Annotated in this window: 104 protein-coding genes (1 of these 104 cut by a window edge); 58 read left to right on the top strand and 46 right to left on the bottom strand. The window is 68.8% G+C overall.

All coding sequences use genetic code 11. From position 1 onward, the window contains the following. The 5 genes in view from ctaD to IBL26_RS06305 are tightly spaced (each overlapping or abutting the next) and all read left to right on the top strand, a layout consistent with a single transcriptional unit that may run on beyond the window. Positions 1-1205, top strand: the 3' portion of a protein-coding gene (ctaD, locus tag IBL26_RS06325; protein ID WP_187783623.1) for a cytochrome c oxidase subunit I. Its footprint begins 706 nt before the window's first position; 1205 of the gene's 1911 nt are visible here — the last part of the coding sequence; its start codon lies beyond the left edge, outside the window; its stop codon occupies positions 1203-1205. Then, a complete protein-coding gene (locus IBL26_RS06320; RefSeq protein ID WP_187783622.1) occupies positions 1202-1804 on the top strand; it encodes a cytochrome c oxidase subunit 3 in 603 nt (200 codons plus the stop codon). The genes ctaD and IBL26_RS06320 overlap by 4 nt, the downstream gene beginning before the upstream one ends. Further along, positions 1801-2115: a hypothetical protein gene (locus IBL26_RS06315; RefSeq protein WP_187783621.1), complete on the top strand. Its 315-nt coding sequence runs from the start codon at positions 1801-1803 to the stop codon at positions 2113-2115. The genes IBL26_RS06320 and IBL26_RS06315 overlap by 4 nt, the downstream gene beginning before the upstream one ends. Further along, positions 2103-2999, top strand: coding sequence for a cytochrome c oxidase assembly protein (locus IBL26_RS06310; protein WP_187783620.1), 897 nt, complete (start codon positions 2103-2105; stop codon positions 2997-2999). The genes IBL26_RS06315 and IBL26_RS06310 overlap by 13 nt, the downstream gene beginning before the upstream one ends. Further along, positions 2980-3492, top strand: a complete 513-nt coding sequence (locus tag IBL26_RS06305) for a c-type cytochrome (protein WP_187783619.1) — start codon at positions 2980-2982, stop codon at positions 3490-3492. The genes IBL26_RS06310 and IBL26_RS06305 overlap by 20 nt, the downstream gene beginning before the upstream one ends. A gap of 259 nt (positions 3493-3751) precedes the next feature. On the opposite strand, the gene IBL26_RS06300 is transcribed toward IBL26_RS06305, so the two are convergent. Then, positions 3752-4630, bottom strand: a complete 879-nt coding sequence (locus IBL26_RS06300; RefSeq protein ID WP_187783618.1) for a c-type cytochrome — start codon at positions 4628-4630, stop codon at positions 3752-3754. Between the two features lie 457 nt (positions 4631-5087). Here IBL26_RS06300 and IBL26_RS06295 point away from each other — a divergent pair, with 457 nt between their 5' ends. Beyond that, on the top strand, positions 5088-5876 hold the full coding sequence (locus IBL26_RS06295; protein WP_241749077.1) for an OBAP family protein: 789 nt from the start codon (positions 5088-5090) through the stop codon (positions 5874-5876). A gap of 60 nt (positions 5877-5936) precedes the next feature. Here the strand turns inward: IBL26_RS06295 and IBL26_RS06290 are convergent, their stop codons facing one another. Both IBL26_RS06290 and IBL26_RS06285 read right to left on the bottom strand, forming a co-directional pair. Further along, positions 5937-6809 carry a manganese catalase family protein gene (locus IBL26_RS06290; protein ID WP_187783616.1) on the bottom strand — a complete coding sequence of 291 codons (873 nt, stop codon included), beginning with the start codon at positions 6807-6809 and terminating at the stop codon, positions 5937-5939. Between the two features lie 195 nt (positions 6810-7004). Continuing rightward, positions 7005-7355: a con-10 family general stress protein gene (locus IBL26_RS06285; RefSeq protein ID WP_187783615.1), complete on the bottom strand. Its 351-nt coding sequence runs from the start codon at positions 7353-7355 to the stop codon at positions 7005-7007. A gap of 367 nt (positions 7356-7722) precedes the next feature. Between IBL26_RS06285 and IBL26_RS06280 the strand changes: the two genes are divergently transcribed. After that, positions 7723-9957 (top strand): CheR family methyltransferase, encoded by a 2235-nt coding sequence (locus IBL26_RS06280; protein WP_187783614.1) that lies wholly within the window; start codon positions 7723-7725, stop codon positions 9955-9957. A 9-nt stretch (positions 9958-9966) separates the two neighbouring features. Here the strand turns inward: IBL26_RS06280 and IBL26_RS06275 are convergent, their stop codons facing one another. After that, positions 9967-10956 (bottom strand): chemotaxis protein CheB, encoded by a 990-nt coding sequence (locus IBL26_RS06275; RefSeq protein ID WP_367615384.1) that lies wholly within the window; start codon positions 10954-10956, stop codon positions 9967-9969. A gap of 264 nt (positions 10957-11220) precedes the next feature. On the opposite strand from IBL26_RS06275, the gene IBL26_RS06270 reads away from it, so the two are divergent. Further along, a complete protein-coding gene (locus IBL26_RS06270; RefSeq protein WP_187783612.1) occupies positions 11221-13155 on the top strand; it encodes a PAS domain-containing hybrid sensor histidine kinase/response regulator in 1935 nt (644 codons plus the stop codon). A 17-nt stretch (positions 13156-13172) separates the two neighbouring features. Here the strand turns inward: IBL26_RS06270 and glpK are convergent, their stop codons facing one another. Then, positions 13173-14642, bottom strand: a complete 1470-nt coding sequence (glpK, locus tag IBL26_RS06265; RefSeq protein ID WP_194443522.1) for a glycerol kinase GlpK — start codon at positions 14640-14642, stop codon at positions 13173-13175. A gap of 199 nt (positions 14643-14841) precedes the next feature. Between glpK and IBL26_RS06260 the strand changes: the two genes are divergently transcribed. From IBL26_RS06260 to IBL26_RS06250, 3 genes are all read left to right on the top strand, one after another. Beyond that, complete coding sequence (locus IBL26_RS06260; protein WP_187783610.1) at positions 14842-15765, top strand: allantoinase PuuE; 924 nt, start codon at positions 14842-14844, stop codon at positions 15763-15765. A gap of 72 nt (positions 15766-15837) precedes the next feature. Beyond that, positions 15838-18165: an Orn/Lys/Arg family decarboxylase gene (locus tag IBL26_RS06255; RefSeq protein ID WP_187783609.1), complete on the top strand. Its 2328-nt coding sequence runs from the start codon at positions 15838-15840 to the stop codon at positions 18163-18165. A gap of 107 nt (positions 18166-18272) precedes the next feature. Then, positions 18273-18797, top strand: a complete 525-nt coding sequence (locus IBL26_RS06250) for a Dps family protein (protein ID WP_206684153.1) — start codon at positions 18273-18275, stop codon at positions 18795-18797. 93 nt (positions 18798-18890) lie between these two features. Here the strand turns inward: IBL26_RS06250 and IBL26_RS06245 are convergent, their stop codons facing one another. The 3 genes from IBL26_RS06245 to IBL26_RS06235 all read right to left on the bottom strand — a co-directional run bounded on the left by IBL26_RS06245 (position 18891) and on the right by IBL26_RS06235 (position 21503). Further along, positions 18891-19256 (bottom strand): response regulator transcription factor, encoded by a 366-nt coding sequence (locus IBL26_RS06245; RefSeq protein WP_187783608.1) that lies wholly within the window; start codon positions 19254-19256, stop codon positions 18891-18893. 82 nt (positions 19257-19338) lie between these two features. Further along, on the bottom strand, positions 19339-19986 hold the full coding sequence (locus IBL26_RS06240) for a response regulator transcription factor (RefSeq protein ID WP_367615382.1): 648 nt from the start codon (positions 19984-19986) through the stop codon (positions 19339-19341). Next, entirely contained in the window at positions 19983-21503 is a 1521-nt protein-coding gene (locus tag IBL26_RS06235; protein WP_187783606.1) for a sensor histidine kinase, read from the bottom strand. Before IBL26_RS06235 ends, IBL26_RS06240 begins: the two co-directional genes overlap by 4 nt. Before the next feature lie 302 nt (positions 21504-21805). Between IBL26_RS06235 and IBL26_RS06230 the strand changes: the two genes are divergently transcribed. The 5 genes from IBL26_RS06230 to IBL26_RS06210 all read left to right on the top strand — a co-directional run bounded on the left by IBL26_RS06230 (position 21806) and on the right by IBL26_RS06210 (position 27484). Then, positions 21806-22627 (top strand): alpha/beta fold hydrolase, encoded by an 822-nt coding sequence (locus IBL26_RS06230; protein WP_187783605.1) that lies wholly within the window; start codon positions 21806-21808, stop codon positions 22625-22627. A gap of 109 nt (positions 22628-22736) precedes the next feature. Next, positions 22737-24380: an FAD-dependent oxidoreductase gene (locus IBL26_RS25875; RefSeq protein WP_187783604.1), complete on the top strand. Its 1644-nt coding sequence runs from the start codon at positions 22737-22739 to the stop codon at positions 24378-24380. After that, on the top strand, positions 24377-24679 hold the full coding sequence (locus IBL26_RS06220; protein ID WP_187783603.1) for a UBP-type zinc finger domain-containing protein: 303 nt from the start codon (positions 24377-24379) through the stop codon (positions 24677-24679). The genes IBL26_RS25875 and IBL26_RS06220 overlap by 4 nt, the downstream gene beginning before the upstream one ends. 151 nt (positions 24680-24830) lie before the next feature. Further along, positions 24831-26294: an L-lactate permease gene (locus tag IBL26_RS06215; protein WP_187783602.1), complete on the top strand. Its 1464-nt coding sequence runs from the start codon at positions 24831-24833 to the stop codon at positions 26292-26294. Between the two features lie 140 nt (positions 26295-26434). Next, the gene (locus tag IBL26_RS06210) at positions 26435-27484 is read left to right on the top strand and encodes a lipoyl protein ligase domain-containing protein (protein WP_187783601.1); all 1050 of its coding nucleotides are present in this window, start codon (positions 26435-26437) and stop codon (positions 27482-27484) included. 51 nt (positions 27485-27535) lie between these two features. On the opposite strand, the gene IBL26_RS06205 is transcribed toward IBL26_RS06210, so the two are convergent. Beyond that, a complete protein-coding gene (locus tag IBL26_RS06205; RefSeq protein WP_187783600.1) occupies positions 27536-28795 on the bottom strand; it encodes an MFS transporter in 1260 nt (419 codons plus the stop codon). Positions 28796-28974: 179 nt separating this feature from the next. Here IBL26_RS06205 and IBL26_RS06200 point away from each other — a divergent pair, with 179 nt between their 5' ends. Then, positions 28975-30012, top strand: coding sequence for an L-idonate 5-dehydrogenase (locus IBL26_RS06200; protein ID WP_187783599.1), 1038 nt, complete (start codon positions 28975-28977; stop codon positions 30010-30012). 22 nt (positions 30013-30034) lie between these two features. On the opposite strand, the gene IBL26_RS06195 is transcribed toward IBL26_RS06200, so the two are convergent. From IBL26_RS06195 to IBL26_RS06170, 6 genes are all read right to left on the bottom strand, one after another. Beyond that, positions 30035-30754: a DUF72 domain-containing protein gene (locus IBL26_RS06195; RefSeq protein WP_187783598.1), complete on the bottom strand. Its 720-nt coding sequence runs from the start codon at positions 30752-30754 to the stop codon at positions 30035-30037. A gap of 133 nt (positions 30755-30887) precedes the next feature. After that, complete coding sequence (gene uxuA, locus IBL26_RS06190) at positions 30888-32096, bottom strand: mannonate dehydratase (RefSeq protein ID WP_187783597.1); 1209 nt, start codon at positions 32094-32096, stop codon at positions 30888-30890. 30 nt (positions 32097-32126) lie between these two features. After that, positions 32127-33602, bottom strand: coding sequence for a mannitol dehydrogenase family protein (locus tag IBL26_RS06185; RefSeq protein WP_187783596.1), 1476 nt, complete (start codon positions 33600-33602; stop codon positions 32127-32129). Continuing rightward, positions 33599-34315, bottom strand: coding sequence for a GntR family transcriptional regulator (locus tag IBL26_RS06180; protein WP_187783595.1), 717 nt, complete (start codon positions 34313-34315; stop codon positions 33599-33601). The genes IBL26_RS06185 and IBL26_RS06180 overlap by 4 nt, the downstream gene beginning before the upstream one ends. Positions 34316-34439: 124 nt before the next feature. Next, complete coding sequence (locus IBL26_RS06175; protein WP_187783594.1) at positions 34440-35495, bottom strand: PDDEXK nuclease domain-containing protein; 1056 nt, start codon at positions 35493-35495, stop codon at positions 34440-34442. 233 nt (positions 35496-35728) lie between these two features. Then, positions 35729-36739 carry an alpha/beta fold hydrolase gene (locus IBL26_RS06170; protein WP_187783593.1) on the bottom strand — a complete coding sequence of 337 codons (1011 nt, stop codon included), beginning with the start codon at positions 36737-36739 and terminating at the stop codon, positions 35729-35731. 194 nt (positions 36740-36933) lie between these two features. Here IBL26_RS06170 and IBL26_RS06165 point away from each other — a divergent pair, with 194 nt between their 5' ends. Beyond that, a complete protein-coding gene (locus IBL26_RS06165) occupies positions 36934-38016 on the top strand; it encodes an alpha/beta hydrolase (protein ID WP_187783592.1) in 1083 nt (360 codons plus the stop codon). Positions 38017-38043: 27 nt separating this feature from the next. Here IBL26_RS06165 and IBL26_RS06160 read toward each other — a convergent pair whose 3' ends face one another. Further along, positions 38044-38298 (bottom strand): hypothetical protein, encoded by a 255-nt coding sequence (locus tag IBL26_RS06160; RefSeq protein ID WP_187783591.1) that lies wholly within the window; start codon positions 38296-38298, stop codon positions 38044-38046. Between the two features lie 87 nt (positions 38299-38385). On the opposite strand from IBL26_RS06160, the gene hflX reads away from it, so the two are divergent. Further along, complete coding sequence (gene hflX / locus IBL26_RS06155) at positions 38386-39744, top strand: GTPase HflX (protein ID WP_187783590.1); 1359 nt, start codon at positions 38386-38388, stop codon at positions 39742-39744. A gap of 59 nt (positions 39745-39803) precedes the next feature. On the opposite strand, the gene IBL26_RS06150 is transcribed toward hflX, so the two are convergent. Genes IBL26_RS06150 through IBL26_RS06140 form a run of 3 tightly spaced genes read right to left on the bottom strand, consistent with a single transcriptional unit; the run spans position 39804 to position 42228 of the window. Continuing rightward, positions 39804-40931, bottom strand: a complete 1128-nt coding sequence (locus tag IBL26_RS06150) for a DUF3618 domain-containing protein (protein ID WP_187783589.1) — start codon at positions 40929-40931, stop codon at positions 39804-39806. Further along, positions 40928-41320 carry a phage holin family protein gene (locus IBL26_RS06145; protein ID WP_187783588.1) on the bottom strand — a complete coding sequence of 131 codons (393 nt, stop codon included), beginning with the start codon at positions 41318-41320 and terminating at the stop codon, positions 40928-40930. Before IBL26_RS06145 ends, IBL26_RS06150 begins: the two co-directional genes overlap by 4 nt. After that, positions 41320-42228, bottom strand: coding sequence for a hypothetical protein (locus IBL26_RS06140; protein ID WP_187783587.1), 909 nt, complete (start codon positions 42226-42228; stop codon positions 41320-41322). The genes IBL26_RS06145 and IBL26_RS06140 overlap by 1 nt, the downstream gene beginning before the upstream one ends. Positions 42229-42278: 50 nt before the next feature. On the opposite strand from IBL26_RS06140, the gene IBL26_RS06135 reads away from it, so the two are divergent. From IBL26_RS06135 to IBL26_RS06125, 3 genes are all read left to right on the top strand, one after another. Beyond that, on the top strand, positions 42279-42677 hold the full coding sequence (locus IBL26_RS06135) for a hypothetical protein (protein ID WP_187783586.1): 399 nt from the start codon (positions 42279-42281) through the stop codon (positions 42675-42677). A gap of 276 nt (positions 42678-42953) precedes the next feature. After that, a complete protein-coding gene (locus IBL26_RS06130) occupies positions 42954-43175 on the top strand; it encodes a hypothetical protein (RefSeq protein WP_187783585.1) in 222 nt (73 codons plus the stop codon). A gap of 226 nt (positions 43176-43401) precedes the next feature. After that, on the top strand, positions 43402-44994 hold the full coding sequence (locus IBL26_RS06125) for an ABC transporter substrate-binding protein (RefSeq protein ID WP_367615381.1): 1593 nt from the start codon (positions 43402-43404) through the stop codon (positions 44992-44994). A 75-nt stretch (positions 44995-45069) separates the two neighbouring features. On the opposite strand, the gene arfA is transcribed toward IBL26_RS06125, so the two are convergent. From arfA to IBL26_RS06070, 11 genes are all read right to left on the bottom strand, one after another. Further along, the gene (arfA, locus tag IBL26_RS06120) at positions 45070-46614 is read right to left on the bottom strand and encodes an arabinosylfuranosidase ArfA (RefSeq protein ID WP_187783583.1); all 1545 of its coding nucleotides are present in this window, start codon (positions 46612-46614) and stop codon (positions 45070-45072) included. Next, positions 46611-47471 carry an ABC transporter ATP-binding protein gene (locus tag IBL26_RS06115; protein WP_367615380.1) on the bottom strand — a complete coding sequence of 287 codons (861 nt, stop codon included), beginning with the start codon at positions 47469-47471 and terminating at the stop codon, positions 46611-46613. The genes arfA and IBL26_RS06115 overlap by 4 nt, the downstream gene beginning before the upstream one ends. A gap of 2 nt (positions 47472-47473) precedes the next feature. Then, the gene (locus IBL26_RS06110) at positions 47474-48469 is read right to left on the bottom strand and encodes an ABC transporter ATP-binding protein (RefSeq protein WP_187783581.1); all 996 of its coding nucleotides are present in this window, start codon (positions 48467-48469) and stop codon (positions 47474-47476) included. Further along, positions 48469-49329 carry an ABC transporter permease gene (locus tag IBL26_RS06105; RefSeq protein WP_187783580.1) on the bottom strand — a complete coding sequence of 287 codons (861 nt, stop codon included), beginning with the start codon at positions 49327-49329 and terminating at the stop codon, positions 48469-48471. The genes IBL26_RS06110 and IBL26_RS06105 overlap by 1 nt, the downstream gene beginning before the upstream one ends. A 2-nt stretch (positions 49330-49331) precedes the next feature. After that, positions 49332-50336 (bottom strand): ABC transporter permease, encoded by a 1005-nt coding sequence (locus tag IBL26_RS06100; RefSeq protein WP_187783579.1) that lies wholly within the window; start codon positions 50334-50336, stop codon positions 49332-49334. A 70-nt stretch (positions 50337-50406) separates the two neighbouring features. Beyond that, the gene (locus IBL26_RS06095) at positions 50407-52314 is read right to left on the bottom strand and encodes an ABC transporter substrate-binding protein (protein ID WP_187783578.1); all 1908 of its coding nucleotides are present in this window, start codon (positions 52312-52314) and stop codon (positions 50407-50409) included. Between the two features lie 112 nt (positions 52315-52426). Further along, on the bottom strand, positions 52427-53365 hold the full coding sequence (locus IBL26_RS06090) for an ArsR/SmtB family transcription factor (RefSeq protein ID WP_187783577.1): 939 nt from the start codon (positions 53363-53365) through the stop codon (positions 52427-52429). A 27-nt stretch (positions 53366-53392) separates the two neighbouring features. Further along, entirely contained in the window at positions 53393-54829 is a 1437-nt protein-coding gene (locus tag IBL26_RS06085) for an ABC transporter ATP-binding protein (RefSeq protein WP_187783576.1), read from the bottom strand. After that, positions 54826-55602 carry an ABC transporter permease gene (locus IBL26_RS06080; protein WP_187783575.1) on the bottom strand — a complete coding sequence of 259 codons (777 nt, stop codon included), beginning with the start codon at positions 55600-55602 and terminating at the stop codon, positions 54826-54828. The genes IBL26_RS06085 and IBL26_RS06080 overlap by 4 nt, the downstream gene beginning before the upstream one ends. Next, entirely contained in the window at positions 55599-56549 is a 951-nt protein-coding gene (locus IBL26_RS06075) for an ABC transporter permease (RefSeq protein ID WP_187783574.1), read from the bottom strand. The genes IBL26_RS06080 and IBL26_RS06075 overlap by 4 nt, the downstream gene beginning before the upstream one ends. Further along, positions 56537-58075: an ABC transporter substrate-binding protein gene (locus tag IBL26_RS06070; protein WP_187783573.1), complete on the bottom strand. Its 1539-nt coding sequence runs from the start codon at positions 58073-58075 to the stop codon at positions 56537-56539. The genes IBL26_RS06075 and IBL26_RS06070 overlap by 13 nt, the downstream gene beginning before the upstream one ends. Positions 58076-58312: 237 nt before the next feature. Between IBL26_RS06070 and IBL26_RS06065 the strand changes: the two genes are divergently transcribed. The 13 genes from IBL26_RS06065 to IBL26_RS06005 all read left to right on the top strand — a co-directional run bounded on the left by IBL26_RS06065 (position 58313) and on the right by IBL26_RS06005 (position 72047). Further along, entirely contained in the window at positions 58313-59068 is a 756-nt protein-coding gene (locus tag IBL26_RS06065) for a GGDEF domain-containing protein (RefSeq protein WP_187783572.1), read from the top strand. Between the two features lie 402 nt (positions 59069-59470). Beyond that, positions 59471-60646: a zinc-dependent alcohol dehydrogenase gene (locus tag IBL26_RS06060; RefSeq protein WP_187783571.1), complete on the top strand. Its 1176-nt coding sequence runs from the start codon at positions 59471-59473 to the stop codon at positions 60644-60646. 20 nt (positions 60647-60666) lie between these two features. Beyond that, positions 60667-61164: a hypothetical protein gene (locus IBL26_RS06055; protein WP_206684152.1), complete on the top strand. Its 498-nt coding sequence runs from the start codon at positions 60667-60669 to the stop codon at positions 61162-61164. A 20-nt stretch (positions 61165-61184) separates the two neighbouring features. Next, the gene (locus IBL26_RS06050) at positions 61185-62114 is read left to right on the top strand and encodes an AraC family transcriptional regulator (protein WP_367615379.1); all 930 of its coding nucleotides are present in this window, start codon (positions 61185-61187) and stop codon (positions 62112-62114) included. A 36-nt stretch (positions 62115-62150) separates the two neighbouring features. Next, entirely contained in the window at positions 62151-62561 is a 411-nt protein-coding gene (locus IBL26_RS06045; protein WP_187783569.1) for a DUF2000 family protein, read from the top strand. A gap of 153 nt (positions 62562-62714) precedes the next feature. After that, positions 62715-63557: an IclR family transcriptional regulator gene (locus IBL26_RS06040; RefSeq protein WP_187783568.1), complete on the top strand. Its 843-nt coding sequence runs from the start codon at positions 62715-62717 to the stop codon at positions 63555-63557. A gap of 141 nt (positions 63558-63698) precedes the next feature. Further along, on the top strand, positions 63699-64892 hold the full coding sequence (locus IBL26_RS06035; protein ID WP_187783567.1) for a CaiB/BaiF CoA transferase family protein: 1194 nt from the start codon (positions 63699-63701) through the stop codon (positions 64890-64892). A gap of 10 nt (positions 64893-64902) precedes the next feature. Next, on the top strand, positions 64903-65706 hold the full coding sequence (locus tag IBL26_RS06030; RefSeq protein ID WP_187783566.1) for an enoyl-CoA hydratase: 804 nt from the start codon (positions 64903-64905) through the stop codon (positions 65704-65706). Between the two features lie 4 nt (positions 65707-65710). Next, the gene (locus IBL26_RS06025) at positions 65711-66625 is read left to right on the top strand and encodes an alpha/beta fold hydrolase (RefSeq protein ID WP_187783565.1); all 915 of its coding nucleotides are present in this window, start codon (positions 65711-65713) and stop codon (positions 66623-66625) included. A gap of 38 nt (positions 66626-66663) precedes the next feature. Continuing rightward, positions 66664-68235 carry an ABC transporter substrate-binding protein gene (locus IBL26_RS06020; protein WP_187783564.1) on the top strand — a complete coding sequence of 524 codons (1572 nt, stop codon included), beginning with the start codon at positions 66664-66666 and terminating at the stop codon, positions 68233-68235. Between the two features lie 65 nt (positions 68236-68300). Next, the gene (locus IBL26_RS06015) at positions 68301-69794 is read left to right on the top strand and encodes an amidase (RefSeq protein WP_187783563.1); all 1494 of its coding nucleotides are present in this window, start codon (positions 68301-68303) and stop codon (positions 69792-69794) included. A gap of 25 nt (positions 69795-69819) precedes the next feature. Beyond that, positions 69820-71238 (top strand): amidase, encoded by a 1419-nt coding sequence (locus IBL26_RS06010; protein ID WP_187783562.1) that lies wholly within the window; start codon positions 69820-69822, stop codon positions 71236-71238. A 56-nt stretch (positions 71239-71294) separates the two neighbouring features. Next, positions 71295-72047 (top strand): SDR family NAD(P)-dependent oxidoreductase, encoded by a 753-nt coding sequence (locus IBL26_RS06005; RefSeq protein ID WP_187783561.1) that lies wholly within the window; start codon positions 71295-71297, stop codon positions 72045-72047. 138 nt (positions 72048-72185) lie between these two features. Here the strand turns inward: IBL26_RS06005 and IBL26_RS06000 are convergent, their stop codons facing one another. Continuing rightward, positions 72186-72407, bottom strand: coding sequence for a hypothetical protein (locus IBL26_RS06000; RefSeq protein WP_187783560.1), 222 nt, complete (start codon positions 72405-72407; stop codon positions 72186-72188). 325 nt (positions 72408-72732) lie between these two features. Between IBL26_RS06000 and IBL26_RS05995 the strand changes: the two genes are divergently transcribed. The 3 genes from IBL26_RS05995 to IBL26_RS05985 are packed head-to-tail and all read left to right on the top strand — an operon-like array spanning position 72733 to position 75898. Further along, positions 72733-73047 (top strand): NIPSNAP family protein, encoded by a 315-nt coding sequence (locus IBL26_RS05995; protein WP_187783559.1) that lies wholly within the window; start codon positions 72733-72735, stop codon positions 73045-73047. A 17-nt stretch (positions 73048-73064) separates the two neighbouring features. After that, the gene (locus IBL26_RS05990; RefSeq protein ID WP_206684151.1) at positions 73065-74873 is read left to right on the top strand and encodes a TRAP transporter large permease; all 1809 of its coding nucleotides are present in this window, start codon (positions 73065-73067) and stop codon (positions 74871-74873) included. A gap of 35 nt (positions 74874-74908) precedes the next feature. Then, positions 74909-75898, top strand: coding sequence for a TRAP transporter substrate-binding protein (locus IBL26_RS05985; protein WP_187783557.1), 990 nt, complete (start codon positions 74909-74911; stop codon positions 75896-75898). 50 nt (positions 75899-75948) lie between these two features. On the opposite strand, the gene IBL26_RS05980 is transcribed toward IBL26_RS05985, so the two are convergent. The 4 genes from IBL26_RS05980 to IBL26_RS05965 are packed head-to-tail and all read right to left on the bottom strand — an operon-like array spanning position 75949 to position 80656. Beyond that, a complete protein-coding gene (locus IBL26_RS05980; RefSeq protein ID WP_187783556.1) occupies positions 75949-77469 on the bottom strand; it encodes a tripartite tricarboxylate transporter permease in 1521 nt (506 codons plus the stop codon). Continuing rightward, the gene (locus tag IBL26_RS05975) at positions 77469-77900 is read right to left on the bottom strand and encodes a tripartite tricarboxylate transporter TctB family protein (RefSeq protein WP_241749074.1); all 432 of its coding nucleotides are present in this window, start codon (positions 77898-77900) and stop codon (positions 77469-77471) included. Before IBL26_RS05975 ends, IBL26_RS05980 begins: the two co-directional genes overlap by 1 nt. 48 nt (positions 77901-77948) lie before the next feature. Then, positions 77949-79262: a sigma-54-dependent transcriptional regulator gene (locus IBL26_RS05970; RefSeq protein WP_187783554.1), complete on the bottom strand. Its 1314-nt coding sequence runs from the start codon at positions 79260-79262 to the stop codon at positions 77949-77951. Continuing rightward, positions 79259-80656: an ATP-binding protein gene (locus IBL26_RS05965; protein WP_187783553.1), complete on the bottom strand. Its 1398-nt coding sequence runs from the start codon at positions 80654-80656 to the stop codon at positions 79259-79261. Before IBL26_RS05965 ends, IBL26_RS05970 begins: the two co-directional genes overlap by 4 nt. Before the next feature lie 458 nt (positions 80657-81114). On the opposite strand from IBL26_RS05965, the gene IBL26_RS05960 reads away from it, so the two are divergent. Continuing rightward, positions 81115-81768, top strand: a complete 654-nt coding sequence (locus IBL26_RS05960; RefSeq protein ID WP_241749072.1) for a DUF1349 domain-containing protein — start codon at positions 81115-81117, stop codon at positions 81766-81768. Positions 81769-81942: 174 nt separating this feature from the next. Beyond that, positions 81943-82770: an SIR2 family NAD-dependent protein deacylase gene (locus IBL26_RS05955; protein ID WP_187783551.1), complete on the top strand. Its 828-nt coding sequence runs from the start codon at positions 81943-81945 to the stop codon at positions 82768-82770. Positions 82771-82780: 10 nt separating this feature from the next. Here IBL26_RS05955 and IBL26_RS05950 read toward each other — a convergent pair whose 3' ends face one another. Next, positions 82781-83707, bottom strand: coding sequence for a GntR family transcriptional regulator (locus IBL26_RS05950; protein WP_187783550.1), 927 nt, complete (start codon positions 83705-83707; stop codon positions 82781-82783). A gap of 167 nt (positions 83708-83874) precedes the next feature. Between IBL26_RS05950 and IBL26_RS05945 the strand changes: the two genes are divergently transcribed. The 4 genes from IBL26_RS05945 to acnA are packed head-to-tail and all read left to right on the top strand — an operon-like array spanning position 83875 to position 89336. Beyond that, complete coding sequence (locus tag IBL26_RS05945) at positions 83875-84855, top strand: Bug family tripartite tricarboxylate transporter substrate binding protein (RefSeq protein WP_241749070.1); 981 nt, start codon at positions 83875-83877, stop codon at positions 84853-84855. A 5-nt stretch (positions 84856-84860) separates the two neighbouring features. Beyond that, on the top strand, positions 84861-85925 hold the full coding sequence (locus IBL26_RS05940) for an Ldh family oxidoreductase (RefSeq protein ID WP_241749068.1): 1065 nt from the start codon (positions 84861-84863) through the stop codon (positions 85923-85925). A 14-nt stretch (positions 85926-85939) separates the two neighbouring features. Further along, on the top strand, positions 85940-86707 hold the full coding sequence (locus IBL26_RS05935; protein ID WP_187783548.1) for an MBL fold metallo-hydrolase: 768 nt from the start codon (positions 85940-85942) through the stop codon (positions 86705-86707). Beyond that, a complete protein-coding gene (gene acnA, locus IBL26_RS05930) occupies positions 86700-89336 on the top strand; it encodes an aconitate hydratase AcnA (protein ID WP_241749066.1) in 2637 nt (878 codons plus the stop codon). The genes IBL26_RS05935 and acnA overlap by 8 nt, the downstream gene beginning before the upstream one ends. Before the next feature lie 44 nt (positions 89337-89380). Here the strand turns inward: acnA and IBL26_RS05925 are convergent, their stop codons facing one another. The 8 genes from IBL26_RS05925 to IBL26_RS05890 are packed head-to-tail and all read right to left on the bottom strand — an operon-like array spanning position 89381 to position 97395. Then, entirely contained in the window at positions 89381-91000 is a 1620-nt protein-coding gene (locus IBL26_RS05925) for an AMP-binding protein (RefSeq protein WP_187783547.1), read from the bottom strand. Further along, positions 90997-91746: an enoyl-CoA hydratase/isomerase family protein gene (locus IBL26_RS05920; RefSeq protein WP_187783546.1), complete on the bottom strand. Its 750-nt coding sequence runs from the start codon at positions 91744-91746 to the stop codon at positions 90997-90999. The genes IBL26_RS05925 and IBL26_RS05920 overlap by 4 nt, the downstream gene beginning before the upstream one ends. Beyond that, the gene (locus IBL26_RS05915; RefSeq protein ID WP_187783545.1) at positions 91743-92939 is read right to left on the bottom strand and encodes a CaiB/BaiF CoA transferase family protein; all 1197 of its coding nucleotides are present in this window, start codon (positions 92937-92939) and stop codon (positions 91743-91745) included. The genes IBL26_RS05920 and IBL26_RS05915 overlap by 4 nt, the downstream gene beginning before the upstream one ends. Continuing rightward, entirely contained in the window at positions 92936-93634 is a 699-nt protein-coding gene (locus IBL26_RS05910; protein WP_187783544.1) for an enoyl-CoA hydratase/isomerase family protein, read from the bottom strand. The genes IBL26_RS05915 and IBL26_RS05910 overlap by 4 nt, the downstream gene beginning before the upstream one ends. Then, a complete protein-coding gene (locus tag IBL26_RS05905; protein WP_187783543.1) occupies positions 93631-94614 on the bottom strand; it encodes an NAD(P)H-dependent flavin oxidoreductase in 984 nt (327 codons plus the stop codon). The genes IBL26_RS05910 and IBL26_RS05905 overlap by 4 nt, the downstream gene beginning before the upstream one ends. Next, the gene (locus IBL26_RS05900) at positions 94614-95588 is read right to left on the bottom strand and encodes a tripartite tricarboxylate transporter substrate-binding protein (protein ID WP_187783542.1); all 975 of its coding nucleotides are present in this window, start codon (positions 95586-95588) and stop codon (positions 94614-94616) included. The genes IBL26_RS05905 and IBL26_RS05900 overlap by 1 nt, the downstream gene beginning before the upstream one ends. A gap of 59 nt (positions 95589-95647) precedes the next feature. Continuing rightward, positions 95648-96472: an enoyl-CoA hydratase/isomerase family protein gene (locus IBL26_RS05895; protein WP_187783541.1), complete on the bottom strand. Its 825-nt coding sequence runs from the start codon at positions 96470-96472 to the stop codon at positions 95648-95650. Beyond that, positions 96469-97395: a hydroxymethylglutaryl-CoA lyase gene (locus IBL26_RS05890; protein ID WP_187783540.1), complete on the bottom strand. Its 927-nt coding sequence runs from the start codon at positions 97393-97395 to the stop codon at positions 96469-96471. The genes IBL26_RS05895 and IBL26_RS05890 overlap by 4 nt, the downstream gene beginning before the upstream one ends. 169 nt (positions 97396-97564) lie before the next feature. Here IBL26_RS05890 and IBL26_RS05885 point away from each other — a divergent pair, with 169 nt between their 5' ends. Next, the gene (locus IBL26_RS05885; protein ID WP_187783539.1) at positions 97565-98050 is read left to right on the top strand and encodes a MarR family winged helix-turn-helix transcriptional regulator; all 486 of its coding nucleotides are present in this window, start codon (positions 97565-97567) and stop codon (positions 98048-98050) included. Positions 98051-98146: 96 nt separating this feature from the next. Here IBL26_RS05885 and IBL26_RS05880 read toward each other — a convergent pair whose 3' ends face one another. Together IBL26_RS05880 and IBL26_RS05875 are read right to left on the bottom strand one after the other, a co-directional pair. Next, positions 98147-98980 carry a sugar phosphate isomerase/epimerase family protein gene (locus IBL26_RS05880; RefSeq protein WP_187783538.1) on the bottom strand — a complete coding sequence of 278 codons (834 nt, stop codon included), beginning with the start codon at positions 98978-98980 and terminating at the stop codon, positions 98147-98149. 14 nt (positions 98981-98994) lie between these two features. Next, positions 98995-99714, bottom strand: a complete 720-nt coding sequence (locus IBL26_RS05875) for a GntR family transcriptional regulator (RefSeq protein ID WP_187783537.1) — start codon at positions 99712-99714, stop codon at positions 98995-98997. 111 nt (positions 99715-99825) lie between these two features. Here IBL26_RS05875 and IBL26_RS05870 point away from each other — a divergent pair, with 111 nt between their 5' ends. The 13 genes from IBL26_RS05870 to IBL26_RS05810 all read left to right on the top strand — a co-directional run. Then, positions 99826-100677 (top strand): enoyl-CoA hydratase, encoded by an 852-nt coding sequence (locus tag IBL26_RS05870; RefSeq protein ID WP_241749064.1) that lies wholly within the window; start codon positions 99826-99828, stop codon positions 100675-100677. 45 nt (positions 100678-100722) lie between these two features. After that, a complete protein-coding gene (locus tag IBL26_RS05865) occupies positions 100723-101778 on the top strand; it encodes an ABC transporter substrate-binding protein (protein ID WP_187783536.1) in 1056 nt (351 codons plus the stop codon). A gap of 24 nt (positions 101779-101802) precedes the next feature. Further along, the gene (locus tag IBL26_RS05860; RefSeq protein ID WP_187783535.1) at positions 101803-102852 is read left to right on the top strand and encodes an ABC transporter substrate-binding protein; all 1050 of its coding nucleotides are present in this window, start codon (positions 101803-101805) and stop codon (positions 102850-102852) included. A 7-nt stretch (positions 102853-102859) separates the two neighbouring features. Beyond that, positions 102860-104602 carry an ABC transporter permease gene (locus IBL26_RS05855; RefSeq protein ID WP_187783534.1) on the top strand — a complete coding sequence of 581 codons (1743 nt, stop codon included), beginning with the start codon at positions 102860-102862 and terminating at the stop codon, positions 104600-104602. A 3-nt stretch (positions 104603-104605) separates the two neighbouring features. After that, complete coding sequence (locus tag IBL26_RS05850; protein ID WP_187783533.1) at positions 104606-105679, top strand: ABC transporter ATP-binding protein; 1074 nt, start codon at positions 104606-104608, stop codon at positions 105677-105679. A gap of 14 nt (positions 105680-105693) precedes the next feature. Further along, the gene (locus IBL26_RS05845; protein ID WP_187783532.1) at positions 105694-106866 is read left to right on the top strand and encodes a CaiB/BaiF CoA transferase family protein; all 1173 of its coding nucleotides are present in this window, start codon (positions 105694-105696) and stop codon (positions 106864-106866) included. Between the two features lie 509 nt (positions 106867-107375). Beyond that, complete coding sequence (locus IBL26_RS05840; protein ID WP_187783531.1) at positions 107376-108077, top strand: GntR family transcriptional regulator; 702 nt, start codon at positions 107376-107378, stop codon at positions 108075-108077. 53 nt (positions 108078-108130) lie between these two features. Further along, positions 108131-108808, top strand: a complete 678-nt coding sequence (locus tag IBL26_RS05835) for an RraA family protein (protein WP_187783530.1) — start codon at positions 108131-108133, stop codon at positions 108806-108808. Continuing rightward, a complete protein-coding gene (locus IBL26_RS05830; protein WP_187783529.1) occupies positions 108809-109927 on the top strand; it encodes an Ldh family oxidoreductase in 1119 nt (372 codons plus the stop codon). Positions 109928-109961: 34 nt separating this feature from the next. Further along, the gene (locus IBL26_RS05825; protein ID WP_187783528.1) at positions 109962-110930 is read left to right on the top strand and encodes a Bug family tripartite tricarboxylate transporter substrate binding protein; all 969 of its coding nucleotides are present in this window, start codon (positions 109962-109964) and stop codon (positions 110928-110930) included. A gap of 5 nt (positions 110931-110935) precedes the next feature. Next, the gene (locus tag IBL26_RS05820; protein ID WP_187783527.1) at positions 110936-111859 is read left to right on the top strand and encodes an NAD(P)-dependent oxidoreductase; all 924 of its coding nucleotides are present in this window, start codon (positions 110936-110938) and stop codon (positions 111857-111859) included. 109 nt (positions 111860-111968) lie between these two features. Further along, positions 111969-112493 carry an RNA polymerase sigma factor gene (locus IBL26_RS05815; RefSeq protein WP_187783526.1) on the top strand — a complete coding sequence of 175 codons (525 nt, stop codon included), beginning with the start codon at positions 111969-111971 and terminating at the stop codon, positions 112491-112493. Between the two features lie 28 nt (positions 112494-112521). Further along, the coding region (locus tag IBL26_RS05810) for a FecR/PupR family sigma factor regulator (protein ID WP_187783525.1) at positions 112522-112810 on the top strand (289 nt) is incomplete at its 3' end.

The following is a 112810-nucleotide window of genomic DNA, read 5'->3' as shown; positions in this document are numbered from 1 at the left end:
CGGCGCTGATCCTGGACCGGCTGGTGGGCACGCATTTCTTCAACCCGGCGGAGGGCGGGGACGTGCTGTTGTGGCAGCACCTGTTCTGGTTCTTCGGCCACCCCGAGGTCTACATCATCTTCCTGCCCGCGGTGGGCATGATCTCCTCCATCCTGCCCACCTTCGTCCGCCGGCCGATCTTTGGCTATCTGCCGCTGGTGCTGGCGATGGTCAGTGTCGGTATCCTCTCCTTCGGCCTGTGGGTGCACCACATGTTCACCACCGGGCTGCCGCGCCTGGGGGAAAGCTTCTTCACCGCGTCCAGCATGGCGATCGCGCTGCCCAGCGGCATCCAGATCTTCTGCTGGCTGGCGACCATCTGGTACGGCCGCCCGGTCTACCGCACGCCGTTCCTGTTCATCCTGGCCTTCTTCTTCACCTTCATCATGGGCGGCATGACGGGAGTGATGGTCGCCTCCGTACCGCTGGATACGCAGCTGCACGACAGCTACTTCGTCGTCGCGCATTTCCACTACGTGCTGGTCGGCGGCGCGGTGTTTCCGCTGCTGGGCGGCGTGTACTACTGGTTCCCGAAGTTCACCGGGCGGATGATGAGCGAGCGGGTCGGCAAGTGGGTGGCCGGGCTGCTGTTCGCGGCCTTCAACTTCACCTTCTTCCCCATGCATGTGCTGGGGCTGCTCGGCATGCCGCGCCGCGTCTATACCTACCAGCTGGACATGGGCTGGGGCGGGCTGAACCTGTTCGTCAGCCTGAGCGCCGTGGTGCTGGCGGCCGGGTTCCTGCTGTTCTTCTACGACGCCGTCCGCTCCGCCCGCCATGGCGAGCCCGCCGGCGACAACCCCTGGGGCGCGGCGACGCTGGAATGGGCCACCGCATCCCCGCCCCCCAGCTACAATTTCGCCCGCCTGCCGGTGGTGCGGAGCGCGAACCCGCTGTGGGAGGATGACGGCGTGCTGCCGGTGGCCGGCGGCCTGCGCGTGGACCGGCGGGAATTGCTGGTGACGACGGTGGGCGGTGCGTTGCCGGAAGCCCGCGAATCCTCGCCCCGCCCGACCATCTGGCCGCTGTGGTCCGCGCTTGCCACCACGGCGCTGCTGCTGGGTTCCATCCTGACGCCTTGGGCTGTGGTGTGGGGCGCGGTGCCGGTGACCATCGCGCTGATCGGCTGGTTCTGGCCGGGCGGCAGGAAGGAGGAGGAATCGTGAAGCAGGACGTCGTCGTCGATCTCTCCGACCTGCCGATGAACGGCAGCGGCACCGCCAGCCTGACCTGGTGGGGCACCGTGGCCTTCATGCTGATCGAGGGCACGGGCTTCGCGCTGATGATCAGCGTCTATCTCTATCTCGGCAGCCTGGCGCCGGCCTGGCCGATCGAGGCACCGCCGCCGGAATGGGGCCCCGGCACGGGCGTGACGCTGTTGCTGCTGGCCAGCCTGGTGCCCAATGTCCTGCTCTCCCGCTGGGCGGCGGCGCGGGACCTGCGCAAGGTGCGGGCGGGGCTGCTGATCATGGCGGTGTTTGGCACCGCGCCGCTGGTGCTGCGGGTGTGGGAGTTCATGGCGCTGGATGTGTCGTGGGACAGCAACGCCTATGGCTCCGCCGTATGGATGCTGCTGGGGCTGCACACCACCCATATCCTGACCGACCTGCTGGAAACCTATGTGCTGGCGGCGCTGATGTTCACGCGCCACGCCGACAACCCGCGCCGCTTCGGCGACGTGCAGGATGGCGCGATGTACTGGAATTTCGTCGTGCTGACCTGGCTGCCGATCTACGCCTGCCTGTACGGGATTCCCCGGCTGTGACCGCGCCGCGACTGTGGATGGGCGTCTGTGGCCTGCTGGCGGCGCCGGTGCTGTGGATAGCATCCGTGCAACTGGGGCAGGTGCTGCCTTACGCCGATTGCGGCCACGCCTGGCGCGGCAGCTTCTGGCTGCCGTGCCTGGCAGCCATCCTGGCCGTGGCGGGGGGCTGGCTGGCCTGGCGCAGCGCCGCGGGCCGGCGGGGGGCCGCCGGCTTTGTGCTGCGCGTGGGGGCCGGGCTGGCCGTGGTGTTCACCCTCGCCTTGCTGTTGCAGGGTCTGGCCGGCTGGATGCTGACCGGATGCGAACGCTAGGCCCCGCTCTCCTCTCGCTCTGCCTGGCGCTGCTCGCGCCCGCCAGTGTCTGGGCGCATGGCGCGGACCCGCATGGCGATGCGCCTGCCTGGAGCTTCGACCCCTGGATCATGCTGCCGCTGATGCTGGCGGCGGCGCTATATCTGTGCGGCACCGCGCGGCTATGGCGCCGGGCCGGGATGGGGCGCGGCGTGCGCTACTGGCAGTTGGCGCTATACGTGGCCGGCTGGCTGGCACTGGCCGGTGCACTGGTCTCCCCACTGCACTGGTGGGGTGAGCACCTGTTCACCGCGCATATGATCGAACATGAAATCGTCATGGTGGTGGCGGCACCGCTGCTGGTGGCCGGGCGGCCGCTGGGCGCGGCGCTGTGGGCCTTCCCCGACCGCCTGCGCCGCCGGCTGGCCGGTGCGGCACGGGGCGGCCTGTGGCGTTGGCTGAGCCTGCCGGCTACGGCGACGATCCTGCATGGGCTGGCCATCTGGGTCTGGCACATGCCGCCGTTGTTCGACGCCACGGTGACGCATGTGGGGCTGCACCGCGCGCAGCATCTCAGCTTCCTGCTCAGCGGGCTGTTGTTCTGGTGGGCGCTGCTGCGCCGGGCGCACCCGGCCGCCGCCGCCGGCCACCTGTTCATCACCATGGTGCATACCGGCGTGCTGGGCGCGCTGCTCACCTTCTCACCCCGCGTGCTCTATACGCAGCAGACCGCGCATGCCGCCCTGTGGGGACTGACGGCGCTGGAGGACCAGCAGATTGCAGGTCTGGTCATGTGGGTGCCGGGCGGCACCGTCTATGCCGCCGTGATGCTGACGATGGTGTCACGCTGGGTCCGCCGATCCAGCCGTGGATGGAGGCCGGGCGATGCCCTCCGCGCGCGTTAGGCTGCTGCGCCTGGCCGCGGCCGTGCTGCCGGTGCTGGCCGTGGGCTGGTGGCGCGGCCGCCAGGCGCAGTCGCCGCCCCTCGGACCTGCCCGGCTGCCCTTGCTGCCGCTGGTGCTGGGCCTGGGCGTTTCCGCCCTGCTGGTGGGCGGCGCCGTCTTCTGGCGGCAGTATCAGCTCTCCACCCAGGCCGAGGCCGTCGCCCGTGCCCTGACCTCCGGCGAACCGCGCCGGGCGCCGGAGCTGCTGATCCGCTACGGCTGCAGCGGCTGCCACACCGTGCCGGGCGTACCGGGCGCCGATGGCCGCGTGGCCCCGCCTTTGGCCGGCTTGCGGCAACGCGTCTATGTGGGCGGCGTGCTCCCGAACACGGCTGAGAACCTGGTGGCCTGGATTGTCGACCCACGCCGCTATTCTCCGGGCACCGCCATGCCGGCCAGCGGCATCGGCGAAGCCGAGGCGCGGGATGTCGCGGCGTATCTGTACGCCCACTGAGAGGCCGCTTCCTGAGCTTGAGGCTGCAAGGATGGGGAAGGAATTCCCCAGGCCCCTTCTTTTCTTTTTTCGAGTTTTTGCGCGTGGGTGGGGCGGGGTCGGCTGATCTGAAATCGCGGTACCGGACACGCTGGACCGACGGTTCGCCCGCAGGCCGATAGTCACAAAAACGGCCCGTCCTTATTCAAAGCGCACCGCCAACACGCAGAGAAAAGATGGGGTCTGGGGAATTCCTTCCCCGGCCTCCCCCCCCCCCAGTTCAGGGATGCGGCGTTGGCCGGGCTGGAAGAGAGAGCACGTAGTCAGCGATGGCCTGGCGGTCGGAGAGCGGCAGCGAGGCGGTGTTGATGACGACGTCGGCCATGGAGGACGCGACGCGCCGGCCATCGGGGGTGCGGCCGCTGGTCAGCAATTCGACGAGGTCATCACGGGACCAATGGCCGATGCCGGTGGGGGTGATATTGGGGATGAAGCCGGTGCCTTCCTGGTCCGGCCCACCGGCGTAGCGGGTGGAGGATTTCACCGAGCCCGCCAGGTTGCGGGTGCCGTGGCATTCGACGCAGTGGCCCAGGGCCTCGACCAGGTAGCGCCCGCGATTCCAACTGGCGTCCCGGCTGCTATCGGCCTCAATGGGCGTGCGGTCGAGGAACAGCAGTTTCCAGAAGCCGATGGCGCGCCGGATGGTGAAGGGGAACGGCACGTCGTGATCCGGCGGGCGGCCGGAGACGGGTGGCAGGGTGCGGAGATAGGCCATGAGATCTGCAACGTCGCCCGGCTGCATTCGGGCGTATGCGACATACGGCAGCGCCGGGTAGTAGTGCCGGCCGTCGGGCGAGACGCCGGACATCAGGGCATTGGCCAGATCGACACCCTGCCAGCGCCCGATGCCATCCACCGGATGGGGCGAGATGTTGGGCGGGCGGAAGAAGCCGACGGGCCCGGCAAGTGTCATGCCACCGCCCAGGCGAAGCCGGTCCGGCTGCCCGGGGCTGGCGTGGCAGGACGCGCAATCCCCCATGGCGAAGACGATGCGCCCCCGCGCGGCATCGCCCCCTTCGAAAAGACCAGCCTGATCCTGAGAGAATGCCGGCCGTGGCGCGGAGAGGAACCAGGCGCCCAGGCCGGCCAGTACGACCATGCAAGCGGCGGCAGGCCACAGCCACCGGCGGCGCCCGCGATGCCTCAGCACGCTGCGTGCCCTTCCCGCCCGGCGCAGACGGTGAATGGGAACGGCCGTCCGACCAGGGGGCCGATCACCGGCGCCGTGGTGAGCGGAATGCGCATTCGCCTGTGGTGTGTCGGTCATGGTCGCGCGGCCCTTGCGTGGGTGCTGCCTGCAGGCACGAACCCTTTGGCAGCGGCCCAGGTTGCGCAAGGCTGGTCAGGCAGGCCGTTGAGCGCTTGGCGGAGGACGACGAGGCAAACGGTGCGTCAGGGTGGATTGCACCGAGCTGGTAGACGCTGCCATGGCTGTTCTTGATGACGTTCTTCCGCGCCGGGAAAAAAGTGGCCGAACCTGCCGCCGATGATGCTGTTCGACATAAGGGGATGGCAGGCAGAGGCGCCATCTCCACGACAGCATGATGAGGATGGCGATGAACCGACTGAAGAATGCGGGCCGGCGGCGGCTCAATACCAGCCTGCTGGCCGGCGCGGCATCCGCGGCTGTCGCGTGCCTCTGCGGCAGGGCCCACGCGCAGGGCCATGGCCCATCGCCGCAGGTGGCGGGAGAACGGCCCTCGCACCGCAGCCAGTTGCTCAGCGAAGGCGCCGCGGTGCTGCAGACCAAGGCACCGCTGAATGCCATGAACCTCTACCTGAACGGCTTCCACTTCTATGCGGACGACATGGGCCGGCCGGTCGAGGCGTATCATTTCTGCACGCATCTGACCGAGGACATGCACCAGTGCACGATCTTCGATTCCAACGAGCCTGACGCCAGGCTGATCGGCGTGGAGTACATCATCTCCGAACGGCTGTTCAACGGCTTGCCGGATGATGAGAAGAAGCTGTGGCACAGCCATCACTACGAGACGACCTCCGGCCTTCTCGTCATGCCCGGCATTCCCGACAAGATCGAGACCACCGCCATGCAGATGCTGGCGACGACCTACGGCAAGACCTGGCATATGTGGCAGGTCGACCGTGGCGATACGCTGCCGCTGGGTATTCCGCAATTGATGATGGGCTTTACCCGGGATGGCCAGCTGGACCCGAACGCTATCGCCGCGCGGGACAAGAAGCTGGGCGTGTCCATGCAGGAGAAACGTCAGGCGCGCGCCGAAATTCCGGTGCCGCAACCTGCCGCCGGCGCCAATACCTGGGAGAGTGGGCAGACGCCGCAAATGACGTTGCATACGGTGCCGGTGAAGAACCGGACATAGGAAGGGCCGCGCCCGCTGCATCCGCCCGCCGGGCGGAATGCAGCGGAGAGCGGGGTGTGCTCAGGGCGCGGACGGATCGTCCATTTGCTTGCGCTGCGCGCCCGAACCATCGCGCGCCGGACCGAGCATCGGCTCCGCGCCCATCGGGATGGACTGCATGGTGGAGAAGGTGCCCTTGCCGTCGATGGAGGGACCGGTGTTGAAGCGCCCTTCGGGCGGCGACATGCCGCTGGCCTCGGTGCCCATGTAGACATAGCTGAATTCCTGCTTCTCCAGCGACTGGTCGAAGCTATCCGGAATCGGCAGCACGGCGGGGCCGCCCATTTCCTCGATCGCGGCCAGCCATTGCTGCTGGTGCATGGTATCGCGCGCGATCAGGAAGCTCAGCATGTCCTTCATGCCCGGGTCGTGCGCCGCGTTGTACAGCCGCACGGCCAGGGTGCGGCCCGTCGCCTCCGCCGTGACGTTCGCATACATGTCAGCCGCCAGGTTGCCGCTGGCATAGATGTGCGAACAGTCGAAGGGAATGCCGTCGGAGTTCACCGGCATCGCCGCGAGGCCGGAGGACAGCAGATGCTGGTGCAGCATGCCTTCCACCATGTGGCGCGGCCGCTCCCCGCCCATTACCGCATTCACCACCGGGTTGGCCTGGGCCGCGGTTTCCTGCAGCGTCAGCGGGGCGTTCTGCAGGTTGAGCGCGACCGCGGTGGCCAGCATCTCGATATGGCCGATTTCCTCCGTGGCCGTGTGCAGCAGCATGTCACGGAACTTATGGTCCTTCGCCCGGGCGCCCCAGGCCTGGAAGAAATACTGAAGGCAGACGCGGATCTCGCCCTCGATCCCGCCGATCGCCTGCTGCAATTGCCGCGCGAACAGGGGGTCCGGCGTTGTCACCTGGACCGGGTACTGAAGCCGCTTGTCGTGAAAATACATGGTGTCTCCCTCAGTGAAGGTGGGGCGGTGGAGGTGGGGACTGCCGGCGCGGCCGTGCTCCGGGCCAGGGAACTGGACCGGGGGCCGTGACCTGCAATGGAAAAGTTACGCTGCCCGCCAGCGCTGCATGCCGGCGGGCCGGCATGTCAGGCTGACGAGCCCGTGGGGGCGAGTATGCCCCCCCAGGGGCCGCCTCTAGCTGCGGCCGCCGTGGCTGTTCTCGCCACCCTTGCGGCCGGCTTCGCTGGCCTTCTCGCGGTCCTGGGCGAAGTTGCCGCCGGACTGGCTGCCCTGCGATCCACCGCCGCCGCCGTGGCTGGCCTCGCCACCTTTACGACCGGCCTCGGCCGCCAGTTCCGGGTCCTGGGAGAAGCTGCGCTTCTCGGCCGGCACGCTTTCCCCGCCCTTACGGCCGGCCTCTGCGGCAAGCTGCGGGTCCTGGGAGAAGCTGCGCTTCTCAGCCGGCACGCTCTGGCCGCCCTGGGATGCGATCTCGCGCTGCTTCTTCTCGTCCATGCCGGCGAAGCCACGATTGTCCTGCGTCATATCGATCTCCTGTTGAAGGGCCGCGATCCTCTGCCGCGACTTCGGTGTAACTGACGCGGACGCATCTGGTTTAAGCGGAAAATGAAAGTATCGAGTCCAGTACGGCGAAGTAGAAGCTATGATTCGCTTGAACGCAGCCATTTTTGCGAAGACAAAATGTGCCTGGTGGCACGCTTGGTGGCCGATTCGTGGCCGCGGGATCGGCTTCGCCTTCGCTTGGCCTGCGCCAAGGCAACTGAGTACTTCAGCTTCAGCCGCGCTGGCCATGTCCGTGCCTGGATGGGCTGTCCCGGAAACCGTGGCCTTCCGGCTATCCGATACCGCCGTGAATGCGCTAGGAGCATAAGGCGCGGGTACGGAGGGCAAGGTGAGCTCCAGCAACGACATCGTCGAACCAGATTTCGCCAATCTGATTCGCTATATCCAGGAGAGCCGGGGGGTCGACTTCCGCGGCTACAAGAAAAGCAGCCTGCGCCGCCGCGTCACGCGCCGGATGGAGGAAGTCGGTAGCGACAGCTTCGCCACCTATCATGGCCTGCTGGAAGCCGACCCGCGCGAGTTCAACGAACTGCTCAACACCGTCCTGATCAACGTGACCTCGTTCTTCCGGGACGAGGAGGCCTGGACGGCGCTGCGGAACGAGGTCGTGCCCGCGATCGTGGAGCGCAGCCGGCAGAACAACCAGCCCATCCGCATCTGGAGCATCGGCTGCGCCAGCGGCGAGGAACCGTTCAGCGTCGCCATGGCCTTCGCCGAGGTGCTGGGCGTCGAGGCGTTCTGCGACACGGTGAAGGTCTATGCGACCGACCTGGATGAGGAAGCGCTACGCGCCGCGCGCCACGCCACCTACACCCCGCGCGATGTCGAGAACCTGCCGCCGGAGATGCTGGAGCGGTATTTCGAGCGGTCCGGCAACCACTTCGTCTTCCAGCGCGAGCTGCGGAAATGCGTCATCTTCGGCCGCCACAACGTGGTGCATGACGCGCCGATCTCCCGCATCGACCTGCTGGTCTGCCGCAATCTGCTCATCTACCTGGAGGCGGAGACGCAGGACAGCGTGCTGCCGCGCCTGCATTACGCGCTGGTCGATGGCGGCTACATGTTCCTTGGCAAGGCCGAGACGCAGCTGGCCCGTTCCCGCCTGTTCGAGCCGGTGGACCTGAAGCACCGGCTGTTCCGCAAGCTGCCGCAGGAATGGCGCCGCAGCAGCGGCGGCAGCCTTTCCCTGGCCGATAGCCGCCAGCCCCGCCAGCCGCAGCAGGTGAAGCTGGTGGAAGCCATTACCGACACGGCACAGATCGCCTACCTGGCCGTTGGCATGGATGGCCGCTTGATCTACGCCAACGTGGCCGCGCGGCGGATGCTGGACGTGGTGGAAGCCGATATCGGCCGGGTCTTCCAGGACCTCTCCGTCTCCTACCGCCCGGCCGAGTTGCGCAGCCGGATCGATGAGGCGCAGCGCCTCAGCCGCAGCCTGCGCATCGAGCACCAGGAATACCACCGCCCGCCCGCCGACCCGATCCGCGTGACCATCGAGGTGACGCCGCTGTTCCACCAGGACAAGGAACAGTTCGCGACCCTGATCGCCTTCTCCGACACCACCAAGACGTATCAGCTGCAGCAGGAGCTGGAAGCGGCGCAGGAGAGCCTTGAGACCACCATCGAGGAACTGCAATCGGCCAACGAGGAGTTGGAGACCACCAACGAGGAGCTGCAGTCGACGAACGAGGAACTGGAGACCACCAACGAGGAACTCCAATCCACGAACGAAGAACTGGAGACGATGAACGAGGAACTCCGCTCCGCCAATGAGGAGATGGAGGGCGCGAACGAGGAACTGCGCCGCCATTCCATCGAATCCTCCGAGTACCGCCGCTATGCGGAATCCATCCTGCGCAGCATGGATGTCGGCATCATGGTGGTGGGTCAGTCCATGCTGCTGCGCTCCTGGAACCGCTGGAACGAGAATGCCTGGGGCCTGCGCAGCGAGGAGGTGGTCGGCGAGAACCTGCTGTCGCTGGATATCGGCCTGCCGATGTTACCCCTGCGCAGCCGCATCCAGGCCGTGATCGGCGGGGAGGAAGCGCAGGCTGAACTGCGTATCGATGGGCTGGACCGCCGTGGCCGCGCCATCTGCTGCAACGCCCGTATCTTTCCGCTGCTGTACGAGGACCGCCAGCCCCAGGGCGCCGTGGTGATCCTGGAAGACGTGACCGAGGCCGTGCGGAACGAGGAATTCGCGCAGCGCCTGGGCCGCATCATGGGTGAATCCCTCAACGAGGTGTATTTCCTGGACCCCGAGACCCTGCGCTTCACCCTCGTGAACAAGGGCGCCGAGTACAAGCTGGGCTACGCCACGCACCAGTTGCTGCAGATGAGCCTGCCGCATCTGATGCCCAGCGTGCCGTCCGAAGCGCTGCGCGCGCTGGTGCGACCCTTGCTGGATGGCGCGCGGTCCGAAGTGGTGTTCGAGACGAAGCTGCAGGGCCGGGATCGTGCCTATCCAGCTGAGATCTGCCTGCAATATTTCGGCGAGGAGACGCCGCCGATGCTACTCGCCATCGTGCATGACACGACGGAGCGGGAGCAGGTCGGCGCCTGAGCGCGCCGCCTAGTCCTTCACTTCCTCCGGTGCCAGCCGCAGGCTGTTGAGCGCGGCGTTCAGCACATCGCTGGAGCGCTCCGCCTCGCCGGCGGCTTTCTCCCACCGCGTCGCGGCGTGGGCGTAGCCGCGGGCCTGGGCGCTTTCCTGCATGCGGCGGAACAGCACCACACGCTCCCGGTGCGTGCGCAGCGCGGTCGCCATCGCTTCCTCCAGCAAGTCCACCTGCGCGGCGGCGAGTGTTTCCCCACCATAGGCGTGGCCGATCTGGCAGCGAAACCGTGGCAGCTTGTCGCTGTGCAGCTCGTTGAGGACGCCGCCGCATTGCGGGCAGCTGAACGGGCTGGGCGAGCCCAGGATCGTCGCCTTCTCGCTCATCGGTGGGACCTCCTGCTGTGAAATGCGGTACTCCGCCACCAGGTCCGGCGGCGGCGGCACGTTGGTGGCGCTGGGTTCCCGCACCAGGCGGGGCAGCAATTCGGCCATGTCGGCGATGGTGACGCAGTGGTCGATGCTATCGCCGATCAGCGCGTTGCGCGGCATGTCGGGCCAGCTGGCTTCCTCAGGGTCCTGCACGATGCTGGTGCCGCCGCAGCGCTTGATGGCGACCAGCCCGGCCGTGCCGTCATCCAACAGGCCCGACAGCACGGCGCCGTAGCAGCGTGAGCCGTAATAAACGGCGCCCGAGCGGAACAGCGCATCGATGGCCGGCCGGGTGCGGTTCTCGACAGGACCACGGCGCAGCATGATCCGCCCGCCATCATCCAGCATCATGTGGCGGTCCGGCGGCGCGACATAGATGCGCCCGGCTTCGATTCGCTCGCCATCCACGCCATGTGCGGCCGGTAAAGGCCCAGCTCGCGTCAGCAATTCCGGCAACACGCTGCGTGCCGTGGCGACGATGTGCTGGACGATCAGCACGGCGGCCGGCAGATCGGCTGGAAGCCCGGCGCATAAGGCTTTCAAGGCGGTCAAACCGCCAGCCGAGGCGCCTACCACGATGATGCGATCAACCAAACCTACCCCCCCCCCTCATCACGGAGATGTGAAACTTGACAAATAGCGTATCTTCCCATCGCCATTGTTACATGGATGACACTGGGGAACACCAGGGCCCATTCCCCCTCCTTCTCCTCACGGTGTCACGCGTTGGTCGGAGCAGGACATTTGTCATCCAGAAGGTCACCAGAGGCCGAAGCGTTGCGGCGGCTCGAAGACGAGAACGAACAACTTCGGGTTGCTCTTGAAGAACAGCATAGCCAGGTGGACCTGCTATCGCTGGAGCGGCAGGAGCTGGTGCAGCAACTTGCGGCTTCCCAACAGGAACAAGCGCGGCTGCGGAGCCAGTTGCAGCGAGAGAACCGGGAGGCCATCGAGGCGCTGCGTGGACGGCTCAGCCCGACAAGTTCCAGGTTGCTGCAGGAAACGACCCGGCTGACCGAGCTTGAGGCGAATGAGGAAGAACTTCGCGTCGCGCTTGAAGAGATGCAAGTGCTGGCGGAGGAGCTGGAGGACACCAACAGTGCCCTGACCCTGGCGAACCAGGAGCTCGATGCCCGCGTCGCCGAACGGACCGCCGAGTTGCAATGCGCGAACGAGGCCCTGCGGCTGAGCGAGCAGCGGTTGCGGCTGGCGCAGAGCGTGGCCTCGGCCGTCGCGTGGGATTGGGATGGACGGCGCGATTCCTTCGCATGGTCGGAGGACTTCGCAGGCATGCACGGCATCTCCGGCGACAGGGGCAAGGCGTCCGGCCAGGCGTGGCTGGACAGTATTTACCCGGATGACCGCGTGGCGGTCGAGCGTGCCTTGCTGGATTGCCTGGAGCACGACGTGCCCGACTTCGCCGCCGAGTACCGCGTACAGCGCGCGGGTGGGCAGGAACGCTGGCTGGCCGCCCGAGGCAGGCTGCTGCTGAACGAGCAAGGCCAGCCGCACCAGCTTGTCGGCCTGACGCTGGATGTGACCGAGCGAAAATTGGCGGAGCTGACGCTTGCCGGGCATAACGAGACCCTGCGCGAGCAGATCCGCACCGCGATGGCAGAACGCGAAGCCGCGCAGGTGCGGATGTTCCAGGCGATGAAGCTGGAGGCGCTGGGCCAGCTGACCGGCGGCGTCGCGCATGACTTCAACAACCTGCTGGCCATCATTATCAGCGGCCTCTCCGTCATCTCCCGCAGCCAGTCGGAGGAAGAGCGCGCCAGCCTGACCGCCAGCATCGAGCAGGCGGCGCGGCGTGGCGCCAAGCTGATCCGCCGCCTGCTCAGCTTCGCCCGGCGGCAGACCCTGAAGCCGGAAGCGCTGGACATGGAGAGCTGGCTGACCGAGATGGCGGCGTTGCTGAAGCCCTCCCTGCGCCCGGATATCGACGTGGTGGCGCAGGCCACCCCCGGCACCGCCGCGATGGTGGACCGGGGGGAACTGGAGCTGGCGTTGCTGAACCTGTGCCTGAACGCGCGCGATGCCATGCCGGAGGCCGGTACGCTGACCGTCGCCGCCCGGCATGTGCATCTGGCGCCGGGGCAGGATGCGGATGGGCTGACCGGTCCCTTCGTGGAGATCAGCGTCACCGATACCGGCGAAGGGATGTCCGAGCAGACGCAGGGCCGTATCTTCGAGCCGTTCTTCACCACAAAGCCGGCCGGGCAAGGCACCGGGCTCGGCCTGCCGCAGGTCTATGGTTTCGCCAAGCAATCGGGTGGCGCCGCGCGGGTGGAAAGCACGCTCGGCCGGGGGACCACCATCCGGCTGCTACTGCCCGCCGCGGGCTCCGCCAGCAGCGGCACCTCGCGCCCCCGGACCGGCGCCTTCCCCGGTGCCGAACGCTCGCTGCGCGGGCTGGTGGTGGAGGATGACCCGGAGGTCTGCGACATGGCGGTGCAGGTGCTGCGCAAGCTGGGCCATCAGGTGGAGCAGGCGCGCAATACCGGCGAGGCGATGGAGACGCTGCACCGTGGCAAGATCGACCTGATGTTCACCGACATCATGCTGGCCGATGGCGGCGACGGGCTGAGCCTGGCGCTGACCGCCAAGCGGCAATGGCCGCAGCTGCCGGTGCTGCTGACCAGCGGCTACGAGGCCTCGCCCGAGCGCATGGCGATGGCGAAGCTGCCGCTGCTGCGCAAGCCCTACGACGCCGAGGAGCTGGACGAGGCCATCAACGGCACCGTCGCCGGCGCCCAGCCGATGATGCAGGGCTGAAAGGACGCGCCCCCGCCTCAGGCTTTCGTCAGCGTCCGCCGCAGCGCATCCCGCCAGCCCTCCAGCAGGCGGCGGCGGCGTGCATCATCCGTTCGCGGCGTGAAGCGCCGCAGGTCGTCGCCGGCTTTCGCCGCCTCGGCGTCCCGGTACAGGCCGCTGCCCAGCCCGGCCAGCACCGCCGCGCCCAGCGCCGTCGTCTCCAGGAAGGCGGGGCGCTCCACCACCGTCTCCAGCATGTCAGCCAGGAACTGGCAGAACCAGTCATTCGCCGCCATGCCGCCATCGACGCGGATGGCCAGCGGCGCGCCGCCGCCATCGGCGGCCATCGCCTGCACCAGGTCGTGCGTCTGGTAGGCAACGGATTCCAACGCGGCGCGGGCGATATGCGCCGCCGTCGCGTCCAGCGTCAGGCCGCAGATCAGGCCGCGTGCCTCCGGGTCCCAATGCGGCGCGCCGAGGCCGACGAAGCCGGGCACCATGTAGACGCCGTGGTGGTCCGGCACCCGCGTCGCCATGTCGTCGGTCTGGGATGCGTGGGTGATCAGGCCCAGCCCGTCCCGCAGCCACTTGATGGCGGCACCGGCGGTGAAGATGGCGCCTTCCAGCGCATAGGCCGTACGCCCTTCGAGCCGGTACGCGATGGTCGTCAGCAGGCGGTGCTGCGATGGCAATGCCTGCGTGCCGGTATTCATCAGTGCGAAGCAGCCGGTGCCGTAGGTGGATTTCACCATGCCGGGGCGGAAGCACCCCTGCCCCACCAGCGCTGCCTGCTGGTCCCCCGCCATGCCGGTGATCGGCAGCGCCGTCCCGAACAATCCGGGCGCGGTTTCGCCGAAGCTTCCGGCATTGTCCCGCACCTCCGGCAGCATGGCGGCGGGAATGCGAAATAGCCGCAGCAGATCCTCGTCCCAGCAGCCGCGGTGGATGTCGAACAACAGCGTGCGGGCGGCGTTGGTGGCGTCCGTGGCGTGCACCCGCCCGCCGGTCAGGCGCCAGAGCAGGAAGCAGTCGATGGTGCCGAACAGGATCTCGCCGCGCTCGGCGCGTCGCCGGGCGCCAGCTACGTTGTCCAGAATCCAGGCCAGCTTGGTCGCGGAGAAATACGGGTCCAGCAACAGGCCGGTGCGGGCGCGCACCAGTTCTTCCGCGCCATCCGTACGGAATGTCGCGCAGGCATCGGCGGTGCGGCGATCCTGCCAGACGATGGCGCGGTGGACCGGCGCGCCGGTCGCCTTGTCCCACACCACCACGGTTTCGCGCTGGTTGGCGATGCCGATGCCGCGCACCGGCACGGCCGCCTGCGCCAGGGCGTCGCGCGCGGTGGAGAGGACGTCGCGCCAGATATCCTCCGCATCGTGTTCCACCCACCCATGCGCGGGGTAGTGCTGTGCGAATTCTCGGCGCGACGTGGCCACCGGCCGGCGGCTGGCATCGAAGACGATGGCGCGGGTGGAGGTGGTGCCCTGATCGATTGCCAGGACATGCATGGCCTCAGCCACGCTGCGATATCTCGCCCGCGCGGTTTCGTCCCTGGCCTGGCAGGTGCATCGGACCTTCCTCCCACTACTGCCCGGTAGAGTGCCGGCGGCGGCGCGGGCGGTAAAGCCGGCGGCTCGCTTTGACCCCGGCGGCTGCGCGTGCATGATCGGCCGAAGAATGCGCCCACCCCCAGCGGAGACGTGCTGCATGACCTACGAGGTGAAGCGGGACTTCATCGGCTACGGCGCCAACCCACCCGATCCGCGCTGGCCCGGCGGCGCCCGCCTCGCGGTGAATTTCGTCATGAACTACGAGGAGGGTTCCGAGCCCTCCGTGCAGGATGGCGAGGGCTATTCCGAATCGGGACTGACCGAGGGCCACCCGATGAGCCAGATCGGCAAGGGGCGCGACCTGGCGGCGGAGGGCATGTTCGAATATGGCAGCCGCGTCGGCTTCTGGCGGCTGCTGCGCATGTTCCAGGAACGCGGCCTGCCATTGACCATCTTCGGCTGCGCCCTGGCACTGGAGCGGAACCCCGAGGCCGCCGCCGCCATCCGGCAGAGCGGCTTCGACGTGTGTTGCCATGGCTGGCGCTGGATCAAGCATTTCGAGCTGTCGGAGGCGGAGGAGCGCGAGCATATCCGCCGGGCGGTGGAATCGCTCCAGCGCACCATCGGCAGCCGGCCGTTGGGTTGGTACTGCCGCTATGGGCCCAGCGTGAACACCCGCCGCCTCGTGGCCGAGGAAGGCGGCTTCCTGTACGACAGCGATTCCTATGCCGACGAACTGCCCTGGTGGCTGACGGTGCAGGACAAGCCGCATCTCGTCATCCCCTACAGCCTGACCAACAACGACGGGAAGTATAACGGCGCGGTCGGGACCTCCGACCAGTGGTTCTCCTTCATCCGCGATGCGTTCGATACGCTGTATGCGGAGGGCGCGCGCACGCCGAAGATGATGTCGGTCGGCCTGCATATGCGGCTGATCGGCCACCCCGCCCGCGCCGCCGGTCTGGCAAGGCTGCTGGACCATATCCAGAAGCACGCGGATGTGTGGGTGACGCGCCGCATCGACATCGCCCAGCACTGGATGCGGGAGCACCCGTACCCGGGCAAGGGACTGAACGAGTAGCGGCGCCGCCGGCGACATCTTGTCATTTTAAGGCGCTAGACGCAGGCACGCGGATGGCGCAGGACGCGCGACATGGAATACGGCCGCCGCTTCAAGTTCCTCATCTGCGCCCCCGGCTTCGACGAAGCCGATCTGGAAGGTGCCCGTCTCAGCCAGATCCTCGCCGAGATCGAGGGCATGGGCTACGCCGTCACCCGCGCCCGGCGGGATGACGATGCGGAGCTGGTGGTGCGGACGGATGCCGCCATCGGCTGCATCGTCGTCGACTGGGGCAAGAAGGGGCTGCAAGGCCGTGCCGCCGCGCTGATCGCCCTGGTGCGCAAGCGTGGGCTGGACGTTCCGGTCATCCTGCTGGTGCGCCGCCAGCGCCTGGAGGACATCCCCGTCGAGGTGCTGGACGACGTGGACGGCTTCGTCTTCCTGGCGGAGGAGACGCCGGACTTCATCGCCCGCAACCTCGTCTCCAAACTGCGGCAATATGCCGAGACGCTGAAGACCCCCTTCTTCGGCGCCCTGGTGGACTATGCCGAGCAGGGCAACCAGCTCTGGACCTGTCCTGGGCACAACGGCGGCATGTTCTACAGCCGCAGCCCGGTGGGGCGCATCTTCGTCGAGCATCTGGGCCAGGCGGTGTTCCGCGACGACCTGGACAACTCGGTGCTGGAGATGGGGGACCTGCTGACGCATGAAGGCCCCGCGCTGCGTGCGCAGCAGGAAGCCGCCGAGATCTTCGGCGCAGAGCGCACCTATTTCGTCCTCAACGGCACCTCCACCTCCAACAAGATCGCGTTGCAGGCTCTGCTGGCCGAAGGCGATCTGGTGCTGTTCGACCGCAACAACCACAAGGCCGCGCATCACGGCGCGCTGTTCCTGGGCGAGGCCATCCCGGTCTTCATCGAGACGGCGCGCAACCCGCATGGTCTGATCGGCCCTATGCAGGCCGGTGCGCTGGACGAGGCGCGGCTGCGCGCCGCCATCCGCGACAACCCGCTGGTGAAGGACAAGGAGGCCTGGCAGCGCCCCCGCCCCTTCCGCGCCGCGGTGGTCGAGCAATGCACCTATGACGGCACCATCCACTCGGCGGAGCAGATCATCGCCCGCATCGGCCATCTCTGCGACTACATCCTGTTCGACGAGGCCTGGGCCGGCTTCATGAAGTTCCATCCGCTGTTCCGCGGCCGCTTCGGCATGGGGCTGGAGCAGCTGGGGCCGGACAGCCCCGGCATCATCGTCACGCAGAGCACGCACAAGCAGCTCGCCAGCTTCTCCCAGGCCTCGCAAATCCATGTGAAGGACAGCCACCTGGGCGAGCAGGAGCGGCGCGTCGGCCACCGCCGCTTCAACGAGATGTTCCTGCTGCACGCCTCGACCAGCCCGTTCTATCCGCTGTTCGCCTCGCTCGATGTCGGCGCGCAGATGATGAAGGGCCGCTCGGGCGAGGTGCTGTGGGACGACACCGTCCGCCTCGGCATCGAGCTGCGCAAGAAGCTGCGGCTGACGCAGCGCGAATTCGCCAACGACCCCGACCCGGCGAAGCGCTGGTTCTTCGAACCTTTCGTGCCGAAGACCGTGCAGCTCGGCGGCGTCGAGATGGCGTGGGAGGACGCGCAGACCGATGCACTGGCAAGCGACCCGGCGCATTGGGCACTGACGCCGGATGCCGAGTGGCACGGCTTCGGCACCAATCCAGCGGACTGGGCCATCACCGACCCGAACAAGCTGACGCTGCTGACCCCGGGCTTCGCCGATGGCGACTACGCCGCGCATGGCGTGCCGGCCCCGGTGGTCGCCGCCTATCTGCGGCAGAACCGCATCGTGCCGGAGAAGAATGACCTCAACAGCCTGCTGTTCCTGCTGACGCCGGGCGTGGAGAGCAGCAAGGCGGGAACGCTGCTGGCGCACCTGATCACCTTCAAGAAACTGCACGACAATAACGCGCCACTGGACGAGGTGCTGCCCAGCTTCGTCGCCCGCCAGCCCGAGCGCTATGGCCGCGCCCGGCTGCGCGACCTGTGTGCCGAGATGCATTCTTTCTACCGCGAGGCCGGCATCAGCCGCCTGCAATCCGCCCAGTTCCAGCAGGCGCATTTCCCCGAAATGGCGATGCCGCCGAACGAGGCGGTGCGCGCCCTGGTCCGCAACAAGGTGGACTACGTGCCGCTGGAGGAAACGGCTGGGCGCATCGCCGCCACGCTGTGGCTGGTCTATCCGCCCGGCATCGCCACCGTCATCCCCGGCGAGCGGCTGGGTGAGCGGGCGCGGCCGATGGTGGACTACCTGAAGGCCTTCGAGGCCGCCTGCAACCGCTTCCCTGGCTTCGAGAGCGAGGTGCAGGGCCTGTACCGCGAGACCGGGAAGGACGGCCGTATCCGCTTCCACACCTACGTCGTCCGTGAGTAACCCGCGCCGGGCCTAAACCTTGGTGTGGGTTGGAGCCGCCGCTGCCAGGCGTATACCGGTTGGCAGCGGACGGCACCCTGGCCGCCCGGACATCAAGGAGATGGAAGATGGCGGACCAGAACATGAAGCGGGTGGCGGACCGTTACCTGGCCACCCCGACCGACCTCGGCGCCGACGCGACGCGCGACATCGCCGCGGGGCTGAGCGCGCTGCTGGCGGATGTCTTCGCGCTGTACCTGAAGACCAAGAACTTCCACTGGCACATGAGCGGGCCGCATTTCCGCGACTACCACCTGATGCTGGACGAGCAGTCCGACCAGATCTTCGCCATGACGGACGCGATCGCGGAGCGGGCCCGCAAGATCGGCGGCAGCACCATCCGCTCCATCTCCCACATCGCCGGGCAGCAGCGCATCCTCGACAACAATGCCGAGTATGTCGAGCCGCAGGACATGCTGGCCGAGCTGCAGGGCGACAACAAGCAATTGGTGGCCGAGCTGCGCCGCGTGCATGAGCTGTGCGACGAGTACAAGGACGTCGCGACGGCCAGCCTGATCGAGGTCTGGATCGACGAGGGCGAGCGCCGTAGCTGGTTCCTCTACGAGACCGGCCGCTCCAGCCAGCAGCGCTGACAGCAACGGCGGCGGCGCCAAGGCGCCGCCGCCGTGATACTTGGATACGGAAGGGGGGAGGCTCGCCGTCAGCGAGCCTCCCCCCTTCCGTATTCAGGCCACAGCGCGTTCGATGGCTTCGAGGAAGCTCTCGGGGTCGATCGGCTTGATCAGGAAGGCCGCCGCGCCGTAGTGCAGCGCCAGGCGCCGTGCCTCGTCGGTCGGGTAGGCGGTCATGACGATGACCGGGTGCTTCCACCCGCGCCGCGCCATTTCCTGCTGCAGTTCCAGCCCGGTCATGCCAGGCATGTGCATGTCGGTGACGATGCAGGCCAGCCTGGCCTGCTGCCCGGACAGCAGCAATTCCCGCGCGCCGCTGAACCCCATGCTGGTCATGCCGGCCGAGCGCAGGAAGCTGTCCACGCTCCCCCGGACGCCGGGATCGTCATCGACAATCGCAATGATGGGTACAGGGCTCAACCGCTCGCTCCAGCTTCTGCCACGGCGCAACGCCGCGACGAAGCGCAGAGATGCACCCTGGCGGCCGCCAGGGCTATCATACTCAGATGTTAAAGCGGTGGATGCTGTCGTCGCGGATGCCCAGGAATTCCGCCATCCTGACCAGGTCGGCCAGGGACTGCGCCTCCATCTTGCGCATCATATTACCCCGGTGAATCTTCACCGTGATCTCGGACAGCGTCATCCGCGCTGCGATCTGCTTGTTCATCAGCCCGGCGACGACCAGGCCCATCACCTCCCGCTCCCGCGGCGTCAGCGCCTCGTAGCACTGGCGCAGATGGGCGTGCCCGGCCGCCTCGCCACGCCGTTGGCGGTCCACCCCGATGGCGGTGGCCACGGCGGCCAGCATCTGTTCCTCGGTGAAGGGCTTGGGCAGGAAATCCAGCGCGCCGGCCCGCATGGCGCGCACCGTCATCGGGATATCGCCATGCCCGGTGATCAGGATGACCGGGATGGCGATGCCCCGCGCGGCCAGCCGCTCCTGGAAATCGAGCCCATTTTCCCCGCGCAGCCGGACATCGAGCAGCAGGCAGGACGCGGTCTGCGGTACGCCGGCCAGCAGGAAGGCCTCCGGCGTGTCGTACAGCGCGGCCTGGAAGCCGTTGGAGCGTAGCAGGCTGCCGATGGAGCCGAGGACTTCCGCGTCGTCGTCGATGACGCAGACGCAGCCGGGCGGCGTCTCCCCGCTCACGCCGCCACCTCCGCCGCCGCAGCGGCGGGCAGGCGGAACAGGAAATTGGCGCCGCCATCCTCGTTGCCGCATGCCGTCAGCGTGCCGCCATGCTGCTCGACGATGGAGCGGCAGATGGAGAGGCCCATGCCCATCCCTTCCGCCTTGGTGGTGAAGAAGGGGCTGAACAGCTGCTCCGGGTCGATGCCGGCGAAGCCGCTGCCGCAATCCCGCACCAGCACCGATACGGCCTGCCCGTCCCGCTCCGCCTCCACGCAGAGTTTGCGCTGGTCTGGTGATGTCTCCGCCATGGCCTGCTCCGCATTCATCAGCAAGTTCATCAGCACCTGTTGCAGCTGCACCCGGTCGCCCTCCACATCCGGCAGGTCGGCCGGGGCGGAGACTTGGATGGCAATGTCGTTCGCCGTCAGGTCACGCCGCAGCAACGCGATCGTCTCCTCGATCAGCTCGGGTAGCCGGATCGGGCCGCGCTTCGGCCCTGCCTTGCGCGCCAGGTCGCGGATGCGGGCGATGATGTCGGCGGCGCGCCTGCCGTTGCTGCCGATATGGTCGAGGCAGTCGGAGACCTCGGCCGCGTCCGGCGCCTCGCGCGCCAGCCAGCGCTTGCCGGACCGCGCGTAGGTAATGATGGCGGAGAGCGGCTGGTTCACTTCATGCGCGATGGAGGCCGCCAGCTGGCCCAGCGTCGTGACGCGCGAGACGTGGGTCAGTTCGGATTGCGACTGCGCCAGCCGGGCCTGCGTGCGGTTCCGTTCCGTCACGTCCAGCGCCATGATCAGCACGCGCTGCCAGCCGCCATGGCCGGGCGGCAGGGTGACGCGTAGCACGACGTCGATCAGCTCGCCCGACACGGTCTGGAACTGCACTTCCTCCTCCACTGCGCGGTCTTCCCGCAGCAGCGTGGCGAAGATGCCGGCCAGGATGGCCTCGCCGCCCGGCGTGTGGTGGCGCAGGATGGAACTGCCCACCAGCTCCTCCCGGCTGCGGAAGCCCAGCAGGCGTGCCGCCGCGTGGTTGGCATCGCGGACATAGGAGAGCAGCGAGGCACGCCGCACCAGATCGAGGTCCGGCTTCTCGCCAGCTTGCAGCATCGCATAGGCGGCGGACCAGTCCGATTCCCAGATGGGGAAGCCGGCGGCGTGGAAGATGGTGCGGTAGCGCTCGTCCGACCGGCGCCGCTCCTCCGCCGCCGCGTGGTGGCGGACGGACAGGATCGTGGTGATGCCGATGGCGACCAGGCTGACGGCCAACCGCATGGCGGGGGAGCCGAGCGGTTCCTCCGCATGGATCAGCCCGTAGCCCAGTATGGCAAGAAAAGCCGAGAACCCGCCTGCCGCGATGATGAGGCGGTGCCGCAGGCCGCGCGCGGCGACGAGGATGACGCCGGTATACAGTACCGCGACGGCGCCTTGCAGCGGGCTGAGCACATCCAGCGAGAACACGCATAAGGCCAGCGCCAGTGCCGCCGCGGCGTAGAGGCGGGCCGCCAGTCGCTTCGCCTCGAACCCTGCCTGCAACCATGCCTCCCGCTTTGCCGGATCGCGACGACAAGGCCGGGCGAGAGCGGTGCAAGCGCGACGGCCGGGCGGGCCGCGCCACCGGTCTGGTAACGATAGCCATCTTCCTGCGTAGGGCGCAAGAAGCCGCGAAGCGGTGGATGGGCCGCTTGGTGAAACGCCGCCCAGCCGCACTGTTATACGAAAGTATAGTCGTGGCGGCGCCAGACCGAAACCTGCGTATGATATCGCGACGCTCTCGCAGCGCCGATAGTCCGGGTGTCGGACGGCCTTGTCATCGTCCGCCAGCAACGGAGGACATCATGCCCTACTTCATGACCAAGGACCGGACCAACCTGTTCTACAAGGATTGGGGCCATGGCCAGCCCGTCGTGTTCAGCCATGGCTGGCCGCTGAGCAGCGATGCGTGGGACCCGCAGATGCAGTTCCTGGGCAGCCAGGGCTTCCGCGTCATCGCGCATGACCGCCGCAGCCACGGCCGCTCCGACCAGACGTGGGACGGCAACAACATGGACCAGTATGCCGCCGACCTCGCCGGGCTGATGGACCATCTCGACCTGAAGGACGCGGTAATGGTCGGCCACTCCACCGGCGGCGGGGAGATCGCGCATTACGTCGGTACCTACGGTTCCGCCCGTGTCGCCAAGATGGTTCTGGTCAGCGCCGTGCCGCCGCTGATGGTCAAGACCGACGCCAACCCCAACGGCACGCCGCTGGCGGTGTTCGACGGCATCCGCCAGTCGACGCTCGAGGACCGCTCGCAGTTCTTCATCGACCTCAGCGCGCCCTTCTTCGGCTTCAACCGCCCGGGCGCCAAGGAATCCGAAGGCGCGCGGCGCGAGTTCTGGCGCGAGGGCATGCAGGGCGGCATCAAGGGCCAGTATGACTGCATCCACGAGTTCTCCGAGGTCGACTACACCGAGGACCTGAAGAAGATCGACGTACCGACCCTGGTGGTGCATGGCGATGACGACCAGATCGTGCCGATCGATGCCGCCGGCCGCCGCTCGGCCGAGATCGTCCGCAACGCCACCCTGAAGGTCTATCCGGGAGCGCCGCACGGGCTGCCGGTGACGCATCACGCGCAGCTCAACCAGGACCTCCTCGCCTTCATCCGTTCCTGACGCTTGCGGCCATGGCGGGGCCGCGCCCTATGATGGCGCGTCCCTTCCATGCCGCAGGGTTCTGGACGAATCGGTTGCCTCCCCGCCTCGCAGCAGATCGGATCTCAGCATGAGCACCCTGGACCTTCGCAAGTACCAGATGTTCCCCGTTCTGGAGGCGGGACAGATCGGCATCGCACGGCGTTTTGCCAGCGGGGCGGAGCGGCACTTCGCCGCCGGGGAAGTCGTCTACGACATCGGTGAGCGGGATGCGCCGTCGTGGCTGGTCCTGGAGGGCAGCATCGATGTCTTCCGGCGGGACGGGCTGAGCCAGCGGGCGCTGATCACCACCCACGGCGCCGGCCAGTTCACGGGCGAGGTCAACCAGCTCGCCGGCCGCCCCTCCATCGCCGCCGGGCATGCGGGGCCGGATGGCTGCACCGCCCTGCCCTTCGACCCGCCGCATCTGCGCGCGCTGATGGTCGGTTCCGCCGATGTGGGCGAGGTGGTGATGCGCGCATTGATCCTGCGCCGCGTCAGCCTGATCGAGCAAGGCGGCGCCGGCACCATCCTGATCGGTGTGCCCGGCAGCCGGGATGTGCTGCGGCTGCAGGGCTTCCTCACCCGCAGCGGTTCCCCCAACCTGGTGCTGGACGCCTCCTCGGACGCCGAGGGCAAGGCGCTGGTCGAGCGAACCGGGCTGTTGCCGGATGAGTTGCCGTTGGTGGTCTGCCCCAACGGCAACCTGCTGCGGAAGCCGAGCGAGGTGGAGCTGGCGGCCTGCCTGGGCCTGACGCCGGTGCTGGAGCCGGACGCGCTCTATGACGTCGCCGTAGTCGGCGCCGGTCCCGCCGGCCTCGCCACGGCGGTGTATGCGGCGTCCGAGGGCCTCTCGGTCATCGTGCTGGATGAGCGGGCGACGGGTGGGCAGGCCGGCGCCTCCGCACGTATCGAGAATTATCTCGGCTTCCCCACCGGGATTTCCGGGCAGGCCCTGGCGGGGCGCGCCTTCAACCAGGCGCTGAAATTCGGCGCCAACATCGCCGTGCCCGTGAAGGTCGAGCGGCTGGACTGCAGCGGGCCGTTGCCGGCCCTGGAATTGTCGGAAGGCCGGCGACTGCGGGCGCGGGCCGTCGTCGTCGCCTCCGGCGCGCGCTACCACCGACCGGCTATCGACGGGCTGGCGGAGTTCGAGGGCGCCGGCATTTCCTACTGGGCCTCCCCCATCGAGGCCCGGCTCTGCGCGGGCGCGGAGGTGGCGCTGGTCGGCGGTGGCAATTCCGCCGGGCAGGCCATCGTGTTCCTGGCGCCGCAGGTGAAGCGCCTGCACCTGTTCGTGCGGCGCGACCTGTCGCAGACCATGTCGCGCTACCTGATCGACCGCATCGCGGCGCTGCCGAATGTCGAGATCCATGTCGGCTACGAGATCGCCGGGCTGGAGGGTGACAAGGTGACCGGCCTGACGGCGGCTTCGTTCAGCAGCCGCGCGGATGGCTCGGTGCTCCGGCTGGCGCTGCGGCACTTGTTCCTGTTCATCGGCGCCGATCCCAACACCACCTGGTTGCGCGATTGCGCGGAGACGGATGCGAAGGGCTTCCTCGTCACCGGCCAAGGGGCGTTGCCGCTGGAGACGAACGTGCCGGGGGTGTTCGCCATCGGCGATGTCCGCGCCGGCTCGACCAAGCGTGTCGCCGCCGCAGTCGGCGAGGGCTCGGCGGTGGTGGCGCAGATCCACAGCATGATCGCCGCCCAGGCGGCCAGGGAGATCGCATGACAGAATGCCACCACACGGCCACCATCCGGACGGTCAAGCCCAGCGCGCGCGGGTGCGAGGAATGCCTGAAGATCGGCAGCCCCTGGGTGCATCTTCGCATCTGCCGCAGCTGCGGGCATGTCGGCTGCTGCGATGATTCGCCGCACCGCCACGCCAGGGCGCATTTCCATGCCACCGCCCACCCGATCATCGAGGGTTATGACCCGCCGGAAGGCTGGGGCTGGTGCTATGTGGATGACGTCGAGGTCGAGCTGCCGGACCAGACGCCGCAATGGGGCCCCATTCCGCGCTACGTCTGACCACCGCGCGCCGCCGCCGGTTGCCCAACCTGGCCCGTGCGCTGATAAGACAGCGCGGGCCAGGCGCCTGCGGGCAGCGTGACGCCCGCCGGCGGCCGGGTCCTGCCGACCGAACCCCCGCCCGGGGCGCGGCTTGGGGGAGCATGCGGGATTGATCCATCTGGTCTGGACTTTGCCGGCCCTGGTCGTCATCGGCGTCATCGCCAGCGGCCGTGCCGGCACCCTGGGCGCCTCGCTGCTCGGCCTGCTCACCGCCCTGGTGGTCGCCTTCGCCACGGCGCCGCGGCACTTCGCACTGGCGGAGGCCGCCGTGTCGCTGGCACGCGGGGCGTGGATCGGCTGGATCGTCGTGCCCTACATCCTCGGCGGCCTGCTGTTCTGGCAGATGGCGATCCGCACCGGGGATGCCGTGCCGCCCGCCGCCGATCATCCAGCGGATGCGCGGGCGCGGCGGCGGCTGCTCTTCGCCGCGTGCTTCCTGATCGGCCCCTTCGCCGAATCCGCGACCGGCTTCGGCGTCGGCATCATCGGCACCATGGCGCTGGTGCGGAAGCTGGAGGTGAAGCCGATCTACCTGATCGTCTTCTCCCTGCTCAGCCAGACGATGATCCTGTGGGGCGGCATGGGCAGCGGCGCCATCATCGCCGCCGCCTTCGCCGGGACGGACCCGACCACCCTCACCCTGCATAGCAGCGTGTTCTTCGTCGCCTTCAACCTGGTCTGGTTGCCGCTGTACTGGCGCTTCGCCGAACGTGCCGGCATCGGTGCTTCCTGGTGGGACCGGATTGGGGAAGCAATGTGGCTCGGCGCCAGCCTCGCCGCCGTCGTCGCGGCCACCGCCGCGCTGGGGCCGGAGACGGCGATGCTGGCGGCCTACGGGCCAATGATCGTGCTGCGCTTCCTGGTGGACCAGCGGCCGGACCGGCGGCAGGTGGCGCGGGCGGCGCGGAAGATGCTGCCCTTCGTCGCGCTGATCGGCTGGCTGGTGCTGACCCGGCTGGTGCCGCCGCTGCACCAGTTGCTGGAGCATTCCAGCCGCATCCAGCCCTTCCCTGGCACGCCGGTCTGGTCACCCTTCTTCCACGCCGGCACCTGGCTCGTCCTCGCCGCCGTGCTGACCGCCCTGTGGCGGGGCCATGCGGCGTCCCTCCCCGCCGAGATGCGCGGGGCTTGGAAGACGGGGCGCCTCGCCGTGCTCACCATCGTCACCTTCTCGATGATGGCGGAGGTGCTGTCCCGCTCCGGCATCGCCGGCAGTCTGGCGCAGGGGCTGTTCCACTCGCTGGGCCTGTGGGCCATCGTGCTGACGCCCGCCATCTCGGCCGTCTTCGGGGCGCTGGCCAATAGCGGCAACGCGGCCAACGGGCTGTTCATGGCATCCCAGGTCAGCCTGGCGGCGGAGGCGGGGCTGAGCCTTACCGCCGTCGTGGCGTTGCAGCACGCGGCGGCGCTGTCGCTGAACATCGTCTCGCCCGTCCGCATGTCCATCGTCTGCAGCCTGTCCGGCACGCCGGGGCAAGAGCGCGCGGCGTATCGCGCCATGCTGCCCTTCGCCGCCGCCGCGGCCGGGGTGCTGCTGCTGGCCGCCGCCGCGGTCGCGCTGCACCGCCCGTAGCGGCCCGCTCGCCAGAAGGCGCCGGCGCACGCTATGCTGCGCGGGACACCGAACCGCTTCGGCAGGCCATGGCGGGCCCGGAGACGCGATGCCGTGATGGCGGCGCCCGGGCCGCCGCAGATCATCGGGTACCCAGCGACATGCATGGCGAATACAAGGTTCAGAATGGCAAGCTCGTCGTCGTGGACCTGGAGGTCCGGGATGGCCGCATCGCCGAGGTGCAGGTCACCGGCGATTTCTTCCTGGAGCCCGCTGAGGCGCTGGACGACATCCGTGCCGCCGTGCAGGGCCTGCCCGATACCGCCAGCTATGACGACATCGCGGCGGCGATCCGCACCGGGTTGCGGCCCGATGCCGCGCTGATCGGCTTCAATGCGGAGGCGGTGGCCGTGGCGGTGCGCCGCGCGCTCGGCACCCAGGGCAGCTGGCGCGACTATGACTGGCAAATCATCGAGGCGCCGCCCGTCTCGCCCGCCATGCACCTGGCGCTGGACGAGGTGCTGGTGCGGGAGGTCGCCGCCGGAAGGCGCGGACCTACGCTGCGGTTCTGGGAGTGGGAGCGGCCCGCCATCATCATCGGTGCCTTCCAGTCCCTGCGGAACGAGGTGGACCTGGAGGCGGCGTCGGCACAGGGGGTGCAGATCGTGCGCCGCGTCACCGGTGGCGGTGCCATGTTCGTCGAGCCAGGCAGCACCGTGACCTACTCGCTCTATGCCCCGGGCGAGCTGGTGCGCGACATGACCTTCGCCGATTCCTACGCCTTCCTGGATGCGTGGGTGCTACAGGCGCTGATCTCGCTGGGGATCGACGCCGTCTACAAGCCGCTGAACGACATCTCCAGCTCCAAGGGCAAGATCGGCGGCGCGGCGCAGAAGCGCTTCGCCGGCGGCGCGGTGCTGCACCACGTCACCATGGCCTACGACATGGATGCGGAGAAGATGGTGACGATGCTGCGCATCGGCCGGGAGAAGCTGAGCGACAAGGGAACCACCAGCGCGGTGAAGCGCGTCGACCCCCTGCGCAGCCAGACCGGCCTGCCGCGGGAGGAGGTGATCCGGCGGATGCGGGAGACCTTCGTCTCCCTGCACGGCGGCACCGCCGGCACCATCACCGCCGAGGAATACGCGGCGGCGGAACAGATTGCCGAGGAGAAATTCGCCTCGGAAGCGTGGCTGCGCCACGTGCCCTGAAGTGTGGCCGCCGCCGGGTTGGCCCGGCGGCGGCCGGCGACCGGCAGGGTATCAGGCCGCCTGCTCGCGCGGCGCGCGGACGAAGACCAGCACCGCGATCACGCCCAGCACGGCGATGCCGCCGGCCAGGATGAAGGCCGAGGTGAAGGAGCCGGTGCCCTGCACGATGAAACCGGTGACCGCCGGGCCGATGATGCCCGCCGTGTTGGCCAGCCCGTGCACGAAGCCGCCGACGCCGCCGACATAGTGGCCGGGCACCACGTCCTGCACGATGGCCCAGTAGATGGCGCCGGTCAGGTACAGGGCGAAGACGGTGATGGCCACCAGGGTCACCGCGCTGGTCGCCGTGGTCATGAAGCCGGCCAGGATGATGGAGACGGCGGCGATGCCCAGGCAGACGGTCAGCACGATCTTGCGGGAGAACAGCGCGTTGCCGGTGCGCTTGTAGATGAAGTCGGTCAGGAAGCCGCTGCCCAGCAGGCCGATGCAGCCCAGGATCCAGGGAATGACCGTCACCAGGCTCATGTCATGCAGGCTGAGGCCGCGCGCATTGGTCAGGTAGCTGGGGAACCAGGTCAGGAAGAAGAACAGGATGTAGTTGTAGCCGAAGAAGGCGAAGGCGGTGGCCAGCACCACCGGGTTCTTCAGATAGGTGCCGAGGCCGACGCCATCGCTGCCGCGCACCACGGGCGCGGGGCGGTCGGCAGCGATCTCGGCACGCTCATCCACCGTGACGCGGGGGTCCTTCTGCGGGTCGTTGCTGGCCAGGAACAGCCAGAACAGCAGCCAGATGAAGCCGATGGCCGCGACGACGAAGAAGGAGACGCGCCAGCCGAACTGCACCACGCAGAAGCCCACCAGCGGCCCGGCGATGGCGCCGCCCAGCGGCGTGCCGGCATTGGCGATGCCGATGGCCGAGCCGGCTTCCCGCCGGGGGAACCAGTTGCTGACCATCTTGTTGGCGGTGGCCGAGAACGGCCCCTCCCCCACGCCGAAGCCGATGCGGATCAGCAGCATGGAGACGAAGCCGGCCGCCATGCCGGTGAAGGCGCAGAAAGCGGACCAGACCAGCATGGAGAGGGAGAAGATGCGGTGCGGACCGGCGCGGTCCGACATATAGCCGCCGATGAAGTTGAAGATGGCGTAGCCGAAGAAGAAGCTGCTGAAGACCAGCCCCATCTCGGACGGCGAGAGGCCCAAATCCGCCGAAACCGCTGGCGCCGCGATCGAAAGCGCGCTGCGGTCCATGTAGTTGATGATACCCGCCAGGAAGAGCAGGAAGATGACCAGACGCCGTCGCTTGCTGAACATGAAGCGCGTACTCCCGCTGCCAATAGGGGGCGGGGGTGCGGTCGCCGGACTGCATCGGGCCCTCAGGGCCGGTGTTTTCCTCCGGTGAGCGGCCCACCGGTGCCCCGGGGTTCCTTTATTGAAACCGAAAGTGCATTCTACCATGGTAGCATGTCAATGACTGCGGAGGAAAAACCGTCATGCGCGCTTGCGTCCTGCACTCGGCCCAGGATCTGCGGATCGAGGACCGCCCCGAAGCCCCCCTTGGCCCGCATGACGTGCGCCTGCGCGTCCGCGCCGGCGGCATCTGCGGCTCCGACCTGCATTACTTCTTCCACGGCCGCGTTGGCGATTTTGTGATCCGGGAGCCGCTGGTCCCCGGCCATGAATTCGCCGGCGAAGTGGCCGAGGTGGGCGCGGAGGTGACCCGCGTCGCCGCCGGCCAGCGTGTCTGCGTCAACCCCGGGCGGAATTGCGGCCATTGCCCGCGCTGCCGGGAGGGGCGGCCTAATCTGTGCGAGAACGTGTTCTTCATGGGCTCGGCCAGCAAGTTCCCCCACATGCAAGGCGGCTTCGCCGAATACACCACGGTGCGGGACATCCAGTGCTTCCCCGTCTCGGCCGAACTGCCGTTCGAGGAGATGGCCTTCGCCGAGCCGCTCTCCGTCGCGCTGCACGCCGCGCACCGGGCCGGCAACCTGATGGGCAGCCGGGTGCTGGTGACCGGCGCGGGGCCGATCGGCCAGCTGGTCATGCTGGCCGCCCGCCGGGGCGGCGCCGCGCATTTGGCGATGACGGACATGATCGATGCCCCGCTGGACGCCGCGCGCCGCATGGGTGCCGACGAGACCTTCAATGTCGGCCAGGGCACCGGGGAATTGCTGGAGGCCGCCAAGGCCAGTGGTGGCTACGACGTAGTGTTCGAGGCCTCGGGCGCCTCGGCCGGGCTGAACGCGGCGCTGCTGGCGGTGCGGGCCGGCGGTATCGTCGTGCAGGTCGGCTCCCTGCCCGGGGGCGAGACGCCGGTGATGGCTAACCGCGTCATGGCGCGGGAGATCGACCTGCGCGGGGCCTTCCGCTTCGGCGACGTGTTCGGCGATGCGGTGACCTGCCTGGAGAAGAGGCTGATCGATATCCGCCCGTTGCTGACCGGCACCTATCCGATCGAGCGCGCCAGCGAGGCCTTCGCCGCGGCGAAGGACCGGGAGCACAACCTGAAGGTGGTGATCCAGTTCTGAGCCAGATGGGAGCCATCATGCGCTAGCCGGCCTGCTCCAACAGGGAGAGGGCGTCCGCCCAGGCGGCGCCCTCCGCCGTGTTGTCGAAGATCACCCAGGTCTCGGGCGAACCGGGCTGGCGCAGCAGCGCCGCCAGCCTGGCCAGGCGCTCCGGGGCATAGGGCGAGTAGTACATGCGCGGCGCGCCGTGCAGCCGGAAGTAACGCAGGCCCGGCCAGCCGCCGGGGCGGGCGGCACCTGGTGCCGGCGGCGGGTCGGCGCCGACGCGGGCGACGCGGTGCCGGGTGAGCAGCGCATCCCCCTCGCCGCCGAACCAGCTGGGGTGGCGCGGCTCGCACACCACGGCGCCGTCATGGCGTTGGCGCAGCAGGGCCAGGAAGGCATCGGCTGTCGCCGCATCGAAGCCCAGGCTGGGCGGTAGTTGCAGCAATAGTGGGCCCAGCTTCGGACCGAGCTGCCCGGCCTCGTCCAGGAATCGCGCCAAGGCGGCCTCGGCCCCGACCAGCCGCAGGGTGTGGCTGATCTCCTTCGGTAACTTCACCGCGAAGCGGAACTCCTCCGGCACCGCCGCCGCCCAGCGGGCATAGGTGGCCGGGCGGTGCGGGCGGTAGAAGGAAGAATTGATCTCGACCGCCGGCAGCCGCGCGGCATAGCGGGCGAGGTGCGAGCCGTCCGGCGGAAACGCCGCAGCATGCTGCGACGGGATGTTCCAGCCGGCGGTGCCGATGAAGAGGCGTTGCATGGTGGCGGCATAACGCCGCCACCATGGGTCGGGTTCAGCGAGAGCACGATGCGATCACATTCGTTCACGCATCATGCTCTACGCCTCTGTTTGGTCGCGTGATTCAGGCTTTCGGTGATGTCACCTCAAGCCATCACGCTCTGACGCGGTGGTCGCGGAAGGCCTCGACCGTGCGCATCACGCCGCGCAGTTCCGCCAGGCCCTTCAGGCGGCCGATGCAGGAATAGCCCGGGTTGACCTTTACGCCGTTCTTCACGCTCTCGATGTCATCCACCAGCAAATGGCCGTGGTCCGGGCGCATCGGGATCTCGGCATCCGCGCGGCCTTCGGCGCGGCGGCGGTCCTCCTCCGCCATCAGGGCGGCGACGCAGCCGACCATGTCGGTGCTGCCATCCAGGTGGTCGGCCTCGTAGAAGGAGCCGTCCTCCTCGATCGTCACGTTGCGCAGGTGGGCGAAGTGGATGCGCGGGCCGAATTCCTTCGCCATCGCCACCATGTCGTTGGCACGGTTGCTGCCGAACGCGCCGGTGCAATAGGTCAGGCCGCTGGCGGGCTCCGGCACCGCGTCCATCAGCGCCCGCGCATCGGCGGCGGTGGACATCACGCGCGGCATGCCGAAGATGGGGAAGGAGGGGTCATCGGGGTGGATGCACAGCCGCGCGCCTTCCTCGGCCGCCGTCTCAGACACCTCGCGCACAAAGCGGATCATGTGGTCGCGGACGCCGTCCTCGCCGATATCCTTGTAGATATCCAGCATCTTCTGGAATCCAGCACGGTCGTAGACGAATTCGCGGGCCGGCAGCCAGTCGATCATCAGCTTTTCCAGGTTTGACTGGTCGCTCTCCGACATCGTTCTGAAGCGCGCCTCGGCGGCCTTGCGGCGGGCCTCGGGGTGGTCGGCCTCGGCGCCCGGGCGCTTCAGGATGAACAGGTCGTAGGTGGCGATGTCGGTCCAATCGAAGCGCAGCGCCAGGCCGCCGGTCGGCAGGCGGTAGTGCAGGTCGGTGCGCGTCCAGTCGGTGATGGCCATGAAGTTGTAGCAGATGGTCTTCACGCCCGCCCGTGCCACGGCGCGGATGGAACCCTTGTACTGCTCGATCAGGTTCTTGTAGTCACCCGTGCGGGTCTTCAGGTCCTCATGCACGGCGATGCTCTCGACCACCGACCAGCGCAGCCCGGCATCCTCGATGATCTTCTTGCGCTTCAGCACCTCGTCCTCGGGCCAGGCGCGGCCCTGGTTCATGTGGTGCAGCGCGCTGACGATGCCGGTCGCGCCGGCCTGCTTCACATGCTCCAGCGTCACGCTGTCATCGGGGCCGAACCAGCGCCAGGTCTGTTCCATGGTCGGTGTCTCCTCTGTTGATGTCGTGTTTCAGGCGAGGGCGGCGCGCAGCGCGGGGCGGACGCCGTCCCGCAGCAGCGTGGCCAGCGCGTCCCGTACCGCGGCACGGAAGCCGGCATCCGCGGCCAGGGACGGGTCGAACACCTCCGGCAGCGCGAACAATGCGGCGGAGAGCGCATCGGCATCCCGCCCGGCGCCGCGTGCCACTTCGGCGAGCTTCGTGCCCATCGGGTCGTCGATGGCATGGGTGCCGCCGGTCTCATCCTCGCCCAGCAGGAAGCGCATCCAGGCGGCGACGGCCAGGGCGATGGCGGCGGGCACCGCGCCCTGCGCCAGCCGCTCGGCCGCCGGGCGCAACAGGCGCTGCGGCAGCTTCTGCGAACCATCCATGGCGATCTGCAACAGCCGGTGGCGGATGGCCGGGTTGCGGAAGCGGTCCTCAAGCTGCGCGGTATATCCAGGCAGGTCGATGCCCGGCACCGGCGGCAGGGTGGGGATGACGTCCTGCGTCCACAGCTTCTGCAGGAAAGCGGCCAGCAGCGGCTCGGCCATCGCCTCGCTCACCGTGGGGATGCCGGCGACGGCGCCGAGATAGGCCAGCGAGGAATGCGCGCCGTTCAGGCAGCGCAGCTTCATCAGTTCGTAGGCATGGACATCGCCGACCATCAGCGCGCCGGCTGCTTCCCAGCGCGGGCGGCCATTCACGAACCGGTCCTCCACCACCCATTGGGAGAACGGTTCGGCCACCACCGGCCAGGCATCGGTGTAGCCCAGCGCGGCGATGGCTTCGCGCTCGGCCTCCGTGGTGGCGGGGACGATGCGGTCCACCATGGTGGCGGGGAAGCTGACATGCTCGGCCATCCAGCCGGCCAGCCCGGGGTCCCGCAGCGCGACGAAGCGCCCCAGCACGCGCGCCAGCGTGCCGCCGTTATCCGGCAGGTTGTCGCAGGTCATCAGCGTCACGCCGCCGGCGCCGCTGTCGGCCCGCGCGCGCAATGCCGCCGCCAGCAGGCCGGGCACGCTGCGCGGGAAGCCGCCGCCGGCAAGGTCGGCCCGGATGTCGGAATGCGATTCATCCAGTGCACCGTTGGCATCGCGGCAATAGGCCTTCTCCGTCACGGTCAGGCTGATGATGCGCGTCCGCGGCGCCGCCAGCCGGCGTAGCGCCAGCTCTGGCTGCTCCGGCACCGTCAGCGCTTCGACCACGCTGCCGATGATGCGGGCCTCGTCGCCGCCAGGGGCGCGGGTCAGCACGGTGTACAGGCCATCCTGCGGCGCCAGCGCGTCTCGCACCGCGGGCGAGCGCAGGCTGAGCCCGCTGATGCCCCAGCCGGTCTCCCCCGCTTCCAGCCGCTCCTCGGTATAGACGGCCTGGTGTGCGCGGTGGAACGCGCCGAGGCCCAGATGCACGATGCCGATGCCCAGTGCCGCGCGGTCATAGCCCGGCCGGCGAATGCCCGGCTTCAGGGACGGCAGCAGGGCCGCGTTCAATCGGGGGGCGGTCATGCGGCGCCTTTCGTCTCGAAATGGTCGGGGAAGCGCTCAGCCAGCTTCGGCAGGGCGGAGAGCACCTCGGACAGGTGCAGGCGCATCGCCTCCTCCGCCGCATCGGCATCGCGGCGTTGGATGGCGTCGACGATGGCGCGGTGCTGCGCGATCAGCAGGGTGCTGGGCGTGGCGTCGGGGATGCTGAGGTAGCGGACCCGGTCCATCTGCAGCTTCACCTCGCCCAGCGCGGCCCAGGCGCCGGGCTCGCCCATGGCGGCGGCGAAGGCGCCATGCAACTCGTCATCCAGCGCCAGGAAGGCCGGGTGGTCCTCGGCCTTCAGCGCGGCTTCCTGCGCATCGATCACCCGGTGCATGGCATCGGTTGCCTCCGGCCCGGCATGGGCGGCGGCACGGCGCACCACGGCGCGTTCCACCGCATCCCGCACGAAGCGGCCGCCTTCCACCCCCGCGCGGGAGATGCGCGTGACCAGCGTGCCCCGCTGCGGCAGGATGCGCACCAGCCCGCCCTCGGACAGGCGGATCAGCGCTTCCCGCACCGGCTGGCGGCTGACGCCGAGCAGGCTGGCGACCTCTGCCTCCGGCAGCGCCTGGCCAGGTTGCAACTGATTGGTGACGATGCGGCCCCGCAGCAGCCTGGCAATGCCAAGGCCGACGGGGCCGGACTGATCCGAGGGATCGAGGGGTGTCAGCACCTCTTGCAAGGTCGGCATGGACGGGCTCCCGGTCTCTGGCCGGATAGGGTCCGGCGCTTTGCATACTACCATACATAGGTCGTATGGGCTTGCCAAGGCTGGATTGATGCCGGGGAAAATTCGTGTAGCTGGCTGCGAAGGCTCAGACGGCCTCGCCGTCCTCATCGTCCGGCAGCGTCATGCCGGATTCCAGTTCCTCGGGTGTGGGCAGCGATTGCGCCAGCCCGGCGGGCAGCGCATCCGCCACCAGCAACCGGTATTCGGCGATGCCGATGGGGCTGCCGACGCTGCGCAACGCGTACTCCACCACCACCCGGTTGCGCTCGCGGCACAGGATGAGGCCGATGCTGGGATTGTCGCCCGGCTCCCGGTCCCGGTCATCCAGGGCGGCCAGGTAGAAGTTCATCTTGCCGGCATGCTCGGGCTGGAAGGGGCCGACCTTCAGGTCCACGGCCACCAGGCAGCGCAGGCGGCGGTGGTAGAACAGCAGGTCCACGTACCAATCCTGCCCGCCGACCTCCAGGTGGTGCTGGCTGCCGATGAAGGCGAAGCCCTTCCCCATCTCCAGCAGCAGGTCCTTCACCCGCGCCACCAGCGCCTGTTCCAGCTCCCGCTCCCGCGTCTCGGCGGTCAGGGAGAGGAAGTCGAACTGGTAGGGGTCCTTCAAGATCTGCTGTGCCAGGTCCGACGCCGCCGGGGGCAGGACCCGGTCGAAATTGGTGATGGCCCTGCCCTGCCGTTCCCGCAGCCCGGTCTGGATCTGGGCGGCCAGCACGGCGCGGCTCCAGCCGTGTTCCAGCGTTGCCTCGGCGTACCAGAGCCGCGCGGCCTGGTCCTTCAGCTTGCTCAGCAGCTCGATATTCTGGCCCCAGGGCAATCGTCCAACGATCCGTTGGACGAGATCCTCCTCCGGCCATGCCTCGGCGAAGGCGCGCATGTAGAGTAGGTTGGCGCGCGAGAAGCCGCGCAGCCCGGCGAACTCGGCGCGCAGGTCGGTGGCCAGGCGGTCGATGACCCGGGCACCCCAGCCGTCCCGCTCCTGCCGCGCCAGGATCTCCCGCCCTATGCGCCAGTAGAGTGCGATCAGCTCGGCATTGACGGAGAGGGCGGCGCGCAGCCGGGCGTCGCGGATCTGCGACTTTAGCCCGGCCAGCCAGGCGCCATACCCTGCCGGAACCTCCGCGATCGGTTGGCTCATCCTCCATCTCCCCGCAGCGGTACCGGCGCCGGAACTCTGGCGTAGCCGAGCAGATGCCGTGGGCAGCCCGCCAGTTCAAGCCGCCTCCGGCATCGGCCTTCCGGCGTCCCGGCACAAGCGGGCCCGGTTCGGCCAAGGGTGGGGATCGGCGTCGTCAACGGCAGCGGCCGGGACAGGAGCCATTCCTGCCGCGGTTCAGTGATACCCGCCTGGCTGGTGGCGCACGCGGCGCGCTACTCCAGCCAGCGCCTGACCTCGGCACGGATAAAGGCGGCATCCGCCGGGTTCGCCATGGGGTTGCCGGCGCGGTGGCCCCAGATGCTGGGGATGGGGCGCAACTCGGCGTGGCGCAGATGCGGCAGCTCCGCCTCGTTATCGGCCACGCGGAAATACAGGTCGGTGCTGCCGGGCATCAGCAGCACGCGAGCCTGTATAGCGGCCAGGGCCTTGGGCAGGTCGCCGCCATAGCGCTCATCCCGGCTGATGTCGCCAGCATCCCAGGTGCGCAGCTGCCAGTAAAGGTCGGCGGCAGCGCGGCGGAGGTAGCGTTCTTCCCAGTCCGTGCGCAGATAGGTCTCCAGGTCCGGCGCGCCGCCGGCCAGGTGCAGCCCGGCGCGGTACCAGTCCTGCGTCACGGCCCAGCCGGCATAGATACGGCCAAAGGCCCGCAGCGCCGCGGTGGGCTGGCCATCGAAGTGGCCATCGCCCAGGTGCTGCGGCGCGGCCTCCAGCGTCGCCATCAGGCTGCGGAGGAAGACCTGGTTGTGCGTGGCGGTACGCGCGCTGCCGCAATTCACCACGATGCGGGCGACGGCCTCCGGGAACAGCGCGGCCCAGTGATAGGCCTGCTGCGCGCCCATGGACCAGCCATAGACCGCATGCAGGTGCTCGATGCCCCACAGCTCCAGCAACAGCCGGCGCTGGGCATGCACATTGTCCCACGCCGTGACCAGCCCGGGCCAACCCGGCGTGTTGGAGGGGGAGGAGGACAGGCCGTTGGTGAACATGTCCACCTGCACGATGAACCACCGCCCCGGGTCCAGCACGCCGTCCGGCCCGATCAGCCATTCCAGGTCCGGGTGCTGGGCGCCGTAGCTGGTGGGGTACAGCACCACGTTGTCCCGCGTGGGCGAGAGGGTGCCGTGCGTCTTCCAGCCCAGCACAGCGTCCGGCAACACGGCGCCGGATTGCAGCCTCAGGTCACCCAGAGGCAGGCGGCCGGTCTCGGTGGGCCAGCCGGTCATCGGCGCGACCCCCGCATGGGTGGGCTTGGGGGGCTGGCTGGGGTGTCCGGGCGGTGGCTGGCGGGGCGGGTCATGGACGCATCACCCTGCGGATCGGCGCGGCCGTCAAGCCGGCATGGGCATTCTTGCGGGTCGGGCGGCACAGGTTCAGTCTGGCCGCGGACGGGCCGCACAAGGCCCGCTGGAGGATATCCATGATCGCCCGATCACTCCGCCTGGCCCTGCCGGCCACGGCAGCCTGGCTGCTGGCTGCCGCTCCCCCTGCCCTGGCCCAGACGCCGACCCAGACACCGGCCACGACCCTGGCGCCGCGCGATGTGCCGGCCAGGACCCTGCCGGTGCCCGCCACGGTCAGCCCGCAGATGCAGGCCATCATCGCCCAGCCGTTGCGCACCAACTGGGACAAGCCCCCGACGACCCCGGAAGGCTGGCGGCAACTGGCGGAGAGCAACGTTACCGCCGTGGCGCCGCAGATCCCCGCGATGGCGGAGCGGATGCGGGTGACGATCGAGCCCTCGGTGATCGATGGCGTGCGCGTCTACACCATCACGCCGGCCGAGATGCCGGAGCGGAACCGCAATCGGCTGGCGGTGCATGTGCATGGCGGTTGCTACGTGCTGAACCCGCGCGAGGCGGCATTGCCGGAGGCGATCTTCCTGGCCGGCTTCGCCCGGATGAAGGTGATCGCCGTTGATTACCGCATGCCGCCGGACGCGTATTTCCCGGCCGCGCTGGACGATGCGATGACCGTCTACAAGGCGGCCATCCGCATGGTGCCGCCGGCCAACCTCGCTGTGTTCGGCAGCTCCGCCGGCGGGGCGCTGACGCTGGAGATGATGCTGCGGGCGAAACAGGAAGGCCTGCCGATGCCCGGTGCCATCGCGCCCGGCACGCCGATGTCGGACGTCACCAAGCAGGGCGATTCCTTCCAGTCCAATGCCATGGTGGACAACGTGCTGGTCTCGCCGGACGGGTTCTGCGACGCGGCCACCCGCTTCTACGCCAACGGCCATGACCTGCGGGACCCGCTGCTCTCCCCGGTCTATGGCGACGTCCGCGGCTTCCCGCCGACCATCCTGACCAGCGGGACGCGCGACCTGCTGCTGAGCAACACCGTGCGCATGCACCGGGCGCTGCGCCAGGCCGGCACCGAGGCGGTGCTGCAGGTGTTCGAAGGCCAGTCCCACGCCCAGTACTACCGCGACGATCGGGTGCCGGAGGTGAAGGAAGCCTTCGACGAGATCGGCCTGTTCTTCGACCGGCACCTGGGGCGGTAGCCGCATCCCGCCGGGCCCACCCGGCGGCTAGGGCGTGCGGAGCCGGAGGAGGAAGTCGGTCACCCTCTCCTCCGGCATCTCGCACGGCTTCAGCAACACCCGGCCGCCGGCGAGGTAGACGTTGCAGCTGACGCGGCCAGTGCCGCCCAACTCCTCCGCATAGAGCCAGCGGCGCCTGCCGTCGGCGGAGGCGGACAGGGTGATGCCGTAGCGCCGGCCCTCATACAGGCCTTCGCTGTAGCCCTGCGGCAGCGCATCCAGCCTGGCCAGGAAGTCGTCCATGCATCGCTTCATGGCACGGGCGGCGGGCCGGCGCACGCGCCGCGCGGGGATGGCTGGATATCCGCCAATCCGTGCTACTGGAGCGCCATGGAGACCAAGCCCCCTATTCCGCGCGCCGTCCTCGTTGGCATCCAGACGCCGGAGGTCGATGACATCGCGCACGAAGCCAGCCTGGAAGAACTCGGGCGGCTGGTGAAGACGCTGGGTTACGAGGTCGTCGGCAGCGTATCCCAGCGGCGCGAAGGCACGGGCGCCGGCGCCCTGCTCGGGAGCGGCAAGCTGGCGGAGCTGGCAGCGCTGACCGGCGGCACGGGCGTCGTTACCTCGATGGCTCCGCCGCCGAAATCCAAGGCGCGGCAGCGCTTCGAGAGCGCCGCGGGGCCTGCCGGCGCGGCGGAGCCCGAGCAGGAGGCCGGCCGCAAGCCTGAATTCGTCATCGTCGACCACGAGCTCTCGCCCAGCCAGATCCGTAACCTGGAGCGCGCGACGGGCGCCGAGGTGCTGGACCGCACCGGCGTCATCGTCGAAATCTTCCACCGGCACGCCAATACGCGCGAAGCCAAGTTGCAGGTGGAGATGGCGCGGCTGAAATACGTCGCGCCCCGCCTGCGGGAATCCTCGGGCGGCGGCGAGCGCCGGCAGGGGCCCGGCGCGGGCGAGAGCACCCTCGACCTCGACCGCCGCAAGATCCGCGACCGGCTGGCGGAGTTGAAGGAGCAGCTGGAAGCCGTGCAGCGGGACAGCGACCACCGCCGTTCCGCGCGCCGGGACCAGTTGCGGGTGGCGCTGGTGGGCTACACCAATGCGGGAAAGTCCTCCCTGATGCGGGCGCTGACCGGCAGCCAGGTGCTGGTGGAGGACAAGCTTTTCGCCACGCTCGACACCACCGTGCGCATCCTGCAACCGGAGACGCGGCCGCGCGTGCTGGTGTCCGACACCGTCGGCTTCATCAAGCAACTGCCGCACGATTTGGTCGCCTCCTTCCGTTCCACCCTGACGGAGGCGCTAGAGGCATCGCTGCTGTTGTTCGTGGTCGATGCCTCCGACCCGACCTACGAGGCGCAGCTGGAGGTTAGCCGCAGCGTCCTGCGCGAGATCGGCGCGGATGCCGTGCCGTCCCGCCTGGTGCTGAATAAGCTGGACCGGGTGGATGACGCCGCGCGGGCCGCGCTGATCGAGAAGCATCCCGATGCCATCCTGCTCTCTGCCCACCGGCCGGAGGATGTCAGCGCGCTGCGGGACACCATCATCGCCTTCTTCGAGGCGGAGATGATCGAGGACGTGCTGACGCTGCCCTACACCCGGCAGGGGCTGATCGGCGAAATCTACGACAGCGCGCGCGTACTGTCCGAGGACTACGACGAGAACGGCCGGGTGCTGAAGATCCGCGGCCTGCCCGGTGCCATTGCCCGGCTGAAGCGCAGCCTGGCAGCGCAGGACAGCTGAACGGCGCCGCGCGGAATGCGCGGCGCCGTCCGGTTGCGCGGTGACCGACCCGTCGTGCCTTACAGCGCGCGCCGCGGCTGGTCGTCCGCCACGATGGACCGGGCGGGGGTCTCGCCGATCGGGCTGGCGGGCTTGTCGGCCGACAAGCCCGCTTCCTCGCCGTCCTGCTTCTCCTTGGCGCGGTTGCCCAGGTCGTGCGCGGCCTCGCTCATCGTCTTCCTCACCTCGTTCGCCGTCTCCACCACCTTGTCCCCCAGGGAGGAGGCGGAGGTGCCGTCGCCGCCGCTCATCTTTTCCTGCAGGTTGGTGGCGTGTTCGGTCACGACCTCCTTGGCCTGGGCGTAGCCTTCCTGCGCGGCGGCGCCGAGCTGATGCGCCATGTTGTCGCTGGCTTCGCCGACCAGCCGGTCCTCGGTCTGCGTGCGGGGCAGCAGCGCGCCGACCACCGCTCCCAGGGCCAGGCCGAGGGCACCGATCAACAGCGGCTGTTCCGCACTGGCCTGTTGCCAGCTCTGGCGGAAATGGTCGCTCATCTGGCCGGTCTGCTGGCCCAGCCGGTTGACGCTGCCGGCCGCGGCCGAGAAGCCCTGCCGCGCCGCGTGGCTGGCGTCATGCCCATAGGCTCGTGTGGAATCCCGCGCCGAACCGGCGGCGGAGGCCACGCCGCCGACCATGCCGGATACCGCTTCGCCGGCAGCGTGGATCGCACCGCTGACCGTGCCGGCCGCATGGCTGGCGGCGGAGCCCGCGCTGCTGGCGGCGCCACTGATGGTGGAGCCGACGCTGCTGGCCGTACCGTGCACATTGTCACGCAGATGCGCGCCGGCCTGGGTTGCCCGCTCCATCATCCCCGGGCCGTCGTGGCTGGCCGCGGGCGGCGGTAGCATGCGCTGCGGCGCTGAGTGTGCGGAAGCCGACCTGTTGCCGTTGGAGAGCAGCAGCCAACCGATGCCCGCGCCGATCAGGACGACCGGTAGGGGATTGTCCCGCACCTGGGCGCCCAGGTTCCGCGTGAAATCGGCACCGCCGGAGGAGCGCGCGTAATCCACCACCTGATCCATGATCTGGCCGGGGGACATGCTGTCGCGCAGGGCCACGATGGTATCGGCGACGCGCATGCGAGTCTGTTCGACATCCGCCTCGATATCGGCGGCGGAGCGGTTGCCAGGGTTGGTGGTGGAGCTCATCGTACGGCCTCCTTTGCCATGTTCGCGTCTCGGGACACCTGGTTGACGGTGCGCTCGGGGGTCAGGCTCGCGGCCTTCATGCGGTTCATGCCGACGCGCAGCAGCGCGTAGGCAATGACGGCGACGACAACGCCGACAATAAGGCTGGAGACCCAGGTGGTCAGGCCGAATGTCACCAGCAGGGCCGCGATGCCCTGCAGAAGGATCACCAACGCCGCCATCAGCAGGGCGGCTGCCACGCCGATGGAAGCGGCGGCGGCCCCCATCGTGGTCAGCTTCTCGTTCATCTCGGCCCGCGCGAGCTGCACCTCCTTGCGCACCAGATTGGAGGTCTGTTGCAGCAGGTCGGCGATCAGGTCGGGGACGCTGCGGTTGAGGTCGGCGGACATCACAGGGGCTCCTTCCCGATCGTTGGCATGCTGCCGGGCTCGGCATCGCCGGGTTTGTGCGCGGCGGCTCCGCCCAACGTGGCGGCGGCGGTGGTGGCCGGCACCACCGTGGCGCTACCGTCGCTCCCCGTGGCCGGCACCCAGCCAGGGGCGCGCCCAGCCGCCGGGGGCGTCGTCGTCCCCGTGCTGTGGGACGTGCCATGGCTGCCGGCCGACGATGCCTGGGTCGGCTGGCTGCTGGCGGAACTCTTGGCGAAGCGCGCGATGGCGAAGCCGGCCAGGACGGCTGCGCCGAAGAACGCCGCGGGCTGCTGCCGGGCAAAGCCAGTGGCATCGTGCATCAGGTCGCCCACGCTGCGCTCACGCAGCGAATTGGCGACGCTCTCGATAGAATCGGCCGCCGTGCGGACATGGCGGGCGATTTCGGGCGAGGACCCTTCCAGATCGTCGGCGGCGCGCCGAGCGGCATTCGCCAGCCCGACGCCGCCTTCGTAGCCGGCCTGCTTGCCTTGCTCGGCCAGTGCTTCGGCCTTGTCGGCGGCGGCGGAGCCAAGCTCCTGCTTCGCCGCCTTCAAATCCTCGGCCGCCTTGCTGCCCTGCGCGCCAAGCTCAGACGCGACACGGTGCGCTTCGTCCTTCAGGTTCCCGCTGCCAGCTTCCGGCGGCTCGGACCCTGGTCGGTTCTCCCGCGACGAGCCTTCGCTGGGACGAAACGGTGGCGTGGCGTTATGTGCACCTGCGGTGGGGTAAGTAGAACTCATAGCCGGCACCCTTTCAACGTTGCTGTTGACGCCGGTCATGTCGCCGACGCGATCGAATGGACTTGGCAAAAATAAAATGGTGGACCGGTGCGATGGTTTCGGAACCAGGCTGGAAATCTCGACCGACTTGGCAAATGGCAAGATCAAGCTGGTGCTGGCCGGTGGCGGCACCGGCCTCGTTCGGCCTAGGATAGGGCATGGATATCGATGTCACACCGCTGCTGGAGCGGATCGAAAGCCGGCTGGACCGCCTCGGCGTGCCGGAGCTTGAGGTGTTGCGCACCGCCGACCTGCCGCCCGACCTGCTGGACCAGTTGCGCGCCGGCAAGAAGGTGGTGCCCAGAGGCCAACGCCTGATGCGGCTGGCCGACGCGCTTGGCACCAGCGTCGCCTATCTGGTGGGCCTGGACCCCGACGCGGAGGCACCGGCGGAGCTGCTGGCCGAAGACCAGGGCAATCTTGGCCTGCTGGCGGGGGATGAGGAAGCGCTGCTGCTCGGCTATCGAAGGCTGGACGTTTCCAGCCGGGCGGCATTGCTGCTGGTGGTGCAGAAGATGGCTGGGCCCCCGGCGGATGAGAAGAAGCGGCGAACGTAAGCGTCGGCTTACATTCCGGTAGCGATGAACCGGGCTCCTGCATCGTTCATGATGATTGCTGCGACAACGTGATTCGGGGCACGTAGATGGGTTGGCCTAAAGCGTGGCTTTTGGCGCCATTCCGCATTGCAGAACCCGCATTTTTTTGCTCCTCACGCCCTGTTTGGAACGAAACCGTACAGTCGCTGTGCGCGGGATGCGGCACATTCGACCCATCTCAGGCGGCTAGCCCGGGCGGCACCTGAGCTTGGGGGAGACCTCTGCGGAGGTTGCAGAATGTTAGGCAGTGCCATGTACTCGGAGATGACGGACGCGGAGCTGGAGCGGCTCTGGGCGCAGCACCGGCAAGGCCAGGCTTTGCCGAGCGAGATCCAGGCGCAGATCGGGCCGGAGGGGCCTGAACTCGTCTTCGTCAGCGGCCATGAGCGTCATTCGTGGAGCAAGCGCTGCCAACCGCTGCGTGGAAGCGGCTGGAAGAAGGTGCTGATGTTGGGGTGACGTCACGGCGCCCGCTGGCTGCGGCCTTCCGCGGCCTGTCCGGGGCCCTTCTGCACGACCAATGACGGCATGGCGCGGGATTCCCCTTCCCGCAAGGCATAGATGGCGCCAGACTAACCTGAGCCGGTGCCGTGGGCAGCCGCAGATCCGGCGAGCACAGCCACGTGGACCGCGCAGGATACCGGGCGGCATTCGCCCGGGCCTCCGCGCTGAGGGAGCCCGCACCGTGAATCGCCGCCAGCTTCTCGCCGCCGCAGCCGCCACGACCCTGGCGGCCCCCCGCCTCTCCCTGGCCCAGGCCTATGGTCCAGGCTCCAAGACCCTTCGCTTCGTTCCCGAGAGCGACGCGACCGTGCAGGACCCGCATTGGACCACCGCGACCGTCACGCGTAACCATGGCTATCTCGTCTATGATACCCTGTATGCCCAGGCTGACGATTTCTCCATCTCGCCGCAGATGGTGGAGGGGCATGCCATCTCGGCGGACGGGCTACAGTGGGACATCACCCTCCGCGAAGGCATGACCTTCCATGATGGCGAGCCGGTGCGGGCGCAAGATGTGGTGGCGTCCATCCAACGGTTTTCCAAGCGCGACGCCTTCGCCGCCGAACTGATGCTCGCCACGGACGAGCTGTCCGTCGTTTCCGACCGCGTGTTCCGCTTCCGGCTGAAGAAGAAGTTCCCGCTGCTGCCGGCGGCCCTCGGCAAGACCGGCACCTCGATGCCGGCAATCATGCCGGAGCGCCTGGCGAAGACGGATGCCTTTACCCGGGTCAGTGAGGTCATCGGTTCCGGCCCGTTCAAATACAACAAGGCGGAGCATGTCGAAGGCTCCCTGGCCGTCTATGACCGCTTCGCCGCGTATCGGCCGCGGACCGGCGGCGGCGTGGGCTTCACCGCGGGGCCGAAGGTCGTGCATTTCGACCGCATCGAATGGCGCGTCATCCCCGACCCCGCCACGGCTGCCGGCGCGCTGAGCAATGGCGAGGTGGATTGGTGGCAACAGCCGACGCTCGACCTGATGCCCATGGTGCTGCGCAACCGCAACTACACCAGCATGATTCAGGACGTCAGCGGCAATCTGGGCTGTCTGCGTTTCAACCATCTTCTGCCGCCCTTCAACAACCCGGCCATCAGGCAGGCTGCCCTGGCTGCGATTAGCCAGACGGATTGCATGCAGGCCGTGGCCGGGAGCGACCCATCGATGTGGAAGGCAAATGTCGGCCCCTTCCCGCCCGGTACCCCGCTGGCCAACGAGGTGGGCGTCGAGGCTGTCAGCAGCCCGCGTGACTACGCCAAGGTCAAGGCCGCGCTGGCCGCCGCCGGCTACAAGAACGAGCCGGTCGTGATGATCGTGGCGGGGGATTATCCGCAGCAGGCCGCCATGGGCATCGTCGCCGCCGATGCCATGCAGCGGGCCGGTTTCAACATGGATTTGCAGACGCTGGATTGGGGCACGGTGGTCCAGCGCCGCGCGAAGAAGGATGACCCGCGGAACGGCGGCTGGAACATCTTCGTCACCAATCTGACCGGCACCAACAATTTCGACCCTGCCAGCCACCTTGGCCTACGCGGCAACGGCGCGCGCGCCTGGTTTGGCTGGCCCGAGGCGCCAAAGCTGGAGGAGCTGCGGCAGGCATGGTTCGACGCGCCCGATATGGCCGCGCAGAAGAAGATCGGCGAGGACATCCAGCGTCAGTTCTGGATCGACGTCCCCTACGTGCCCCTCGGCGTCTACTACCAGCCGACTGTCTTCACCCGGCGCCTGACCGGCGTGCGGAGTGGCTTCCCGCAATTCTATGATGTGCGATGGGTATGATCGCCCTGTCCGGCGAGACCTGAGATGCTGGTGGCGGCTGCCGCGGTTGATGCCACGGCAGCCACTACGATAACTTCAGCCCAGCTTTATGCGGATCACGTTCCAGGATGCCGCTGGCAGCGTTGCCTGCAACCGGCCGTCGTGCAGGGCGACGTTCGCAAGATCTTCCGGCGAAACATGGTCTGGCGCATCGCGGGTGTTGGTGGCTGACAGGTCGTCATGGCGCAATTGCTGCGCGGAGACGATCTCGGCGGCATCGAGGCCGCGCAGTTCTACCGTCAGCGCCATCTCGTCCTCCAAGTGGCGGTTCAGCAGGAACAACGTGGCAAACCCGCCGTCCGGGTCATGCACGGCGGCACATTTCAGGTAGGGGACTGCCGGAAGCGCGAATTTATGCTCCTGCGCGCCGCGTGGGTCGTAGTAGCTGGTGGCATAGGTCGGCGATTCGACACGGGCCTTCAGCACCCGGCCACGCCCAAGATTGGCCATCTGCGCGAAAGGATGGAAGATGGTCTGCCGCCAGGCCGGACCACCTGTCTCGGTCATGATGGGCGCGATGGCGTTGACGAGCTGCGCCAGGCAGGCGGCCTTCACACGGTCCGCGTGATTCAGCAGGGAGATGCAGGCGCCGCCGAAGGCCAGCGCATCGCCCATCGTGTAGATCTCTTCCAGGATCTGCGGCGCAACTGGCCAACCCGGTACTGTGCGGCCTTCCTTCTTGCCGCGCGTGCGGTACCACACATTCCATTCGTCGAAGCTCAGCATAATGCGCTTATCGGAACGCCGCTCGGCCGCGACCGCATCGGCGATGGCGACGACTTCCTCGATGAAGCTGTCCATCAGGTCCGGGCTGGCCAGGAAGCTCGGCATATCGCCGGCATAGTCGTTCAGGTAGGTGTGGAGCGAGATGAACTCCACATGGTCGAAAGTATGCGCCAGAACCTCGCGTTCCCAGGCACCGAAGGTCGGCATGTTACGGGCTGAGGAGCCGCAGGCGGCGAGCTCCAGCCTAGGGTCCGTCCACTTCATCATCTTGGCGGATTCGGTGGCGACGCGGCCGTATTCCAGCGCTGTCTTGTGCTCCATCTGCCAGGGGCCGTCGACCTCATTGCCAAGACACCAGAACTTCACGTCGTGCGGCTGCTCCCAACCATGGGAGCGCCTCAGGTCGGACCAGTAGGTGCCTGAGGGATGGTTGCAGTATTCGACAAGGTTGCGGGCGGCATCGGCTCCACGAGTGCCGAGGTTGACTGCCAGCATCGGCTCGATATTCGCGGCGCGGCACCAATCGATGAACTCATTCGTGCCGAAGGTGTTGGGCTCCGTCGACATCCAAGCGAGGTCCAAGCGGCGCGGGCGCTGTTCCACCGGACCGACACCATCTTCCCAGTTATAACCGGAGACGAAGTTGCCACCAGGGTAGCGCATGATCGTCGGTGCCAACTCGCGCACCAGTGCCAGGACGTCCTGACGGAAGCCCTTGGCATCGGCCTGCGGGTGCCCCGGTTCGAAGATGCCGCCATAGACGCAGCGGCCGAGATGCTCGACGAACGCGCCGAACAGCCGATCATGGGTCTCGCCGATGGTGACATCGCGGTCGATGGTGACCTGTGCCTTCAAGGCCTCGTTCCTTCCGTGCTGCGCGTTGTGCCGTGCGCCAACGCATCGTCATCGTCGTTCCACGCTCCCTCGACCGAGAGAACGGAATTCTTGAGCTGGATGGAATAGGGGTGCTGCGGGTGCGCCAGCACCGCACGGGCATCGCCCGATTCCACCACCTCGCCCTGCCGCATGATCACGATGCGATCGCTGATCGTGTAGGCAGTCGCAAGGTCGTGCGTGATGTAGAGAATGGAAACCTGCAGCCGGTCCCGCAGCTCACGGAACAGGTTCACGATGGTCATCCGCAACGAGGCGTCGATCATCGACACCGGCTCATCGGCCACCAGCAAGGAGGGGCCGGGGATCAGTGCACGGGCGATCGCCGCACGCTGCAACTGGCCACCAGACAGTTCGTGCGGGAAGCGGCCGCGCAACTCGGTGAGCGAGAGCCCGACTTGTTGCAGCGCCTGATCCGCCGCAGCTTCTGCCTCCGACTGGTTCTTGGCGCCAGTCAGGTTGCGTGCCGTGGCATAGAGGTAGCGGTCTACCCGTGTCAGCGGATTGAACGCCTCGAACGGGTTCTGGAAGATCGGCTGGACCTGCCGCATGAAATCCAGCCGGGCGCTGCGGCCGCGCGATGCGGCGAGGTCCTGGCCCCGGAACAGCACTTGCCCTTCGCTGGCGGTGCTCATGCCCAGGACCATGCGGGCCAGACTGGACTTGCCGCTTCCGGACTCGCCGATGATGGCAAAGACTTCGGGCGTCTCCGCCGCCAGGGTGAAGGAGACCTGCTTGACCGCTGCCACGCGCCGGCGGGAGAAAAGGCCGCCGCCCGCATAGGTCTTGCCAACGCTGCGTAGCTCCAGCAAGGGCACTGTCATGGCAGTATCCCCTGCGCCGCGGCGTGGCAGGCGACGCGGTGGCCGGGTGCAAGTTCTTGCATCACCGGCGTCGTCTGTTGGCATACCTCCATGGCCAACGGGCAGCGTGGATGGAAACGGCAGCCAGGCGGCGGCGACGCGAGGTTGGGCGGCCGGCCTTCCAGCCCATGGCGCGGCGTGTCGTCGCCGATGCGCGGCAGGCTGCGGATCAGGTGGGCCGTGTATGGGTGCAAGGGTTGGCGGAACAGCGCCCGTGTCGGCGCTTCCTCCACCAGTCTGCCGGCATACATGATGCCGAGCCGATCCGTCAGATTCGCATGCACCGCCATATCATGCGTGACGAACAGCACGGACGAACCCATCTCACGCTGCAGACGGCGGATCATTTCCAGCACGCCCTTCTGCACCACGACGTCGAGCGCAGTGGTCGGCTCATCGGCAATGATGAAGTCCGGTCGGCAAACCGTAGCGAGAGCGATGGTGACGCGCTGCCGCATGCCGCCGGAAAGCTCGTGTGGGAAACTCTCCAGCACGTCCGGGCGTAGGGAGAGATGGCCGAGATGTTCCTCCACCCGGCGCAGGAAAGCGGGCATCGGCAGGCTCATGTGGCGGAATGCAAAGTCGACAAAGGAATGCCGGATCCGACGCACCGGGTTCAGCACGTTCATCGAGCCCTGCATGATATAGGACAGGTGCCGCCAGCGCGTCGCCGCCAGCTCCGGAGCTGAAAGGGTGTAGATGTCGCGCGGACCCTGCCCGGCGAAGTCGAAGCGCACGGCGCCGTCGACGACGTTCAGCGGCGGACGGATGGCGCGCGCGATGGTCTTGATCAGTGTGCTCTTGCCGGAGGAACTCTCGCCCGCAAGGCCGTAGATCTCGTCGCGCTGGATTTCCAGCGTGATGTCGTCCACCGCGCGCACTTCGCGCAACGTGCCGAAGTAGCGCATCTGGTAGTAGGCCTTCAGGCCTTCGACGGCGAGGATCGGGCCCATCAGCCGCCACCCATACGCGCGAGGCGGGAGCGCGGATCGATATACTCGTTCATCGAAACCGCCAGTAGGAACAACGCGACAAACACCGCGATGACCAGCGCGACCGGCGCCGCGATCCACCACCAGATGCCGGAGACCAGCGCAGCATGCTGGTTGGCCCAGTAAATCATGCCGCCAATGGTCGGCGTATTGACGTCGGTGAAGCCCAGCACCGAGAGGGTCACCTCCAGCCCGATGCTCCAGTTCATGTTGTTCATCGTGGTGGTGAAGACCACGGGCATGACGTAGGGCAGGTGCTCGCGCGTCACGATCTCGCCCGCGTTCATGCCGGAGAAGGCGGATTGTGCGGTGAACTCGCGTGTCTTGAGTGAAAGCGCGATGGAGCGGATCAGGCGGGCGTCATAGGCCCAGCCAAGGCAGGCGGCAACCAGCGCCAGCAGGCCCCAGCTCATCTGGTCCCGCATGACGAAGTAGAACAGGACGAGGATTGGGAAGATCGGTACGACGATAAAGGTGTCGTTCACCGACATCAGCAGCCGGTCAACCGGGCCGCCGGCGTAACCGGCGAACAGACCGACCGCGAGGGCAATGACCCGGCTGATCAGTGCGACGACGATGCCGAAGGCCAGTGTGTTGCGGATGGCGACGCTGAGCTGCCAGAACACGTCCTGGCCGCGCGACGTCGTGCCCAGCCAGTGCTCCATGGAGGGTGGCAGGTCCGGCGCCACCACATAGACGTCCAGCGGCGGATAGGGTGAAACGAAGGACAGCAGGGCAACGATGGTGACACCCGCCAGCAATATCACCCCGGCGGTGAATTCCCAGTTGTAGCGCAGCAGGTCGCGCAGGATCTTCCACATGATCAGCGCGCCTGCACACGGGGGTCGAGCAGCGGGTAGAGCACATCCACCAGCAGCACGGCGAAGGAGACCGCGAGGATCGACACGGTGGTCACGCCGATGACGAGGCTGTAGTCGCCCGCATGCACGGCGGCAACCAGCAGCGAGCCTAGTCCAGGATAGCCGAACACCTGCTCGGTGATGATGGCGCCGTTGAAGATGGCGCCCAGCGTCATTGCCAGGCCCGTCACCTGCGGCGCCAGCGCGTTGCGCATGACATAGGCGCCGAGGATGCGGCGGCGACGCACGCCGGCCAACTCGGCATAGACGGTGTAGTCCTCGGTCACGACGTTGGAGACCAGCGACCGCATGCCCATGAACCACCCGCCGATGCCGACCAGCACCAGCGACGCCGTAGGCAGCAGCGAGTGGCGAATGACGCTGCCGGCGAATTCCAGGCTGAAGCCTGGCTGCAAACCCTGCGCATAGGCACCGGTGATCGGCAGCACGGGCCATAGATAGCCGAAGATGATCAGCAGGACGAAGGCAACGATGTAGTAAGGAACAGGATGGACGCCCATCGCCACGATGCCGGCGAATTTCAGCAGGCGGTTGCGGCGGTAATAGCCGGCCAGGCCGCCGAGCAGATTGCCGAGGCCCCAGGAGAGCAGCGTTGCCACCAGCATCAACCCGGCCGTCCACGGCAGCGCGCGACGGATGAGGGTGGAGACCGGCGTCGGGAAGGCGGAGAGCGACGGGCCGAAATCACCGACCACGATGCGCCTCCAGAACGCCAACCATTGATCGAAGCCGCTGCCGCCGGTGCCATACAGATCCTGCAGGGAGCGCCGCATCATCGCGATCGCTTCCGGGCTGGTGGTGCCGAAGGCAGTCGCGGCGGTGATGGTCTGCTCCACCGGGTCGATCGGCGTCGCGTGGGTGATCAGGTAGGTGACGTTGATGCCGATGAAGACGACGAGGCAGAACTGAAACAGCCGCTTGAACAGGTACAAGGCATAGCCGCGCATGCTGTCGTTCCCGGAAGACGCTGGAAAGGGCGGAGGGATCAGCGAGTGCAGGTGCACCCGCCGGACCGGTTCAGGCCTGGCGCGGCTTAAGGCGGGAGAACATGTAGCGGCTGTTGCCCCAGTTCGGCACCGGGTTGGTGTAGGGGTTCTCGGCGGTCGGGAAGCCGGTCCAGTAGGTGGTATCCATCGTCGTGAAGACGTTGTAGGCCATCAGCGGGATGATCGGCATCTCGCGCACCATCAGCCTGGCGTAGTCGCGGCCGATCTCGACCACCGAAGGGTCATCGAACGGCGTGGCGCGCATGCGCTCGATAATCGCGTCCATCTCCGGGCTGGCCCAGCGCTGCCAGTTGCGCCAGGGCTGCGCCTTGCCCGGCGGCGCGACGTATTGCGAATGCCAGCTATCCAGGAAATAGGCGAGGTCGGGATGCCCGCCATAGGTCTCGACGCTCCAGGCCATGATCGTCTCGAAGTCACCCGCATTACGGCGGTCGGCCATGCTGGTGCCCTGCGCGACGTCGATGCGGCTGTCGATACCGAATTGTCGCCAGTTCTGCGCGATCATGGTGCCGGTGCGGGTCATCACCGGCCGGGTCTCGCCTTCCACCACTACCTTGATGCTGAAGGGCTTGCCTTCGGGCGTCATCCAGGCATTGCCGCGCTTGCGGTAGCCGGCGGCTTCCAGCAGCTCGGTGGCCGCCTGCGGGTTAGGTTTCCACCAGCCATGGCCCAGGGAACGCGCGATCTCTGCCGGCTCGGTCGGCACATTGGGGTTGGAAGGCCGCACCAGCGCCGCGATCTGGGCGCCGATCGTGCTGTCATAGGGCTTGATCTTCTGCTTGCCGGTATCGAGCTCGAAGGCGGCCAGCCATTCCTGCAGCGGCTCGTGATAGTCGCGTGGATGCGTGCCGGTCGGCGGCAAGGCGATGGCGGAGATGGTGGCGGCGCCGCGGTAGCCGGCCATCGACACCGCCTTCATGTCGATCAGTAGGGCCAGGGCCCAGCGGACGCGGCGGTCGGTGAACATCGGGTTCTGCGTGTTGAAGATCAGCGACGGCAGCGTCGGGTCCGGGTGCGCGTAAGGGAATTTCGGGAACCAGCCGCGCACTTGCTCCGATTGCCGCGCCAGGGTGAACATGCCTTCCGGCGCCACGTCGTGCACGACGTCCAAATCATGGTTCAACTGGGCGATGACGCGCTTATCCGCCGGTCCGCCATCGACATAGGAGACATAGCGCGGCCCCGGCTCGCCGAAGCGGCCGAGCGAGGTGCGTTGCCAATCCTCCCGCCGTTCCCAGGTGAAACGCCGGCCCTCGGGGTCGAAGCTGTGCAGCTTGTAGGCGCTGAGCGTGACCGGCGGGTTGAAGTCGAAGCGCACCGGGTCCGCCACCTTCTCGAACACATGCTTCGGCATGATCCAGATGGCGTTGAAGCGTACCATGAAGTTGGCGTGGAAGCGCGCATTCGGCTTCTTCAGCTTGAACACCACGGTGTAGGCGTCCGGTGCCGTCACCTCGGCCACGTTCAGGATCAGCTGCGCACTCCAGCGCATGCCGGGGTTTTTCACCTGCGTCTCGACCGTGTGCACCACGTCGGCGGAGGTGAACTCGGTGCCGTCGCTCCAGAACAGGCCGCGCCGCAGCTTGGCCGTCATCTCACTGAAATCGGCGTTGTAGATCGGTGGTTCGCTGGCCAGGGAATTGTCGAAGGGCCCATCGACGCCGCTTTCCGGGTCGATGTACCACAGCGTGTCCATCGCCAGTTGCTGCAGGCCGTTATACTGGCTGCCGGCATTGATGGACCAGATGTTGAACCAGCCGGCGTTGCGGATGACGCCTTCTGGATTCTCCAGGATCAGCGTCTCTCGCCGGGGCGGTGCGCCGCCCGTCGCGGATTGCGCCATGGCGGACCGGGCCATGGCCGGGGTGATGGCGAGTGCGATCGGCGTGGCCAGCAGGCTTCTGCGGCTGAACGACATGGACCAGTCCTCCCACTCCACCTGTTTCCGGTGGATCGTTGCGGGAAGGCTAGAAGTCTCGGCCGGCCAACGTCAACCGTTTATTCGGTATGAACCCGTTTGACGGGTATAATCAGGCCAATCGCAGGCGCATGACGATGTCCTGCTCATGGTTGCCGAACTGTCGGCCGAAAATGTTCAGCCCGCCCGGGTGCTTCGCGCTGTCCTCGATGCCAATGCGCAGGCGGATGGAATGGTGTTCCTCCAGCTTCAGCGCCGCCAGGGTGACGTCCGAAATCCGCAGGCCGTCCAGGAAGGTGCCGTGCTCATTCACCACCCAGTGCGTCAGCCGGCCGTATTGCGAACCTTCCAGCTTCCACCAGCGGGGTGTCAGCACCCCGCGCTTGTCGCCGTAGTCGGATGGCGAGGTCCAGGTGCCGATTTTGGTGCCGTTGACCCAGAGCGTGATGTCGGACGGCCAGTCCAGGCTGGTGCCCGGAACTTCGGAAGACATCTCCAGGCTGAACTCCACCCCCTTCACCTGCGCGCCGAGCAGCTTGGCGTTGTTCGGGAACTTGTATTCGACGAAACCACGCGAGAACCACAGCAGCATCGCCTCGACCCGCGCGGGGTCGAGGAAGAAGTCCGGCACGTCCAGCAACCCGATGACGCCACGCTGAGAGCAGAGCCCGCACGGTGCCTGCACGTCGCAGGAGGTATAGAGGCCCAGCGGCATCGCCACCTCCACCAGGTCCCGCTGCCGCTGCGGCGCCGGGCCATCCAGGCGAATGACGATGTCGTCGAAGCGGACATGGCAGATCTTCTGCTGCCCCTTCGCCGCCTTCACCAACTCGGTCTCGATCAGCCGGCACTGCTCCAGTACCAGCACATTCGCTGCCACGGTCGATTGCGGCAGTTCCAACAGCGCGCCGATCTGGTTGACGTTCAATGGCCCCTGCTGCCGCAACAGCCGCAGGATCTGGATGCGCACGGCGGATGCGACGCCGCGCAGCACCTCCGGGTTGGTTTCCGGGATGACGGTCAGGAAGGCGCGGTTTGGCGAGCTGGTCATGCACCCGGTTCTACGAAGGGTGTGCCATCATACCCGAAAAACGGATGCTGTCTTGTCCAACCTTATCCTGGGGTTTCGCGGCGGCAGGGTCACCACCTGCCCGGCCACTTTGTTGGCCAGCGCGGCATCATGCGTCACCACCAATAGCGCCGTGCCATACTCCTGCACGGTCTCGAGCAGCAGCTGCATCACCTCCGCCTGGGTCAGCGGGTCGAGGCGGGAGGTTGCCTCATCGGCGAATAGCAGCGCCGGGCGTAGCAACAAGGTCCTCAGCAGGCTGAAGCGTTGCAGCTCTCCGCCGGAGACTTCTGTTGGCCGCCGATGCAACAGGCCGGCGTCCAGCCGCAGGCGGGGCAGCAGCGCATGGGTGGCGCTCGGTGCCAGCCCGTGCCGGCGGCACAATTCGGCAATGCCGGCGCCCAATGTCTGATGCGGCGCAAAGGCGGCCAGCGGGTCCTGGTACAGCTTCTGCAGGCCCAGCGGCCCAGCCCACTCCGCGCGGCGCACGATACCTGAATCCGGCAGCGTCATGCCCAGCAGCACATCGCCCAGCGTCGTCTTGCCGCAGCCGCTGGGGCCGGCGATGGCGACGACGTCGCTCTCCGCCACCTCCAGGTCCAGGCCGTCGAACAATTCCCGGCCGCCCAGCTGCTTCCGCAGGCCCTGCCCGGCCGCCACGGTCCGGCCGGGCTGGCGGCGGGGCCAGGCGGCCCAGCGCTCCGGCTCGGCCGCCACCAATTTCTGTGTGTAGTCATGCCGGGGCGCGTCCAGCAGCGTGGGCAATGCACCGCTTTCCACCACCTGCCCTGCCAGCATGACGATGGCCTGGCCGCCCAGCAGGCGGGCCAGCGTCACGTCATGGGTAATGACCAGCAGCATCCGCCCGGCTTCGGCCTCGGCCCGCAGCAGCGCGCCGGCGGTGTCGCGCAGCGCGGCATCCAGCCCTTTCGTCGGCTCGTCGGCAATCAGCATCCGTGCGCCGGCCGCCTGGGTCGCCGCCAGCGCCACGCGCTGGCTCATGCCGCCGGAAAGCTGGAAGGGAAAGCGCCGCGCGGCGCCGCCCAGCCCCAGCCGCGACAGGCGCGCCGCCGTCCGGCTGGCGGCAACCGATGGTGTCTGTCGGTGCACGAGGCGGTCCACCTCCTCCACCTGCGCCGCCGCACGCATGCTGGGGTCCAGCGCCGCCCAGGGTTCCTGCGGCAGCATGGCGACATCCCGGCCCCACAGCGCCCGGCGCTCGCGTGCCGCCAGCTTCAGGATGTCCTGGCCATCCAGCACGATGCGGCCTTCGGCGCGCAGGCCAGGCGGCAGCACGCCCATGATGGCCTGAGCCAGCAGCGACTTGCCGGAGCCGGTCTCGCCCAGCAGTACCAGCGGCTCCCCAGGCCGCAGGGCGAAGCTGGCCGGGTGCACCAGCACGCCATCCGGCCCCAGGATGCGCAGGTGTTCAACGATGAGGCTCATGCGCGCTCCCGCCCCGCCAGCAGATGCAAGCCGAGCACGGTGGTGAAGATCAGGATGGCCGGCAGCAGCAACGCCAGCGGCGCTTCGGCGTAGTAGGGCAACAGTTCGGTCATCATGCTGCCCCACTCCGGCACCGGCGGCCGGGCGCCCACACCGATAAAGGCCAGCGCCGCGATGGTGGTCACGGCCGTGCCGGCGGCGAAGGCGAACAACGTGGCCGCCAGCGGCGCCACTTCAGGCCACAAGTGGCGCCGCAAAATATGCCCGGCGCCGAAGCCCAGCAGCCGCGCCGCCTGCACCTGCGGCCGGGCCATGACCGCGGCGGCGCCGTTGCGGGCAATGCGGAAGAACTCCACCCACAGCGACAAGGCGAGGCCAAGATACAGCGGCAGGAACTCGCCGGGCGCGAAGGCGGTGAACAGCACCACCAGCAGCAGCCCAGGCAGTGCCTGCACCGCATCGGCCAGGCCCAGCAACAACCGCTCCAGCACCCCGCCCCGCAGCGCCGCCACCAGGCCGAGCAGGATGCCCGGCACCGCCGCCGCCAGCGCCGCCAGCAGCGCGAAGCCGAAGGACAGCCGGGCGCCTGCCGCCAGCCGGGCCAACAGGTCTCGCCCCAGATGGTCGGTACCCAGCGGGTAGGCGCCGCCAGGGGGTAGCAGCGTGTCGGAGAGGTTCTGGCGCAACGGGTCCGCCCCATGCAGCGGCCCCAGCAGCGCGAAGGCGATGACGGCGGCCAGCAGCGCGCCGCCCAGCAGGCGCTTGCGGCTCATGCCCGCGCCCCCTGCCGGCGCGGGTCCAGTGCCCAGCAGGCCAGATCGGTCGCCGCGTTCAGGCCGACGAACAACAGGCCCATCAGCAGCGCCGTGCCCTGTACCATCGGGATGTCCCGCCCCAGCACCGCATGCACCAGCGCGTGGCCGATGCCAGGCCACGCGAACAACGATTCCACCACGACGACGCCCTCGATCAGCGTGACCAGTTGCAGGCCCAGATAGGCGATGACGGGGATGGAGGCGTTGCGCAGCCCGTGCCGGCGGAACGCGCTGGCATCCGACAGCCCTTTCATCCGCGCGAAGGCGAAGTAGGGCGAGGCCACCACCGCCGCGACCGCATCCCGCGTGACGCGGGACGACGCGGCGGCGAGCCCCAGCGCCAGGGTCAGCGCCGGCAGGATCACTTCCCGCCAGCCGCCGACGCCGGCCACCGGCAGCCAGTCCCACTCCACGGCGAGCACCAGCATCAGCGCGATGCCGATGACGAAGGCCGGTACCGCTCGCAGCGCCGCTGCCAGCGCCAGCGCGCCGCCATCCAGCCAGCCGCCTGGCCGCAGCCCCGTCAGCACCCCCAGCGGCGGCCCCAGCAGCAGTGAGAACGCCAGCGCCACCACCGAGAGCAGCAGCGTGTGCCCCAGCTGCACGCTGAGCAGGTCCAGCACCGCCTCCCCCGAGGCGAGCGAGACGCCGAGATCCAGCCGCGCCAGATCGGCGAACCAGGCGCCGAGTTGCAGCAACCAGGGGCGGTCCAGCCCCAGCTCCTGCCGCACGGCCTCCGCCGCCGCGCTGTCCACCAGATCGTAGCCATAGCGGCTGGCGGCGACGCGGTAGGCCATGTCCCCCGGCAGCAGCCGCACCATCAGGAAGCAGGAGGCGCCGACCAGCAAAGCCACCAGCAGGGCCTGGACGGCCCGGCCGCCCAGCGCGCGCATCAACTCACCCATCTTGCACCCGCCACGCGGTAGGAGATCTCCAACGGATCGACCGTCAGCCCGCCGACGCGCTTGGACACTGCCGTCGCCAGGTCGAACCAGCTGACCGGGATGACCGGTAGTTCGTCCTGCAGGATGGTCGAGGCACGGCCACGCAGCGCCGCGCGCTCCGCTGCGTCGGCGGTCGCGCCCAGTTCCTCCAGCAGCGCGGTCAGTGCCGGGCTGGACCAGTTCATGGCGCCCCAGTCGCCGCCCTGCGGCCTGTAATCCTGCAGCAGCGTGCCCAGCGGGTCCGGCACCAGGGAGAAGTTGCGCGCCATCAACGCGGCTTCCAGCGTACCGTCGCGGTGCCCGGCCGGAATCTCGCCGCTGTTGACGACGGCGACCTTCATATCGATGCCGACTTCCCGCAGCTGCGCCTGCATGGCGGTGGCCAGACCCGGCAGTTCTGGCCGGTCGGAGAAAGTGCGGAGGGTGAAGCGGAACGGCGCGCCGTCGCGCACCAGCAGGCCATCCGGCCCCGGCTGCCAGCCGAGCGCACCGAGCAGCCGCCGCGCTTCCGCCACGTCCCGCCGCAGCGGCGGCAGGGACGGCACGTGCCATTCCGCCATGCTGGCCGGAAACATCTGCGTGGCGGCGGAGGCGGGCGAGCGCAGCAGCGCCGCCGCCATGCCGGCGCGGTCCAGCGCCAGGCTGACGGCCCGCCGCGCCCGCACATCATTGAACAGGGGCGAGGCGCAGTTCAGCTTGATCAACCGGGTGCGCGGGATGGGCTGTACGCGGATATCGAGGCGTGGATTGCGCCGCAACCGCTCCACCGTTTCCGGCGCCAGCTGCGCCACCATCTCGGCCTGCCCGCCTTCGGCCATTGCCGCGCGGGTCTCGCCCCGGCCGGCGGCTAGGTAGCTGGCGCGGGCGAAGGCTGGCGGCGGCCCGTCCCAGTGATCGGAACGCTCGGTCTCCAGCCGCTGGGGCGCCAGCAGCCGTGCCACCTTGTACGGCCCGCTGCCGATGACGGCGCGCACCGCCTCCCCCTCGAACGAAGCTGGCGCCAGGATGGCGGTACTGTAGTGGGCCAGGAAGGCGGTCAGCGAGACGAAGGGGCGGCGGGTGCGGATGACGATACCCCCCGCCTCGACGGCAATGCTCTCGATCGGGATGTTGCCGAGTACCCCGGTCTGCCGTCGCGCGCGATCCAGGCAGAAGGCGACGGCCTCGGCGGTAACCGAGGTGCCGTCGTGGAAACGGGCGTCAGGGCGCAGTTCGAAGCGCCACGTCAGCCGGTCTTCGGACAGGGTCCAGGCGCGGGCGAGCTGCGGCACCGGCAGGCCGCCATCATCGGCGCCGGTCAGCGTCTCCACCACCTGCATGCGGGCGAAGACATAGCCGGAGCGGGAGGGGTCCAGCCCATTGATCTCCTGCGAGGTGACGACGCGGAAGGTGTCCGACGCCGGTTGTGCGGCGGCGGCACGGGGCAGGAAAGGCAGGCCGGCCGCGGAAGCGAGCAAGGCACGGCGTGGGAGGATGGCTGCTGTCATGGGTCACGGCATGAATGAAACGTTATAACATGACAAGACCTAAAAGCGGAGGATGGACGGAACCTTGGCCCTGGCGGCACGCGCCGACGTTCATCAATGGTTAAGGGGGCCACGTTACCCAGCGTGGGCGCGGAGCTCACCCCCGATATCACGGGTTGGTGAGCCATCACGCGATGCGGTATGGTCCCTGTCCGGCGTGGCGGTATCCGCGCATCCTCGATGGACGTCCCGAAGCCCTTGAAGCGGATCTTCAGCCCCGTCATCCGTAACCGCCGGGACCTGGCCCGCTATCTGCTTCTTGCCACCGCGTCCGCGATCGGTACCGCGCTGCTGGTGGACGTGGCGCAGCAGCTGATCTTTTTCACGGATTGGGAAACGGCCATCCGCTCCTGGGTCGTCACCATCCTGGTGGCCTCGGTCATCGCCCTGCCCCTGCTGGGCAGCCTGGGCTACGCCCACCTGAACCTGTGGCGCGCCCAGGTGCAGCTGGAGCTGCTGAGCCGTACCGACGACCTGACCGGCCTGCCCAACCGCCGCGCCGTGCTCTCCGCCTTCCAGCGGCATAACGAACGCGACACCGCGCTGGTGCTGATCGACGTGGACCATTTCAAGCGCATCAACGACACCCATGGCCACGGCGTCGGCGATGCCACGTTGCAGCAACTGGCCGGTGTGCTGGTTGAGGAGCTGGATGGCCTGGGCCTGGTCGGCCGTGTCGGTGGCGAGGAATTCGCCTTCGTAGCCTGGAAGCAGTCATCGGCGGCGCTGGCGCAGCGGCTTGACCGGCTGGCGCGGCGCCTTTCCACCCGGCCTTTCCTGATCGATGGCATCACCGTGCCGGTCACCGTCTCCGCCGGCGTGGCGCTGTGCCAGGGGCGGGATTTCGACACGGTGTACCAGGAGGCGGACCACGCCCTCTACGGTGCCAAGAACGCAGGGCGGAACCAGGTCCGCCTCGCCGGGCCGGCCAGTGTGATCCGCTCGCACGGGTAAGCCACCGTAGGCTGATCCATCGCGGGTGTCGGTATTTATGCGTCGCACAAGCCAGGAGCGTGAACGGCACCTATGCTGCCGAGCGTACTACCGGGTGAGTGAACGGAGATTCCAAAGTTCCCAGCTGAAGGTATGCTGTGTCGGGAACTTGGGCACGGCAGCAAGCAGGATAATGTCCCCCCGCTGCATCCGGCCGCATGCCGGGATGAAGGATGCATTCTGATTCCATCAACTCAGGAAATCATAGCCCAGCTACAGGCAGGTTACGGAATCCATTGCGGATAATTCCGCATTCGGAAGAACATTCGCCACGAAACGCCTGCGCGAATCCATCGTTCTGTGACAGGTGCGGCAGTGCGTAGCTGCCGGGATGCGCCCTCACGAATGGGATGGGACCCTGCAATGAAAGCTCTCGTATGGCACGGTAAACAGGATATCCGCTGTGATCAGGTCTCCGATCCGGGGATCGAAGATCCGCGCGACGCCATCATCAAAGTCACAAGCTGCGCCATATGCGGCTCCGACCTGCACCTGTTCCATAACTTCATCCCCGCGATGAAGAATGGCGACATCATGGGGCACGAGATGATGGGCGAGGTGGTGGAGGTCGGCAGCGAGGCCAAGGGCAAGCTCAAGAAGGGCGACCGTATCGTGGTGCCCTTCACCATCATCTGCGGCCAGTGCGACCAGTGCCGGCGCGGCAATTTCTCGGTCTGCGAGCGCAGCAACCGGAACAAGGAAATGGCCGACAAGGTCTATGGCCACAGCACGGCCGGCCTGTTCGGCTATACTCACCTCACCGGCGGCTACCCGGGCGGCCAGGCCGAATACCTGCGCGTGCCCTTCGCCGATGCCACGCATATCAAGGTGCCGGACAACCTGACGGACGAGCAGGTGCTGTTCCTCGGCGACATCTTCCCCACTGGTTGGCAGGCTGCGGCACATTGCGACATCGAGCCAACGGACACGGTGGCGGTCTGGGGCTGCGGCCCGGTGGGGCAGATGGCCATCCGCAGCGCCATCCTGCTCGGCGCCCGCCAGGTGGTGGCGATCGACTGCATTCCAGAGCGCCTCTCCATGGCGCAGGCCGGCGGCGCGATCACCATCAACTTCGAGACGGAAAGCGTCATCGAGCGGTTGAACGACCTGACCTCGGGCAAGGGGCCAGAAAAATGCATTGACGCGGTGGGGCTTGAATCCCACGTCTCGATGGGCCAGCCCGATACGTTGCTCGACCGCGCGAAGCAGGCGGTGATGATGGAGAGCGACCGCCCGCACGTGGTGCGGGAGATGATCTATGTCTGCCGCCCCGGCGGCATCATCTCCATCCCCGGCGTCTATAGCGGGCTGGTGGACAAGATTCCGCTCGGTATCGCCATGAACAAGGGCCTCAGCTTCCGCATGGGCCAGACGCATGTGAACCGCTGGACCGACGACCTGCTCCGCCGCATCGAGGAGGGGCAGATCGATCCGTCCTTCGTCATCACCCATACCGCGCGTCTCGAAGACGGACCCGAGATGTACAAGATGTTCCGCGACAAGCAGGACAGCTGCATCAAGGTCGTTCTCAAGCCCTGAGGTGTTCCATGAACATGTTGATGAAATCCGCTCGCTCCCCCGGCGACCCGAGGGTCATTTCCACCGGCCCCGGCACGCTCGCGTCGCCGGACCAGTTGGCGCGGGGCCTCGGCTGGTTCAGCATCGGCCTCGGCATGCTGGAGCTGTTCGGCGCCCACCGCGTGGCCCGCACCCTGGGGCTGGAAGGGTCCGAATGGATGATCCGCGCCTGTGGGGCGCGGGAGATCGGCAGCGGCGTGGCATGCCTTTCAGTCAACCCAGCGCCGGGCGTGGCCGCCCGCATTGCCGGGGATGCGCTGGATATCGCCACGCTGGCCGTCGCTGCCCAGCAGGATGATCCGCGGCGCGGCAATGCGCAGCTCGCGTTGCTGGCGGTGCTCGGCATCACGGTGCTGGATGTCATCTGCCACCAGGGGCTGACGGCGCGGCACGCACGGCAGCCGGGCCCCGGGCGGGATTACCGCGATCGCTCCGGCTTCCCGAAGGGCCTTGCCCACGCGCGGAACGCCCAGGTCTAACCTGCGCCATCACGTAGGGCGTGGCCTCGCTCCGGCGGGGCCACCTGGGCTATCGTGGCCGATGCCATGACACTGCCGCCACGCCCCCTGCCCCCGCCGCGCGCATGCTGACGCCGCCGGACCGTGTCCGCCTGGCGCATGACGCGGCGACGGGCGTCGAGGCGATCCAGGCCCGCTTCGCCGCCCATGCCTACGACCTGCACCGCCACGACGACTGGCTGGTCGGCGTCACCGACCACGGCGTGCAGGACTTCCTCTGCCGGGGCGCGCGCCGCCTCAGCACCCCCGGCCGCGTCATCCTCATCGAGCCGCAGGAGGCGCATGACGGCCAGGCCGGGGCGGAGGGTGGTTTCTCCTACCGCATGCTGTACCTGCCCAGGACCTGGCTGCGGGCCGGGCTGGCGGACACGCCGGGCACCAGCCCACGCTTCGCCGCCAGCCTCTGCGACGATCCCGAACTGGGCGCCGCCATCCGCCACGCCTGCGCCGCCCTCTCCGCGCCTGCCGAGCGCCTCGCGCGCGATGCGGCGCTGGACGCGGTGCTGGCCCGCCTGCGCCCGCATTTGGGCCCTGCCCCCCGCGTGGCATCGGGTGGCCGCGCCGCCAGGGTGGCCCGGCTGGCGCGGGAGGTGTTGCATGACGACGTGGCGGCGGACATCGGCGCCGATGCGTTGGCGCAGGCGGCGGGGGCGGCGGACCGTTTCCAGCTGGCGCGGGCCTTCCGCGCTGCCTACGGCACCTCGCCCCACGCCTATCTGTTGCAGCTGCGGCTGCTGCTGGCCCGCCGCCTGCTGGCCGGGGGCGAGCGGCCGGCCGCCGCCGCCGCTGCCTGCGGCTTCGCCGACCAGAGCCATCTCGGCCGCCGCTTCCGCCAGGCCTACGGCGTGACTCCCGCCGCCTTCCGCGCCTTGTGCACGGATGTTCCAGACGATGCCGCCCACTTCGCCTGACATGCCGGCCCCATTTGCAAGGAAGGCAAGAGCGAGATGGTGTTCGACACGAAGGTGGCCATCCTGGTGCTGGATGATCTGGCGGTCTGGCAGAAGCTGAACGTCACGGCCTTCCTGGCCACCGGCATCGCCGGCGGCGCCCCCGAAGCCATGGGCGAGCCCTATGAGGACGCCGCTGGCCGCCAGCACGCCCGGCTGCTGGGCCAGCCGATGCTGATCTTCGCCGCCGGGGCCGGGACGCTGCAGCGGGCGTGGCGGCAGGGCATCGAGCGTGGCCTCAGCCGCGCGGTCTATGTCCGCGCCATGTTCTCCACCGGCCATGATGCCGCCAACCGCGCCGCCTTCCTGCTGGAGCCGGCCGAGGCGCCGGACCTTGTCGGACTGGCGCTGCGCGGCCCCAGGAAGGACTTGGACAAGGCCACCAAGGGGGCATCCCTGCACCCGTGACGTGGTGGACCTGTGGAGCGTTGCGCAACCGTCATCATTGTCATGGGCGGCGCCCCGCGCTCTACTCCCCACATCCGCCGCCCGGTCCGTCCCGTGACATGGGCGGTGTGCCCGGGCCCCTGCCCGCGGCGGCATGCCGGGAGATGGAAGGCGATGGCGGCACCCCCTTCGCAGCGGCCGAGAGCCCCAGGCCGAGACGGCGACGCCGAGGAAGGCGGTGCCGGCATCAGCGTCGTCTCCCGCGTCGTGGCTGTGCTGCGGGCCTTCGCCGAAGGCGGGGCCAGCGTGTCGATCAAGGACCTGTCGGAACAGGTCGGGCTGGCGCCCAGCACGTTGCACCGGTTGCTGGACCAGCTGGTGGCGGCGGGGTTGATCGACCGCACCAGCGCCCGGCGCTACCGCGTCAGCAACGAGTTCAGCCGCATCGGCGCGCTGGCCGCCCGCAAGTCCGGCGTCCTGCGCCTGGCACGACCGGTTATCCAGGAAGTGACGCGGCGGACGACCGAAACCTGCATGTTCGGCATGCTGCTGCCGCAGACGCTGACGATGATGTTCATCGACAAGACGTCCTCGCCGCTGCCGATGCCCTATACGGTCCGTATGCACCAGGCGCGCTCCCTGCTCTGGGGCGCCACGGGCCTGTGCCTGCTGGCGTGGCTGACCCCGCCGGAGGTGGAGCGTGTGCTGGGCCGTGGGGAGCGTTCGCCTGTCGATGGCCATACCCCGCCGGACGAGGCGGTGCTGATGCAGCGCCTGGCCGAGATCCGGGCCCGCGGCTACGCCCTGACGCGCGGCGAGCAGACGCATGGCGCCGTGGGCATGGCCGCACCGGTGTTCGGCGCCGGCCGCGCCATTATCGGCGATCTCTGCATCACCTTGCCGCAGTCGCGCTTCTCGGCCGCCGACGAGGGCCGCTTTGCCCAGTTGCTGATACAGCGGGCGATGGAGCTTTCCCGGTTGAACGGCCACCTGCCGGGCCCCCGGCCCGCCGGCTGACCGCATATTCCGCTGGGCGGAATGACGCCGCTCCTGGCCGTTGATCGCGCCGCCAGGGTCGTCCTAGCGTTCCGGTGACGCCGCCGAACGGGGATGCATTGATCCCGCCGGCCGGGCCGATCGTCGGAGGGGACCATCACCATGCCGCGCCTGCCGCTCTCCCGCTTCCGCGTGCTGGACCTGACTTCGCACCGCGCCGGTCCCACCACTGCCCGCCAGTTGGCCGACTGGGGCGCCGACGTCATCAAGATCGAGCCCCCCGCGTCGCTGGATGACGAGGCCGGCGGCAGCCTCATTGGCATGCGGCATGGCTCCGACTTCCAGAACCTGCACCGCAACAAGCGCAGCCTGACGCTGAACCTGAAGTCGCCCGAGGGGCGCGCGATCTTCTTCAAGCTGGTCGAGACCGCCGACGTGGTGCTGGAGAATTACCGCTCGGACGTGAAGTACCGGCTGGAGGTGGATTACGAGGCGGTGCGCCGCGTCAATCCTCGCATCGTCTATGGCAGCATCGCCGGGTTTGGCCAGGATGGCCCCTACGCCACACGCCCCGGCGTGGACCAGATCGCCCAGGGCATGGGCGGGCTGATGTCCGTCACCGGCCAGCCGGGACAGGGGCCGACGCGTGTCGGCATTCCCATCGCCGATCTCTGCTCCGGCCATTTCCTCGCCCAGGGCGTGCTGATCGCGCTGCTGGACCGGGAGCATACCGGGGAAGGGCAATGGGTGCACACCTCCTTGCTGGAGGCGCAGATCGCCATGCTGGACTTCCAGGTCAGCCGCTGGCTGATCGACGGCGAAGTTCCCGGCCAGGCTGGCAACGACCACCCGACCAGCACGCCGACCGGTGTGTTCCCCACCAGCGACGGCCACGTGAACATCGCCGCCGCCGGGGACCGGCTGTACCGCCGCTTCTGCGAGGCGATCGGCCGGCCGGACATGCTGACCCATCCGGACTACACGACCAGCGGTTCACGCCGCCGCAACCGCGCCGCCCTGAACGCCACCATCGCCGAATACACCAGCACGCGCACCAGCGCCGAGCTGGTGGAAGCCATGACCCGCGCCGGCGTGCCCTGCGGGCCGATCAACACCATCGATCAGGTCTTCGCCGACCCGCAAGTGCAGCATCTTGGCATCGCAAAAACGGTGGAGCACGGCACGCTCGGCACGCTGGGCGTGGTGGGGCAGCCCATCACCCTGTCCGCCGCACCCCAGCCGGCGGCGCTGCGGATGCCGACGCCGGAGCGCGGCGAGCACAGTGACGCCCTGCTGGAATCCCTGGGTTACGACGGCGCCGCCATCGACGGCCTGCGCGCGCGGCAGGTGATCTGAGCCGGCAGGGATGGAGGAGACACAGGATATGACAGGACAGATGCTGGCCGAGAAGACCGGCCCGATCGGCTGGATGACCTTCAGCAACCCGGCCAAGCGCAACGCCATGTCGCTGGAAATGTGGAGCGCGATGGCAGAGATCCTGGAGGATTTCGAGGCCGACGACGCCATCCGTGTCATCGTGATGCAGGGCGCGGGGGATCGCGCCTTCGTCTCCGGCGCCGATATCTCGCAGTTCGCCGCACAGCGGGCCGATGCCGAGACGGCGTCCCGCTACGCTGCCCTTTCGGATAGCGCGCGCCAGCGGCTGAACACGCTGCAAAAGCCGGTGATCGCCATGATCCGCGGCTACTGCTTGGGTGGCGGGCTGGGCATCGCCATGTCGGCCGACCTGCGCTTCGCGGCGGAGGATGCGCGCTTCGGCGTCCCGGCCGCCAATCTCGGCGCCGCGTATTCGTCGGACAGCCTGCGCCGGCTGGTCAACCTGGTCGGCCCCGCCGCCGCCAAGGACATCCTGTTCTCCGCCCGCCGGCTGGATGCGGCGGAAGCGCTGCGAATCGGCCTCGTCTCCCGCCTCGCGCCGCCAGCGGCGCTGGAGGGCGTGGTGCGTGACTACGCAATGACTCTGGCGGAAAAGGCACCGCTCTCGTTGCGGGCCTCCAAGGCTATCGTCAACGAGTTGATGAAGCCTGAAAGCCTGCAGGACGGCGCGATGATGCGCGCCCACGTCGCCACCTGCTTCGACAGCGCCGATTACACCGAGGGGCGCCGCGCCTTCATGGAGAAGCGCATGCCGGTCTTCACCGGGCGCTGATGCCATGACGCAGCCCCTTGCCCCCATTCCGCCTGACCTCGCCGCGCTGGGCGCCACGCCGGAAGCCATCCTGGCGCGGGTGGAAGCGCGGGCCGTGCTGGACTTCACGCCGTGCGGGAATGGCCAGATGGTCTGGCGCAGTTGGGGGGAGGGCGTGCCGCTGGTGCTGCTGCATGGCGGCTACGGCTCCTGGTCCCACTGGCTGCGCAACGTGCTGCCGCTGTCGCGGCACCGGCGCGTCATCGCCGCCGATCTGCCTGGCCTTGGCGGCTCGGCCACGCCGCCGGAACCGCACAGCGCCGAAAGCATCGCCGGGATCGTGGCAGCGGGGTTGGAACGGCTGCTGCCCGGGGATACGCCGCTGGAACTGGCGGGCTTCTCCTTCGGCGGCGTGGTGGGCGGGCATGTCGCGGCGCGGCTCGGCACGCGGCTGCGGCGCTTCGTCATCGTCGGCTCGAACGGCTTCGGCCTGAAGCGGGCGGAACTCGCGCCGATGGGCTCCTGGCGGCGCGCGGAGACGCGGGAGGCACGCCTGCAAGTCCACCGGCAGGCCCTGGGCACCATCATGTTCGCCGATGCCGCGCGGATCGACCCCGTGGCCCTGTCCCTGCAGGAAAGGAACGCAGAGGCCGGGCGCGTGCGCAGCCCCGCCATCAGCATCACCGACACGTTGCTGCGCGCCCTGCCCCATGTGCGCGCGCCGCTGGCTGGCATCTGGGGCGGCGAGGACAATATCGCACGCGGCCATATCGCCGAACGCCGCGCGGCGCTGCGGGGCGTCCAGCCCGGCGCCGATTTCCACATTGTTCCCGGTGCCGGGCACTGGGTGAGCTACGAGGCCGCGCCGGCCTTCAACGCCACCCTGCTGCGCGTGCTGGAAGGATCGGAGGCCACCGCCCCCGCATCGGCTGACCCGTGAGGTGACGACCGACTGAGCTGGAACCAGAGGAGTCCGCGATGACCTTCGTGAACCGCCTTGCCGCCGGAACCTTGGCTTTGCTGCTTCCGGCCAACCCCGTGCTGGCCGCCGATCTGCGCATCGCGCTGGCGGCACCGCCGACTTCGCTCGATCCGCATTTCCACAATAACGGCATCAACAACGCGCAGGCGCGGCATGTCTTCGACTCGCTGACCACGCAGGATGCCAACCAGCAAATCGGGCCCGGCCTCGCGGAATCCTGGGTGCTGCTGGATGATGTCACCTGGGAATTTCGCCTGCGGCGTGGCGTGGCCTTCCACGACGGCACGCCCTTCACCGCCGATGACGTCGCCTTCTCGCTCGAGCGCGCGCCGGACGTGCCGAACAGCCCCAGCTCCTTCGGCACCTTCACCAAGCAGATCAAGGGCTGGACCATCGTCGACCCGTACACCATCCGCCTGCATACGGATGGCCCGTCGCCGTTGCTGCCGATCGATGTCAGCGTCATCGCCATCATCTCCCGCCAGCATGGCACGAACGCTAGCACGGCGGATTACCAGAGCGGGCGGGCCACGATCGGCACCGGCCCTTACCGGCTGGCCGAGCACGTACCAGGCGACCGCATGGTCTACACCCGCAACGAGGCCTATTGGAACGGCGTGGAGCCGTGGAACAAGGTGACGTTCCGCATTACCCCCGTGGGGCCCGCACGCGTCGCCGCGCTGCTGGCAGGCGACGTCGACGTCATCGCCGAGGTGCCGACCACGGATAGCGCCCGGTTGCGCCAGCAGGTGAATGTCAGGCTGTGGTCCGGCGTCACCAACCGCATGACCTTCCTCTCGGTCGATGTGCATAACGAGGTCCCGATCGCGGGCAATATCTCGGACAATTCCGGCAACCCGCTGCCCCGCAACCCGATGCGCGACCTGCGTGTGCGCCAGGCGCTCTCCATGGCCATCGACCGCGATGCCATCGTCGAACGTGTGAACGAGGGCGAGGCCGTGCGCGCCGACCAGCTCGTGCCAGAACGCTTCTTCGGCTACAACCCAGCCATCAGGCCAGAAGTCACCAACCCGGAGGGTGCCCGCCGCCTGCTGGCCGAGGCCGGCTATCCCGATGGCTTTCGCGTGGTGCTGCACACCAGCAACGACCGCATCGTGAATGCCACGCGCACCGTGCAGGTCATCGCGCAGATGTGGGGCCGCATCGGCATCCGCACGACGGTCGAGACGATGCCGCACACCGTCTATAGCGGCCGCACGGCGCGCAACGAACTCTCCCAGATGCTGCACAGCTGGGGCGCCGGTACGGGGGAGGCCTCGGGCACTCTCGTCGGCATCGCGTACACGCGGGGCGGCGCCTATGGCGGTTCCAATCGCGGCCGCTATTCCAACCCGCAGGTCGACGCCGCGATCCGCCAGGCGCTGGTGACGGTGGATGAGGATAAGCGGCGCGCGATCCTGCAGGACACCATGGCGGCCGTGATGGCCGACCGGGCAATCATTCCCCTGGTGTTCTGGGTCTCCACCTGGGCCACGTCGCGGGACCTCGTCTATACGCCGCAGGCCAACCAGGCCACGCTGGCCATGGCGCTGCGGCGGGCGCCCTGACAACGAGTTTCGATCATCCGCGGCACAACCTGCCGCGCAAGCAACGATACCGGGATGGATACGGCATGACCTCACTGTGCGACCTGACGGCTGTGGAGCTGCGGCGCCTGATCGGCACGCGGCAGGTTTCGCCGGTGGAATTGCTGCGCGACTGCATCGCGCGGATCGAGGCGGTGAACCCGGCCCTGAACGCCATCGTTGCCACGGATTTCGAGGGCGGGCTAGAGGCGGCCCGCGCCGCCGAGGCACAGGTGATGCGCGGCGATTCGCTGGGCCCGCTGCACGGCCTGCCCGTCGGCATCAAGGATCTCAACGACACGGCGGGGCTGCGCACCACCTACGGCTCCCCCATGTTCCGCGACCACGTGCCACAGAATGACGAGCGGGTGGTCGCCGCCTTGCGCCAGGCCGGCGCCATCATCGTCGCCAAGACCAACACGCCGGAATTCGGCACCGGCGGCAACACGCTGAACGACGTGTATGGCGCCACGGGCAATGCGTTCGATTCCGCCTTGTCCTGCGCCGGCTCCAGCGGCGGGTCCGCCGTGGCGCTGGCGGCGTCCATGCTGCCGCTCTGCACCGGTTCCGACACCGGCGGGTCGTTGCGCAAGCCGGCCTCCTGGTCCGGCGTGGTCGGCTTCCGGCCGACGCCAGGGTTGGTGGCATCGGAACGCCGGCGGCAGGGCTGGTCCGTGCTCTCCGTACAGGGGCCGATGGGGCGGGACGTCGCCGATACCGCCCTGCTGCTTTCCGCCATGGCCAGCGCCGACAGTCGGGACCCGATGGCGCATCCCCGTGCCGAGGGCCCGGAGGCATTGGCCCGGCCGCACCCGGTGGACCTGTCCTCCCTGCGCGTCGCCATCTCCACCGACCTGGGCTTCGCCCCGATAGCCCCCAGCATCCGCCGCGTCTTCGCCGCCCGGACGGCGGTGCTGGCCCGCATCTGTGCTCGGATGGAGCCGGAAGACCCCGACATGGCGGGCGTCGAGCGCGCCTACCGCGTCATCCGCTGCACCAATTTCATCACCGGCTTCCGGAAGTACTACGAGCAGGACCCGCAATTGCTCGGTGCCAATACCCGCGGCAATTACGAGGAAGGGCTGCGCTACAGCCTGGCGGATCTGGCCGAGGCACAGGCCGAGCAGACGCGGATCTACCGCGCCTTCCAGGAGTTCTTCACCCGGCATGACCTGCTGCTGCTGCCCTGCCAGGCACTGACGCCTTTCCCCAAGACCCAACCCTACCCGACCGAGATGGAGGGCATTCCCCTCACCGGGTATTTCGATACGTCCGGCATCACCTACGGCATCTCCATCACCGGGCACCCCGCCATCTGCATTCCCTGCGGCCTGGATGAGTACGGCATGCCCTTCGGCCTGCAGGTCGTGGGGCCGCGTGGCGCCGATGGCTTCACCCTGGCGGCGGCGCAGGCGCTGGAGCAACTGTTCCGCAGCCTGCCGGAGTTCGCCCGGCCGTTGCCGGACCTGGCGCGGCTGGCCGCCCATCCGGCCGGCGGCAGGACGGCTGCCCGGCAGCCCGCCGAGCCGCAATACCGCTGAGACGCAGCCGCGAGGAAATCGATCCATGAACGACCGTCACAGCACGGCGTATGATGTGCGCCAGCGCCCGCCTTTGACCTTCCACGATGCCGTGCCCGCCTTCCAGTCCTGCGCCGATACGCCGCGCGCCTACCTGGAGCGCTGCCTCGCCACGATCGGGGAGCGTGAGGCGGTGGTACAGGCCTGGGTCGTGCTGAACGAGGCCGGCGCGCGGGCGGCGGCCGATGCCAGCACCCAGCGCTGGCGGGCCGGCCAGCCACTCTCCGCCATCGACGGCATGCCCATCGGCATCAAGGATCTGATCGCGACGCAGGACATGCCGACGCAGATGGGCTGCGCCGCCTATCGCGGCCACTTTCCCAAGCACGATGCCGCGCTGGTGCAGGCGCTGCGCGCTGCGGGCGCCATCATCCTCGGCAAGACGGTGACGACGGAGCTGGGCATGTCCGAGCCCGGGCCGACCACCAACCCCTACCATCCGGGCCATACGCCGGGCGGCTCATCCTCCGGCTCCGCCGCCGCGGTGGGGGCGGGCATGGTGCCGGCAGCCATCGGCACGCAGGTCGGCGGCTCCATCATCCGCCCGGCCAGCTATTGCGGCAATGTCGCGCTGAAGCCGACCCAGGGCGCCATCAACCGGGGTGAGCGGCAGGGCCTGTCCCAGGCCACCGCCGGCGTGCACGCCAACGCGGTGCAGGATATGTGGCAGGTGGCGATCGAGATCGCGCGGCGCGTCGGCGGCGATCCCGGCGCGCCTGGTCTGTTCGGGCCGGCGGCACCCCCGGCGGCGGAGCGCCCTGCGCGGCTGATCGTGATGGAATCCGAAGGCTGGGCTTTGTTGGATACGGCATCCCGCGATGCGTTCGAGGCGATCCTGGACCAACTGCGCGTCGCCGGGGTGGAGATCCTGCACCGCAACCAGCATCCGTGGATCGAGGCGTTCGAACGCAGCATCGCCGATGCCAGGGCGATGACCAACGAGATCTGCGCCTTCGAGAACCTCAGCACCATGCGCAGCCTACTGGCACAATCGCCCAACGGCGTCAGCGAGCGGATGAAGCGCCGCCACGCGACGGGCGAGGCGATGAACCTGGACGGCTACCGCCGCCGCCTGCTGCAGCGGGAGGAAGCGCGCCGCCACCTGGCCGCCCTGGCCCCATTGGCCGATGCGCTGATTGCCCCGGCCTCCCCCGGCCCGGCACCGGCCTGGGCCGGCGACATCCCCGGCCAGCCTCTCAACCCGCGCCCGACCGGCGACATCGCCTTCAACGCGGCGACTTCGGCGCTTGGCGCGCCGGCGGTGACGGTGCCGCTGGCCAGCGTGCATGGCCTGCCCATGGGCATCCAGCTGATCGGCCAGCCGCATATGGATGCCCGCACCACCGCCCTGGCGCGCTGGATGCTGGAGACGCTGCGGCCGCACGAAGCCCCGGGCCAGCCTTAGTCGGCAACGGGCCGCTTCCACGACGACCAGACGACAACCAGAAAGGCAGGCAGGACATGGCACAGCAGCGCAGGGTGGCCCTCATCACCGGTTCCGGCCGCAATATCGGCCGGGCCGTGGCACTGGGTCTGGCTGAGGATGGCTTCGACGTCGTCATCAACGGCGCCTCGGACCGGGCGGCGTGCGAGGCCGTGGCGCGGCAGGCCCAGGCGCTGGGGGCGTCGGCCCTCGTCGTCATGGGCGATGTCGGCAATCGGGAGGACGCCACGCGTCTCGCGCGGGAAGCGATGGGGATGTCGGGCCGGGTGGACGCGCTGGTGAACAACGCGGCGATCCGCCCGCACGGCCCCTTCCTGGACATCGCGGAGGAAACCTGGCGCCGCGTGCTGGCGGTGGACATGGAGGCGGCGATCTGGCTGACCCAGGCCTGCCTGCCCGGCATGCTGGCGCAGGGCTGGGGGCGGATCGTCAATGTCACCGGGATGAACGCCATCCAGGGCCATGCGGGGCATGCGGCGGTCTCGGTGGCCAAGCATGCTGTCTGGGGGCTGACGAAATCGCTGGCCAAGGAATTCGCCGCGCAGGGCATCACCGTCAACGCCGTCTCCCCGGGCCCCACCGCGCAGGACGAAGACGGCACGGCGGATACGGAGGCGACGCGGCGGCGGCAGGCGACGATCGCCCGCATCCCCACCGGCCGGCTGGGCACGCCGATGGAAATCGCCGCCGTGGTGCGGACGATGGTGTCCGACGCCGGCGCCTTCATCAACGGCCAGATGGTGCAGGTGAACGGCGGCACGCAGACCTGAGCCCTGCTCCAGACTGCGGAGGCGGCGCCCTGGAGCGTGGTGGCTTGCGGTAGCATAACCGAAAGCCTGAATCGCCTTACTAGACAGAGGCATAGAGCGCGTTTCCTGAACGCATTATGCCCCAGTGGTCGAAATGTCCTAGTGGTCGAAGCGGGCGAGCTTCATGACGATGCGCCCGACGGCACCGATGCCGCGGCCGACCGTCCACAGGATCTCCGCGAAGGTCGATACGTCGTTCACGGTGTCCAGCGCTTCACCCACCCGCTGGCGGCGGCTGGCCTTCCGGCCGGACTTCGCCGCACGCTCCACCTCCCGCTGGTTGGCGGCCGCGATGGCGCTGGCCTTATCCTGTTCGACCATCCTGCTTGCTCCCGCTGACGCTGGGTGACGGGCCTCCGATGGCGGCCCCCGCCCCAGCGCACCTCAGAGCATGGATGTGGCGAGAACGTGTCGCTTCGGCCGGATGGATGGTCCGGCCGTGGGCGGCGGACCTGGCGATCCGGGCGGGCGAAGCGGGGGCAGGTACGCAGCCACGGCCTGCCGGCCCCTGCACCGCATAAGCCCAGCCGATTGGCCGCCCTGTGCCTGGCGCATCGTGCGCTGGCGCCCGCCTGCCGCTACATCTGCAAACCCCGTCCGCCCCCGTCAGGCCGGACCCGGGCGCGGAGCAGGCCAGGAGACCCCGATGATCCTCGACGAGCGCAGCTACACGGTGAAGCCGGAACTGCTCACATTCTACCTGGAGACCTATGTGGCCGAGGGCATGGCCATCCAGGTCGGCCATCTGGGCGACCTCGTCGGCTGGTTCACCACCGATGTCGGCGTGATCAACGAGGTGGTCCATATCTGGCGCTATGAGAACCTGGGCGAGCGGGAGCGCCGCCGCGCCGCCATGGAGGCCGACCCCGCCTGGCTGGCCTTCCGCGCCAAGACCTCCCACTGCGTCACGCGGATGCATAGCCGCATCCTGCGGCCCACCGCCTTCTCCCCGATGCGTTAGCCGGGGGCATGGCTTCCTTGCCTGAAACACCGGCCGGTGCCCTGGTGCAGGGCGCCGTCCGGTTGCTGCGGCGCGTGGCCGGGCTGTTGCTGGCGGCGCTGCTGGCCCTGGTGCTGGTCTCCGTGGTGGCGCGCTACCTCTTCGCCACGTCGTTCCTCGGCGCGGATGAACTGGCGATCTGGCTGCACGTCGCGCTGATCGCACTGGGGGCGCCGCTGGTCTCCGGCAGCGCCCTGGCGATGAAGCTGGACAGCCTGACCGGCCGCCTGCCGCCCGCCGCCCGCCGGGTGGCGGACCTGCTGGCGGATGCGGTGGTGGTGCATGCCGGGCTGGTGCTGGCCTTCGGCAGCATGGCGGCCATCGCGTTGATCGGCGGCACCTCCCCCTCGCTCGGCCTGCCGGAATGGGTGCGCTACGCCTTCATGCTGTTCGCCGGCGGCATGACGGCGGTGGCGGCGGCGGTGCAGGCCACCGCACAACGCGGCGCCCGCCATGCCCTGCTGGCCGTGGCGACCGGCATCGCCAGCTACACCGCCGCCAGCCTGCTGCTGGCGGAGCCGGTGGGCGCACCGTCGCTCGTTGCCAGCCTGGTGGCGTTGGCGGCGCTGGCGATCGGGGCGCCGACCGCGCATGCGTTGATCCTCGGCGCCTCCCTGGCCATTCCCTTCGGCAGCCTGCTCCCGGAGCCCGCCATCGTGCAGAACGCCGTCTCCGGCGTCAGCGGCTTCCTGCTGCTGGCTATCCCGTTCTTCCTGCTGGCCGGTGGCTTCCTGACGGCCGGTGGGCTGGCGCATCAGTTCGTGCGGTTGGCGGCGGCGCTGGTGGGGCACTGGCGCGGCGGCATCGCGCAGACGACGCTACTGACCAGCGTGTTCTTCTCCGGCGCCTCCGGCTCCTCCATCGCCAATGCGGCCTTCGGCGCCAAGGTCATGGTGCCGGCGCTGATGGCGCGCGGCTACTCGCCGCCGCAGGCCGCCGCCATCGTCGCCGCCACCTCGCTGCTGGACAATATCATCCCGCCCTCCATCGCGTTCCTGATGCTGGCCACGGCGGTCACCAACCTCTCCGTCGGCAGCCTGATGGTGTGCGGGTTCTTCGCTGGACTGGTGCTGGCCGCCGCCCTCGCCATCGCCCTGCACCTGACGGCGCGGGACGCCGCGACGCCCTCGGCCCGCGCAACGGGCAAGCAGCGGCTGCTGGCGCTGCGGGATGCGCTGCCGGCCCTCGGCCTCGCCTGCGTCGTCGTGCTGGGCATCCGCTTCGGCGTCGTCACGACGACGGAAGCCGCAGCCGTCGCGGCGCTCTACGCGCTGGTGGTGTGCTGCGCCATGCGCTCCATCACTCCCCGCGGCATCCTGCGGGTGCTGGAGGACGCGGCTGTGGAGACGGCCGCCATCGGTCTGCTGATCGCCGCCTCCGCCCCCTTCACCTTCCTGCTGGCGGTGGACCAGGTGGGGGATTGGGCGACGCAATGGCTGGCGGGGTTCGGCAGCAACCCGGTCATGTTCATGCTGATCTCCAACCTTCTCCTGCTGCTGGCGGGCATGGCGCTGGATACCGGCGCCGGCATTCTGTTGTTTGGCCCGCTGTTGATTCCTGTTGCCGCCGCCATGGGGATCGACCCGGTGCATTACGGCGTCATCCTGGTCATCAACCTGATGATCGGCGGGCTGACGCCGCCGGTCGGCATGCTGGTCTTCGTCTCCGCCGGACTGACCGGCGTCAGCGCCGATTCCGTCTTCCGCGCCTGCAACCCGCTGCTGCTGGCGTTGATTGCGGCCACGGCGCTACTGGCCACCGGCGCCGTGCTCTGGCCCCTCCTGTGAATCGCCCCTGGCCCCAACGCGACAAGGACTTCGCCATGCTTCTGCTGGATCGCCGCCGCCTTGGCCTCGGCCTGCTTGCCCTTGCCCCGGCTTTGTCCCACGCACGCACCGCGCGGGCGGCGGGGCGGGTGGTGACCGTGGCATCCCTCTTCGGCCCCGATGCGCCGGAGACGCGGATCTGGCTGCGCATCCGTGAACAGGTGAACGCCCGCCTGCCCGGCCAGTTCGACATCCGCATCGTGCAGAACGCGGCGCTGGGCGGCGAGAAGGAGGTGGCGGAAGGCGTGCGCCTGGGCTCCGTGCAGGGCGGCATCGCCACCATGTCCATCCTCTCCACCTGGCTGCCGGAAGCGCAGATCCTCGACGCGCCCTTCGTGTTCCGGGACGGCGCGCATGTGCGCCGGGTGCTGGACGGCCCACTGGGCGAGGAGTTCCGCGGCAAGTTCGCCCGGCAGGGCTTCGTCGTCCCCGCTTACATCAACTACGGCGCCCGCCAACTGCTGGCGAAGGAGCCGATTACCCTGCCCACACAACTGTCCGGCAAGCGCATCCGCGCTATCCAGAGCCCGCTGCATACCGAGCTATGGCGTGCCTATGGCGCCAACCCGACGCCCATTCCCATCACCGACACCTACAACGCGCTGAAGAGCGGCGTGGTGGACATGATGGACCTGACCAAGGGCCCGTATGTCGGCTTCAAGCTGAACGAGGTGGTGCCCTACCTGATCGAGACCGGGCATATCTGGGCGGCTGGCGCCGTCTATTTCTCCCCGGTCTTCTGGCGGACGTTGAAGCCGGAGCAGCAGGCGGTGTTGTCCGAGGTGGTGGCAGAGGCCGCGCTGTATTTTGACCAATTGGTCGTGGCGTCCGAGGCCGATGCCGTCCGCATCGCCCTCGCCGCCGGCGGCCACCACATCGTGCCGCAGGACCTGGAGGCGTGGCGCCAGGGCGCCCGCCCCGTCTGGGCCAGCCTCGCCCCCAAGGTCGGCGGACTGGCGCGGATCGAGGCGCTTGCGGCGGCCTGAGCCGCCGGAGGACCCGCCCCGGCGTGGCCGGGGCGGGGTATGGGCCAGCGTTACTCCGCCGCCGCCAGCTCCCGCCGCGCCTTGCGCTGCATGCGGATGGCCGAGAACAGCGACCAGGCCAGCAGCAGCGTCGTCACGGTCAGGAACCCGGCGCTGATCGGCCGCTGTAGGAAGATCATCGCATCGCCGCGAGAGAGCAGCATCGCCCGGCGCAGATGCTCTTCCATCAGCGGGCCGAGGATGAAGCCCAGCACCAGCGGCGCGGGCTCGAACTTCAGCAGCGTCATGGCATAGCCGAACACGCCGAAGCCCATCACCAGCAGCACGTCGAAGGCGCTGTTGTTGACGCTGAACACGCCGATGCAAATGAACAGCAGGATCGACGGATACAGGATGCTGTACGGGATGCGCAGCATCCGCACCCACATGCCGATCAGCGGGATGTTCAGGATGACCAGCAGCACGTTGCCGATCCAGAAGCTGGCGATCAGCCCCCAGAACAGTTGCGGATGCTCCGTCACCAGGGACGGCCCGGGCTGGATGCCCTGGATGATCATCGCGCCCAGCATCAGCGCCATCACCGCGTCGCCCGGGATGCCCAGTGTCAACGTGGGGATGAAGGCGGTCTGGGCGGACGCGTTGCTGGCGGCTTCCGGCGCGCTGATGCCTTCCACGGCGCCGTGGCCGAAGCGTTCCGGCTTGCGGGCGATGCGCTTTTCCACCGCATAGGCGATGAAGGCGGCGATGGTGGTGCCGGCGCCCGGCAGCGTGCCGAAGAAGGAGCCGACGCCGCTGCCGCGCAGCATGGCCGGCCAGGATTGCCGGACGTCGTCCTTGTTCGGCACCATGGAGCGGAGAGTGATCTTCTCCTGCTTCTGCTTGTTGACGGTGCGCATGCGCTGGATGCTGGTGATGACTTCCGAGACGCCGAACAGCCCCATGGCGAGCGCGACGAGGTTGAAGCCGTCCGCCAGTTGCGGGATGCCGAAGGTGAAGCGCTGCGCGCCCGTCTGCACATCCGTGCCGACGACGCCGAGCGCCAGCCCGACCAGCACCATCGCGATGCCCTTGGCAGGCGACCCTTGCGCCAACGCGGCAGCGGCCACCAGGCCCAGCAGCATCATGGAGAAATAATCCGCCGGGCCGAAGGCCAGCGCGACACCGGCCAGCGCCGGGGAGAAGGCGGTGAGGACGATGATGCCGATGGTGCTGCCGACGAAGGAGGCGATCGTCGTCATGAACAGCGCGACGCCGGCCCGGCCCTTCTTGGCCATCGGGTAGCCATCCAGGCAGACCACGGCGGCGGCCGGCGTTCCCGGCAGGTTCATCAGGATGGAGGCGGTGGAGCCGCCGTACTGCGCGCCGTAGTAGATGCCGGCCAGCATGACCAGCGCCGCCGTCGGCGGCACGTGGAAGGTCAGCGGCAGCAGCATCGAGATGGTCGCCAGCGGCCCGATGCCCGGCAGCACGCCGATGAAGGTGCCAAGGAAGACGCCGATGAAACAGTAAAGCAGGTTCTGGTAGGCGAAGGCTTCCTGGAAGCCCAGCGCCAGGTTGGCGAACATCTCCATCAGAAGAAGTTCCAGCGGAAGGCGGGGATCGGAATACCGAGCCCCTTTGAGAAGACGACGACGCCGATGACGCAGAGCCCGGCCGCCAGCAGCACGACCTGCAGCGGCTTCACCCGCTCAGCCAGCGCGGCGACGAAGGTCAGGCAGACCGTGGCCGGCACCAGGCCCAGCCTCTCCACCACCAGCGCGAAGACAAGGACGGAGAGGCAGATGGCCACGAAGGGCCGCCAGTCCGGCACCGGCAGTGTGCCCTGGCGGAACATGGCAGGCACCATAACGAGGATGCCGAACAGGCAGACCAGGGAGCCGATGATGACCGGGAAGTAGCCGGGCCCCATGCGGCGCAGCGTGCCCATGTTATAGCCGGTGGAATGCAGCACGAACCACGCGCCGCCGCCTATCAGGGCGACGCCGCCGATGATGTCCGCCAAGTCTCTTGCTCGTCTCAAACCTCAGTCTCCCCGTTGAACGGCGCCGCCTCATTCCTTGATGCCGAGGCGGCGCATCCTCTCCCACATCGTGGTCCGCGATATGCCCAGCATCTGCGCGGCTTCGTTGATCCTGTTGCCGCTGCGGGCCAGGATCTGGCGAATGTGTTGGCGCTCCGCCGCATCCCTGGCGTCGGACAGGGACAGTGGCGGCGCCTCCCGCGCGCGGTGCTCGGGGAACAGGTCGGCGGGTTCCAGCCGCGCGCCCTCCCCCAGCACCATCGCGCGCTCTATGCGGTTGCGGAGTTCCCGCACGTTGCCGGGCCAGTGATGCGCCAGCAGCGCGTCGAACGCCGCGGCGCTGATCTCCGGCTCGTCCCGCCCCAGGGCTGTCGCGAAGTGGCCGAGGAAGTGCGCGGCCAGCTGGCCAAGATCCTCCGGCCGCTCGCGCAGCGGCGGTAGGCTCAGTTCCACCACGGCCAGGCGGTAGTACAAATCCTCGCGGAAGCGGCCATCGGCCACCCGCTTGCGGAGTTCCGCGTTGCTGGCGGCGACGATGCGCGCGCGCAGCTCCAGCTCCTCATGCCCGCCGAGGCGGGTGAAGCGGCGTTCCTGCAACAGCCGCAGCAGCTTGGCCTGGGATTGCGGCCCCAACTCCGCCACCTCATCGAGGAACAGCGTGCCAGCGCCGGCCTGCTCGGCCAGGCCGGCGCGCCGCTCCGTGGCGCCGGTGAAGGCGCCGCGCTCATGGCCGAAGACCTGGCTCTCGAACAGCTCCGTCGGGATGGCGGAACAATTGACGCCGAGGAACGGCGCGGCGGCCCGGGGGCCAAGGTCGTGCAGGCGGCGCGCGGCGACCTCCTTGCCGGCGCCGCTCTCGCCGCTCAGCAGCACGCTGGTCTCCACCGCGCCCAGCTTCTGCAACTGCCGGTTCAGCGTCTGCATCGCCGGGGAACTCCAGCCCGCACCGTTCACCGGTGGGTCGGAAGGCGGCGTCCAGCTGGCGAAGGCCGCCAGCTTGTCGATCAGCAGCTGCGCCGGGAACGGCTTCTCCACATAGTCATCGGCGCCGGCCCGCAGCAGCCGCACGGCCTGCGCGACATCGCCAAAGGCGGTGACGACGATGATGGGCGTGCCGCCGATCTCCGGCATCAGCCGTGTCAGCAGCTCTTCGCCGCTGCCATCCGGCAGGCGGATGTCGCAGACGATCAGGCCCGGGCGGTGCTGGCGCAGCAGCGCCTCCCCCTCCTTCACGCTGCTGGCCCAATGGGTGCGGATGCCTTCCAGCGTCAGGCGCTGGACCAGGGATTCACCCAGCACGAGGTCATCCTCGATCAGGATGAGGGAGCGGCGGTCGGCGGTCATGGCCTGCCCTCCGCCCGGCTGGGAATTCGCAGCAGGATCAGGCTGCCGGCACCGCCGGGCACGACGGTGATCGTGGCATCCAGCGCCGCCGCAAGCTGTGCCGCAATCTCCAGCCCCAGCCGTCCCTCCAACCCCTGGGCGGAGGCGAGGCCGGAGAGCACCTCCACGCCCTCCGGCGGCAGGCCACCGGCCTCGTCCTCCACCCGCACCAGCATGTCCTCCCCCTCCCGCGTCACGGCGAGGGAGACGTGTCGGCCGGCGGGGGAAGCGGTGACGGCGTTCAGCAGCAGGTTCAGCAGCAATTGCCGCACCCGCAGCGCATCGGCCTGGAACGGGCGCGGCAGATCGATCTCCCAGCCCAGGCCGACGCCGCGCCGGCGCGCCTCCGGCAGCACCAGTAGTTTTAGGTCTTCCAGGTCGGCGGCGGATAGCGGGCGGCCTTCCTCGTCCTGCCGGTGGGCTGCCAGCGTGGTGCGCACCACGGCCTCGATCTGCCGCAGGCCGCGTTCCACAAGGTCCACCGCCCGTTCCCGCGCCGCGCGGTCGGCGCCGAAGAGGCGGATGGTATCCAACGCCGTCAGCATCCCGGCCAGGGGGTTGCGCACCTCATGTGCCAGGCTGGCGGAGAGGCGGCCGAGCACCGCCGCGCGTTCCCGGTCCGCCAGCCGGATGGCCAGCTCCTCCCGCTCCCGCAAGCTGGCGATCATGCTGTTGAAGGCCTGGGCGAGGCGGTTGGCCTCGACATCCCGCCCCCACCCGGCGCTGCTGGTGTTCAACGGCTCAAACCCCCCGGCGCCGGCGCGGCTCAACGCGGCCGTCACGGCGAAGAACGGCTTCATCAGCTTGCGGGAGAAGATGGCGGCGATCAGCGCCGCCGTGCCGGCCAGCAGGAAATCGACCACGCTGAGCACCCAGACCAGTTGGCTGCGCCGCGCCGCCTGTTGCGGGAAGGCCAGTTGCACCGCCACCAGGGCGATGGCCTGGCCATCCTCCAGCAACTCCTTCTGCGCCCAGGCCGTGTCCTCCCGCTCGTTGAAGATCCACTGCGTGCCCAGCAGGCCCTGGGCCAGCGGCGGCGTGCCGCGTGCCTCCCCCGCTTGCGCCAGCACACGCCCCTGCCGGTCCGCGACGACGATGGCGAGATCGCCGATGCCCTGCTGGAAGCCCATCCCGCGCTCCAGCGTCGCCGCCAGCGCCTGGAAGTCGCCGGAGCGCAGCGGCGGCAGGGCGGCACCGGAGAGGCTGTCCATATAGACATCCGCCAGCCGGACGATCTCCTGCTCCATCTCCCGCTGCATCACATGCACGGCCAGGTGCGTCGTGCAGATGGAGGATACGAAGACCGCCAGGCCGACGACCAAGGGCAAGCGGACGGCGAAGCTGAGCGAACGCATGGCGAATCCCACGACCTCCTGCACCCACGCCGCACGCCGGCGCCGGATGGCACGGGATGGCGGCCGGGACGTCAGCGCGAAGGCCCGCCCGAAGCGGGGCCGGGCCGGCGCTGAAGCCCCGCGGGGCGCCGGCAGTGTACGGGGTGATGGGTTCGCGACACATGCCGCGGTCAGAGCAATTCCCTTGCCAGCCGGGAAACGCTCGTCAGAACAACGGCTTGACGATTATGGCACCCTGGCGCGTCCGGAACGCCGGACGCCGCCCGGCCCCGGCGTTCTGATTCCCGGAAGCCGGCGACCGGCGCCTGTGTCGGGGATACAGCTTTCCACTCCGCAACCCTGACCCGCCGCGTGCCGCCCGGCTTGCCACCCGCCCTTTCGGGGGTGTTTCTATAACCTGCGCCGTGGACGGACGGTGCCGGGCGGCGATGGCCGCCTGTGTCACAGGAGCCAATGTCATGCGCCCGCAGCCCCCGGCCACCAGCGATGCCCCTTCTCGGCCCGGAGTCCCCGCACCGTCCGAAGGTCTCCTGCTCGGCCTCGGCGGCGGGGTGTGGCTGAACGAACCGGCATCCTGGAGCGAGGCCGATGGCAGCCTGACCCTGGCCACCGACCACGGCACGGACTTCTGGCGCGAAACGCATTACGGCTTCACGCGCGACACTGGCCACTTCCTCGGCTTTGCCACGAAGGAGGCCTTCACGGCGCAGCTACGCATCCGGGCGCGGTACGAGATGCTGTACGACCAGGCCGGCATCATGGTGCGGCTGGACCAGCACCATTGGGTCAAGGCCGGGGTCGAGCTCTCGGACGGCCGCGCCATGCTGGGCAGCGTGCTGACGCGGGGGCAATCCGACTGGGCCAGCGGACCGTACGAGCATGATGCGAGCGATTTCTGGATGCGCGTGACGGTCGCGCGCGGCGTGTTGCGCATCCAGGCCTCGGCGGATGGCCGGACCTGGCCGCTGGTGCGCCTCACGCCCTTCCCCGTCGCCCCATCGTATCGTGTCGGCCCGATGGCGTGCACGCCGGAGCGGAGCGGCCTGCAAGTCCACTTCTCCGACCTGCGCCTGACCGCGCCGCTGGGCAAAGACCTGCATGACCTGAGCTAGAGCGTGATGGCTTGAGGCGGAATCACCGAAGCCTGAACCACGCGATCCAACACAGGTATGGAGCATGGTGTGCGAACGAATGTGAACGCCTCATGCTTCAAGCCGGCTGCCGCGCGGCGGTGGAACCTTGCGGCGTCCAGCGGGGTTTCTGTCCGCAGGAGGCAAGGCCACTGCATGCGGGCGGAGTTGAGCGAACTGGTACGCATCATCCGCGAGCGGCGCGCCATCCTTTTCGCCGGCGCGGGCCTGTCGATGAGCGTGGGCCTGCCATCCTGGCGGCAGCTGATCGAGCATATGGGCGAGGATCTGGGGCTGGACGCCAAGGCCTTCCTCAACACGCAAAGCAGCTACCAGGCCCTGGCCGAATACTACCGCCTGCAGAAGGGCAGCATCGGCCCGCTGCGTAGCTGGATGGACCGCAACTGGAACGTCTCGGACGAGAAGGTGCGCGCTTCCCGCATCCACGAGATCATCGTCTCGCTGAATTTCCCGATCATCTACACCACGAACTACGACGCGAACCTGGAGACTGCCTACCGCGTCCATGGCCGCGACTACGTCAAAATCGTCAACACCCGTGACATCGCCAACGCGAATGGCTGCGCCACGCAGATCGTCAAGTTCCACGGCGATTTCGAGGACGACCAATCCCTGGTGATTGCCGAGAGTGACTATTTCGACCGGCTCAGCTTCTCCTCGCCGCTCGACGTCAAGCTCTGGGCGGATGCGCTGGGCAGGACCATCCTGTTCATCGGCTACAGCATGTCGGACATGAACATCCGGCTGCTGCTGCACAAGCTGGCACATATCTGGCGCGTCTCGGGCCACGAGCGGGACCGGCCGGCCTCCTTCGTGTTCATGCCTTATCCCAGCCAGGTGCAGAAGGTGGTGCTGGCCCGCTGGGGCGTCGAGTTGATCGCGGGGAACGAGGAAAATCCGGAACACGCCCTCCTGGCGTTCCTGGAGGAATTGCAGCGTGGCGTGCTGGAAGGCGCGGAATGAAGCGCCTGCCTCAGGGCTTGCCGTCCGGCGGCGCCCCCGTCTCCAGCAACGGGCGCACGGCGGAGAGGTTCTGCATGACGGCACCCAGATGCACCCGCATGGCCGCCGCCGCTTCCTCCCGCCGTCCCGCTTCCAGCAGGTCCAGCATGGCCAGGTGCTCCCGCGCCTGGCGGTAGAAGCGCTGGCGGTCGGTCAATGAGCGGTACACCAGCAGGCGGCGCACGCGGTTCACCCGCTGCAGCGCCTCCAGCATGAACGGGTTGCCGGAGGCGCCGACGATCGCCTCGTGGTAGCGCACGCCCCGCTCGTACAGCGCGTCCGAGGACGCGGTCTCGATGCTACCGGCCAGCATGGTCTCCTCCACCGCGCGGCATTGCGCAGCCACGGCGGGGTCCAGCCGGTAGCCCGGTTCCAGCAGGCTGGCGGGCTCGATCGCCAGGCGCAGGCGGTAGGTCTGCTCCAGGGCGTCCGGCGTGGTCAACACGGAGGAGAAGCGCCAGCCATAGCCGGCGCGGCGTTCCGCCCAGCCCTCGGCCGCGATGCGGTCCAGCAACTGCGCCAATTGGCCGCGCGTCACGCCATAGCGTTCCCGTAGCGCGGCTTCGGACATGGTGTCCGGCAACCGGCCGGCGACGCGGTCCTCGGCGATGGCGAAATAGACTGCCGCCAGCCCCTGCGGCTTGCGCCCGCCCGCCAGCACCCCGGCTGGCTGCTGTCCTTCCTGCGCCACGAAGAACCCACGGCGCGGCGCCGGCGTCACCACGCCATGGTCCGCCAGCACGCGCAGCGCCTGCCCGATGGGGAAGCGGGAGACGCCGAAGCGGTCCGCCAGGCGCTGGGCGGAAAGATGCGCCCCGGCGGGCAAGGCGCCGGCGCTGACATCCTCGGCCAGGGCCTGGACGATCTGGGCGACCGTGCTGGTCGGGGTCTCGGACATGCGGCGGGGCGTCTCCGGCTGCGCGGCCCTGGGTCGGGCCCCGGCGGGGGTAGAGCAAAGCGGGGCGGCTTCGCAATGCAACGCGACGGGAGGTTGATTTTAGGATTGCATTTCTGAACCACAACATGCAATTCAATCGGCAACAGCAAGACCGAGGAAACGCCGCCATGATCACCCGCCGCCACCTCACCCTGAGTGCCGCGCTCGCGCTCGCCGCCGGCCAGGCCCGCGCCCAGGGCGGCTATCCGGACCGTCCGGTGAAAGCCATTGTCGGCTACCCGCCCGGCGGCGGGGTGGACATCGTGGCCCGGCTGCTGGGCGAGCCGATGCGGGGGAAGCTCGGCCAGCCGGTGATCGTCGACAACCGTCCGGGGGCCAGCGCCATGATCGGCGCGCAGGCCGTCGCGAAGGCGGCGCCGGATGGCTACACCATCCTGTTCGCCGCGGCGGGCGAGATCGCGGTCAACCCCTCCCTCTACAGCGATCGCATCGCCTACGACGCGGCGCGGGAACTGACGCCTGTGGCGCTGTGCGGCACGGTGCCCTGCGTCGTGGTGGTGCCGTCCACCCTGCCCATCCACACCCCGGCGGAGCTGATCGCCTATGCGCGGGCGAAGAAGGGCGAGTTGTCCTTCTCCTCCTCCGGCATCGGCAATCCGCAGCACCTGGCGGGCGAGTTGATGAACCACATGGCGGGGACCGAGGTGCTGCACGTGCCCTATCGCGGCTCCGCCCCCGCCGTGACGGACGTGGCCAGCGGCCGCGTGACGATGAGCTTCAGCAGCCTCGGCGCCGCCCTGCCGCTGATCCAGAGTGGCAAGCTGCGCGCGGTGGCCGTCACGTCGCGGGAGCGGATGCCGCAGCTGCCGGATGTCGCGCCGCTGCGCGATGCGCCGGGGCTGGAGAATTACGAGCTGATCAACTGGTTCGGCGTCTTCGCCCCCGGCGGCACCCCGGCCCCGGTGCTGGAGCGGCTGGCGGCGGCGGCGGATGCGGCGCTGGCCGAACCCAGCCTGACGGCCAAGCTGATGGAGCAGGGCATCATCCCGCGCCGCCTGGCGCCGGAGGCCTTCCGCGCCTTCGTGCGGGAGGAGACGCAGAAATTCGCCACCATCATCCGCGACGCCCGCATCACGCCGGAAGGCTGACCACGATGCCGCACCTCGAACAGACCCTGAAGGCGAGCATGACCGAGACCACCCTGCCCGAGAGCGAGCTCCTCCACCGCGCCACCACCGCCCTGCACCGCGGCGGCATGCGGCAGGAGGATGCGGAGAAGACGGCGCGGGTGCTGGTGCTGGCGGATATGTTCGGTGTCCGCACGCACGGCATCAGCCGCGTGGCGCAGTATCTGGCGCGGGTCCGCGTCGGTGGTATCGATGCGCGGGCCGATGTGCAGGTAGCGCGCATGGCGCCCGGCCTCTCCATGGTCGATGGGCGCAACGGCGTCGGCCCCCTGGTCGGCACGCATGCGCTGGAAGCGGCGATGCAGTCGGCACGGGAGGTCGGTATCGGGGCCGCCTTCGCCAGTGGCAGCAACCATTTCGGCCCGATCCTGCCCTACAGCTTCATGGCGGCGCAGCAGGGCTTCGCCAGCATCATCGCCAGCAACGCCACCACCACCATCGCCCCCTGGGGCGGCAAGGATACGCGGGTGGGCAACAACCCGATGGGCATCGGCATGCCCAACCCGGGTGGCGACCCCATCCTGCTGGACATCGCGCTCTCCGTCGCCGCGCGGGCGAAGATGCGGAAGCTGTTGCAGCAGGGCGAGCCTTTGCCGGAAGGCTGGGCGGCGGATGCCGACGGCAAGCCGACCACGGACGCGAAGAAAGGGCTGGAAGGCTTCCTGCTGCCGATGGGTGGCCACAAGGGCTACGGCCTGGCGGTGATGGTGGACCTGCTGGCCGGCCTGCTCTCCGGCGCCGCCTACCTCACCCATGTGCAGGCGTGGGACAAGAACCCGGAAGCGGCGCAGAATCTTGGCCATGTCTTCATCCTGATCGACACCACCAAGCTGCATTCGGCCGACTGGATGCGGGAGCGGATGGCCGATTTCGGCGCCATCCTGCGGGACACGCCCGCCGCCGACCCCGCCCAGCCGGTGATGGCGCCGGGCGACCGGGAAATGGCCCTCTACGCGCGCTCGAAGCGCGACGGCGTGACGGTCGCGACCGCCGACCTGGATGCTCTGCAAACTTCAATCGGCGAAGCATAAGGAAAGGCAGCGCCATGTCCTGGACCGTCGAGATCCTGTTGCAGGGCTACCCTGGCAAGTCGAAATACCACGGCGGCCTGGGGTGGAGCACCGTTGCCCTGGCGCGCGGCCCGGAAGGGCGGATCGCCCTGCTGGATACCGGCGGCTTCGGTGCCCGGCGCCGCCTGTTGACGCAGCTGGAGGCCGCCGGCGTGGCCCCAAGGCAGGTGACGGACCTGCTGCTGACCCACCTGCATTACGACCACTGCCTGAACTGGCCGATGTTCCCCAATGCCACGCTCCATGCCGGCGCGGCAGAGCTGGAGATGGCACTGGCCCTGCCGGATGGCGATCCGCTCTATCCCGAATTCACCGTGCGGGAACTGGCGCGCCACCCGCGCCTGCGCCGCCTGGTGGATGGCGAGACCGGCCTGCCCGGCATCACCTGCTTCACCGCCCCCGGCCACACGATGCACCACCTGGCGTTCGTGCTGGAGGGCGCGCCCCGCACCATCTTTTCCGCCGACGTGGCGAAGAACCGGGCGGAACTGGCCAGTGGCCGGGCGGACATGACGCTGGATGCCGCCGCCCACGCGGCCTCCATCGCCCGGCTGAACGCGGCGTGGCGGGAGGTGCCGGGGACGGTGCTGGTGCCCGGCCACGACCTGGCGCTGACGCTGGATGCCGCAGGCCGCATGGTGCCGCATGGCCAGCGCGCCTGCGCCATCGACGCCTGGTTCACCGAGGATTTCGCCAATGTCACTCGTTTCGACCTGACCGAAGGCGGGGCGCCGCATGGCTGACCACCCAGTCCCCGAAATGGTGCCAACGCGCTGGCTGGAAGGGCTGTTCGGCCGCCGCCGGTGCATCGACCTGCCAGCCGCCGCCGGCGGCGCGGCGGTGCTGGCACGGATGCCCTGGTGCCACCGCGTATTGTTGGAAAACGTCATGCGCCAGCCGGAGCCTGCAACGCGCGCCGCCGGCCGCGAAGCGCTGCTGGGCTGGCTGGAAAGCGGGCAGTCGGAAGCCGAGATCCCCTTTGCCCCCGGCCGCATTCTGATGCACGACACCACCTGCGGCCCGGCGCTTGTGGATATCGCCGCCATGCGGGACGTGCTGGCGGCGGCGGGCGGTGACCCGGCGCGGCTGAACCCCGCCGTGCCCGTCGCCACCTCCACCGACCATTCGCTGCCCGTCGATGTCTCCGCCCGGCCGGATGCCATGCAGGCCAACATGGCCAACGAGATGACGCGCAATGCCGAGCGCTACCGCTTCATGAAATGGGCTTCCGGCACCGTCAGCGGCTTCCGCGTGTTTCCGCCGGGCACCGGCATCATGCACACCATCAACCTGGAGCGCCTGGCGACGGTGGTGGCCACCGAGCAGCGCGAGGGCGAGAGCTGGGCGGTGCCGGACACGCTGGTGGGCACGGATAGCCACACCCCCATGGTGAACGGCATCGGCGTGCTGGGCTGGGGCGTCGGCGGCATCGAGGCTGAGGGGGTGATGTTCGATGTTCCCGTCTCCCTCCGCGTCCCCGACGTCATTGGCGTGCGGCTGGAAGGGGCGCTGCCCGAGGGCAGCCTGGCGACCGACCTCGCCCTGGCGGTGACGCAGATGCTGCGCGCGGCCGGCGTCTCTGGCGAATTCGTGGAATTCTTCGGCCCTGGCATTGGCGAACTGACCGCCGGGCAGCGCGCCGTGGTGGCCAACATGGCGCCCGAATACGGCGCCACCACCGGCATGTTCCCGATCGACGCCCTGACCTTGCGCTACCTGCGGGAGACCGGGCGGGATGCGGCGCAGGTGGCCCTGGTGGAAGCCTATGCGCGGGCGCAGGGGCTGTGGCACGACCCGTCCAGCGCCCCGCGCTACAGCCGCGTGCTGGCGCTGGACCTCACCAGCATCCGCCCATCCCTGGCCGGGCCGCGCCGGCCGCAGGACCGGCTGGACCCCGCCGGGGTCCCGGCGGCGCTGCAGGCCGCCGGTGTGCTGCGGAATGGGCCGGCGCCGGGCGGCATCCCGGCCGATGCGGTGGCCATCGCCGCCGTCACATCCTGCACCAACACCACCGACCTTGGCCTGCTGGTCGCCGCCGGGCTGGTGGCGCGCAAGGCGCGGGCACTTGGCCTCGGCGTGCCTGCGTGGGTGAAGACATCGCTGACGCCCGGTTCGCCCAGCGCGGAGCGGCGGCTGCGCCGCGCTGGCCTGCTGGAGGATCTGGAGGCGCTGGGCTTCGGCCTGGCCGGCTATGGCTGCGCTACCTGCATCGGCAATTCCGGCTCGCTGCTGCCGGCGGTGGATCAGGCAGTGCGGCAGGATGGGTTGCGGCCGGTGGCGGTGCTGTCCGGCAACCGGAACTTCCCGGGGCGGGTGCATGCGCAGATCGATGCGGCGCTGCTGGCCTCCCCGCCCATGGTGGTCGCCTTCGCCATCGCCGGGCGCGCGGCGCTGGATATCAGCCGGGATGTGCTGGCCACCACCCCCGCCGGCCGGCCCGTGCATCTGGCCGATCTATGGCCCAGCGCCGCCGAGATCGCCGCGCTGACGGCGGCCGCCAGCGATCCGGCCGATATCGCCGCGGCGGGCGAGGCCGCCGACCGCTCCGCCAGCTGGGCCGGGCTGGAGGCGCCGGCATCCTCGCTGTTCCCGTGGGACGCGGCCTCCACCTACCTGCGCCCGCCGCCCTTCGTGACGATCGGGACGGAAGCGCGGGCGCCGGGCGCGCTGACCGCCCACCCGCTGCTGGTGCTGGGCGACGACATCACCACCGACCACATCTCCCCCGCCGGCGCCATCCCGGCGCGCAGCGATGCCGCCGCGTGGCTGGTGGAGCGGGGGGAGGACCCGGCGGACCTAAATGTCTATGCCTCCCGCCGCGGCAATTGGGAGGTCATGTTGCGCGGCCTGTTCACCAACAGGACAGTGGTGAACCTGCTGGTGCCGGGCCTCGCCGCCGGCCAGACCATCTTCGCCCCGACAGGCGAGACGCTGCCGGTCTGGCGCGCGGCCGCCCGCTACGCGGATGCCGGGTTGCCAGTGGTGATCCTGGCCGGCGAGCGCTACGGCACCGGTTCCTCCCGCGACTGGGCCGCCAAGGGCGCGCAGTTGCTGGGCGCGCGGGCGGTGCTGGCCAACAGCTTCGAGCGTATCCATCGCGCCAACCTGGTTGGCATGGGCGTGCTGCCGCTACGGCTGCCGCAGGGCTGGCGGCCGGACGGCCTCGGCCTCGCGCCCGGGGATATGGTGGAGATCGCGCTGGAGCATGACAGGCTGGAACCGCGCGCGGCGGTGCCGGTCACGCTGCGGCGGCGGGATGGCAGCGTCCTCCACGGCACTGCGACCGCACTGCTGGACACGGCGCGGGAGGTCAACCTCATCCGCAATGGCGGCATGATCCCGACCATCCTGCGCCGGGCGCTGCGCGCCTGAGGGAGGCGAGGCCGGGCACGTATGGCCCGGCCTCGCCGCTGCCTTCAGCCAGCCAGGCCCAGTAGCTGCACGGCATGCGCCGCCAGCTTCTTCTTCTGGATCTTCGAGCTCTCGGTCATGCCGATATCCTCGAACCCATCCACGAAGCGGACATAGCGCGGCACCTTAAAGCCGGCCATCTTCTGCTGGCTCCAGGCGATGATCTCGGCTTCCGCGCAATCGTGCCCCTGGTTGCGGATGACGAAGGCGCAGGGCACTTCCACCAGCCGCGCATCCGGCACGCCCACCACCACCGCCTGGCGGATGGCCGGGTGGCGGTGCAGGATATCCTCGACCTCGGCAGGGGAGACGTTCTCGCCGCCCACGCGCACGATATCCTTGGCGCGGCCGCTGAACGCCAGCCGCCCGCTGGCGTCGAGGTTGCCGAGATCGCCGGTTGCCAGCCATCCTTCCGCATCCAGCGTCGCCGCCGTTTCCTCCGGCTTGTCGTAATAGCCGAGCATGACGTTCCAGCCGCGCACAAGGATCTCGCCATCCACGCCGGACGGGCAATCCGCACCGCTCTGCAGGTCACGGATGCGGACACTGACGCCCGGCTCCGGCAGCATGCGGCCGCTGATGCGGATATCCTCGTCCTCCCACCAGCAGGATTGGGAAATGTTGGGGGAGGCTTCGGACAGGCCATAGCCCACCACGCATTCCCGCGCACCCAGTTCGTCGATGACGCGCTTAACGATGCTAGGCGATGCGGCGGCCCAGGCGCCGCGCAGGGAGAGGCGGCGCTGCGGGCGGTCCGGGTGGTTCAACAGCATCAGCGCCATGGTGTCGTTGCCGGAGAAATGCGTGCAGCGCTCCTCCTCCATCAACCGCAGCGCCTCGGCGGGCTCGAACCGGTCCATCGTCACCAGGGTGCAGACATGCTGCAGGCAGGCCAGGACGGAGAGCGAACTGCCGGCGACATGGAAGAATGGCCGCGCGCTGTGGAAGCGGTCCGCCAGGCGCAGGCCCATCCGCCCGCCGGAGAAGAAGCCATTGGCGCACATGTTGCGGTGGGTGAGCAGCACGCCTTTGGGGAAGGAGGTGGTGCCGGACGTATACTGGATCAGCAGCGTGTCCTCGGCACGCGCCGTGGCGGGTGCCGCCTGCCCTTCCCCGCCGCGCAGGAAATCCTCCCACCCGGTCGCGGCGGCGGGCACGTCCTGGCCCAGCACGACGACGCCTTGCAGGCGCGGCAGGGTGGCATCCGGCAGCGCCGTGTCGATGCCCGGGCAGATGCCGCGCAGCATGGCGATGAAGTCGATGCTCAGGAAGCGGTCGGCGATGAACAGCCAGCGCACCTTCGCCTGGCCGAGCACATAGGCCATTTCCTCGCCACGGAAGCGGGTATTCACCGGCACGGTAACGGCGCCGATGGAGCCGAGGGCAAGGAAGATCGCCACCCAGCGCGGCCCGTTGCCGAGGCAGAGCCCGACATGGTCGCCATGGCCGATCCCCGCCGCCACCAGGGCGGCCCGGATGCGCGCCACCTCCTCCGCCAACGCGCCGAAGGTGATGCGCCCGCCGGCGGCGACCACCGCCTCCACCTGCGGGGCGATGGCGGCGGCGCGGGCCAGCGCGGCGGGGGTGGTGAGTGGGCAGATCCCCTCCAGCTCGAACGCGCTCATGATGCCGCCTTGCCGAAATCGGCCATGCGGCGGCGCCACTCGCCGCCCGCCAGGCTTTCCTCGATCGCCATCAACTCGGTGGCCAGGGCGCCGCGCGGGTCGCGCTCCAGCCCCTCATCCACGCAGCGCTTGGCCAGCCGCAACGCATCCGGCGGTGCATTGGCGATGGTGGTGCTGATGGTGGCCAGTACCTCCTCCAACTGCTCCGGCGCCACGACGCGCGCCACCAGCCCGGCCTGAAGCGCTTCCTCAGCAGAGAGGGCGCGGCCGGTGAACATCATGTCCTTGGCCAGCCGCTTGCCCAGGATGCGCGGCAGGCGCTGCGTCGCGCCCACCGTGCCCCACAGCGCTTCCGGCGTGCGGAAGCTGGCCACAGGCGTTGCGATAATGAAGTCGCAAGCGGCTGCGATCTCCCCGCCTGAGCCGACGGCGGGGCCTTCCAGCACCGCCACGCTCGGCATCGGCAGTCGCTCGATCGCGTCATAGGCGGCGAAGCCCTTCAGGCGGCGGGCGCGAACCTGGTCCTCGCTCATTCCCTGGCGCTCCTTCAGGTCGGCGCCGGCACAGAACACCGGTCCCGCCGCACGGATGACGACCAGCCGTGCTGCCTCCGCCTCCGCCCGCCGGGCGCCCGCCAGCAGCGCCTCGGCCAGCGCGCTGTTCAACGCATTGCGCGCCTGCGGGCGGTTGAGCGTCAGGGTCACGACCCCTTCAGGCGACATCGCCCACAGCAAGATATCGGTCATAGCGCCCCTGCTTCCTTCAGCGCGGCGATGCGCGCGGCGTCCAGCCCCAGGCGTTGCATCAGCACCGCCTCCGTATGCTCGCCCAGCAAGGGCGGGCGGCTCAGCTCGGGATTATCCCAGCCTTCGAAGCGCAGCGGGTTGCGCAGGGCGGGAAAGCTGCCCAGCACCGGGTGCTCGAAGCTCTCCACCAGGCCGCGCGCCTGCACGTGCTCGTCGGTCAGCACTTCATCCAATGCCAGCACCGGGCCCGCCGGCACCCCGACGCCGTCCAGCCGGGCGAAGGCGTCGCCACGCGGCAACGTCTCCATCGCCGCGCTCATCGCCGCCATCACCCGCTCCCGCTGCGCGACGCGGCCGGCGTTGGTGGAGAGCGTCGCATCGGCGGCGAGGTCCGGCAGATCCAGCGCCGCGCAGAGCGGGGCCCAATGCTGGTCGCTGGCGGTGATGTGCAGGTAACGGTCATCTGAGCAGCGGAAGCTGGCGCTGGGCACCCGCCCGGGATGCTCCGTCCCCAGCCGCGGCGGCACCTCGCCCAGCGCGAAGTGGCGGGCGGCGGCGATGGTGAGCAGCGCCACCTGTGCGTCGAACATCGAGACGTCGACATGCCCGCCCTTGCCGGTGCGGCTGCGACCCTGCAACGCCGAGAGGATGGCGATGGCGACCCAGAGGCCGGAGGAAAGGTCGGCCACCGGCAGCCCCGGCTTCACCGGCCCGCCGCCGCGCTCGCCTGTCAGGCCCATCATGCCGCCCATGGCCTGGAAGACGGTGTCGTAGCCCTTGCGCTTCGCATACGGCCCGCTCTGCCCGAAGCCGGTGCAGGAGAGGTAGATCAGCCGTGGGTTCACCGCCTCCAGCGACGGCCAGTCCAGGCCCCGTCGCGCCAGCGTGCCGACGGGGAAATTCTCCACCAGCACGTCGGCCTGGGCGGCGAGGTCGCGGAGAATCTTTCGCCCTTCCTCATGCCGCATGTTCACGGTGATGGAGCGCTTGGTGCGGTTGCAGGCCATGTAGTAGCCGCTGACGCTGCCGCCCTCGCCTTCCGCGAACGGCTCGAAGCTGCGCGTCTCGTCGCCGCTGCCGGGTTGCTCGACCTTGATGACCTCGGCCCCCATCTCCGCCAGCAGCATGGTGGCGAAGGGGCAGGCGAGCACACGCGAAAGGTCGAGGATGACGAGGCCTTCCAAGGGCTTCATGCGATCTCCTTGACGATGGAACGGGCGATGGCGAAGCCATCGGCAAGCGGGGACGGCGCGGTGTTGCAGAGGCGCTTCAACGCCCGCATCTGCGGCACCGGCAGGGTAGCGGCGGCTTCCGCCAGCGAGGCGGCATCCGGCAGCAGGGAAGCCGCCGGCACGCAGGCGGCGGCAAGGCCGAGGGCCAACGCATCCCCGGCCGGCAGCGGCGCCCCGGTGGCCAACAGGCGGAACAGCGTTGCGGGCGGCAGGCGTGGGCGCAGCACGGGCGCCATCAGGGCGGGCAACATGCCATGCCTGGCCTCGGGGAAGCCCAGGCTGGCGCCTTCGGCCATCACCATTATGTCGCAGCACAGCGCCAGCGCGGCGCCTGCGCCAAGTGCGGCGCCGTGCACGGCGGCGATGACCGGTTTGCCGATGCTGCCCGGCGCCAGCAGAAGGGATTCGCTCAAGGCGCCACGGCGAGCCAGTGCCGCCGCGTCGTCCGCCAGCGCCTTGCGCTCAGCGAGATCGGCCCCGGCGCAGAACAGCGCGCCATCGGCGGCGAGCACGATGGCGGCCACCTCGTCATCCACCTCAGCATCGCGCAGCGCGGCGATCAGCGCCTCCGCCGTGACGGTGTCGATGGCGTTGCGCTTTTCCGGGCGCGACAGGTGCAGCAGGCGCAGGCGGCCCTGGGTCTCGGCGCGGATCATGCCGGCACGGTCTCGGCCAGGCCCAGCAGGCGGCGGCGCGTGGCCGCGACCTCGGCCACAAGTTGCCGGACCACATCGTCGGCGGGGGGAATGTCGTCGATCAGGCCGGCGCTCTGCCCGGCTTCCACCTTGCCCCAGTCGGCATCGCCATCGAAGGCGGCCAGCTTCAGGCTACGGCTGGCGTAGAGGGATGCGAGGGCTTCGGGCGAGTGGCCCTCCCGCTCCGCCGCATCGACCTCGGCGGTGAAGCGGTTGCGCACCTGCCGCACCGGCAGCCCGCCCCGCCCGACCAGGGTGGTATCCGCGATGCCGGCGGCCAGTACGCTGGCCTTGTAGTGTTCATGCACGCTGGCTTCCTGCGTCATCAGGAAGCGCGTGCCGAGCTGCGCGCCTTCCGCCCCCAGCGCGAACATGGCGGCGATACCGGCGCCATCGGCCACGCCGCCCGCGCCGATCACCGGCAGGCCCACCGCGCGTGCCACCGCGCGCACCAGGACCATGGCCGAGACCTCGTCCGGCGCCGGGTGCCCCCCGGCCTCGCCGCCGACGACAATGATGCCGTCCACCCCTGCCGCCTCCGCCTTCAGCGCGTGCGGCACGGAGGCGACGACATGCAGCCAGTGCGCGCCATAGGCACGGAAGCGCGGCAGATGCGCCTTGGGTCCGCCCTGGGAGGCGATGATGACCGGCACGCGCTCCGCCTCCGCGATATCGAGGAATTCGGCGGAACGCTTGTTGTAGAGTGGGATGTTGACCGCGAAGGGCTGGTCGGTCCCGGCCTTGACCGCGCGGATGGCCTCCACCAGCGCATCGGGGCGCATCGGCCCGGCGGCGATGACGCCGAGCGCTCCCGCACAGGCCACCGCCAAAGGCAGCGCGGCACAGGAGGACGCCCAACTCATGCCGCCCTGCACGATCGGGTAACGGATGCCGAGCAGCCCGGGCAGGCGCGAGGGAAGGCCGAAGGCGTCCTCGGCCATCACAGTGCTTCCAGGCCCGTTTCCCGCACCACCGCGCCCCATTTCTCGGCCTCGGCGCGCAGGAAGGTCAGGTAGGCGTCGGGGTCAAGCGGCGATGCCTCGCCGGCCTGGCGGGCAAAGTCCTGCAGCAGCTTGGCATCCCGCAATGCGGCGTGGCTGGCGGCCAGCAGGGATTTCCGCACTGGTACGGGCGTTGCCGCCGGCACGGCCAGGCCATACCAGTTGTCCGAGTTCACACGCGGCAGGCCGAGTTCCGCCATGGTCGGCACCTGCGGCAGGGATGGCACACGCGCCGCCGTGGTCACCGCCAGCGGCCGCATGGCACCGGCATCGATATGCGGCTTCAGCACCGGCACATCGGCCACCATGAAGTCGATCCGCCTGCCCAGCAGGTCGGTGGAAGCCGGTGCGGCACCGCGATAGGGAACGTGCACGGTGTTCAGCCCCGCCGCCAGACTGAACAGCGCGCTGGCGAGATGGGTCAGCGAACCAGCGCCGGCCGAGCCATAGGTGACGTCCCCGGGCTTCGCCTTGGCCTTCGCGATCAGCGCGGCGAGGTCAGCGGGGCCGTTGGCGGCATTGACCACCAGCACTTCCGGCACGCGTGCCACCAGGGTGAGATGCGCGAGGTCCTTGTAGATATCGAACGGCATGCGCTGCTGCGGGATGGCTGGCGCGACGGAGAGCGCGCCCGGGCCGGTCAGCCCCAGCGTGATGCCATCAGGCGCCGCCTTCGCGACCACGTCGGTGCCGATGAGGCCGCCGGCCCCCACCCGGTTGTCCACTACCACGGGCTGGCCGAGGCTCTTGCCCAGGGCTTCGGAGAAGATGCGGCCAAAGATATCGGCGGGGCCACCGGCGGCGAAGGGGACGATCAGGCGCAACGGCCGGTCCGGCACCCAGGCCGCGCGGGCGGCACGGGCATGAAGGGCGGGGATCGCCAGGGCAGCAGCGAGGAGATGGCGTCTTTGCATGGGAAGTTCCTCATCCGGCCCCTGCGTCCGCGTATGGCGGCGCGGGGCTCGTTCTTGTTTCAATGGTCGCTTGGCAGTCCCTGCCAGGTGCCGGCCCAGGGCGGTGCCTGCTTCGCCTTGAAGGCGGCGATGCCTTCCGCCGCCTCTCCGGCAGCGGCGCGGGCGAAGGCGGCGGCGCCGGCCTCGGCATAGCCATCCGGCACGGCGCCGCCGAGCGCCGCCAGCAGCGCCTTGGTCTCCGCCAGCGCACCCGGCGCGCCCTGCAGCACATCGGCGATGACGGCATCCACGGCGGCGCCGAGCGAGGCGGCATCGGCCGCCACCTCATGCACCAGCCCGGCGGTGCGGGCGGCGGCGGCGTCCATCACCTGGCCTTGCAGAACCAGCCGCGCGGCCTCGCTCCGCCCCATGCGGCGGGCCAGCCAGGGCAGGATCTGCGCCGGCACCAGGCCCCGGCGCGCTTCCGGCGCTGCGAAGCGTGCCGTGACATCCGCCAGGGCGATATCGGCGGCGCAGACCAGGCCGAGGCCGCCCGCATAGGCGGCACCGCTGATCCGCGCGATGACCACCTGCGGCAGGGCAGCGATGGCGGCGAAGCGCGCGCCCGTACGGCGGTTACGCTCCAGCTGCGCCGCCTGCTTCTGCTCGGGCGGCATCGGCGCGCCCACTTCGGTCAGGTCCAGCCCGGCGCAGAAATGCCCACCGGCGCCGCTGAGCACCAGGATGCGGGCGGTGCCGTCCTCGCGCAGCGACGCCAGCAGGTCGTCCAGTTGCTCTACCAGCGCGGTGTTCATGGCATTGCGCCGCGCCGGGCGGTTCAGGATGGCCTCGACGACGGGGCCGGTGCGCCGCACCCGCAACGGTGCGTCCTCGGTCGTGCTCATGCGTGTTCTCCCAGGCGAGTGGTGCGTGCGTGCAGGCGGCGGCCGAGCAGCGCCTCCGCCACGCGCCCGGCTGCGCGCAGTGCCTCGATATCCAATCCTGTGGGCACGCCCATCGCCTCGAACAACGTGGCCAGGTCCTCGCTGCAGACATTGCCGGTGAAGCCCTCGCCATAGGCGATGCCGGCCGGATGGCCCCCCGTGCCGCCGAGCGCGGTATCGAAATGCGTGATGCCGGCTTCCAGCGCCGCCACGCAATTGGCGACCCCGGTGCCGCGGCTATCGTGGAAATGCGCGATCAGCACGACGTCCTCCGGCAGTTCCTCCCGCAGCAGGCGCATCAAGGCCCGCACGCGCGGCGGCGTGGCGCTGCCGATGGTATCGCCGATGGCGAGGCGGCTGACGCCGAGGGCGACGAAGCGACGCGCATCCTCCAGCACCCGCGCGGGTGGCACCGGACCATCGAACGGGCAGTCGAACGCGACCGAGATGGTGCCGACGATGGTGAATGCGCCGCCGGCCAGCGCCGCCATCTCCTCCACCTGCGCCCATTGCTCCGCACGGCTGCGGCGCAGGTTGCGCTGGGTGTGGCCCTCGGAGGCCGAGACGAGGAAGCTGATCTCCTCCGGCCCCCGCCCGGCCGCCTGCGCCGCCAGGGCTCGTTGCACCGCCTGCGGGTTCGGGCAGGTGGCCTTGAACAACACGCCGTCGCGCGGCTTCACGCTGGCCAGCACCGCATCCGCATCGGCGAATTGCGGCACGTAGCGGGGGTGGGAGAAGGAGGTGATCTCGATGCGCCGGAAGCCGCAATCGGCGATCTGCTCCAGGATGGCGGCCTTCCGCGCGGCGGGGATGACAGCGGGCTCGTGCTGCAACCCATCCCGGGCGAAACATTCGCAAAACACGACAGGCGGCGAAGCACTCATACCGGCGGACCATCCTTCCATCACGGGGAATGCGCAGGCACAGCCCGCCGCATCCCGCCTTCTTGCTTGCGGCGGTTATGGGCGGGGTTAGTTGACTAAGTCAACTTATATCGCCAAGGGGCGGCTCCGCCGGGAGGACAAGACCGGCCAGGCGGCTTATGATCGGCAGATGCCAAGCACGAAGCGCGCCCCGCATCCGGCCGATGCCCGCACGATCAAGGACCTGCTGTCCTACCGCGTCCACAAACTCGCCAATGCGCTGAGCCGGGGCGCGGCGCTGCGCTACCGGCAGGATTTCGATGTCAGTTTGATGGAGTGGCGCACCATCGCGCTGTTGGGCGATTTCGCCCCGATGGCACTGAAGGACATCGCGCGACAAAGTGGTCTGGACAAAGGCCTGGCCAGCCGCGTGGTCAGCGGCCTGGTCGGGCGCGGGCTGATCCACCGCGCGCCGGGACAGGAAGACGCGCGCGAGCTTGCCCTCAGCCTCACCCCGACCGGTCAGGCGGTGTATGAAGGGCTGATGGCCGCCGCCACGCAGCGTGACGACGCCTTCCGCGCCGCGCTGACCGAGGACGAGCTGCGCGTGCTGGATACCATCCTCGCCAAGTTGCTGCAGGCAGCGCTGCTTCAGGCAGAGGCCCCGGCCGACTGAGGCTCAGGCCGGCAACAGATGTCCAACGGGGCGTTGGACGATTACACGGGGAAGCGCCAGGCCGGGGCGCACGAGGCGGCCCCGGCCTGAACAGGGTCAGGGCGCCGTTGCCATGGCGCTTTCCGCCATGCGGACCATGTCGTGCCGCGCCTTTTGCATGTCGTCCACGGTGCCGAAGGCGTTCATGTAGTGGCCTTTGAAGCCGCGCTTCTCCAACAGTGCGAACATGGCGCCGAAATCGAAATTGCCCTCGCCCGGCAGCAGATGCTGCTCATGCCCGTTGCGGAAGCAATCGGCCAGCCGCACCTCGGCCACCCGGTCCAGCGGAATGGCATCGACGAAGCCCTCCACGCCATCGGGCATCAGGTGCGCGTGGTTGGCGGTAAAGGACAGCGCGAAAGCCGGGGAATGGATGGCGTCGTAGTAGTAGCGCCATTCCTCTACCGTATGGGCGAGGTAATGCACCTCAGCATCCGCCGGTTCCTTGTTGAGGTTTTCCAGCAGGAGCAGCGCGCCGCGCTTCTCAGCGTGGCCGACCATGCGCTTCAGCCGCTCCAACCCCGCCTCCATGCGTGGCTTGACGTCGGCGGTGAAGTGGTAACCGGCATGGACGACGATCCAGGCCGCGCCGAGCTTCGGTGCCACGTCGATATATTCGCGCATGTAGTCGTCCACCGCTTCCGAAAGGAAGGGCGAGTACTCGGCCACGTTGACGGCGGAGAGCGTGTGCAGGCCCAGCGTGACGCCGGCCTTCTCCGCCTGAGCGCGGATGGCGGCGGCGCGGGCGTCGTCGATCTCATTGACGCGGTTGGCGCCGGTGTCGAGCTGGATATCGATGAAGCGCACCGAGTTGGCGGCTGCCCATTCGATGGCCCTCTCCATCGGCATGCGCCGGCCGAAATCGATACCGATCCTGTCTAGCAGTGTCATGGAGACGTTCCCCCTTATGCCGCCGGTTGAGACCGGGGCCGTTTGGCGGCGGGTGCCAGTTGCAGCCCGTCGCGATACTCGATGGCGGAGAGGAAGCGCGCGCGCCCCGACCGCGTATGTGCCTCGCCCAACTGCCGCGCCAGGCTGGCATCGCCGGCCAGGATGGCGTCCAGCAGCCGGCGGTGCTCGGCATTGGCTTCCGACATGCTGCCCGTGCGGTCGAACGAGCGGCGGCGGAGCAGTTGCAGCTTGCGCGTGTGTTCCAGGTAGACCTGCTCCATCACCGCATTGCCGCTGAAGGCCAGGATGCGTTCGTGGAACAGCACGTTGGCGGCAAAGAAGGCGTCCTTCTCCTCCGCCTCGATCGCCCGATCCATCTCCGCCAGGAAGGCGCGCAGGGCCATCGCCTGTTCGCCCGTGCAGGCGACGGCGAGCCGGGCGGCGGCGAAGCCGAACATGACGGAGTTCATCTCGTAGACCTGCATCGCCTCATCGATCCCCATGGTGCGGACGAAGGCGCCGCGGTTGAGGATGACGGTGACGAGGCCGGTCTTCTCCAGCGCCCGCGCGGCTTCCCGCACCGGGCCCCGGCTGACGCCCAGCCGCTTGGCCAGCGCTACTTCATTCAGCCGGGCACCCGGCGGCAGTTCCCCACTGCCGATCAGGCCTTCCAGCGAGGCCTTCACCTTCTCACCGAGGGACAGAACCCGGTCGGGCGCGGATTTTGTAGACATTCTGACCACCTAGCCCCACGCCGATTATGCTGAGATTCGTATTGTGCAGATGCTCACAGTCAAGAGCTAAGTGATTCGCGACCGAATTATTGTTTACATTATCGGAAGCGGATGACAACAATCCCGGCAGGCAAGGAACGGACGCACGGAATGGACATGTATCCAGGCAGCGGCGGCGCCGAAGCGAAGATCCTGACGCGGCGCGCGGATGGCATCGGCTGGTTGACGATCAATCAGCCGGAGAAGCGCAACGCCATCTCGCTGGCCATGTGGGACGCCATTGCTGCAGCCGCCGATGACTTCGCGGCCGACCCTGACGTCCGTGTGGTTGTGCTGCACGGCGCAGGCGGCAAGGCCTTCGCCTCCGGTGCCGATATCAGCGAGTTCGACAAGGTCCGTGCCAATTCCGATGCGCAGGTCGAATACGGTAGGCGCTCCGCCCAGGCCCGCAAGAAGCTCGAGGCGATGGACAAGCCGCTCATCGCCATGATCCAGGGATTCTGCATCGGCGGCGGTTACGCGACGGCGCTGATTGCAGACCTGCGCATTGCGTCCACCGATAGCCGCTTCGGCATTCCGGCGGCCAGGCTGGGTATCGCCTATGGGTATGAGAGCCTGATGCGGTTGACCGCGCTGGCCGGCCCGGCCATCGCGAAGGAAATTTTGTTTACAGGCCGCCAGCTGGATGCCGCCGAAGCACTCGCCTTCGGCCTGGTGAACCGCGTGGTGCCGCCGGAGCAGCTGGAAGAGACGACGATCGGCCTGGCGCAGCAGATCGCGCGCAATGCGCCGCTCTCGATCCGTGCTTCCAAGGCCGCGATTGATCAGATTGCCGGCGATCCTGCCCTGCGCGATCAGGCCGCGATCGAAGCGTTGAACCGGGCCTGCTTCGACAGCCAGGATTATGCCGAAGGCCGCAGTGCTTTCACGGAGAAGCGGCCGCCGAACTTTACTGGACGCTAAAGGGCCAAGGCGGACGCAGATCCGCCGGCCAACAGGGAGAGAACGATGGCGATGATCAGCAGGCGGCTGCTGTTGCAGCTTGCCGCCGTGAGCCCGGCCGCGGCCGCGCTGCAGGCAAAAGCCCAGTCCTACGCACCGCATGAGCAGGCGCTGTACGACGCGGCCAAGCGGGAGGGCCAGATTACCTGGTATACCGGCCAGATGCAGGCGGAACCGTCCGAAGCCATCGGCCGGGCCTTCACCGAGCGGTTCCCCGGCATCAAGGTCAGCGTGGTCCGCAGCACCTCCCAGGTCGCGTTCCAGCGGCTGGCGCAGGACATGCGCGCGCGCGTCTCGCAATGCGACGTGTTCAGTTCCACCGACTACAGCCACTGCGCTTTCCTGAAGCGCGAAGACCGGCTGATGGCCTACAAGCCGGCGAATGCCGCAGGGCTGATCGAGGCCGCGCGCAAATCCGCCGATCCGGACGGGTACTTCCAGATCACCTATCTCGGCCTCTACGCCATGGGCCGGCACAGCAACAACGTGACGGAGGCGGATGCGCCAAGGAGCTGGCGGGACCTGACCGACCCGCGCTGGCGCGATAAGATCGCCATCGGGCACCCCGGCTATAGTGGTGCCATCACCGCCTGGTGCCTGATGATGCAGAAGGCCTATGGCTGGGACTATTTGCAGCAGTTGGAGCGCAACCGGCCGCTGATCGGCCGTTCCAGCGCCGACCCGGTGACCGCCATCAATGCGGGGGAGCGCCTGATCGGCGCTGGGCTTTCCTCGGCCTCGGCGCTGCTCAGCATTTCCCGCGGCAATCCACTGACAATGATCTACCCGACCGATGGCACGCTGGCGGTGCCGGCACCGACAGGCGCCATGAAGGACGCGCCGCACGCCAACGCGGCGAAGCTGTTCATGGAGTTCGCGACCAGCCCTGCCTACTACCAGGCCTCCAGTGCATACTTCGCGGAATCGCTCCGGCCGGAAGTGCCGCCGGTACCAGGTGCCCGGGCGCTGGATACCATTCCGCTGATCACGCCCTCGCCCGAGGAGGTCGAAGCCGGCAGCGCCGAAGTCAAGGAACGCTGGCGCGATATCTTCGGCGTCTGACCGGCAGGCGGGAAGGATGCCAGGATGACACACATCGGCCGACGCGGCCTGCTGGCCGCAGCCGCCATCATCGCAGCGAAAGGACCTGCATCGGCGCAGACTTTGCCGGAGCATGAGCGGGCACTGCACGAGGCTGCGAGGCGCGAGGGCGAGATTACCTGGTATGCCGGCCAATTGGCAGCGGAGCCGGCCGAAGCTGTCGGCCGCGCCTTCACCGCGCGCTATCCGGGTGTGCGGGCGAATGTCGTCCGTTCCACCTCGCAGGTCGCCTTCCAGCGCCTGTCGCAGGACATGCGTGCCGGCATCGCCCAGTGTGACGTGCTGAGTTCCACCGATTATGGCCACGCCACCTTCCTGAAGCGCCAGGGCGCGCTGATGGAGTACCGGCCGAGGAATGCCGAGCAGTTGCTGGAATTCGTCCGCAAGGCCGGCGACCCGGACGGTTTCTTCCACGTTTTCTATATCGGCGTGCACCCGATGGCCTGCCACAAGATCAAGGTCAGTGCAGAGGCAGCGCCGCAGAACTGGCAGGATTTGCTGGACCCCAAATGGCGCAGCCAGTTGGCGGTCGGCCACCCCAGCTACAGCGGTGCCATCGGCGCCTGGGCTGTGGCGATGCGCAAGCTGTACGGCTGGGACTACTTCGTCGCGCTGGAGAAGAACAAGCCGCAGATCGGCCGCTCCAGCATCGACCCGGTGACGGCGTTGAATGCAGGTGAGCGTTCCATCGGCATCGCGGTGCCCACGGCATCCACGTTGCTCAGCATGGCGCGTGGCAATCCGCTGGAGCTGATCTATCCGAAGGATGGCACGGTCGTCGTGCCCTCCCCCAGTTCCATCCAGAAGAATGCGCCGCATCCGAACGCGGCGAAGCTGTTCATGGAGTTCGCGACGGGGCCTGAATACTTCCGCGTGACGCGTGAATTCTACAACGAATCCCTGCGGCCGGACGTACCGCCGCCCGATGGCGCGGTGCCGCTCGAGTCCGTGCCGATCCTGGTGCCTACGCCGCAGGAGCTGGAAACCGGCGTTGCCGAGGTCAAAGAACAATGGCGCGACACTTTCGGGATCTGACATGTCGATGACCGAGACCGCTACCCTCCCCGCCCCTGCCATCGCCACCCGTCGTCCGGGCTTCTTCGCACGGATGCGCTACCTGGAACCGTCCACCCTGTTGTGGATTCTCCTCGTCGCCGTCCTGCTGTTCCTGGTGGCGGTGCCCATTGGCAAGTTGCTGATCGTCAGCTTCGAGAAGCAGGGCACCGGGGGTTTCACCCTCTCCAACTACTTCACCGCCTATGGTCGCGCCCGGTATCTGGAGGCGCTGGGCAACTCGCTGATCCTTGGCACCGGCGCGGCGGCCCTGGCCTCCGTCTTCGCGGTGCCGATGGCCTGGGCCGTGTCGCGGACTGACATGCCGGGCAAGGGCCTGAGCTGGGCCATGGTCATCGGCGCCTTCATCATGCCGCCCTATCTTGGTGCCATTGGCTGGATTCTGCTTGCGGGTCCGAATTCCGGCTTCCTCAACCTGGCGTGGCGCTGGGTCACCGGCTCCAGCGAACCGCTGGTGAATGTCTACAGCTTTGCCGGCCTGATCCTGGTCATCGCGCTGCATTCCTTCCCGTTGATTTTCATCTTCGTGAAGTCGGCGTTGGACTTGATCTCATCGGAAATGGAGGACGCCGCCAACATCCTCGGCGCGGGGACGTGGAAAGCGACGCTGAAGGTCACACTGCCATTGGTCTGGCCGTCGATCCTTGGCGGCATCGTTGTGGTGTTCCTGGAAACCATCGCGCTGTTCGGCACGCCCGCCATCATCGGCATCCCGGCGCGGATCAACGTCGTGACCACGCAGCTCTGGCAATTCTTCGAGTATCCGGTGCGGGTGGAAGTCGCTGCTGCCTACGCCATGCCACTGCTGCTGATCACCATGCTGATCATCGGCGGGCAGAAGCGGCTGCTGGCGCGCAAGGGCTACGTCTCCCAGACCGGCAAGGGTGGTGAGCGGCGCGAGATCCGCCTCGGCGTCTGGCGCTGGCCGATCTTTGCCTATTGCGTGCTGGTCAGCCTGCTGGCGGTCATCATGCCGGTCGCGGTGCTGCTGCAGGCCTCCTTTGCCCGGGCCTGGGGCAACGGGCTGTCCTGGTCCAACCTGACGCTCGACAACTACACCTACCTGTTGTTCCGGCATGAGATGGCGCTGACCTCCATCTGGAACACGCTGTGGTACTCGGCCACCGCGGCCAGCGCGGCGGTGGTGATCGCGGTTCTGGTGGCCTACATCGTTGCCCGCAAGCTGGTGCCGTTCGGCTCCGCCCTGGGCTTCCTGGCGATGGCGCCCTTCGTCATTCCCGGCATCGTCATGGCCATTGGCTTCTACGCTGCCTATGCCCCGCCGCCGTTGGCGTTGTACGGCACCGCGCTGATCATCATCTTCGCCTTCACCGCGCGCTTCTTGCCGATCGCCTTCGCCAATGCCTCCGCCGCCGTGCGGGCTGTGCATCCAGAGATGGAGGAAGCCTCCCGCATCCTCGGCGGCGGGCGTCTCTTCACCGTGCGCCGCATCACCGCGCCGCTGATCCTGCGCAGCATCATCGGCGGCTGGCTGATCGTCTTCATCGTCGCCTCGCGCGAGCTGTCCTCCGCCGTCTTCCTGGTCGGGCCCCGCACGCGCACCATGGCGGTGCTGCTCTATGATCTCAGCGAAGCGGGGAACTTCGAAGTCCTGTCTGCCTTCGGCGGCCTGCTGCTGGCCATCACCCTTGTGCTCGTCGCCATCGGCATGAAGCTGGCCGGGCGTGACTTCATGCTGCGGAGGAACTGAACCATGCCCCGTTTGCTGCTGAGTGGACTCAGCAAATCTTATGGCCCGCTCAAAGTGGTCGATGACGTCAACCTGACGCTGGAAGAGGGCGAGTTCGTTTCGCTGCTTGGCCCGTCCGGCTGCGGCAAGACGACCACGCTGCGGATGATCGCCGGGTTCATCGAGCCGACCGCGGGCACCATCAGCATCAACGGCCAGGTCCTCTCCGCCCCTGGCGCGGTGCTGCCGCCGGAACGCCGCCGCATGTCGATGATCTTCCAGAGCTATGCCATCTGGCCGAACATGACGGTCGCCGAGAATGTCGCCTTCGGGCTCAAGCTGCAGAAGCTGCCGACGGCGGAGGTCAGGACACGGACTAACCGCATTCTGGACGTGGTGCATCTCGGCCATCTGGCCGACCGCTATCCGGCCGAGTTGTCGGGCGGGCAGCAGCAGCGTGTGGCGCTGGCTCGTGCCATCGTGGTGCAGCCCACGGTGCTGCTGCTGGATGAGCCGCTCTCCAACCTCGATGCCAATCTGCGCGAGGAAATGCGGTTCGAGATCCGGCGCCTGCACGACGAATTCCGCTTCACCACCGTCTATGTCACGCATGACCAGGCGGAAGCGATGGCGACGGCCGACCGCATCGCGGTGATGAATGCCGGGCGTATCGAGCAGGTGGATGCACCGCACGTCATCTACACCCGCCCGCGCACCCGCTTCGTCGCCGCCTTCATCGGCCGCACCAACCTGATCGAGGGGAAGCTGTCGGAGGACGAGGTGGGGCTCGATGGGTTTGCGCTGAAGCTCGGGCAGATCGGCGGCGCGCCGGCGGATATGACGCAGCCGATCCTGCTGTCGATGCGACCACAGGCCATGGCGCTGCATCGCGGCCAGCCGGCGCAGCGGGACGGCTATCCGCTGCTACCGGCGACGATCTCCCAGCGCACCTATCTGGGTGAGTCCTGGGACTACGTGGTGCGCCCTGCGGAAAGTGGCCTGTCGCTGCGCGTCAGCGCCCCGCCTTTGCAGGTGCATGAAGTCGGCGAGGCTGTCTGGCTGGAGATCGACCCCCGGCAGATTGCCGTCGTGAACTGACAGGAGAGACGAGCATGGACGGCACCCACGCACCTGCCCTGCCGCTACAGGGCCTGCGCGTTCTGGACCTGACCCTGGCACGGGCGGGCCCCACCTGCGTGCGCCATCTTGCCGACTGGGGCGCCGATGTCATCCGCATCGAGCCGCCGGCCGCGGAGGGCGAAGACGTTGCCGGCAACCGTTACGGCCCCGACTTCCAGAACCTGCACCGCAACAAGCGGGCGATCCAGCTGGATTTGAAGAGCAACGAAGGCTACGCCGCCTTCATGCGGCTGGTTGCCGATGCCGATGTCCTGGTTGAGAACATGCGGCCGACGGTGAAGCATCGCCTGAAGATCGCCTGGGGCGATGTCCACGCGGTCAACCCACGCCTGGTCTATGGCAGCATCAGCGGATTTGGGCAGGACGGCCCCTACGGCACCCGTGCGGGGCTGGACCAGATTGCCCAGGGCATGGGCGGCCTGATGTCGATCACCGGCCTGCCCGGGCAGGGCCCGGTGCGCGTCGGCATCCCCATTGCTGATCTGACGGCCGGCAACATGCTCGCTTTCGGCATCATGACGGCGTTGTTCGAGCGTCAGCGCACCGGCGTGGGCCGGTGGGTCACCACGAGCCTGCTGGAAGTGCAGGTCTTCATGCTGGACTTCCAGGCGGCGCGCTGGCTGATGGAAGGCGATGTGCCGCAGCAGGCCGGCAATGATCACCCGACCAGCATTCCCACTGGCGTCTTCCCGACGCAGGATGGGCACATCAACATCGCCGCCAGCTCCGGCCGCCTCTTCGCCCGGCTCTGCACGGCCATGGGCCACGCCGACTGGGCGGAGAAGCCCGAATGGAAGCTGCAGACCGGGCGCAGCGCCGACCGGATCGCGATCAACGCCGCCATTGCCGCCGAGACCGTGAAGCAGCCTTCCGCCTACTGGACGGCGTTGTTCGAGGAGAACGGCATTCCCTGCGGGCCGATCAACACGATCGATCAGGTCTTCGCCGACCCGCAGGTGCGGCATCTGGGCCTGGCCATGCCGATGCACAGCCCACGCCTCGGCAAGGTGGAAGTCGTCGCCTCCCCGGTCAGCATGAGCGGCGTGACCAAGGCCGTGCGCCGCCCGACGCCAGAAGCCGGGGAACACACGGCCGAGGTACTGGCGAAGGTCGAGCAAGAGGCATCGGCCTGGGCCGCCGTCTAGGCACCCAGGCAACGACGGACCGGCGCGGCCATCCCGCCGGGAGAAAGCGCGGGATGGCCGTGCCGGCTTTCTATCATGTCGGCGCTTCGGCCGAAGCGCCGACATGCTGGAGCGTTTGGGGACCACGTTGAAGGTGCCAGTCCGTCGAACGCTTGGATCTTTTTGCTTGCTGCCGCCTTGGTTGGGGTGGCGCTGATCGGTCGTGGCCGCGCCGTGGCCGGAACGGATGATCTAAGCCTTGGCTTGCGATCGGCGGATGCCTGGTGGTCAGAGCTCCCACGGCTCGTGCCGGTCTAGGTGGCGCGAAGTTTGGGCGCCAACGGCGCCGTGACCCCACCGAAGGGGCTGGAGAAGCCGAGGTTGCGGCGCTCCCCAATGGCACGGCGCAGGTGATCAACAGGGAAGCCCTCTCGCACGGCGGCATCCGTGCTCTATCGTCCATGGCAGCTCGAGCTCGTCCGTGATGAAGCCCTGTTGACGGAATGGCGTGCATTGTCGACAATCAGAGAATGATTGCCGACCCGATCCACGCCCCTGCCCCGCCCGCCGAGTCAGCCTCCGCCAAAGGTGGCGGCGTGGAGGCCATCATGCGGCAGATCGAGAACCTCATCCTCGGCGGCGACGCCCTGCCGGGGGAGCGGTTGAACGAACTGGCCCTGTCCCGCCAGCTCAACGTCTCCCGCGCCCCGTTGCGGGAGGCGGTGCGGCGGCTGGAGCAGATGGAACTGCTGGAGATCGTGCCAAACCGCGGCGTGTTGGTGCGGCAGGTCTCGATGCGGGATGCGCTGGATCTCTATGATCTGCGCGCCGCGCTGTTCCGCGGTGCCGCGCGTCTCGCCGCCCGCCGTGCGTTGCCGGAGAGCGTGGCGCATCTCCACCGGGTGAACGACAGGATGCGGCAGGCGGCCGTGGCCGAGGATTTCGCCGGCTACTACGCCCGCAACCTGGATTTCCATACGGCGCTGATGGCGGCAGGCGGCAACGCGCCGATGGCGCAGGGCTATGACCGGGCCGTCAAGGGGCTGCACCTGTTCCGCAAGCGGTCCCTGGTGCATCCGGCGCAGCTCGACCTCTCCTTGCAAGAACATGACGATCTGCTCGCCGCCATCGCACGCCACGATGCGGCCGCGGCTGGCGAGGCCGCCGAGCGCCACATCATGCTGGGGCGGGATCGTATGCTCGACACGCTCGATACCGGCGCGCGCCCCTGACCGTCGCACCGACAACGACGCCCGAAGTGGCGCAACCACCCGAGGATGAGTTCATGACTGTTGGCTTCCGTATCTCTGAACGCGACATCAGCCGGGACCAGGCGCTGCTCAGCCGCGCGGCCGCGCTGCCGGTGGCCAATATCGGTGACGTGATGAACCGCATGCAGGCGATGCGCGGCGGCTTCCGGGCCTTCGGCGCGCGCCGTGCCGTCGTCGGCCATGCCGTCACCGTGCGCGTCCGCGCGGGGGATAATCTGCTGCTGCACCGGGCCATCGACTTGGCGCAGCCCGGCGATGTCGTCGTCTGCGATGGTGGTGGCGATCTTTCCATCGCCGTGGCAGGCGATTTGATGATCGGCCATGCAGTTAGACGCGGCATCGCGGCGCTGATCGTCGACGGCGCGGTGCGGGATATCGAGCCGCTGTCCCGAATGGAGATTGGCGTCTGGGCCCGGGGCATCACCCCGGCCGGCCCGTACAAGGACGGCCCGGGCGAGATCGGCCATACCATCGCCTGTGGCGGCCAAGTGGTCATGCCAGGGGATCTGATCGCGGCTGACGAGGATGGCGTCGTGGTTATCCCCGCCGCCCAGGCCGCCGCCGTCATCGCCGCGGCGGAGGCGCATGCGGCGAAGGAGGCCGACACCACGGCCGCCATCGCCGGTGCCGGCTGGGACCGCGCCTGGGTGGAAGAGAGCCTGGCAGCCAAGGGCTGCGAGGTCACGCGCTGAATGGACGCGTTGCCGGAAGCCCCTGCGCTGGTGAATGTCTCCGCCGACAGCATCCGGCAGCAAATCCTGGCCATCCTGCGGCGCTGGGACATGCCGGAGGACCTGGCCGCCGCCACTGCCGAGGCGATGGTCGAGACCGACCTGATGGGCGTCGACAGCCACGGCATCTCGATGCTGACGATGTATGAGGGTATGCAGCGCGACGGCCTGGTGACGTTGCAGTCACGCCCACGCATCGTGCTGGACCTGCCGGCGCTGGCGCTGGTGGATGGCGGCGCCAATCTCGGCCATCCGGTAGCCGTCATGGCCATGCAACTGGCATGCGACAAGGCGGCGGCGGGCGGCATCGGTGCCGTCGGCGTCCGCAACTCGCACCATTTTGGCGCGGCGGGTTACTATGCGCGCCTCGCCGCCGCGCGCGGCCTGGTGGCGCTGATCACCAGTTCCGCCCGCACGGTGCTGATGGTGCCGGCGCGCGGCACCGTGCCGCTGCTGGGCAGCAACCCCATTGCCTTTGCGGCGCCCATGGCGGGTGGCACGCCTTTCGTGCTGGACATGGCGACCTCCACCGTCGCCGCCAACAAGGTCAAGGTCTACGAGCTGAACGGCAAGCCTCTTCCGCCCGGCTGGGTGGTGGATGATGCCGGTGCGCCGGTGACGGCTGCCTCCCAGGCGATGGACATCATCTTCCGCCAGCCCGGCGGCGGCATGACGCCGCTGGGCGGGCCGGAGGCGACGGGCGGCCACAAGGGCTACGGGCTGGGGATGATGGTGCAGATCCTCTCCGCCACGCTGACCGGTGCCGCCTTCGCGCCGCTGCACGCCCGCACGCGCGGCGCGGCGGAGCCGGACGATATCGGCCATTTCTTCCTGGCGCTGGACCCGCGCGCGCTACGCCCGGATGGCGGCTTCGAGGAAGATCTGGCGGCGATGGCCTCGGTGTTGCGCGGCTCCCCCGCCGCTGACCCGGCCCGCCCCGTGCTGGTGCCGGGAGACCCCGAGGAAGCCGAGCGCACCCGCCGGGCACGGGACGGCATCCCCATCCCGGCGGCGCTCGACCGGCAGCTGCGCGAGATCTGCGGCCGCAGCGGCGCCGACTACCTGCTACAGCCCACATAACGGCGGATCAACCGCCCAGGGGAGGAAGAAGAACATGGCCATCATCAACCGGCGGGCTGCCCTGGGCGGCCTTGCTCTCACGCTGGCGGCGCCGCGTATCCTGCGCGCGCAGGGCGGCGGCTGGCAGCCCACGCGGCCAATCCAGCTGGTCGTCGGCTTCGCGCCGGGCGGGGGCAGCGACGTCATCGCCCGTACGATCGCGGAGGCCGCCGCGCCGATGATCCCGCAGCCCATGGTGGTGGTGAACCGCCCCGGTGCGGGTGGTGCCCTGGCGGCGGAGCAGGTGGCCCGTGCCCTGCCGGACGGCCATACCCTGCTGCTGGCCGGCGGTAGCGAGAGCACCTCCCTCCCCGCGCATCGCGACGTTCCATACGACCCGAAGAAGTCCTTCAAGGCGGTCATCCGCCTGACGCGCCATCCGCATTTCATCTGCGTGCGCGGCCGGGGCGGGCGCTTCAACAGCATGCCGGAGGTGATCGAGGCCGCGCGGGCCGAGCCCGGCCGCATCACCCACGGCTCCGCCGGCGCCGGCACGCTCTCCCACTCCCTGTTCATCATGCTGGAGCGGCGCGCGAACCTGGAATTCCTGCACGTGCCTTACACGGGCGGCGGGCCGGTGGCGCAGGCGCTGCTGGCCGGGGATATCGACCTCGGCGTACAGGCCTCGGACGAGTTGGGTGGCCTGGTGGCCTCGGGCGACATCAAGCCCATCGCCGTTGCCTCGGCCGAGCGCGCCGTGTCCCAGCCGCAGGTGCCGACGCTGCGGGAGCTGGGCTACGACGTGGTGGCCGATAACCAGAAGGGCTGGGTCGGCCCCTCCGGCATGACGGACGAGATGGTGGCCTTCTACCACGACCGCTTCCGCCAGGGCATGGCCGCACCCACCTGGCGCCGCTTCCTGGAGCGCCTGGGCGAGGCCGATGGCTACGCGGACGGCCCCGGCTTCCAGGCGGCCATGGACCATCTGCTGGACGATATTCGCGCGGCCTTGCGCAGGAGCTGAGAGCCATGACCCCACCCCAACCCATCCAGCCGCCCGCCGAGGTCGCCTTCATCGGCCTTGGCGTCATGGGCGCCGCCATGGCCGCCAACCTGGCGCGGGCCGGCTTCCGCCTGACCCTCAGCAGCCGCAGCCGCGCCAAGGCGGCGGCGTTGGAGGCCGCCGGCGCGGCGTGGTCCGACACCCCGGCGGGCGCCGCGCGTGGCCCCGCCTGCGTGGCGCTGTGCCTGCCCGATACCGCCGACGTGGAAGCCGTGCTGTTCGGCCCCGATGGCGTGGCGGATACGGTGGAACGCGGTGCGATCGTGATCGACTTCAGCACCATCGCCGCCGCCCCCACCGCCGGCTTCGCCGCCCGGCTGGCACGGGAACGCGGCGCCTTCCTGCTGGACAGCCCGGTCAGCGGCGGCCCGGGTGGCGCGCGCGACGGCACCCTGACCTGCATGATCGGCGGCGATGCCGGTGCCTTCGCGGCGGCGGAGCCGGTGCTGCGCGCCGTCGGCACCAAGCTGACGCATCTGGGCCCTGCCGGTGCCGGGCAGGTCTGCAAATCCGCCAACCAGCTGCTGGTGGCGGCCACCTTGCAGGCGGTGTCCGAAGCCCTGGCGCTCGGCCGCAAGGCGGGGCTGGACCCGGAGGCGATGCGCCAGGCACTGACCGGCGGTTCCGCCCGTTCCTTCGTGCTGGAGAACCACGCGAAGCGCATTATCGAAGGTGTCACCGCACCGGGCTTCCGGGCGGAGCTGATGCGCAAGGACATGCGGCTGGCCCTGGCCGCCACGCGGGACCACGGCGTCTTCGCCCCGGCTACCGCCATGGCGGCGCAGATGCTGGAAGCGCTGGTGAACACCGGGCGAGGCGGCCTGGACGCCTCGGCCCTCGGCGGGCTGGTGGCCGAGCTGTCGGGGCTGGAAGCAGCACGCCCGGAATAGCGCCGGAGCCCTCGGCCGCCGCAGTCGGCGGCTAAGTGAGGGTCGTCCCAGCCACGATGCCTTGCGCCGCGCTCATTGCGAATAAGTCGCAATAGCCTATAACGGCCCTGTGCCCGACATCGCCGCATCCCTGCATTGGCTCGACCGGCTGTTCCGGGAGGAGCATCACCAGATCCAGCGCCGCATCGGCCGCTGGCTAGGCAACACCGCGGCGGCCGAGGACGCGGTGCAGGATGCGTTCCTGCGGCTGGCCACCAGCCCGGCGGCAGCCCAGGCGCAGGACCTGCCGGCTTATCTGGCCCGCGCCGCCCGCCATGCGGCGATCGACCGGCTGCGCCTGAAGGCCGATGGCCGCACGGATGCGGAAGCGGTGAGCGAGGAACTGCCCTGCCCGTTGCCGGCGCCGGACGATGCGGCGGCACAGCGCCAGCGCATCCGCCACTTCGCTGCCGCGCTGGAGACGTTGCCGGAGCGGCAACGGCAGATGGTGGTCGCGGCGCGGGTGGAAGGGCTGAGCTACGCTGCCATCGCCACCCGCCACGCGAGCACCCCGGCGGCGGTGGAGAAGGCGGTCTCCCGCGCCCTGCAACGCATCGACGCCGTGATGACCGGGCGCGACGAGGCCTCGCCCTGATGCGGCGGTTGTGAGATACGCTCCGCCCATGGCCGGAGACCCCGTTTCCAAGGACGCCGCCGACTGGGCGGCCAGGCTGCTGGAGAACGCCCCGCCGCTGTCGCCGCGGGAACGCCAGGCCCTGGCCGAATGGTGCCAGGCCGAGCCCGGCAATGCCGGCGCGCTGGAGCGCTACAGCCGGCTATGGGATGACCCTGCCTTCCAGGCCGCCGCGCAGTCCATGCAGCCGCCCGCCGCCGCACGGCCCCGGCGGCGCGGCCTGCTGGCGGCCGGCGCCGGCGTCACGCTGGCACTCGGCTTCGGCGCCTGGCTGGGCC

Origin of the sequence: Teichococcus aerophilus (genome assembly GCF_014490485.1) — a bacterium.
Taxonomy (GTDB): Bacteria; Pseudomonadota; Alphaproteobacteria; order Acetobacterales; family Acetobacteraceae; genus Pseudoroseomonas; species Pseudoroseomonas aerophila.
This window is presented reverse-complemented; position numbering and strand designations above follow the sequence as displayed.

Bases quoted from the DNA above. Each gene is read 5' to 3' on its own strand.
- IBL26_RS05960 (WP_241749072.1), top strand. From the start codon at position 81,115: ATGCGCCCGCAGCCCCCGGCCACCAGCGATGCCCCTTCTCGGCCCGGA.
- IBL26_RS25875 (WP_187783604.1), top strand. From the start codon at position 22,737: ATGAGCACCCTGGACCTTCGCAAGTACCAGATGTTCCCCGTTCTGGAG.
- IBL26_RS05945 (WP_241749070.1), top strand. From the start codon at position 83,875: ATGATCACCCGCCGCCACCTCACCCTGAGTGCCGCGCTCGCGCTCGCC.
- IBL26_RS06000 (WP_187783560.1), bottom strand. From the start codon at position 72,407: ATGGTCGAACAGGATAAGGCCAGCGCCATCGCGGCCGCCAACCAGCGG.
- IBL26_RS05900 (WP_187783542.1), bottom strand. From the start codon at position 95,588: ATGCAAAGACGCCATCTCCTCGCTGCTGCCCTGGCGATCCCCGCCCTT.
- IBL26_RS06165 (WP_187783592.1), top strand. From the start codon at position 36,934: ATGATCGCCCGATCACTCCGCCTGGCCCTGCCGGCCACGGCAGCCTGG.
- IBL26_RS05935 (WP_187783548.1), top strand. From the start codon at position 85,940: ATGTCCTGGACCGTCGAGATCCTGTTGCAGGGCTACCCTGGCAAGTCG.
- IBL26_RS05865 (WP_187783536.1), top strand. From the start codon at position 100,723: ATGGCGATGATCAGCAGGCGGCTGCTGTTGCAGCTTGCCGCCGTGAGC.
- IBL26_RS05995 (WP_187783559.1), top strand. From the start codon at position 72,733: ATGATCCTCGACGAGCGCAGCTACACGGTGAAGCCGGAACTGCTCACA.
- uxuA (WP_187783597.1), bottom strand. From the start codon at position 32,096: ATGGAACAGACCTGGCGCTGGTTCGGCCCCGATGACAGCGTGACGCTG.
- IBL26_RS06075 (WP_187783574.1), bottom strand. From the start codon at position 56,549: ATGGGTGAGTTGATGCGCGCGCTGGGCGGCCGGGCCGTCCAGGCCCTG.
- IBL26_RS06055 (WP_206684152.1), top strand. From the start codon at position 60,667: ATGAAATCCGCTCGCTCCCCCGGCGACCCGAGGGTCATTTCCACCGGC.
- IBL26_RS06195 (WP_187783598.1), bottom strand. From the start codon at position 30,754: ATGCAACGCCTCTTCATCGGCACCGCCGGCTGGAACATCCCGTCGCAG.
- IBL26_RS05820 (WP_187783527.1), top strand. From the start codon at position 110,936: ATGACCCCACCCCAACCCATCCAGCCGCCCGCCGAGGTCGCCTTCATC.
- IBL26_RS05870 (WP_241749064.1), top strand. From the start codon at position 99,826: ATGACAACAATCCCGGCAGGCAAGGAACGGACGCACGGAATGGACATG.
- IBL26_RS06035 (WP_187783567.1), top strand. From the start codon at position 63,699: ATGCCGCGCCTGCCGCTCTCCCGCTTCCGCGTGCTGGACCTGACTTCG.
- IBL26_RS06170 (WP_187783593.1), bottom strand. From the start codon at position 36,739: ATGACCGGCTGGCCCACCGAGACCGGCCGCCTGCCTCTGGGTGACCTG.
- IBL26_RS05970 (WP_187783554.1), bottom strand. From the start codon at position 79,262: ATGACCGCCGACCGCCGCTCCCTCATCCTGATCGAGGATGACCTCGTG.
- IBL26_RS05845 (WP_187783532.1), top strand. From the start codon at position 105,694: ATGGACGGCACCCACGCACCTGCCCTGCCGCTACAGGGCCTGCGCGTT.
- IBL26_RS05955 (WP_187783551.1), top strand. From the start codon at position 81,943: ATGCGGGCGGAGTTGAGCGAACTGGTACGCATCATCCGCGAGCGGCGC.
- IBL26_RS05860 (WP_187783535.1), top strand. From the start codon at position 101,803: ATGACACACATCGGCCGACGCGGCCTGCTGGCCGCAGCCGCCATCATC.
- IBL26_RS06185 (WP_187783596.1), bottom strand. From the start codon at position 33,602: ATGACCGCCCCCCGATTGAACGCGGCCCTGCTGCCGTCCCTGAAGCCG.
- IBL26_RS05965 (WP_187783553.1), bottom strand. From the start codon at position 80,656: ATGCGTTCGCTCAGCTTCGCCGTCCGCTTGCCCTTGGTCGTCGGCCTG.
- IBL26_RS06300 (WP_187783618.1), bottom strand. From the start codon at position 4,630: ATGGTCGTACTGGCCGGCCTGGGCGCCTGGTTCCTCTCCGCGCCACGG.
- IBL26_RS05950 (WP_187783550.1), bottom strand. From the start codon at position 83,707: ATGTCCGAGACCCCGACCAGCACGGTCGCCCAGATCGTCCAGGCCCTG.
- IBL26_RS06100 (WP_187783579.1), bottom strand. From the start codon at position 50,336: ATGCGCGGCTATGCCTTGTACCTGTTCAAGCGGCTGTTTCAGTTCTGC.
- IBL26_RS06220 (WP_187783603.1), top strand. From the start codon at position 24,377: ATGACAGAATGCCACCACACGGCCACCATCCGGACGGTCAAGCCCAGC.
- IBL26_RS06070 (WP_187783573.1), bottom strand. From the start codon at position 58,075: ATGACAGCAGCCATCCTCCCACGCCGTGCCTTGCTCGCTTCCGCGGCC.
- IBL26_RS06060 (WP_187783571.1), top strand. From the start codon at position 59,471: ATGAAAGCTCTCGTATGGCACGGTAAACAGGATATCCGCTGTGATCAG.
- IBL26_RS06030 (WP_187783566.1), top strand. From the start codon at position 64,903: ATGGAGGAGACACAGGATATGACAGGACAGATGCTGGCCGAGAAGACC.
- IBL26_RS05855 (WP_187783534.1), top strand. From the start codon at position 102,860: ATGACCGAGACCGCTACCCTCCCCGCCCCTGCCATCGCCACCCGTCGT.
- IBL26_RS05940 (WP_241749068.1), top strand. From the start codon at position 84,861: ATGCCGCACCTCGAACAGACCCTGAAGGCGAGCATGACCGAGACCACC.
- IBL26_RS06095 (WP_187783578.1), bottom strand. From the start codon at position 52,314: ATGTCGTTCAGCCGCAGAAGCCTGCTGGCCACGCCGATCGCACTCGCC.
- IBL26_RS06110 (WP_187783581.1), bottom strand. From the start codon at position 48,469: ATGGGCCCGATCCTCGCCGTCGAAGGCCTGAAGGCCTACTACCAGATG.
- IBL26_RS06310 (WP_187783620.1), top strand. From the start codon at position 2,103: ATGCGAACGCTAGGCCCCGCTCTCCTCTCGCTCTGCCTGGCGCTGCTC.
- IBL26_RS05830 (WP_187783529.1), top strand. From the start codon at position 108,809: ATGGACGCGTTGCCGGAAGCCCCTGCGCTGGTGAATGTCTCCGCCGAC.
- IBL26_RS06255 (WP_187783609.1), top strand. From the start codon at position 15,838: ATGGAATACGGCCGCCGCTTCAAGTTCCTCATCTGCGCCCCCGGCTTC.
- IBL26_RS05840 (WP_187783531.1), top strand. From the start codon at position 107,376: ATGATTGCCGACCCGATCCACGCCCCTGCCCCGCCCGCCGAGTCAGCC.
- IBL26_RS05875 (WP_187783537.1), bottom strand. From the start codon at position 99,714: ATGTCTACAAAATCCGCGCCCGACCGGGTTCTGTCCCTCGGTGAGAAG.
- IBL26_RS06205 (WP_187783600.1), bottom strand. From the start codon at position 28,795: ATGTTCAGCAAGCGACGGCGTCTGGTCATCTTCCTGCTCTTCCTGGCG.
- IBL26_RS06290 (WP_187783616.1), bottom strand. From the start codon at position 6,809: ATGTATTTTCACGACAAGCGGCTTCAGTACCCGGTCCAGGTGACAACG.
- IBL26_RS06180 (WP_187783595.1), bottom strand. From the start codon at position 34,315: ATGCCGACCTTGCAAGAGGTGCTGACACCCCTCGATCCCTCGGATCAG.
- IBL26_RS05920 (WP_187783546.1), bottom strand. From the start codon at position 91,746: ATGACCGATATCTTGCTGTGGGCGATGTCGCCTGAAGGGGTCGTGACC.
- IBL26_RS06130 (WP_187783585.1), top strand. From the start codon at position 42,954: ATGTTAGGCAGTGCCATGTACTCGGAGATGACGGACGCGGAGCTGGAG.
- IBL26_RS05915 (WP_187783545.1), bottom strand. From the start codon at position 92,939: ATGAAGCCCTTGGAAGGCCTCGTCATCCTCGACCTTTCGCGTGTGCTC.
- IBL26_RS06210 (WP_187783601.1), top strand. From the start codon at position 26,435: ATGCATGGCGAATACAAGGTTCAGAATGGCAAGCTCGTCGTCGTGGAC.
- IBL26_RS06135 (WP_187783586.1), top strand. From the start codon at position 42,279: ATGGATATCGATGTCACACCGCTGCTGGAGCGGATCGAAAGCCGGCTG.
- IBL26_RS06230 (WP_187783605.1), top strand. From the start codon at position 21,806: ATGCCCTACTTCATGACCAAGGACCGGACCAACCTGTTCTACAAGGAT.
- IBL26_RS06090 (WP_187783577.1), bottom strand. From the start codon at position 53,365: ATGACCAGCTCGCCAAACCGCGCCTTCCTGACCGTCATCCCGGAAACC.
- glpK (WP_194443522.1), bottom strand. From the start codon at position 14,642: ATGCATGTCCTGGCAATCGATCAGGGCACCACCTCCACCCGCGCCATC.
- IBL26_RS05835 (WP_187783530.1), top strand. From the start codon at position 108,131: ATGACTGTTGGCTTCCGTATCTCTGAACGCGACATCAGCCGGGACCAG.
- IBL26_RS05880 (WP_187783538.1), bottom strand. From the start codon at position 98,980: ATGACACTGCTAGACAGGATCGGTATCGATTTCGGCCGGCGCATGCCG.
- IBL26_RS05850 (WP_187783533.1), top strand. From the start codon at position 104,606: ATGCCCCGTTTGCTGCTGAGTGGACTCAGCAAATCTTATGGCCCGCTC.
- IBL26_RS06085 (WP_187783576.1), bottom strand. From the start codon at position 54,829: ATGAGCCTCATCGTTGAACACCTGCGCATCCTGGGGCCGGATGGCGTG.
- IBL26_RS05925 (WP_187783547.1), bottom strand. From the start codon at position 91,000: ATGAGCGCGTTCGAGCTGGAGGGGATCTGCCCACTCACCACCCCCGCC.
- IBL26_RS06045 (WP_187783569.1), top strand. From the start codon at position 62,151: ATGGTGTTCGACACGAAGGTGGCCATCCTGGTGCTGGATGATCTGGCG.
- IBL26_RS06200 (WP_187783599.1), top strand. From the start codon at position 28,975: ATGCGCGCTTGCGTCCTGCACTCGGCCCAGGATCTGCGGATCGAGGAC.
- IBL26_RS06010 (WP_187783562.1), top strand. From the start codon at position 69,820: ATGAACGACCGTCACAGCACGGCGTATGATGTGCGCCAGCGCCCGCCT.
- acnA (WP_241749066.1), top strand. From the start codon at position 86,700: ATGGCTGACCACCCAGTCCCCGAAATGGTGCCAACGCGCTGGCTGGAA.
- IBL26_RS06260 (WP_187783610.1), top strand. From the start codon at position 14,842: ATGACCTACGAGGTGAAGCGGGACTTCATCGGCTACGGCGCCAACCCA.
- IBL26_RS05985 (WP_187783557.1), top strand. From the start codon at position 74,909: ATGCTTCTGCTGGATCGCCGCCGCCTTGGCCTCGGCCTGCTTGCCCTT.
- IBL26_RS06295 (WP_241749077.1), top strand. From the start codon at position 5,088: ATGAACCGACTGAAGAATGCGGGCCGGCGGCGGCTCAATACCAGCCTG.
- IBL26_RS05885 (WP_187783539.1), top strand. From the start codon at position 97,565: ATGCCAAGCACGAAGCGCGCCCCGCATCCGGCCGATGCCCGCACGATC.
- IBL26_RS06285 (WP_187783615.1), bottom strand. From the start codon at position 7,355: ATGACGCAGGACAATCGTGGCTTCGCCGGCATGGACGAGAAGAAGCAG.
- IBL26_RS06025 (WP_187783565.1), top strand. From the start codon at position 65,711: ATGACGCAGCCCCTTGCCCCCATTCCGCCTGACCTCGCCGCGCTGGGC.
- IBL26_RS06105 (WP_187783580.1), bottom strand. From the start codon at position 49,329: ATGTGGAAGATCCTGCGCGACCTGCTGCGCTACAACTGGGAATTCACC.
- IBL26_RS06015 (WP_187783563.1), top strand. From the start codon at position 68,301: ATGACCTCACTGTGCGACCTGACGGCTGTGGAGCTGCGGCGCCTGATC.
- IBL26_RS06040 (WP_187783568.1), top strand. From the start codon at position 62,715: ATGGCGGCACCCCCTTCGCAGCGGCCGAGAGCCCCAGGCCGAGACGGC.
- IBL26_RS05910 (WP_187783544.1), bottom strand. From the start codon at position 93,634: ATGATCCGCGCCGAGACCCAGGGCCGCCTGCGCCTGCTGCACCTGTCG.
- IBL26_RS06145 (WP_187783588.1), bottom strand. From the start codon at position 41,320: ATGTCCGCCGACCTCAACCGCAGCGTCCCCGACCTGATCGCCGACCTG.
- IBL26_RS05895 (WP_187783541.1), bottom strand. From the start codon at position 96,472: ATGAGCACGACCGAGGACGCACCGTTGCGGGTGCGGCGCACCGGCCCC.
- IBL26_RS06005 (WP_187783561.1), top strand. From the start codon at position 71,295: ATGGCACAGCAGCGCAGGGTGGCCCTCATCACCGGTTCCGGCCGCAAT.
- IBL26_RS06305 (WP_187783619.1), top strand. From the start codon at position 2,980: ATGCCCTCCGCGCGCGTTAGGCTGCTGCGCCTGGCCGCGGCCGTGCTG.
- IBL26_RS06250 (WP_206684153.1), top strand. From the start codon at position 18,273: ATGGCGGACCAGAACATGAAGCGGGTGGCGGACCGTTACCTGGCCACC.
- IBL26_RS06080 (WP_187783575.1), bottom strand. From the start codon at position 55,602: ATGAGCCGCAAGCGCCTGCTGGGCGGCGCGCTGCTGGCCGCCGTCATC.
- IBL26_RS05905 (WP_187783543.1), bottom strand. From the start codon at position 94,614: ATGGCCGAGGACGCCTTCGGCCTTCCCTCGCGCCTGCCCGGGCTGCTC.
- IBL26_RS06175 (WP_187783594.1), bottom strand. From the start codon at position 35,495: ATGAGCCAACCGATCGCGGAGGTTCCGGCAGGGTATGGCGCCTGGCTG.
- IBL26_RS05825 (WP_187783528.1), top strand. From the start codon at position 109,962: ATGGCCATCATCAACCGGCGGGCTGCCCTGGGCGGCCTTGCTCTCACG.
- IBL26_RS06020 (WP_187783564.1), top strand. From the start codon at position 66,664: ATGACCTTCGTGAACCGCCTTGCCGCCGGAACCTTGGCTTTGCTGCTT.
- hflX (WP_187783590.1), top strand. From the start codon at position 38,386: ATGGAGACCAAGCCCCCTATTCCGCGCGCCGTCCTCGTTGGCATCCAG.
- IBL26_RS06160 (WP_187783591.1), bottom strand. From the start codon at position 38,298: ATGGACGACTTCCTGGCCAGGCTGGATGCGCTGCCGCAGGGCTACAGC.
- IBL26_RS06150 (WP_187783589.1), bottom strand. From the start codon at position 40,931: ATGAGCTCCACCACCAACCCTGGCAACCGCTCCGCCGCCGATATCGAG.
- IBL26_RS05890 (WP_187783540.1), bottom strand. From the start codon at position 97,395: ATGAGTGCTTCGCCGCCTGTCGTGTTTTGCGAATGTTTCGCCCGGGAT.
- IBL26_RS05980 (WP_187783556.1), bottom strand. From the start codon at position 77,469: ATGGAGATGTTCGCCAACCTGGCGCTGGGCTTCCAGGAAGCCTTCGCC.